105 protein-coding genes, 1 tRNA gene and 3 pseudogenes (1 of these 109 cut by a window edge) are annotated in these 114,483 nt (G+C 59.9%); 72 read left to right on the forward strand and 37 right to left on the reverse strand.

The window, feature by feature from the left end; genetic code table 11:
• Both proB and N4R57_09045 read left to right on the forward strand, forming a co-directional pair.
• Positions 1–1,028, forward strand: the 3' portion of a protein-coding gene (gene proB, locus N4R57_09040) for a glutamate 5-kinase (protein ID UYV39126.1). The gene continues 79 nt to the left of window position 1, outside the view; only the last 1,028 of its 1,107 coding nucleotides appear in the window; the start codon falls outside the window, past its left edge; its stop codon occupies positions 1,026–1,028.
• Between the two features lie 19 nt (positions 1,029–1,047).
• A pseudogene (locus tag N4R57_09045) lies at positions 1,048–2,312 on the forward strand (glutamate-5-semialdehyde dehydrogenase).
• Between the two features lie 6 nt (positions 2,313–2,318).
• Here N4R57_09045 and N4R57_09050 read toward each other — a convergent pair.
• The gene (locus tag N4R57_09050; GenBank protein ID UYV39127.1) at positions 2,319–2,918 is read right to left on the reverse strand and encodes a histidine phosphotransferase family protein; all 600 of its coding nucleotides are present in this window, start codon (positions 2,916–2,918) and stop codon (positions 2,319–2,321) included.
• Between the two features lie 24 nt (positions 2,919–2,942).
• Between N4R57_09050 and N4R57_09055 the strand changes: the two genes are divergently transcribed.
• From N4R57_09055 to N4R57_09065, 3 genes are all read left to right on the forward strand, one after another.
• Entirely contained in the window at positions 2,943–3,128 is a 186-nt protein-coding gene (locus N4R57_09055) for a DUF3553 domain-containing protein (protein ID UYV39128.1), read from the forward strand.
• 165 nt (positions 3,129–3,293) lie between these two features.
• On the forward strand, positions 3,294–4,061 hold the full coding sequence (locus tag N4R57_09060; GenBank protein ID UYV39129.1) for a GNAT family N-acetyltransferase: 768 nt from the start codon (positions 3,294–3,296) through the stop codon (positions 4,059–4,061).
• Between the two features lie 29 nt (positions 4,062–4,090).
• Positions 4,091–4,888, forward strand: coding sequence for a 1-acyl-sn-glycerol-3-phosphate acyltransferase (locus N4R57_09065; GenBank protein ID UYV39543.1), 798 nt, complete (start codon positions 4,091–4,093; stop codon positions 4,886–4,888).
• A 55-nt stretch (positions 4,889–4,943) separates the two neighbouring features.
• On the opposite strand, the gene N4R57_09070 is transcribed toward N4R57_09065, so the two are convergent.
• Both N4R57_09070 and N4R57_09075 read right to left on the reverse strand, forming a co-directional pair.
• Positions 4,944–5,558, reverse strand: a complete 615-nt coding sequence (locus N4R57_09070) for a thiamine phosphate synthase (protein UYV39130.1) — start codon at positions 5,556–5,558, stop codon at positions 4,944–4,946.
• Positions 5,559–5,640: 82 nt separating this feature from the next.
• Positions 5,641–5,967, reverse strand: coding sequence for a TfoX/Sxy family protein (locus N4R57_09075; protein ID UYV39131.1), 327 nt, complete (start codon positions 5,965–5,967; stop codon positions 5,641–5,643).
• A gap of 144 nt (positions 5,968–6,111) precedes the next feature.
• On the opposite strand from N4R57_09075, the gene N4R57_09080 reads away from it, so the two are divergent.
• Genes N4R57_09080 through N4R57_09090 form a run of 3 tightly spaced genes read left to right on the forward strand, consistent with a single transcriptional unit; the run spans position 6,112 to position 9,523 of the window.
• Complete coding sequence (locus N4R57_09080; GenBank protein ID UYV39132.1) at positions 6,112–6,852, forward strand: RNA methyltransferase; 741 nt, start codon at positions 6,112–6,114, stop codon at positions 6,850–6,852.
• A 49-nt stretch (positions 6,853–6,901) separates the two neighbouring features.
• Positions 6,902–8,041 (forward strand): COX15/CtaA family protein, encoded by a 1,140-nt coding sequence (locus N4R57_09085; protein UYV39133.1) that lies wholly within the window; start codon positions 6,902–6,904, stop codon positions 8,039–8,041.
• A gap of 6 nt (positions 8,042–8,047) precedes the next feature.
• Positions 8,048–9,523: a carboxypeptidase M32 gene (locus N4R57_09090; protein ID UYV39134.1), complete on the forward strand. Its 1,476-nt coding sequence runs from the start codon at positions 8,048–8,050 to the stop codon at positions 9,521–9,523.
• 6 nt (positions 9,524–9,529) lie between these two features.
• On the opposite strand, the gene N4R57_09095 is transcribed toward N4R57_09090, so the two are convergent.
• The 3 genes from N4R57_09095 to gyrA all read right to left on the reverse strand — a co-directional run bounded on the left by N4R57_09095 (position 9,530) and on the right by gyrA (position 13,720).
• Positions 9,530–10,372 carry a LysR family transcriptional regulator gene (locus N4R57_09095; protein UYV39135.1) on the reverse strand — a complete coding sequence of 281 codons (843 nt, stop codon included), beginning with the start codon at positions 10,370–10,372 and terminating at the stop codon, positions 9,530–9,532.
• 367 nt (positions 10,373–10,739) lie between these two features.
• Positions 10,740–10,952 carry a hypothetical protein gene (locus N4R57_09100; GenBank protein ID UYV39136.1) on the reverse strand — a complete coding sequence of 71 codons (213 nt, stop codon included), beginning with the start codon at positions 10,950–10,952 and terminating at the stop codon, positions 10,740–10,742.
• A complete protein-coding gene (gene gyrA / locus N4R57_09105; GenBank protein ID UYV39137.1) occupies positions 10,949–13,720 on the reverse strand; it encodes a DNA gyrase subunit A in 2,772 nt (923 codons plus the stop codon). Before gyrA ends, N4R57_09100 begins: the two co-directional genes overlap by 4 nt.
• A gap of 199 nt (positions 13,721–13,919) precedes the next feature.
• Between gyrA and N4R57_09110 the strand changes: the two genes are divergently transcribed.
• The gene (locus tag N4R57_09110) at positions 13,920–14,189 is read left to right on the forward strand and encodes an usg protein (protein UYV39138.1); all 270 of its coding nucleotides are present in this window, start codon (positions 13,920–13,922) and stop codon (positions 14,187–14,189) included.
• Between the two features lie 306 nt (positions 14,190–14,495).
• On the opposite strand, the gene N4R57_09115 is transcribed toward N4R57_09110, so the two are convergent.
• Both N4R57_09115 and hemB read right to left on the reverse strand, forming a co-directional pair.
• The gene (locus N4R57_09115; protein UYV39139.1) at positions 14,496–15,053 is read right to left on the reverse strand and encodes a YSC84-related protein; all 558 of its coding nucleotides are present in this window, start codon (positions 15,051–15,053) and stop codon (positions 14,496–14,498) included.
• Positions 15,054–15,237: 184 nt separating this feature from the next.
• Positions 15,238–16,233: a porphobilinogen synthase gene (gene hemB / locus N4R57_09120; protein ID UYV39140.1), complete on the reverse strand. Its 996-nt coding sequence runs from the start codon at positions 16,231–16,233 to the stop codon at positions 15,238–15,240.
• 120 nt (positions 16,234–16,353) lie between these two features.
• Here hemB and N4R57_09125 point away from each other — a divergent pair, with 120 nt between their 5' ends.
• The 3 genes from N4R57_09125 to N4R57_09135 are packed head-to-tail and all read left to right on the forward strand — an operon-like array spanning position 16,354 to position 21,008.
• The gene (locus tag N4R57_09125) at positions 16,354–16,878 is read left to right on the forward strand and encodes a component of SufBCD complex (GenBank protein ID UYV39141.1); all 525 of its coding nucleotides are present in this window, start codon (positions 16,354–16,356) and stop codon (positions 16,876–16,878) included.
• 4 nt (positions 16,879–16,882) lie between these two features.
• Positions 16,883–20,362: a transcription-repair coupling factor gene (gene mfd / locus N4R57_09130; protein ID UYV39142.1), complete on the forward strand. Its 3,480-nt coding sequence runs from the start codon at positions 16,883–16,885 to the stop codon at positions 20,360–20,362.
• A 52-nt stretch (positions 20,363–20,414) separates the two neighbouring features.
• On the forward strand, positions 20,415–21,008 hold the full coding sequence (locus N4R57_09135; GenBank protein ID UYV39143.1) for a GNAT family N-acetyltransferase: 594 nt from the start codon (positions 20,415–20,417) through the stop codon (positions 21,006–21,008).
• A gap of 79 nt (positions 21,009–21,087) precedes the next feature.
• Here the strand turns inward: N4R57_09135 and N4R57_09140 are convergent, their stop codons facing one another.
• The 3 genes from N4R57_09140 to N4R57_09150 are packed head-to-tail and all read right to left on the reverse strand — an operon-like array spanning position 21,088 to position 22,639.
• Positions 21,088–21,678, reverse strand: coding sequence for an HD domain-containing protein (locus N4R57_09140; protein ID UYV39144.1), 591 nt, complete (start codon positions 21,676–21,678; stop codon positions 21,088–21,090).
• Between the two features lie 54 nt (positions 21,679–21,732).
• Positions 21,733–21,978 carry a hypothetical protein gene (locus N4R57_09145; GenBank protein UYV39145.1) on the reverse strand — a complete coding sequence of 82 codons (246 nt, stop codon included), beginning with the start codon at positions 21,976–21,978 and terminating at the stop codon, positions 21,733–21,735.
• A gap of 4 nt (positions 21,979–21,982) precedes the next feature.
• The gene (locus N4R57_09150) at positions 21,983–22,639 is read right to left on the reverse strand and encodes an alpha/beta hydrolase (protein UYV39544.1); all 657 of its coding nucleotides are present in this window, start codon (positions 22,637–22,639) and stop codon (positions 21,983–21,985) included.
• A gap of 201 nt (positions 22,640–22,840) precedes the next feature.
• Here N4R57_09150 and N4R57_09155 point away from each other — a divergent pair, with 201 nt between their 5' ends.
• The 17 genes from N4R57_09155 to N4R57_09235 all read left to right on the forward strand — a co-directional run bounded on the left by N4R57_09155 (position 22,841) and on the right by N4R57_09235 (position 37,313).
• Positions 22,841–23,314 (forward strand): Rrf2 family transcriptional regulator, encoded by a 474-nt coding sequence (locus N4R57_09155; GenBank protein ID UYV39146.1) that lies wholly within the window; start codon positions 22,841–22,843, stop codon positions 23,312–23,314.
• A gap of 48 nt (positions 23,315–23,362) precedes the next feature.
• Positions 23,363–24,490 (forward strand): cysteine desulfurase, encoded by a 1,128-nt coding sequence (locus N4R57_09160; protein ID UYV39147.1) that lies wholly within the window; start codon positions 23,363–23,365, stop codon positions 24,488–24,490.
• A 30-nt stretch (positions 24,491–24,520) separates the two neighbouring features.
• Positions 24,521–26,044 (forward strand): Fe-S cluster assembly protein SufB, encoded by a 1,524-nt coding sequence (gene sufB, locus N4R57_09165; protein ID UYV39148.1) that lies wholly within the window; start codon positions 24,521–24,523, stop codon positions 26,042–26,044.
• 141 nt (positions 26,045–26,185) lie between these two features.
• On the forward strand, positions 26,186–26,962 hold the full coding sequence (locus tag N4R57_09170) for an FkbM family methyltransferase (protein UYV39149.1): 777 nt from the start codon (positions 26,186–26,188) through the stop codon (positions 26,960–26,962).
• Between the two features lie 5 nt (positions 26,963–26,967).
• Entirely contained in the window at positions 26,968–27,282 is a 315-nt protein-coding gene (locus N4R57_09175) for a heavy metal-binding domain-containing protein (protein UYV39150.1), read from the forward strand.
• Position 27,283: 1 nt separating this feature from the next.
• On the forward strand, positions 27,284–27,883 hold the full coding sequence (locus N4R57_09180; GenBank protein UYV39151.1) for a hypothetical protein: 600 nt from the start codon (positions 27,284–27,286) through the stop codon (positions 27,881–27,883).
• 135 nt (positions 27,884–28,018) lie between these two features.
• Positions 28,019–28,552 carry a hypothetical protein gene (locus N4R57_09185; protein UYV39152.1) on the forward strand — a complete coding sequence of 178 codons (534 nt, stop codon included), beginning with the start codon at positions 28,019–28,021 and terminating at the stop codon, positions 28,550–28,552.
• A gap of 144 nt (positions 28,553–28,696) precedes the next feature.
• A complete protein-coding gene (gene sufC, locus N4R57_09190; GenBank protein ID UYV39153.1) occupies positions 28,697–29,452 on the forward strand; it encodes a Fe-S cluster assembly ATPase SufC in 756 nt (251 codons plus the stop codon).
• Positions 29,452–30,744: a SufD family Fe-S cluster assembly protein gene (locus N4R57_09195; protein UYV39154.1), complete on the forward strand. Its 1,293-nt coding sequence runs from the start codon at positions 29,452–29,454 to the stop codon at positions 30,742–30,744. Before sufC ends, N4R57_09195 begins: the two co-directional genes overlap by 1 nt.
• A gap of 2 nt (positions 30,745–30,746) precedes the next feature.
• Positions 30,747–31,232, forward strand: coding sequence for a YIP1 family protein (locus tag N4R57_09200; protein ID UYV39155.1), 486 nt, complete (start codon positions 30,747–30,749; stop codon positions 31,230–31,232).
• Entirely contained in the window at positions 31,229–31,855 is a 627-nt protein-coding gene (locus N4R57_09205) for a YIP1 family protein (protein ID UYV39156.1), read from the forward strand. The genes N4R57_09200 and N4R57_09205 overlap by 4 nt, the downstream gene beginning before the upstream one ends.
• Positions 31,848–33,068 carry a cysteine desulfurase gene (locus N4R57_09210; protein ID UYV39157.1) on the forward strand — a complete coding sequence of 407 codons (1,221 nt, stop codon included), beginning with the start codon at positions 31,848–31,850 and terminating at the stop codon, positions 33,066–33,068. Before N4R57_09205 ends, N4R57_09210 begins: the two co-directional genes overlap by 8 nt.
• A 108-nt stretch (positions 33,069–33,176) precedes the next feature.
• Positions 33,177–33,305, forward strand: coding sequence for a hypothetical protein (locus N4R57_09215; protein ID UYV39158.1), 129 nt, complete (start codon positions 33,177–33,179; stop codon positions 33,303–33,305).
• 154 nt (positions 33,306–33,459) lie between these two features.
• Positions 33,460–33,536: transfer RNA gene (locus N4R57_09220), tRNA-Arg, on the forward strand.
• A 506-nt stretch (positions 33,537–34,042) separates the two neighbouring features.
• Positions 34,043–34,786, forward strand: a complete 744-nt coding sequence (locus N4R57_09225; protein UYV39159.1) for a hypothetical protein — start codon at positions 34,043–34,045, stop codon at positions 34,784–34,786.
• A complete protein-coding gene (locus N4R57_09230; GenBank protein ID UYV39545.1) occupies positions 34,764–35,924 on the forward strand; it encodes a hypothetical protein in 1,161 nt (386 codons plus the stop codon). Before N4R57_09225 ends, N4R57_09230 begins: the two co-directional genes overlap by 23 nt.
• A 156-nt stretch (positions 35,925–36,080) precedes the next feature.
• Positions 36,081–37,313 (forward strand): FAD-binding oxidoreductase, encoded by a 1,233-nt coding sequence (locus N4R57_09235; GenBank protein UYV39160.1) that lies wholly within the window; start codon positions 36,081–36,083, stop codon positions 37,311–37,313.
• Positions 37,314–37,403: 90 nt separating this feature from the next.
• On the opposite strand, the gene N4R57_09240 is transcribed toward N4R57_09235, so the two are convergent.
• The gene (locus N4R57_09240) at positions 37,404–38,399 is read right to left on the reverse strand and encodes an LLM class flavin-dependent oxidoreductase (GenBank protein ID UYV39161.1); all 996 of its coding nucleotides are present in this window, start codon (positions 38,397–38,399) and stop codon (positions 37,404–37,406) included.
• Positions 38,400–38,510: 111 nt separating this feature from the next.
• On the opposite strand from N4R57_09240, the gene N4R57_09245 reads away from it, so the two are divergent.
• The 4 genes from N4R57_09245 to N4R57_09260 all read left to right on the forward strand — a co-directional run bounded on the left by N4R57_09245 (position 38,511) and on the right by N4R57_09260 (position 42,648).
• Positions 38,511–39,392: a hypothetical protein gene (locus tag N4R57_09245; protein ID UYV39162.1), complete on the forward strand. Its 882-nt coding sequence runs from the start codon at positions 38,511–38,513 to the stop codon at positions 39,390–39,392.
• A gap of 223 nt (positions 39,393–39,615) precedes the next feature.
• A complete protein-coding gene (gene lepA, locus N4R57_09250) occupies positions 39,616–41,415 on the forward strand; it encodes a translation elongation factor 4 (GenBank protein UYV39163.1) in 1,800 nt (599 codons plus the stop codon).
• A 112-nt stretch (positions 41,416–41,527) separates the two neighbouring features.
• Positions 41,528–42,190: a hypothetical protein gene (locus N4R57_09255; protein UYV39164.1), complete on the forward strand. Its 663-nt coding sequence runs from the start codon at positions 41,528–41,530 to the stop codon at positions 42,188–42,190.
• 230 nt (positions 42,191–42,420) lie between these two features.
• Positions 42,421–42,648, forward strand: coding sequence for a hypothetical protein (locus tag N4R57_09260; GenBank protein UYV39165.1), 228 nt, complete (start codon positions 42,421–42,423; stop codon positions 42,646–42,648).
• 16 nt (positions 42,649–42,664) lie between these two features.
• Here N4R57_09260 and N4R57_09265 read toward each other — a convergent pair whose 3' ends face one another.
• The 3 genes from N4R57_09265 to N4R57_09275 all read right to left on the reverse strand — a co-directional run bounded on the left by N4R57_09265 (position 42,665) and on the right by N4R57_09275 (position 45,560).
• Positions 42,665–44,095, reverse strand: coding sequence for an amidase (locus tag N4R57_09265; GenBank protein UYV39166.1), 1,431 nt, complete (start codon positions 44,093–44,095; stop codon positions 42,665–42,667).
• 78 nt (positions 44,096–44,173) lie between these two features.
• Complete coding sequence (locus N4R57_09270; protein ID UYV39167.1) at positions 44,174–44,863, reverse strand: GNAT family N-acetyltransferase; 690 nt, start codon at positions 44,861–44,863, stop codon at positions 44,174–44,176.
• 127 nt (positions 44,864–44,990) lie between these two features.
• The gene (locus N4R57_09275) at positions 44,991–45,560 is read right to left on the reverse strand and encodes a DUF882 domain-containing protein (GenBank protein ID UYV39168.1); all 570 of its coding nucleotides are present in this window, start codon (positions 45,558–45,560) and stop codon (positions 44,991–44,993) included.
• A 398-nt stretch (positions 45,561–45,958) separates the two neighbouring features.
• On the opposite strand from N4R57_09275, the gene N4R57_09280 reads away from it, so the two are divergent.
• The 4 genes from N4R57_09280 to N4R57_09295 all read left to right on the forward strand — a co-directional run bounded on the left by N4R57_09280 (position 45,959) and on the right by N4R57_09295 (position 50,247).
• Complete coding sequence (locus N4R57_09280) at positions 45,959–47,518, forward strand: L,D-transpeptidase family protein (protein UYV39546.1); 1,560 nt, start codon at positions 45,959–45,961, stop codon at positions 47,516–47,518.
• A gap of 51 nt (positions 47,519–47,569) precedes the next feature.
• Complete coding sequence (locus tag N4R57_09285) at positions 47,570–48,670, forward strand: UDP-3-O-(3-hydroxymyristoyl)glucosamine N-acyltransferase (GenBank protein UYV39169.1); 1,101 nt, start codon at positions 47,570–47,572, stop codon at positions 48,668–48,670.
• Between the two features lie 100 nt (positions 48,671–48,770).
• Positions 48,771–49,031: a phosphopantetheine-binding protein gene (locus N4R57_09290; protein UYV39170.1), complete on the forward strand. Its 261-nt coding sequence runs from the start codon at positions 48,771–48,773 to the stop codon at positions 49,029–49,031.
• Between the two features lie 4 nt (positions 49,032–49,035).
• Entirely contained in the window at positions 49,036–50,247 is a 1,212-nt protein-coding gene (locus tag N4R57_09295; GenBank protein UYV39171.1) for a beta-ketoacyl-[acyl-carrier-protein] synthase family protein, read from the forward strand.
• Positions 50,248–50,314: 67 nt separating this feature from the next.
• Here the strand turns inward: N4R57_09295 and N4R57_09300 are convergent, their stop codons facing one another.
• Both N4R57_09300 and N4R57_09305 read right to left on the reverse strand, forming a co-directional pair.
• Complete coding sequence (locus tag N4R57_09300; GenBank protein UYV39172.1) at positions 50,315–50,881, reverse strand: NAD(P)H-dependent oxidoreductase; 567 nt, start codon at positions 50,879–50,881, stop codon at positions 50,315–50,317.
• A 243-nt stretch (positions 50,882–51,124) separates the two neighbouring features.
• A complete protein-coding gene (locus N4R57_09305; protein UYV39173.1) occupies positions 51,125–51,757 on the reverse strand; it encodes an invasion associated locus B family protein in 633 nt (210 codons plus the stop codon).
• A gap of 553 nt (positions 51,758–52,310) precedes the next feature.
• Here N4R57_09305 and N4R57_09310 point away from each other — a divergent pair.
• Genes N4R57_09310 through N4R57_09320 form a run of 3 tightly spaced genes read left to right on the forward strand, consistent with a single transcriptional unit; the run spans position 52,311 to position 54,980 of the window.
• A complete protein-coding gene (locus tag N4R57_09310) occupies positions 52,311–53,867 on the forward strand; it encodes a DUF853 domain-containing protein (protein ID UYV39174.1) in 1,557 nt (518 codons plus the stop codon).
• Between the two features lie 34 nt (positions 53,868–53,901).
• Entirely contained in the window at positions 53,902–54,762 is an 861-nt protein-coding gene (locus N4R57_09315) for an endonuclease/exonuclease/phosphatase family protein (GenBank protein UYV39175.1), read from the forward strand.
• Entirely contained in the window at positions 54,759–54,980 is a 222-nt protein-coding gene (locus N4R57_09320; GenBank protein UYV39176.1) for a hypothetical protein, read from the forward strand. Before N4R57_09315 ends, N4R57_09320 begins: the two co-directional genes overlap by 4 nt.
• A 57-nt stretch (positions 54,981–55,037) precedes the next feature.
• On the opposite strand, the gene N4R57_09325 is transcribed toward N4R57_09320, so the two are convergent.
• The 6 genes from N4R57_09325 to N4R57_09350 all read right to left on the reverse strand — a co-directional run bounded on the left by N4R57_09325 (position 55,038) and on the right by N4R57_09350 (position 60,698).
• Positions 55,038–56,342 (reverse strand): branched-chain amino acid ABC transporter permease, encoded by a 1,305-nt coding sequence (locus N4R57_09325; GenBank protein UYV39177.1) that lies wholly within the window; start codon positions 56,340–56,342, stop codon positions 55,038–55,040.
• Positions 56,339–57,349, reverse strand: coding sequence for a branched-chain amino acid ABC transporter permease (locus N4R57_09330; GenBank protein UYV39178.1), 1,011 nt, complete (start codon positions 57,347–57,349; stop codon positions 56,339–56,341). Before N4R57_09330 ends, N4R57_09325 begins: the two co-directional genes overlap by 4 nt.
• 64 nt (positions 57,350–57,413) lie before the next feature.
• On the reverse strand, positions 57,414–57,767 hold the full coding sequence (locus N4R57_09335) for a hypothetical protein (GenBank protein UYV39179.1): 354 nt from the start codon (positions 57,765–57,767) through the stop codon (positions 57,414–57,416).
• Entirely contained in the window at positions 57,764–58,591 is an 828-nt protein-coding gene (locus N4R57_09340; GenBank protein UYV39180.1) for an ABC transporter ATP-binding protein, read from the reverse strand. Before N4R57_09340 ends, N4R57_09335 begins: the two co-directional genes overlap by 4 nt.
• A 37-nt stretch (positions 58,592–58,628) precedes the next feature.
• Positions 58,629–59,411, reverse strand: coding sequence for an ABC transporter ATP-binding protein (locus N4R57_09345; GenBank protein ID UYV39181.1), 783 nt, complete (start codon positions 59,409–59,411; stop codon positions 58,629–58,631).
• A 105-nt stretch (positions 59,412–59,516) separates the two neighbouring features.
• Complete coding sequence (locus N4R57_09350) at positions 59,517–60,698, reverse strand: ABC transporter substrate-binding protein (GenBank protein ID UYV39182.1); 1,182 nt, start codon at positions 60,696–60,698, stop codon at positions 59,517–59,519.
• Positions 60,699–60,893: 195 nt separating this feature from the next.
• Here N4R57_09350 and N4R57_09355 point away from each other — a divergent pair.
• Positions 60,894–61,986 (forward strand): annotated as a pseudogene (locus N4R57_09355) (PQQ-dependent sugar dehydrogenase).
• A 36-nt stretch (positions 61,987–62,022) separates the two neighbouring features.
• On the opposite strand, the gene N4R57_09360 reads toward N4R57_09355, so the two are convergent.
• Positions 62,023–63,042, reverse strand: a complete 1,020-nt coding sequence (locus tag N4R57_09360) for a GlxA family transcriptional regulator (protein UYV39183.1) — start codon at positions 63,040–63,042, stop codon at positions 62,023–62,025.
• A gap of 172 nt (positions 63,043–63,214) precedes the next feature.
• Between N4R57_09360 and N4R57_09365 the strand changes: the two genes are divergently transcribed.
• On the forward strand, positions 63,215–64,582 hold the full coding sequence (locus tag N4R57_09365) for a 3-deoxy-7-phosphoheptulonate synthase class II (GenBank protein UYV39184.1): 1,368 nt from the start codon (positions 63,215–63,217) through the stop codon (positions 64,580–64,582).
• A 99-nt stretch (positions 64,583–64,681) separates the two neighbouring features.
• Here N4R57_09365 and N4R57_09370 read toward each other — a convergent pair whose 3' ends face one another.
• Positions 64,682–65,422 (reverse strand): PAS domain-containing protein, encoded by a 741-nt coding sequence (locus N4R57_09370; protein ID UYV39185.1) that lies wholly within the window; start codon positions 65,420–65,422, stop codon positions 64,682–64,684.
• Positions 65,423–65,676: 254 nt separating this feature from the next.
• Between N4R57_09370 and N4R57_09375 the strand changes: the two genes are divergently transcribed.
• Genes N4R57_09375 through N4R57_09385 form a run of 3 tightly spaced genes read left to right on the forward strand, consistent with a single transcriptional unit; the run spans position 65,677 to position 67,745 of the window.
• Positions 65,677–66,567: a YicC family protein gene (locus N4R57_09375; GenBank protein UYV39186.1), complete on the forward strand. Its 891-nt coding sequence runs from the start codon at positions 65,677–65,679 to the stop codon at positions 66,565–66,567.
• A gap of 9 nt (positions 66,568–66,576) precedes the next feature.
• Positions 66,577–67,227, forward strand: coding sequence for a guanylate kinase (gene gmk, locus N4R57_09380; protein UYV39187.1), 651 nt, complete (start codon positions 66,577–66,579; stop codon positions 67,225–67,227).
• The gene (locus N4R57_09385) at positions 67,224–67,745 is read left to right on the forward strand and encodes a gamma carbonic anhydrase family protein (GenBank protein UYV39188.1); all 522 of its coding nucleotides are present in this window, start codon (positions 67,224–67,226) and stop codon (positions 67,743–67,745) included. The genes gmk and N4R57_09385 overlap by 4 nt, the downstream gene beginning before the upstream one ends.
• Positions 67,746–67,872: 127 nt before the next feature.
• Here N4R57_09385 and N4R57_09390 read toward each other — a convergent pair whose 3' ends face one another.
• The gene (locus N4R57_09390) at positions 67,873–68,295 is read right to left on the reverse strand and encodes a hypothetical protein (protein UYV39189.1); all 423 of its coding nucleotides are present in this window, start codon (positions 68,293–68,295) and stop codon (positions 67,873–67,875) included.
• A 301-nt stretch (positions 68,296–68,596) separates the two neighbouring features.
• On the opposite strand from N4R57_09390, the gene N4R57_09395 reads away from it, so the two are divergent.
• The gene (locus N4R57_09395) at positions 68,597–69,637 is read left to right on the forward strand and encodes an ATP-binding protein (protein UYV39190.1); all 1,041 of its coding nucleotides are present in this window, start codon (positions 68,597–68,599) and stop codon (positions 69,635–69,637) included.
• Between the two features lie 3 nt (positions 69,638–69,640).
• Here the strand turns inward: N4R57_09395 and N4R57_09400 are convergent, their stop codons facing one another.
• Complete coding sequence (locus N4R57_09400; GenBank protein ID UYV39191.1) at positions 69,641–71,065, reverse strand: MFS transporter; 1,425 nt, start codon at positions 71,063–71,065, stop codon at positions 69,641–69,643.
• 320 nt (positions 71,066–71,385) lie between these two features.
• Between N4R57_09400 and N4R57_09405 the strand changes: the two genes are divergently transcribed.
• From N4R57_09405 to phoB, 6 genes are all read left to right on the forward strand, one after another.
• Positions 71,386–72,438, forward strand: a complete 1,053-nt coding sequence (locus tag N4R57_09405; GenBank protein UYV39192.1) for a substrate-binding domain-containing protein — start codon at positions 71,386–71,388, stop codon at positions 72,436–72,438.
• Between the two features lie 69 nt (positions 72,439–72,507).
• Positions 72,508–73,881 (forward strand): phosphate ABC transporter permease subunit PstC, encoded by a 1,374-nt coding sequence (pstC, locus tag N4R57_09410; GenBank protein ID UYV39193.1) that lies wholly within the window; start codon positions 72,508–72,510, stop codon positions 73,879–73,881.
• A gap of 11 nt (positions 73,882–73,892) precedes the next feature.
• Positions 73,893–75,173: a phosphate ABC transporter permease PstA gene (gene pstA / locus N4R57_09415; GenBank protein UYV39194.1), complete on the forward strand. Its 1,281-nt coding sequence runs from the start codon at positions 73,893–73,895 to the stop codon at positions 75,171–75,173.
• Between the two features lie 15 nt (positions 75,174–75,188).
• A complete protein-coding gene (gene pstB, locus N4R57_09420; GenBank protein ID UYV39195.1) occupies positions 75,189–75,986 on the forward strand; it encodes a phosphate ABC transporter ATP-binding protein PstB in 798 nt (265 codons plus the stop codon).
• 16 nt (positions 75,987–76,002) lie between these two features.
• Complete coding sequence (phoU, locus tag N4R57_09425) at positions 76,003–76,725, forward strand: phosphate signaling complex protein PhoU (GenBank protein ID UYV39196.1); 723 nt, start codon at positions 76,003–76,005, stop codon at positions 76,723–76,725.
• A 5-nt stretch (positions 76,726–76,730) separates the two neighbouring features.
• The gene (gene phoB / locus N4R57_09430; protein ID UYV39197.1) at positions 76,731–77,420 is read left to right on the forward strand and encodes a phosphate regulon transcriptional regulator PhoB; all 690 of its coding nucleotides are present in this window, start codon (positions 76,731–76,733) and stop codon (positions 77,418–77,420) included.
• 231 nt (positions 77,421–77,651) lie between these two features.
• Here the strand turns inward: phoB and N4R57_09435 are convergent, their stop codons facing one another.
• Positions 77,652–78,572 (reverse strand): LysR substrate-binding domain-containing protein, encoded by a 921-nt coding sequence (locus N4R57_09435; GenBank protein UYV39198.1) that lies wholly within the window; start codon positions 78,570–78,572, stop codon positions 77,652–77,654.
• 119 nt (positions 78,573–78,691) lie between these two features.
• On the opposite strand from N4R57_09435, the gene N4R57_09440 reads away from it, so the two are divergent.
• Entirely contained in the window at positions 78,692–79,912 is a 1,221-nt protein-coding gene (locus tag N4R57_09440; protein UYV39199.1) for an acyl-CoA dehydrogenase, read from the forward strand.
• A gap of 318 nt (positions 79,913–80,230) precedes the next feature.
• Positions 80,231–80,986, forward strand: a complete 756-nt coding sequence (locus N4R57_09445) for a LuxR family transcriptional regulator (GenBank protein UYV39200.1) — start codon at positions 80,231–80,233, stop codon at positions 80,984–80,986.
• Between the two features lie 427 nt (positions 80,987–81,413).
• Here the strand turns inward: N4R57_09445 and tsf are convergent, their stop codons facing one another.
• The 3 genes from tsf to N4R57_09460 all read right to left on the reverse strand — a co-directional run bounded on the left by tsf (position 81,414) and on the right by N4R57_09460 (position 84,631).
• The gene (tsf, locus tag N4R57_09450) at positions 81,414–82,295 is read right to left on the reverse strand and encodes a translation elongation factor Ts (protein ID UYV39201.1); all 882 of its coding nucleotides are present in this window, start codon (positions 82,293–82,295) and stop codon (positions 81,414–81,416) included.
• An 83-nt stretch (positions 82,296–82,378) separates the two neighbouring features.
• A complete protein-coding gene (gene rpsB / locus N4R57_09455; GenBank protein UYV39202.1) occupies positions 82,379–83,191 on the reverse strand; it encodes a 30S ribosomal protein S2 in 813 nt (270 codons plus the stop codon).
• A gap of 294 nt (positions 83,192–83,485) precedes the next feature.
• Positions 83,486–84,631 carry a HupE/UreJ family protein gene (locus tag N4R57_09460; GenBank protein UYV39203.1) on the reverse strand — a complete coding sequence of 382 codons (1,146 nt, stop codon included), beginning with the start codon at positions 84,629–84,631 and terminating at the stop codon, positions 83,486–83,488.
• Between N4R57_09460 and N4R57_09465 the strand changes: the two genes are divergently transcribed.
• From N4R57_09465 to N4R57_09520, 12 genes and pseudogenes are all read left to right on the forward strand, one after another.
• The gene (locus N4R57_09465; protein ID UYV39204.1) at positions 84,630–85,412 is read left to right on the forward strand and encodes a DUF4198 domain-containing protein; all 783 of its coding nucleotides are present in this window, start codon (positions 84,630–84,632) and stop codon (positions 85,410–85,412) included. The genes N4R57_09460 and N4R57_09465 overlap by 2 nt on opposite strands.
• Positions 85,413–85,453: 41 nt before the next feature.
• Positions 85,454–86,368, forward strand: coding sequence for a PfkB family carbohydrate kinase (locus tag N4R57_09470; protein UYV39205.1), 915 nt, complete (start codon positions 85,454–85,456; stop codon positions 86,366–86,368).
• Positions 86,365–87,285 carry a pseudouridine-5'-phosphate glycosidase gene (locus N4R57_09475; protein ID UYV39206.1) on the forward strand — a complete coding sequence of 307 codons (921 nt, stop codon included), beginning with the start codon at positions 86,365–86,367 and terminating at the stop codon, positions 87,283–87,285. The genes N4R57_09470 and N4R57_09475 overlap by 4 nt, the downstream gene beginning before the upstream one ends.
• Positions 87,286–87,383: 98 nt before the next feature.
• Complete coding sequence (locus N4R57_09480; protein ID UYV39207.1) at positions 87,384–88,172, forward strand: DUF502 domain-containing protein; 789 nt, start codon at positions 87,384–87,386, stop codon at positions 88,170–88,172.
• A 378-nt stretch (positions 88,173–88,550) separates the two neighbouring features.
• Entirely contained in the window at positions 88,551–89,456 is a 906-nt protein-coding gene (locus N4R57_09485; protein ID UYV39208.1) for a LysR family transcriptional regulator, read from the forward strand.
• A 135-nt stretch (positions 89,457–89,591) separates the two neighbouring features.
• Complete coding sequence (locus N4R57_09490; GenBank protein UYV39209.1) at positions 89,592–91,103, forward strand: amidase; 1,512 nt, start codon at positions 89,592–89,594, stop codon at positions 91,101–91,103.
• A 4-nt stretch (positions 91,104–91,107) separates the two neighbouring features.
• Positions 91,108–92,391, forward strand: coding sequence for a TRAP transporter large permease (locus N4R57_09495; protein UYV39210.1), 1,284 nt, complete (start codon positions 91,108–91,110; stop codon positions 92,389–92,391).
• A gap of 22 nt (positions 92,392–92,413) precedes the next feature.
• Entirely contained in the window at positions 92,414–93,388 is a 975-nt protein-coding gene (locus tag N4R57_09500) for a TRAP transporter substrate-binding protein (GenBank protein ID UYV39211.1), read from the forward strand.
• A 54-nt stretch (positions 93,389–93,442) separates the two neighbouring features.
• The gene (locus tag N4R57_09505; protein ID UYV39212.1) at positions 93,443–93,970 is read left to right on the forward strand and encodes a TRAP transporter small permease subunit; all 528 of its coding nucleotides are present in this window, start codon (positions 93,443–93,445) and stop codon (positions 93,968–93,970) included.
• Positions 93,971–94,034: 64 nt separating this feature from the next.
• Positions 94,035–95,426 (forward strand): FAD-binding protein, encoded by a 1,392-nt coding sequence (locus tag N4R57_09510; protein ID UYV39213.1) that lies wholly within the window; start codon positions 94,035–94,037, stop codon positions 95,424–95,426.
• Between the two features lie 158 nt (positions 95,427–95,584).
• Positions 95,585–96,843 (forward strand): annotated as a pseudogene (locus tag N4R57_09515) (malonyl-CoA decarboxylase).
• Positions 96,844–96,847: 4 nt separating this feature from the next.
• Positions 96,848–98,362, forward strand: a complete 1,515-nt coding sequence (locus tag N4R57_09520; protein ID UYV39214.1) for a malonyl-CoA synthase — start codon at positions 96,848–96,850, stop codon at positions 98,360–98,362.
• Positions 98,363–98,528: 166 nt separating this feature from the next.
• On the opposite strand, the gene N4R57_09525 is transcribed toward N4R57_09520, so the two are convergent.
• Positions 98,529–98,987: a hypothetical protein gene (locus tag N4R57_09525; GenBank protein UYV39215.1), complete on the reverse strand. Its 459-nt coding sequence runs from the start codon at positions 98,985–98,987 to the stop codon at positions 98,529–98,531.
• Positions 98,988–99,357: 370 nt separating this feature from the next.
• Positions 99,358–100,089, reverse strand: a complete 732-nt coding sequence (locus N4R57_09530; GenBank protein ID UYV39216.1) for a class I SAM-dependent methyltransferase — start codon at positions 100,087–100,089, stop codon at positions 99,358–99,360.
• A 798-nt stretch (positions 100,090–100,887) separates the two neighbouring features.
• Between N4R57_09530 and N4R57_09535 the strand changes: the two genes are divergently transcribed.
• From N4R57_09535 to N4R57_09550, 4 genes are all read left to right on the forward strand, one after another.
• Positions 100,888–101,364, forward strand: coding sequence for a MarR family transcriptional regulator (locus N4R57_09535; protein ID UYV39217.1), 477 nt, complete (start codon positions 100,888–100,890; stop codon positions 101,362–101,364).
• On the forward strand, positions 101,357–103,237 hold the full coding sequence (locus tag N4R57_09540) for a TRAP transporter fused permease subunit (GenBank protein ID UYV39218.1): 1,881 nt from the start codon (positions 101,357–101,359) through the stop codon (positions 103,235–103,237). Before N4R57_09535 ends, N4R57_09540 begins: the two co-directional genes overlap by 8 nt.
• A gap of 18 nt (positions 103,238–103,255) precedes the next feature.
• Entirely contained in the window at positions 103,256–104,269 is a 1,014-nt protein-coding gene (locus tag N4R57_09545; GenBank protein UYV39219.1) for a TAXI family TRAP transporter solute-binding subunit, read from the forward strand.
• 185 nt (positions 104,270–104,454) lie between these two features.
• Positions 104,455–106,002: an amidohydrolase gene (locus N4R57_09550; protein UYV39220.1), complete on the forward strand. Its 1,548-nt coding sequence runs from the start codon at positions 104,455–104,457 to the stop codon at positions 106,000–106,002.
• A gap of 450 nt (positions 106,003–106,452) precedes the next feature.
• Here N4R57_09550 and N4R57_09555 read toward each other — a convergent pair whose 3' ends face one another.
• The 4 genes from N4R57_09555 to N4R57_09570 form a co-directional block, all read right to left on the reverse strand.
• The gene (locus N4R57_09555) at positions 106,453–107,976 is read right to left on the reverse strand and encodes an aldehyde dehydrogenase (protein ID UYV39221.1); all 1,524 of its coding nucleotides are present in this window, start codon (positions 107,974–107,976) and stop codon (positions 106,453–106,455) included.
• 129 nt (positions 107,977–108,105) lie between these two features.
• Complete coding sequence (locus N4R57_09560) at positions 108,106–109,065, reverse strand: GAF domain-containing protein (GenBank protein UYV39222.1); 960 nt, start codon at positions 109,063–109,065, stop codon at positions 108,106–108,108.
• A 74-nt stretch (positions 109,066–109,139) separates the two neighbouring features.
• A complete protein-coding gene (locus N4R57_09565) occupies positions 109,140–110,144 on the reverse strand; it encodes a patatin-like phospholipase family protein (protein ID UYV39223.1) in 1,005 nt (334 codons plus the stop codon).
• A gap of 36 nt (positions 110,145–110,180) precedes the next feature.
• On the reverse strand, positions 110,181–110,954 hold the full coding sequence (locus N4R57_09570) for a 3-hydroxybutyrate dehydrogenase (GenBank protein UYV39224.1): 774 nt from the start codon (positions 110,952–110,954) through the stop codon (positions 110,181–110,183).
• A gap of 347 nt (positions 110,955–111,301) precedes the next feature.
• Between N4R57_09570 and N4R57_09575 the strand changes: the two genes are divergently transcribed.
• Positions 111,302–113,125, forward strand: coding sequence for an extracellular solute-binding protein (locus N4R57_09575; protein UYV39225.1), 1,824 nt, complete (start codon positions 111,302–111,304; stop codon positions 113,123–113,125).
• Positions 113,126–113,334: 209 nt separating this feature from the next.
• Positions 113,335–114,363, forward strand: coding sequence for an ACR3 family arsenite efflux transporter (arsB, locus tag N4R57_09580; protein UYV39226.1), 1,029 nt, complete (start codon positions 113,335–113,337; stop codon positions 114,361–114,363).
• The last annotated feature ends 120 nt before the right edge of the window (positions 114,364–114,483 follow it).

Below are 114,483 nucleotides of genomic sequence, written 5' to 3' on the forward strand. Positions count from 1 at the left end.
TGAAGTCAGCTTGGCTAAGCGGTTTGGCCGAAGATGTGGCGTGGCTGAAATCACAAGGCAAGGATGTTGTGCTGGTGTCCTCCGGCTCGATCGCGCTTGGGCGTGGGGTGTTGGGCTTAACCGCGAACGAGCTGGCGCTGGAGCAAAGCCAGGCGGCGGCGGCCGTGGGTCAGATCCGGCTGGCGCGGGCCTATGAAGAGGCGTTGCAGCCGCATGGGATCACCACGGCGCAGGTTCTGGTCACGTTAGAGGACAGCACGGACCGGCGGCGTTACCTCAATTCCCGCGCAACGCTGGACCAGTTGATCGGGCTGGGCGTCGTTCCGATTGTGAACGAGAATGACACCGTGGCCACCGACGAGATCCGCTATGGCGACAACGACCGGCTGGCGGCGCAGGTGGCGGTGACGGTGGGGGCGGATGTGCTGGTTTTGCTGTCGGATGTGGACGGGTTTTATTCGGCCAATCCGAGCACGGACCCGGACGCCAAACGCTATGACACGATTGACGAGATCACCTCCGAGATCGAGGCGATGGCCGGTGATGCGGGTTCGGGCCTGTCCAAGGGCGGGATGAAGACCAAGCTTATGGCTGCGCAAACGGCGATTTCTGCGGGCTGTGCCATGGCGATCACCGAAGGGTCGGTTCTGCGCCCGTTGCGCGCCTTGGACGGCGGGGCGAATGCGACGTGGTTTACCGCCAAGCTTGACCCGCATACGGCGCGCAAACGCTGGATCGCGTCGATGAAGCCCAAGGGCGCGATCACGGTCGATGGCGGAGCGGCGGCGGCGCTGGTGCGGGGCAATTCACTGCTGCCTGCCGGGGTGAAAGCGGTGACGGGCGCGTTTGATCGCGGTGCGCCGGTGGCGATTTTGACAGCCGATGGGCATAAGATCGGTCAGGGGCTGAGTTGTTATTCCTCGATCGAGACAGAGGCGATCAAGGGCCAGAAATCGGATCGGATTGAGCCGCTTTTGGGCTATCCGGGGCGCGCGGCGTTGATCCATCGCGATGATATGGCGCTGTGAGCGCAAGGGAGGGTGAGAGATGAAAGACGGCGGTGATATTCACGCTTTGATGGCGGATTTGGGCAAGCGGGCCAAGCGGGCGGCGGCGGATTTGGCATTTGCCCCGGCCGAGGCCAAGGCCGCGGCGTTGAACGCAGCGGCGGATGCGGTTTGGGCGCGGCGCGACGAGATCATCGCGGCCAATGCCAAGACCTTGAGTTCGGGCGCGACAAGGGGCTGTCACCGGCGATGATGGATCGGCTGATGCTGGACGCTGAGCGTATCAAGGGCATCGTCGAGAGCCTTCGTGCGGTGGCGGCGCAGCCTGATCCGGTGGGCGAGACCCTGACCGAATGGGACATGGAGTCTGGCCTGCATATCCGCCGGGTGCGCACGCCGTTGGGCGTGATCGGTGTGATTTATGAAAGCCGCCCGAATGTGACGGCGGATGCCGGGGCGCTGTGTCTCAAAGCCGGAAACGCGGTGATTTTGCGCGGCGGGTCAGAGAGTTTTCATTCCTCAGGGGTGATTCATGCCTGTTTGCAGGACGGATTGAAGGCCGCGGGCCTGCCCGAAGATGCGGTGATGCGCGTGCCGACGCGCGACCGTGCGGCGGTGAGCGAAATGCTGACCATGACCGACACGATTGATGTGATTGTGCCGCGTGGCGGCAAGGGGTTGGTCGGGCTGGTGCAACGCGAAGCGCGGGTGCCGGTTTTTGCCCATCTCGAAGGGATCGTGCATATCTATATCGACGCCGCCGCCGATCCGGTGAAAGCGTTGAACGTGGTGATGAACGCGAAAACCCGGCGCACGGGAATTTGCGGCGCGGCGGAGTGTTTGCTGATCCACGAAAGCCTTGTCGACACAATTGGCCAAGGGGTGATCCGCGCGTTGATCGACGCCGGTGTGACGGTGCATGCAGATGAGCATTTGCAAGCGATTGAGGGCACTGTGCCCGCCACCGAGGATGACTGGGGGCGCGAGTATCTGGACATGGATATCGCGGCGAAAGTGGTGCCGGACGTGGACGGCGCGATTGCGCATATCCGCGCCTTCGGCTCAAACCACACCGATTGCATCCTGACCGAGGATGACGCCACTGCGGCGCGGTTCTTTGAACGGCTCGATTCGGCGATCCTTATGCGCAATACCTCGACCCAGTTTGCTGATGGCGGAGAGTTTGGCATGGGCGCGGAGATTGGCATTGCCACGGGCAAGATGCACGCGCGTGGTCCGGTAGGGGCAGCGCAGCTCACCAGCTTCAAATACCTTGTTGAGGGCGACGGAACGGTGCGCGGCTGATCCCTTCTAAAAGGTGACGTTGATCGTGGTGTCGCTGCTGTCAAAGGCGAGGGCGCGGCCAAGGCCACTTATGACCTCGGGCAAGAGCGCATATTGGACATGCGCGGGTTTGAGATCGGCCGGGGTGGCGGCGCCGGTGAGCGCGCCCCAGAGGTCGGGATCACAGTTCACCCTGTCGCCAGTGCCTTGGAAGCTGAAGCTGTTTCCCTCGCGCTGAACCGTCATCATCCCGCCGCGTGGCAGGGCGGTTTCGATGCACAGAAGTGTCAGGAACGCGGCCTGCACCTCGGCGCGGATGATGTCACCCTCGGCTTGCCATTCGGCCTTGTGGCGGCCTTCGCTATAGGCATCGGCGACGATGGCGGCGACGGTGGGCGCCCCCAGCGTTTGTTCAGGTGAGGCGACGCCAAAGGCGATACGGAAGAACTTGATCCGCGAGGAGGCGTTGTTAACGCTTTCGGAAATAAGGTTAAGTTCTGGCGTTTCAATCGGCCCGCCCATGGCGATCAGTTCGACGCCATTGCCAATAGCGCCGACCGGGCTGATCAAATCGTGACAGATGCGAGATCCGACCAACGTGGCGAGGGAAAGTGTGCTATTGGTCATGAAACGCTCCGAAGTGAGGTAAAGATGAGTGAATTGAATGCGATACTGGCACCGGGCATGCGCGTGCGCCACCCTGCACGCGCCGAATGGGGCGTTGGCGAAGTGCAATCGAATATCGGTGGCAAGGTCACGGTGAATTTCCCCGAGGCAGGCAAGGTTGTCATTAACGGCGCGCGGATCGCGTTGGATATCGTCTTTGATGACGAATGAAAGTTATCAAAAGGTTAACGCAGATTAACCTAACTTGCACCACAGCGGATGGCCGCTTACAACCCAAGGCAGATTAACCCACGCCGGATCGGGTCAAGCCGGATCTGGTGAGGCCGGATCAGGTGAGCCGGATCGAAAAGGGCGGGACCAGCAGGACCGGAGCAGATGGGCGAGCCGCAATTTGAAGTGAAACTGGCCGAGACCGAGGCGGAGCTTTTGGCGGCGCAGCGGCTGCGCTATGCCGTGTTTGTTGACGAATTGGGCGGGGGCGGTGCGATGGTGGACCATGACCGCCGCCTAGAGACGGACAGGTTCGATCCGTTTTACGACCATATGATCCTGATTGATCACAGCCGCGATGCGCAAGCCTTGGAGCATGTGGTCGGGGTGTACCGGCTGATGCGCGCGGGGCAGGCCGCCGAAGCGGGTGGATTTTATTGCGAAAGCGAATACGGGTTGGAGCCGCTGAAATCCAGCGGGCGGCGGTTGCTTGAGCTGGGCCGGTCCTGTGTTTTGCCGCAGTATCGCGGCGGGGCGGCGATGTATCACCTGTGGAGCGGGTTGGCGGGATATGTCGAGGCGCATGAGATCGACATCCTGTTCGGGGTGGCGAGCTTTCATGGCACCGACGTTGAGGCGCTGGCGCAGCCGTTGTCCCTGTTGCATCACCGCCACCTTGCCCCCGAGGCGCTCAGGGTGCGTTCGCATGTGTTTCAACCGATGGATCTGATTGCCGAGGAGGCATTGGACCGGCGCGAGGCGATGTTGCAGGTGCCTGCGCTGATCAAGGCTTACTTGCGGCTTGGCGGGGTTGTGGGCGAGGGGGCGTTTGTCGATCATGCGTTCAACACCACAGATATTTGTCTGATCATGGAGACCGGCAAGATGAACGCACAGCGGCGCAGAATTTACGCCAGCGAGGCGCGCGCGTGAGCACCTGGAACCCGGATTTCGAGCCTCCAATGGTGCGGATCGGGGCCTTGGGGTGGGGGTTGGTCGTGCTGCGCGGTCTTGTCCTTGGGAGTGTGGTGTTCGGCGGGTTGGTGATCCTGTTGCTCATCCGGCTGATCGAGCGGCCCTTGTTTGGTCTGCGCCGACCGTGGACGCCGTGGTTGGTTCAGGCGGTGTGCCGGGTGGCGTTTGTCATCCTCGGGATGCGGCATCGGGTGCAGGGCAGACCGATGAAGGAGCGCGGGGCGGTGGTCTCTAACCATGCATCATGGCTGGATATTTTCGCTCTGAACGCCTGTAAGCGGGTGTATTTTGTTTCAAAATCCGAAGTGGCGGGATGGCCGGGAATTGGTTGGCTGGCGCGGGCGACGGGGACGGTGTTTATCAATCGCGACCGTCGCGAGGCCAAGGCGCAGCAGGTGATTTTCGAGGACCGCTTGCTGGCCGGGCATAAGCTGTTGTTTTTTCCCGAGGGCACGTCGAGCGATGGGCGGCGCATTTTGCCTTTTAAATCAACGCTGTTTCAGGCGTTCTTTGCGCCGGACCTGCATCATGAATTGCATATCCAGCCGGTGACGCTTGTCTATCGCGCGCCCGATGGGGCGGATAAGCGGATTTATGGCTGGTGGGGCGACATGGAGTTCGGGCCGCATTTGCTGCAAACGCTGGCGGCGGTGCGGCAAGGGTCGGTCACGGTTATTTATCACGCGCCGATGAAGGTGGATGCGTTTGACGGGCGCAAGGCATTGGCCGCGGCTTGCGAGCAAGCGGTGCGCAGCGGTTTACCGGCGGATGTTCAGGACGCGTAGGCAGCAGCGGTGCAGACGGGCCGTAAAGACGGACATTGCGTTGGCACGACACACCCTAGGGCGCGGTGAGGGCTTTTAGCGCCGCAAGCGGATCGTCGGAGAGCCAGATTTCGTCGCCGATGCCGAAGAAATCGGTGACCGGGGCGAGGGCCGCAACCAGCGTTGGATCAAGCGCACCTTCGGCGACGACGGGCACTTCGATCATTTCGCTCCACCATGTGAAGAGGTCATGCTCGGCGATTGTGCCATCGCCAAGCGGCGTGTCGCCAACCGGGCCGAAGCAGACGTAATCCGCACCGGCTTCGCCCGCGGTCATGCCGTCATGGCGCGAGGCACCACAAAAGGCGCCGACAATGGCGTCTTTGCCCAGTTCTTTGCGGGCTTTGCGCACCGAACGTGCGCCATCCGTAAGGTGAACCCCATCGAGGCCGAGCCGCTCGACAAGAAGGATGTGGCGTTCGATCACCAGCGCCACATCGCGTTCGATGGTGACTTCGCGCACCGCATCGGCGGCGCGGCAGAGGGTGTCTTCGTCATGGGTGGACAGGGCGAGGCGCACGCAGGCCACGTCAACCGCATCAAGCACACGGGCGAGATCGGTGGGAAAGCGGCTCAGCTCAATCTCGGACGGAGAAATAAGGTAGATCTGGGGCTGCTCTGGCGCGTCCATCGGGGGTCCTCGATCCTTTGGTTTTGCGCTGCTATAGCGTAAAAAATTGCGCCGGGGCAAGCGTTTGCATTCGCGGATCGTGTTATTTGGCCGGCAACGTCGCGTTGAAATCGAGAGCCAGTTGCAGGAGGGTGGCGCGGGTGGTGTCATCTTCAAAGGCGTCGATGTCGGCGCCGACGTAACCGCTCATGCTGCGCGCACCCATGATGATGTGACCGACGCCGTCGAGATCCAGAGCCGCGCCCATCGCCGCTTTGCCGACGCGAAACATCGCACCGGAGGCGCGCACGCCGCAGACCATATTGCCGCGCACCATAAAACACAGCGCCCCAAACATGCGCTGTTCGCGCGGCGCGTGGGCATCAAGCTCTCTGCGCATGAGCGCGGCATGGTCGTTGTCATAGGCCATTGGGGCATCCGGGGTTCTGTTTCGGTGAGCATAGCGCAGACTTTGCCAGAGTGCCTTGGGTATTTTTACCAAGAAAGAGGGGGCGGGGCTTCAAATTCTGCTGGCTGTAGCGTATGCGCGCGAAGGACCTTCGGGAGTGATGACATGGCAAGTGACAGCCCTCAGCCGGCGTTTGTGCTGGTGCGGCCACAGATGGGTGAAAACATCGGCGCGGCGGCGCGAGCGATGTGGAACTTTGGTCTGGATCGGATGCGGGTTGTGGCGCCGCGCGATGGCTGGCCGAGCGAGCGGGCTGTGGCGATGGCGAGCGGGGCCGGGCGGTTGCTGGACGAGGCGGGGCTTTATGGCGATCTGGCCGGGGCGGTTGCGGATTGCACCTATGTTTACGCCACCACGGCGCGGCCGCGCGAGTTGACCAAGCCGGTTCTAAGCCCGGAGCGCGCCATGGCGGATGCGGCCGCGCGGATCAGGGCCGGAGAGAAGGTTGCGGTGTTGTTCGGACCGGAGCGCGCGGGGCTTGAGAACGACGATATCGCCAAAGCCAACGCAATTATTTCGGTGCCGGTGAACCCGCGGTTTGCCTCGTTAAACCTTGGGCAATGTGTGCTGTTGACCGCTTATGAGTGGATGCGGGCCGAGGGCGAGGTTGCGCATGAGGTTTACGAGCCGAGCAAGGGCGATTGGGCGACGGGCGGCGATATGGAAAAGCTAGCCGAGCATTATGAGGCGCAGCTGGACGAAGCCGGGTTTTTCTTTCCGCCGGAAAAGGCAGACGGGATGAAGGTAAACCTGCGCAACCTGTGGAGCCGGATGCGATTGACCCGCACGGATGTGCAGATGTTACATGGGGTCATGCGGCAAATGGTGCGGTGGAAGACCCGTTGAAGGCGGGCGCGCGGCGGCCTAGGTTGAGCGCAGCAACGAGAGGCGAGTGATGGCTGAGAAACGATCCATTTTCGAGGAAGTCGGCGAGGGCGCGAAAACGCCGGAACCATCGGGCGGCGGCATGATCGACCGGGGGCGCAAGGGCGCACGCGGGGCGATCCGGGTTTGGCTGTTCATGCTGTTCGCGCTGGTTGTGCTGATGATCGCCGTGGGCGGTTTGACCCGGCTGACCGACAGCGGGTTGAGCATCACCGAGTGGAAGCCAGTGACCGGCGCGTTGCCACCGATGAGCGAGGCCGATTGGCAGGCCGAATTTGCCAAGTATCAGAAAATCCCGGAATTTCAGATTGAAAACAAATGGATGGAGCTTGGGGATTTCAAGGCCATCTATTGGTGGGAATGGGGACATCGCCAGTTGGGCCGGGTTATCGGGCTTGTCTGGGCCATCGGGTTTTTCATCTTTTGGGTGGGCGGAAAGATCCCGCCGGGGTGGACCGGACGGTTGCTCTTGCTCGGCGGGCTTGGCGGCTTGCAGGGGGCTGTGGGCTGGTGGATGGTTGCCAGCGGGTTGACCGGAAGCATGACGGATGTGGCGAGCTATCGGTTGGCGACGCATCTTGGTTTGGCGTTTGTGATCCTTGGGTTCATCACTTGGTATGCCTTGATGTTGGCGCGCGACGAGCGCGATTTGATGCAGGCGCGGCGGCTGCGTGAGGGCAAGCTCTTTTCTCTGGGCACGGGCTGGATGCATTTTGCGTTTCTGCAAATCCTGTTGGGAGCCTTGGTCGCGGGGATCGACGCGGGGCGCTCTTATACCGATTGGCCGTTGATGGGCGGGCAGCTGGTTCCGCCGGGCGCGCTTGCGATTGAGCCGATGTGGCGCAACTTCTTTGAGAATCCGGGGCTGGTGCAGTTTATTCACCGCTGTGTGGGCTATCTTTTGGCGGCGTTTACCATCATGGTTTGGCTGCGCGGACGGCGCAGTGCCAACCGCAAGACGCAAGTGGCGTTTAGCGCGGCAGCGATTGCTTTGGCGGCGCAAGTTGCCCTCGGGATCTACACCGTCATCATGGGCGCACCTTGGCAGGTTGCGATCCTGCACCAATTGGGGGCCGTTGCGGTTTGGGTGTTGATCATCCGGGCGCGTTTCGCGGCACAATACCCGCACGCAACGTCGATCAGAGGATAGCGAGCAATGACAGCATATGACGAGTTGATGGCGTTTGAGCGTCGCACCGGGGCGCTTGGGCAAATCGCCGGGCGGCTGGGCTGGGATCAGGAAACGGTGATGCCGCGCGGCGCAGCGGAGCAGCGGGCCGAGGAGAGCGCGGCATTGCAGGCGGTGCTGCATGCACGGCGTTGCGATCCCAAAATCGGTGAGTGGCTGGCGGCGATCGACGTGAGCACGCTGGATCAGGTCGGTCAGGCCAATGTCCGCCATATCACGCGGTCCTTTGAACGGGTGAACCGGGTGCCGGAAGAGTTGGCCACGGCTTTGGCGCGGCTAACCAGCCGGGCGCAGGGGCAATGGGCCGAGGCCCGCGCAGAGGAAGACGTGGCGGCGTTTCTGCCGGTGCTTGACGAGATCGTAACGCTCAAGCGGGAAGAGGCGGCGGCGCTGGCGGTTGGTGGCGATCTTTATGACGCGCTGCATGATGATTACGAACCCGAAGGCAAGGCGGCCGATCTTGTCGCGATGTTTGGCGCGCTGCGCCCACGTTTGGTTGCGCTGCGCGAGGCGGCTCTGGCGGCCAAGGGGCCAGAACCGGTGACCGGCAGCTTTGACGAGCAGGCGCAAATGAAGCTGACCCGGAAATTGGCCAAGACCTTTGGCTATGACATGAGCCGCGGGCGGATCGACAAGGCGGTGCATCCGTTTTCGTCCGGCTCGTTCAATGATGTGCGCATTACCACGCGCACATCCGAGGATGATCCGTTCAACTGTTTCTATTCAACCATCCATGAGGTTGGTCACGGGTGCTACGAGCAAAATATCGCGCAGGAACATGGGTTTACGCCGCTGGGCCAAGGCGTTTCCATGGGGGTGCATGAAAGCCAGAGCCGGATTTACGAGAATCAACTGGGCCGCAGCCGTGCCTTTGCCGGGTGGTTGTTCGGCGAGATGAAAGACAGTTTCGGCGACTTTGGCGTGGCGGATGAAGAGGCGTTTTATGGCGCGGTGAACCGGCTTCATAACGGGTTTATCCGAACCGAAGCGGATGAGGTGCAATACAACCTGCATGTGCTTTTGCGGTTCGATCTGGAACGGGCGCTGATCGCCGGTGATCTTCTGGTTGGTGATCTCGAAAGCGCGTGGAACGACCGGTTTTTGGCGGATTTCGGCTTTGCTGTCGACAAGCCGTCGAACGGATGTTTGCAGGATGTGCATTGGTCCGTAGGGCTGTTTGGCTACTTCCCGACCTATACGCTGGGCAACGTCTATGCCGGCTGTCTGCACAGCGCGTTGCGCGACGCGGTGCCGGGGTTGGATGACCAGCTGGCCAAGGGCGATCTGGAAGCTGCGACCACATGGTTGCGCGATAATGTGCAGCAATATGGCGGGCTTTACCGGCCGCGCGAGGTGATTGAAAAAGCCTGTGGCGCGGCGCCAAGCGAGGGGCCGTTGCTGGAATATGTCGAGGCGAAATTCGGTGAAATTTACGGTCTTTAACGCGGTTTAGTCGAGGCTGGCGAAGCATTCTTCGATCCAGTCGACGACGCGACAAATGGCGATGTCCTGGCTGTGTGTTTCGTGAAAAAACACCCAGCAATCCAGCGTGAGCGGGAAGGTTTCGGTGTCGATCGCGACGAGGTCGGCGTCGGCTTTTGCCATGGCGTCGGGCAAGGGCGCGGGCATGCGCAGGGATTTGGCAAGGCCGTAGAGCGACCCGAAGGTGCTGGCGCGGTGGCGCGGGCGCGTTTTGAAATGGGCGTCTGCGCGGCGCATCAATTCGTGCGTGTCATACATATCGCTGAGGCCGAGCCAGCCTTTGTTGGCTGTGCCGCCGCGCGGCATGTAGAGGTTGAAGGTCATTTCACCGAGTTTGCGCGCAGTAAGACGGGTGCTCTCGGGCTTGGTAAAGCTGACCACGAGGTCGTTTTCACCCAAGGCACCGGGGGTGATCCGGTCGTTAAACGTAACGGCGAGCCCGGCGAGGACTTCGGGCGTTTTTTGCAATGATGGCAACAGCATAGCCGAGTTGATGAACGGCATGCAGCCGAGTTTGACGGGGATCTTTTCGTCGAGCCCTTCGGTGGCGGCGTTGAGTTCGGATTGAATGCGCCCGTCAAAGCCGAGGGCGACGTCGATCAGACGGCGTGCGAAATCTGTGGTCTGCCAGCCATCGCGCGTGCGGTTGAGGAGCGGGCCGCCGAGGGTTGCAGAGAGGCGGTCGAGCCGCCGCGAGACGGTGGCCGTATTGGTGCCAAGATAACGCGCCGCGCCGGCCATGGTGCCGGTGCGGTGAAGCGCGACCAGAAAGCGCAAATCATCCCAGTTTTTAAAAGTTCGGATGTTCATTTCCGTGCCCGCCAAAGCCGGGTCTGTCTTGGATTACGCCAAAACCAAACGCCGAAAGCGCAAGGCGGATGTGCCTGTTCCAAGTAACGACCCGTTTGCTGAATTTCCCAGTTCAAACTATTTCAGGATGAAAGAGTATTTGCAAGATACAGCTTAAGCGGGAATTGTCACAAGAGGGTGTTGTCCCGAACACCGCATCGTTTGTGGCCATACAGATCGGTGACCGACCGGCATTGGACGAGCGTTAACGCGCAAGATCGAGGGTGTTCTTACCACACACTGGTTTGCATTGCCTTGCCCCAGAAGGCTAACGCAGCAGCATTGCCAAAGTGTTAAACCACCGTGTCGTGAGACCTCGGACGCTTGCTCAGCGTTTTTCCAGCGCGGCGGCGATGCGTTCCATGGCGGCGCTGCTGCGTTCCTGAAGAGCGATCAAGCGCGTCTGATTCTCAATCACCTTTTCGTTCGAGCGCACGATCCGCTCGCTTGCCTGCGGGGCGTTGCGGCTGCGAAAGATCATATAGGCAAACAACGCGATAAGGACGATAAAAAGCGTTGTGAGAATCGCGTCGTAGCTCACTCTTCTGCCGCGCCCTCTGTGCCGCCGTCTGCGCCATCAATGGTGTCGTCTTCCTCGCCCTGATCGGCGATCCATGCGACCGAGACAACCTCTTCGCCCTTGCCGGTGTTGAACACCTTGACGCCACCGGCGCTGCGCGAACGGAAGGAGATGCCCTCAACCGGCACGCGGATCGACTGGCCCTTGGAGGTGGCGAGCATGATCTGATCGTCGAGATCAACCGGGAAGGAGGCAACGATTTCACCGCCGCGCATCGCCTTGTCCATCGCCTGAACCCCCATGCCGCCACGGCCACGCACCGGGTAGTCATGCGACGAGCTTAGCTTGCCCGCGCCGCCGGATGTGATTGTAAGCAATAGGTTTTCTGCGGCCGACATTTCGGCGTAGCGCTCTTGGGAAAGTTCGCCTGCGGGGGCTTCTTCGTCCTCGACCTCGGCATCATCGGCAAGGCCGGCCATGGCGCGACGCATCTTGAGATAGGCGGCGCGTTCGTCGGCTTCGGCCTTGAAGTGGCGGATGACGGACATCGAGACGACCTCGTCATCGCCTTGCAATCTGATGCCGCGCACGCCGACCGAATTGCGACTGTTAAAGACGCGCACTTCGGTGGTCGGGAAACGAATGGCGCGGCCCGAATTGGTGACCAGCATCACATCGTCATCTTCGGAACAGATGCGGGCGTTGATCAGACGGGTGCCGGCGTTGTCATCCTCAAATTTCATCGCGATCTTGCCGTTGCGCATGACCTTGGTGAAATCCGACAGGCGGTTGCGGCGCACCGATCCTGCGGAGGTGGCAAAGACGATTTGCAGATCGTCCCACTCCTCCTCATCCCGGTCAACGGGCATGATTGCGGCGATGCTAACCCCTTGGGGGATCGGCAGAATATTGACGATTGCCTTGCCTTTGGACGTGCGGCCACCAAGCGGCAGGCGCCAAGTCTTGAGCTTGTAAACCATGCCATCGGTGGTGAAGAACAAAAGCTGCGTATGGGTGTTGGCCACAAAGAGCGTGGTGACCACGTCTTCTTCCTTGGTGGCCATGCCAGCGAGGCCCTTGCCGCCGCGTTTCTGGGCGCGGAAATCGGCCAGAGCGGTGCGTTTGATATAGCCGCCGGAGGTGACGGTGACGACCATATCCTCGCGTTCGATCAGGTCTTCGTCGTCCATGTCCCCGGACCAGTCGACGATCTCGGTGCGGCGGGGCACGGCGAAGAGGTCTTTGACCTCCTGAAGCTCGTTCGAAATGATCGACATGATCCGTTCGCGTGAACCAAGAATTTCGAGGTATTCCTTGATCTTACCTGCAAGTTCTTCAAGTTCGTCGGTAACCTCTTTGACACCGATCTGGGTCAGGCGTTGCAGGCGCAATTCAAGGATCGCGCGGGCCTGTGTTTCGCTGAGGTTATAGGTGCCGTCGTCGTTCATCTTGTGGGTCGGATCGTCGATCAGGCGGATGTAGGGCGCGATGTCAGCGGCAGGCCAGCGTCGCTCCATCAGTTTGACGCGCGCCTCGGCGGCATCGGCAGAGGCGCGGATCGTCGCGACCACCTCATCCACATTCGACACCGCGACGGCGAGACCGCAGAGAATATGTGAACGCTCGCGGGCCTTGCGCAGTTCAAACGCGGTACGGCGGGCGACCACGTCTTCGCGGAAATCAATGAACGATGTCAGGAACCTACGGAGCGTAAGTTGTTCCGGCCGACCACCGTTCAGCGCCAGCATGTTACAGCCGAAATAGGTCTGCATCGGGGTGAAGCGGAACAGCTGGTTCAACACCACTTCGGCGGTGGCGTCGCGTTTGAGTTCGACAACGACGCGGACACCGTTGCGGTCGGATTCGTCCTGAACGTGGCTGACGCCTTCGATTTTCTTGTCACGCACCATTTCGGCGATCTTTTCGATCATCGAGGCCTTGTTCACCTGATAGGGGATCTCATCCAGGATAATGGCATAGCGATCCTTACGAATTTCTTCGACCCGCGTGCGGGCGCGGATGATGACGCTGCCGCGACCTTCGAGATAGGCTTTATGCGCGCCGCTGCGGCCCAGCATGATGCCGCCGGTGGGAAAATCGGGGCCGGGCACATACTCAATCAGCTGTTCCGAGGTCAGGTCCGGCTCTTCAATGAGGGCAAGGCAGGCGTCGATCACTTCGCCCAGATTGTGCGGCGGAATGTTGGTTGCCATGCCGACCGCGATGCCGCCCGCGCCGTTGACCAGCATGTTGGGGAAACGTGCCGGAAGGACGGTAGGTTCGCGGTCTTTGCCGTCGTAGTTGTCTTGGAAATCAACGGTTTCTTTGTCGATGTCGGCAAGGATAAAGGCGGCGGGTTTATCCATGCGCACTTCGGTATAGCGCATGGCGGCGGCGTTATCGCCATCCATCGAGCCGAAATTGCCCTGACCATCGAGCAGCGGCAGGGACATCGAGAAATCCTGCGCCATACGGACCAGCGCGTCGTAGATCGCGCTGTCGCCGTGGGGGTGGTATTTCCCCATGACATCGCCCACCGGACGGGCCGATTTACGGTAGGGTTTGTCGTGGCTGTTGTTGGTCTCATGCATGGCATAGAGAATGCGGCGGTGGACGGGTTTGAGGCCGTCACGCAGGTCGGGAATGGCACGCGAAACGATGACCGACATGGCGTAGTCAAGATAGCTCGACTTCATCTCGTCCGTGATCGAGATGACAGGGCCATCATGCACCGCGCGTTCGGGTGTGTTTTCGTCTTTGTTTTCAGGGGTTTCTGGCGTGTCGCTCAAGAGTATGGCCTGTCCGCTTGGGGGGCTCGAAAAGGCCCCATATTTTGTTGCACGAACTATAACAGAGCCAGCATATGGGGTGCAATCAGAGTCTGCTTTTTGGGCAACTCAGCAACAGGAGAATTTCAACACGTTGATTTTATTTGATTATTAATCGGGGTTGGGCATCATTATCATACGAGCAGAAAGGATAACGCAGATGGAGATGTCGGAAACCGAGTTAATGCTGAAGGGATACGGGCTGACCACGGCAGAGTTTTATTATCATATGCCCGATTACACCCATGTGCTGAACAGCTTTGTCTGGCAGCATTATGATTTGGCGCCGGACCACCCGAAACTGTTTGATTTTATTGAGTTTTGGCAGCGCGAGATCGAGGGGCCGCTGCATTCGGTGCGCTTTACCCACCGCAAGATGATCGGGCCGGGGGAATGGCGCAACGTGGTGGGTGAGTTTACGCTTCACTAAGCGGGCGAACGGTTAGGTTAACGCCGCAGTGCGTGGCGGTTCACCGGGGGGTGACCTTCGGCTGACATCCGGCTGTTATGCGTATGACATCAGAAAACGGCATATGTTCATGAAGCATTAGGTTAATGCAGCGGTCGGTGGTGAAGCTCGGCGGCGAAGGTCGGTGGTGAATTTCGGTGGCGAATTTTGTCGCAAAATTCGGTTAAAATTCCTTGGAGGAATTTTGGGCGCGGGACGCCAGCGGAGGGACGTAAAAATCCTCGGAGGATTTTTGGCGGTTTCTTTGAAAGAAACCGCCCGTAGGCATCAAGGGATGATGCGGCTGTATTTCACGCCCTCAAGGGTCGCGCCCAGCAACAGGCCTGCTTGACCAAAGATCACGGCGATGACCGGCGCGGTTGAGGTTGTGGTTTCAGCGCGGATATTGCCCGCCGTATCCTTGACAACATATTCAAGGTCAGCGCCCGCGGCCCAACCTTGGGAGCGGCGGAATTTCATCAGCGCGTCATTGGTCATGAAGAACAGCACATGCGCGTATTGCTGTGCACCGATCTGCAAGCCAAAGCTGCCTTTGGCCGCCGAATAGTAATCAACCGTAACGTCATTCACCCGCAGCGCGCCGCGCCCGTAGCCGCCGCCGAAGCCAAAACCCGCTTCGGTGATCAGCGGCATGACCAGCATGCCGTGCGCCTTTTGCGCCAGTTCCTGAGTCGCGGGGTATTTGCTGTAGAGATATTCGAGCGTTTTGTTGACACGGGCGTCAACCTTGGCCGCGCCATTGGAGCCGACGCCATTGCCACATGCCGCCAAAGTGCCGGTGGCGAGGGTGGAGAGCGCAAAATTGCGCCGTGTGATCGTTTTCATGTGAGTGTTCCGCCTGTAGTTTTTGGTGTGCTCTGATGTGCCGGTTCTCCGGTCATTGGGCGCAGTATAGGCGGGGTTTTGCCGCCTGTCACTAGCCCAGCGTGGATTGGGCGAAAAGGTGCGAAAGGCGGTGAACTATGGCGCTGGCGCGTCGGCTCAAAATGCCTGCGATCGAGCGGCGGGATCAGCTTAGCGCATGGGCTACATCGGGCGCGAAATAGGTCAGCACACCATCGCAGCCTGCGCGTTTGAAGCACATCAGGCTTTCCATCATCGCGCGTTCGCCGTCGATCCAGCCGTTTTGTGCGGCGGCCATGATCATCGCGTATTCGCCCGACACCTGATAGGCAAAGGTCGGCGCGCCAAAGGAGTCTTTGACCCGGCGCGCGATGTCGAGATAGGGCATGCCCGGCTTGACCATCACCATATCCGCGCCTTCGCGCAGGTCACGTTCGACACAGCGCAGCGCCTCATCCGTGTTGGCGGGGTTCATCTGATAAGTGGTTTTGTCGCCTTTGAGCGCACCAGAGGCGCCAACCGCATCGCGGAACGGGCCATAAAAAGCCGAGGCATATTTCGCGGCATAGCTGAGGATCAGCGTGTTGGTATGGCCCTTGTCCTCGAGCGCGTCGCGGATCGCGCCGATGCGGCCATCCATCATATCCGACGGGCCGATGATATCGACCCCGGCACCGGCCTGTGCCAGCGCCTGTTTTACCAAGCATTCAACGGTTTCATCGTTGACGATCATCCCGTCGCGCACGATGCCGTCGTGGCCGTCGGAATTATAGGGGTCAAGCGCCACATCGGACATGATCGCGATAGAGGGCGCGGCGCGTTTGATGGCGTGGGTCGCCCGGTTGGAGAGGTTCATGGGGTTCCATGCTTCTTCGCAGCCCGGCGTTTTGAGCGAGGGATCAGTATAGGGAAAGAGGCAGATCGCCGGAATGCCAAGGGCTTCGGCTTCGACCGCGGCCTGCGCCACAAGATCGACCGAGCGGCGTTTGACGCCGGGCATTGAGGCCACGTCCTGTTCCACGCCTTCGCCTTCGCAGACAAACACCGGCCAGATCAGATCACCGACCGAGAGCGTTGTTTCCGCCACCATGGCGCGCAAATTGGCGTTTTTGCGGGTGCGCCGCAGGCGGGTGAGCGGAAAGGGGGCTTGGACGGGACGCATGGCGACGCTCCTTCTTGAATTGTTCTAAAGGGGATGGCATGAGGCGGGCGCATCTTCAAGGGTAGGAATTGCCGCAAAGCGGCGCTAGAAGGTGTTTCGCGGGAAAAAAGGCGGTAGGCTTTGGACTGGTATTCATCCGTTTTCGAACTCATCGACATGCGCAGCTTCTCGAACCTGTGGTTCTGGATCGCGCTGGCTGTGGTGTGGTCGACCGCCTCGCATTGGGTGCTGGGCGTGCCGTGGGATGTGGTGATCCGAGCGCGCCGCAATGGCGGGCAATATGAGGCCGATCTTGAGGACCTGATCCGCATCTATACCAACCGGCTGCTTTATATCGCGCGGATCTCGGGCTTGTGGCTGTTGGCCTTTGCCTGTTTCTTCCTGACGCTTCTGGGCTTGCTTGGCTTTGTCTATGATTTCGAGTTCGGGCAGGCGGTGTTTTTGCTGTTGTTCCCGATGACTTTGGTTGGCGCGCTGAGCCTGAATACGGCGCGGTTGATACAAGACCATGACGAGCATGGCGACGCGCTTTACCGGCGTCTGTCAAGGCACCGTATCATCACGCAAGCCATTGGTATGGTGGCGATTTTCGTGACCGCCCTATGGGGGATGTTCCAGAACCTGTCGCTTGGCCCCTGGGGGTGAATTGATGAGCGGCGCACAGCATATCAAGGTGGGCGGCGCGCCCGAGGGGTTTGATGCTCGCCTTGTGCTTGAGGAAGTCGCCAAGGCCGGGCGCGTCATTCATGTGGCGCGCGATGACAAACGCATGGCGGCGATGGCCGAGGGGTTGCGGTTTTTCGCGCCCGACATGCCGGTGTTGCGCTTTCCGGGGTGGGATTGCCTGCCCTATGACCGGGTGTCGCCGCATGCCGATATTTCCGCCGCCCGCATGGCGACGCTGGCCGGCTTGGCCACGGGCGCGGTGCCGGAGCGGTTTGTTTTGCTCACGACGCTCAACGCCGCGACACAATTTGTGCCGGCGCGCGCGGTGTTGCAGGAGGCCGCATTCGTGGCCCATGTCGGCGCGCGGGTGGACGAGGCGGGGTTGCGCGCGTTTCTGGTGCGGATGGGGTTTGTTCAAGCGCCAACGGTGATGGAGCCGGGCGATTACGCGGTGCGCGGCGGGATCATCGACATTTATCCGCCGGGTGACGCGGGGCCGGTGCGGCTGGATCTCTTTGGCGATATGCTGGACGGGGCGCGGCGGTTTGATCCGGTGACACAGCGCACGACCGAGAAGCTCGAGGTGGTCGAGCTTGCGCCGGTGAGCGAGGTCATTCTTGACGTGGCGGCGACGTTGCGGTTTCGCCAGAACTACCGGATCGAATTTGGCGCGGCGGGCACGGATGATCCGCTTTATGAGGCGGTGAGCGCGGGGCGCAAACACGCGGGTGCCGAGCATTGGCTGCCGTTTTTCCATGAGCGGTTGGAGACGGTGTTTGACTATGTTCCCGATGCTACGCTGACGCAGGATGACCAGCTCGATGCGCAACGGTTGGCGCGGTGGGAGTCGGTTGAGGACCAATACGAGACGCGCCGGATCGCCATGCGCGAGAAAAGCCGCATTGACACGGTGTATAAGCCGGTGCCTGCGGGGCAGCTTTACCTTGATGATGCGGCTTGGGATGCGGGGGTAAAGGGACGCAGAAGTCTGCGGTTTAGCGCATTGCAACAGGCCAGCGGGCCTGGGGTGATCGACGCGGGCGGGCGGATCGGGCGCAGTTTTGCGCCGGAGCGCAAGCTGGAAAACGTGAGCCTTTTCAGCGTTCTGAAAGACCATGTTGAAGCGCGCATGGCCGAAGGGCCGGTGATTGTCGCGTCGTATTCCGAGGGTGCGCGCGAGCGGATCGAGGGCCTGCTGGAAGATGAGGGGCTGATCGGCGCCGTCACTTTGAACGATGCGCGGGGCTTGGGCAAACGGGGGCTGCATCTGACGGTTTGGCCGCTGGATGCGGGGTTTGAAGCGCCCGGGCTGACGGTGATTTCCGAGCAGGATGTGCTGGGTGATCGGCTGATCCGCACAACCCGCAAGAAACGGCGGGCCGAGAATTTCCTGACCGAGACGCAGAGCCTCGCGCCGCGTGATCTTGTGGTGCATGTGGATCATGGGATCGGGCGCTATCTGGGGCTTGAGGTGATCACGGCGGCGGGCGCGGCGCATGAATGTATCGTGCTGGAATATGCCGAGAGTTCAAAGCTTTACCTGCCGGTTGAAAACATCGAACTGCTGAGCAAATACGGCCATGACGAGGGCTTGCTTGACCGGTTGGGCGGGGGCGCGTGGCAGGCCAAGAAGGCCAAGCTGAAAGAGCGCATCCGCGAGATGGCGGAGCGGTTGATCCGGGTGGCGGCCGAGCGCGAATTGCGCCGTGCGCCGGTGCTTGAGGCCGAGCATCACGCTTGGGAGGAGTTCGCGGCGCGTTTTCCTTACGAGGAGACCGACGACCAGTTGAGCGCGATTGGCGATGTGCTGGATGATTTGACCTCTGGGCGGCCGATGGACCGACTGGTGTGCGGCGATGTCGGCTTTGGCAAGACCGAGGTGGCGATGCGCGCCGCCTTTGTTGCCGCGATGTCGGGCCAGCAGGTTGCGGTGGTTGCGCCGACCACGCTTTTGGCGCGCCAACACTATAAGGGATTTGCCGAGCGGTTCCGGGGTTTTCCCATTCAAGTCAGCCCCTTGTCGCGCTTTGTTAAAGCGGCGGATGCGACGCGCACGCGCAGCGGTCTTGCCGATGGCAAGGTCGATATTGCGGTCGGCACCCATGCTTTGCTGGCCAAGAACATCAAGTTCAAAGACCTCGGATTGCTGATCATCGACGAGGAACAGCATTTTGGGGTCGGCCATAAAGAGCGGCTGAAACAGCTGAAGTCGGACGTGCATGTGCTGACCCTGACCGCGACGCCGATTCCGCGCACGCTTCAGCTGAGCCTGTCGGGGGTGCGCGACCTGTCGATCATCGGCACGCCGCCCGTAGACCGGCTGGCCATCCGCACCTATGTCAGCGAATTCGATGCGGTAACGATCCGCGAGGCGCTGCTGCGTGAGCATTACCGTGGCGGGCAGAGTTTTTACGTGGTGCCGCGGATTTCAGACCTGCCCGAGATCGAGGCGTTCTTGAAAGAACAGGTGCCGGAGATCAGCGTGGTGATCGCCCACGGGCAGATGGCGGCGGGCGAGCTCGACGACCGGATGAACGCGTTTTATGACGGCAAATACGATGTTTTGCTGGCCACGACGATTGTCGAAAGCGGTTTGGACATCCCGACAGCGAACACGATGGTGGTGCATCGCGCGGATATGTTCGGGCTGAGCCAGCTTTACCAGATCCGGGGGCGCGTGGGGCGTTCGAAGACGCGGGCCTATGCCTATTTGACCACGAAACCGCGCGCGCGGCTGACGCCGACCGCAGAGAAGCGCCTGCGGGTTCTGGGGTCGCTCGATTCGCTGGGGGCGGGCTTTACGCTGGCCTCGCAGGATCTGGATATTCGCGGGGCGGGCAACCTTTTGGGCGAGGAACAGTCGGGGCAGATGCGCGACGTGGGCTATGAGCTTTACCAACAGATGTTGGAGGAAGCGATTGCCAAGATCCGCGCCGGAGAGATGGAAGGGTTGAGCGAGGCGGACGACCAATGGGCGCCGCAGATCAACCTTGGGGTGCCGGTTCTGATCCCCGATACCTATGTGCCCGATCTGGACGTGCGTTTGGGATTGTATCGCAGGCTCAGTGGGTTGACAGGCAAAGTTGAACTGGAAGGTTTCGCCGCCGAGTTGATCGACCGCTTTGGTAAACTGCCGCGTGAGGTGAACACATTGCTGTTGATCGTGCGCATCAAGGAGATGTGCAAACGCGCCGGGATTGCCAAGCTGGACGGCGGGCCCAAGGGGGCGACGATCCAGTTCCACAACGACAAATTCGCCTCGCCTCAAGGGCTGGTTGAGTTCATCCAAGAGCAGAACGGGCTGGCCAAGGTGCGCGACAACAAGATCGTTGTGCGCCGCGATTGGAAGAGCGAGGCGGACAAGATCAAAGGCGCCTTTGCGATTGCGCGCGATATGGCGGCGAAGGTGGTGGCCGAGAAGAAACGGGCGAAAGCCGCCAAGGAGGCGGCGCGTCAGGGATGATGGGCTAACTGGGATTGGCTGACTGGGCGGGACCGCCTGCGGAGGGAATGCGATGTTGGAAACGGGATTTCACGCGGTGCCGCCGGGGCATCTGGCGACCGTTGTGACCTATCTTGAGATGCGCCAAGCGCTGACGCGCCCCGAGCGGGCGGGCGGTTTCACCTTGCGCCGGGTCGAGCGGCCGGGCGTGGCGTGGTATCGCGATCTGTTTCGCCGTGTGGGGGCCGAAGATTGGCTGTGGTTCTCGCGGTTGGTGATTCCCGAAGCCGAGTTGGAAGCGGTGTTGCATGATCCGCTGGTCGAGGTTTGGGTGCTGGAGGCCGAGGGCGAAGAGGCCGGTTTGCTGGAGCTGGATTTCCGCGAAAACGGTGCTTGTGAGCTGGCGTTTTTCGGGCTGCTGCGCGGGATGATCGGCAATGGTGCCGGGCGGTGGTTGATGAACCGCGCCATCGAAAAGGCGTTTCGCACGGGGGTTGAGCGGTTTCACCTGCACACCTGCACGATGGACAGCCCGCAGGCCTTGGGGTTTTATCGCCGGAGCGGGTTTACGCCGCTGCGCCAAGAGGTTGAGGTTTTACCCGATCCACGTGTGGATGGGATATTGCCCGAAGAGGCGGCGGCGCAAATCCCGATTTACCGAGGCTGATCTATCGGGGGCGCGCGGGGTGAACTTGCGGCTCTGACATCAGATCTCTGCGGTGAGTATTTGCTGCAAGATGAACGGCTTAGCGGTTGACCTTAAACCAATCGATAGCGCGGGGTTTGATCCAGTTCCACAGCGCAGGGGCGCCGTTTTCGATCTTGGAGCCGACGCGGGCGCGGAAGGTGTCGTAATCGGTGTTGTAGTCGACCCAAGAGCCGCCGCCGGAGGCGAGGTTTTGATTGGGGGGCTGGAACCGGTCAAGGGATTTGGCGAACTGCGCGTCGGGTGTTTCGTTGGCCTCAAACTCGTCCCAGAGGGCGCGGAACTGTGCCGCCTGATCGGCGGGCAGGAGGCCGAAAATACGGGTGGCAGCGGCGTCTTCTTTGGCGGCCATATCGGCGGCATCATGGGTGCCGAAGATCGGCGCATCGCCGGCGTCGATTTCGACGATATCATGCAGCAGAAGCATGGCGATCACGCGGGAGGCGTTCACATCCTGAGGCGCGTGTTCGGCGAGGGTGAGCGCGTAGAGGGCGATGTGCCAGCTGTGTTCGCCGGAGTTTTCGCGGCGCGAGCCATCGCAGAGCGTGGTGCCGCGGACGATGGATTTAAGCTTGTCGGCCTCGTTCAGGAAGGCCATTTGGGCGGTGAGACGGTCGGTTGTATCTGTCATCGCGGGCCTTTTCGGGGCGGATGCGGGGCTGCTCAGGGGCTACTCAGGGGCCGCTCACTTGTCGTTTTGAGCGGCCTTGAGGCTTGCGGTCAGCTCGGTGATTTTATCCTTGAGGAACTGTTTGGCGGCCTTGCCCGCGAGGCGCACACGGACCTCGGTGAGGTAGGCCTCTTCAAGGGTTTGCGACGAGGCGCCAAGCACTTTGGCGACCTCGTAATGCAAACGGTCCTCGCCGGATTTATCCATGATGGTGATCGTGGTGTCGGCCAGTTCGGAGGCGATTTTTTCGAGCGTAGACATGGGGTTAGCGTGTCGTTTCAGTTAGGCGGCGTTTGACATAGTCGCTGACCGAACCGGTGAGCGTGTCCATATGCTCGTTCTCGAAGAAGTGGCCTGCGCCTTCAACTTCCTCATGGGTGATGGTGATGCCCTTCTGCTCGTGCAGCTTGCCCACAAGCGACACGGTGTCGGCGGGGGGCGCGACCCGATCGGCGAGACCATTGATGATCAGGCCAGAGGACGGGCAGGGCGCGAGGAAGGAGAAGTCATACATGTTCGCCGGGGGCGAGACCGAGATGAAGCCGGTAATCTCAGGGCGGCGCATCAGCAGTTGCATGCCGATCCAGGCCCCAAAGGAGAAGCCCGCGACCCAGCAATGTTTGGAGTTCTGGTTCATCGACTGAAGATAATCGAGGGCCGAGGCCGCATCGGACAGCTCTCCGACGCCTTGATCATATTCACCCTGGCTTCGACCGACGCCACGGAAATTGAACCGCAACACGGTGAAGCCCATGTTGAAGAAGGTGTAATGCAGGTTATAGACGACCTTGTTGTTCATCGTGCCGCCGAATTGCGGGTGCGGGTGCAGGATGATGGCGATCGGGGCGTCGCGCTCGGCTTGTGGATGATAGCGGCCTTCGAGGCGGCCTTCGGGTCCAGGAAAATCACCTCGGGCATGGATTGATATTGTCTCCTCAAGCGGTGCAGAGATAATCTTGACGAATTCTCTCGGCTACCTTAGAACATTTCTAAACTGCGATCCGAACCGGTTCGGCACGGGGCAGACCTGACCGAGATAGTGCGAAGGCCGGGTAAGGTCAATGAATTCCCTAAGCAATTAGGGCGCGGCGCGCGAGGGCGTCGGGGATTTAGGAGCTATGACATGAAGCTGAGCACGAAGGGGCGCTATGCGATGGCGGCGCTTACGGATATTGCGCTGCAACCGAATGATGCGCTGGTGACGCTTGGGGATGTGTCAAAACGTCAGGATATTTCGCTGCCGTATCTGGAGCAGTTGTTTGTGAAGCTGCGGCGGGCCAATCTGGTGGCGTCTGTGCGCGGGCCGGGCGGCGGCTATCGCCTTGCGCGGCCGGCGAGCGAAATTCGTGTTGTTGAAGTGCTTGCTGCGGTGGATGAGACAGTGGATGCGATGCACAAGGGCGCGGGCGCAAGCGGTGGCCTGTCGGGGAGCCGCGCACAATCGTTGACCAACCGTTTGTGGGAAGGGTTGAGCGCGCATGTCTATGTGTTCCTGCATCAAACGCGGCTGTCGGATGTGATCGAGAACCAGATGGCGCCCTGTCCGGCGGTGCCGGGAATTTTCGATGTGGTGGACGAGGCAGACGTCGCGAATTGAGTATTTTCGGCAAGATGAAAAGGCCAAAAGGGAGCTTGGGGTAAACAGATGAGCCGCGTCTATATGGATTATAATGCGACCACACCGCTGCGCCCCGAGGCGCGGGCGGCGATGGTTGCGGCCATGGATGTGGTGGGCAACCCGTCGAGTGTGCATGCCGAGGGGCGGGCCGCGAAGATGTTGGTTGAGAAGGCGCGCGCGCAGGTTGCGGCTTTGGTCGGCTGTGCGCCCAAAGAGGTGATTTTCACCAGCAGCGCGACCGAGGCGGCGGCGCTTGCCATGCCGGAATTTGCCAGTGTCTGTGCCAGCCCGGTGGAGCATGATTGCGTGTTAAGCTGGAGCAGCGCCGCAGAGAATGGCGCGGGGCGGCTGGATGTGGATGCCACGGGTGCGATTCTGCCAAGCATTGGCGGGGCGGCGTTTGAAGAGAGCCTTTGGGATGATCTTGTTGCTGTTCAGGCCGCCAATAGCGAGACCGGGGTGCTTCAGGATACCTTCAAGCTGGCGCAATCGGTTTGGGCGTGTAAGCGCGATGCGAAGATCCTTGTGGATGCGGTTCAGGCGGTTGGCAAGCTGCCCTTTGACCTTGGGAACTCGGGGGCGGATTATGTCATGGTGTCGGCGCATAAGCTGGGCGGTCCCAAGGGGGTTGGCGCGCTGTGTCTGAAGCTGGGCAATGATGTTGCGGCCAAGCTGCGCGGGGGCGGTCAGGAGATGGGCCGGCGAGCGGGCACCGAAAATGTGATCGGCATTGCCGGGTTTGGCGCGGCGGCGGAAGCGGCGGCGCGGGATGTGGCCGATGGCCGCTGGGAAGAAGTGGAAAACCACCGCGATTTCATGGAGGCCGCCATTGAAGACGCTGCGAACATGACTATTTTTATCGGAAATACGGCTGAGCGGCTTCCCAACACGTCGTGTATTGCAGTTCCGGGGTGGAAAGGCGAAACGCAGGTGATGCAAATGGACCTTGCGGGGTTTGGCGTTTCTGCCGGGTCGGCCTGTTCCAGTGGCAAGGTCAGGGCATCAACCGTGTTGACGGCCATGGGGTATGACGAGGTGACGGCGCAGAGTGCGATCCGCGTGTCGCTGGGACTTGAGACGACGAGAGATGAGGTCGAGCGCTTTGCGATGGCATGGCGCGCGGCATATGGAAAATTCCGCGCCAGAGCGGCGTGAGACGCGAACAGGACGAGAAGGGATTTCAGCATGGCTGATGGCAACGACATTCAGGTCAAGGACGGTGTCGAGGAAGAAACGGTCGAGGCCGTTCGTTCGCTTGGCGAGAAATACAAATACGGCTGGGAAACCGAGATCGAGATGGAATACGCCCCCAAGGGCGTGTCCCCCGATATTGTGCGCCTGATCAGCGAGAAAAACGAAGAGCCCGCGTGGATGACCGAATGGCGTTTGCAGGCGTTTGAGCGTTGGACCGGCATGCAGGAACCCAAGTGGGCGATGGTTAACTACCCTGAGATCGACTTTCAGGATCAGTATTACTATGCCCGTCCCAAGAGCATGGAAACAAAGCCGAAATCTTTGGATGAGGTCGATCCGAAGCTGTTGGCGACCTATGAGAAGCTGGGTATTCCGCTCAAGGAGCAAATGATCCTTGCCGGGGTGGAAGGGGCCGAAAACGCCCCCGCCGAGGGCCGCAAGGTGGCGGTGGACGCGGTGTTTGATAGTGTTTCGGTCGGCACCACCTTCCAGAAGGAATTGCAGGAAGCGGGGGTGATCTTCTGCTCGATCAGCGAAGCCATTCGCGAGCATCCTGAATTGGTCAAGAAATACCTCGGCTCGGTCGTGCCGGTGAGTGATAACTTCTATGCGACGCTGAACAGCGCCGTCTTCTCGGACGGTTCGTTTGTTTACGTGCCGCCGGGGGTGCGTTGCCCGATGGAGCTGTCGACGTATTTCCGCATCAATGCCGAGAACACCGGCCAGTTCGAGCGCACGTTGATCATTGCCGACAAGGGGTCTTATGTCTCCTATCTTGAAGGCTGCACCGCGCCGCAACGCGACGTGGCCCAGCTTCATGCGGCGGTGGTGGAGATCATCATCGAGGAAGACGCCGAGGTGAAATATTCCACCGTTCAGAACTGGTATCCCGGGGATGAGAACGGCGTTGGCGGGATCTATAACTTTGTCACCAAGCGGGCCGATTGCCGCGGTGACCGGGCCAAGGTGATGTGGACCCAAGTTGAAACCGGCAGCGCGGTGACGTGGAAATACCCGTCCTGCATCCTGCGCGGCAACGAAAGCCAAGGCGAGTTTTATTCGATCGCCATCGCCAACAACCACCAGCAGGCCGATACCGGCACCAAGATGGTGCATCTGGGGCGCGACACCAAGAGCCGGATCGTCAGCAAAGGGATTTCGGCGGGCGTGGCGCAGAACACCTATCGCGGGTTGGTGTCGATGCACCCCAAGGCGAAGAATTCGCGCAACTATACCCAGTGTGACAGCCTGTTGATCGGCGATAAATGCGGCGCGCATACGGTGCCGTATATCGAGGTGAAGAATAACTCATCCCGGGTTGAGCACGAGGCGACCACATCCAAGGTGGATGACGAGCAGATGTTTTATTGCCGTCAGCGGGGCATGGACGAGGAAGAGGCCGTGGCGTTGATCGTCAACGGGTTTGCCAAGGAAGTGCTGCAAGCCTTGCCGATGGAGTTCGCCATGGAAGCGCAACAGCTTGTGGCGATCTCTCTGGAAGGGTCTGTGGGCTGATCCGAGGGATCACACGGTCAGGGCGAGAGGCGGCAAAAGCATGGATGACATCCCGGTCAAACGGCGCATGGGTTTGCGCAGTGTTGCGCGCAACGCGGTGCGCCGTGGGGGGTGTTTGGGCATGACGAAAGGGCGTGGCGTATGAAGGATGGCAAGCCGGCAAAGGGCGGGTTCAGGCTGGACCGGGCGCTGCGCAAGCTGCGCGCGGGCGATCCGGTTGTCTTGGAGGGGATGGACCTTGTGTTCACCCGCATCCATGGGCGCGATTTCCGCTTTGCCACCACCCATGCGCGCGACCCGATTCAGCGCAAGTGGCGCAAGGGCGTGTTTTACGAGCCCAAGGAGTTGGCCGCGATCAAGGCGCATTTCCCGCATGGCGGGACGTTTGTCGATATCGGGGCGAATGTGGGCAATCATTCGCTTTATGTCGCCGGGTTCATGGCGCCGGCGCGGGTGATCCCGTTTGAACCGAACCCGACCGCTTACAAGCTGTTGATCGCCAACATCATGCTGAACGGATTTGCCGATGTGTTTGATCTGTCGCATCTGGGCATGGGGCTTGCCGATGAGGCGGCTGAGGGGTTTGCGATGCTGGAGCAGCCGCGCAACCTCGGCGGGTCGCGGATGGCGGATGTGGGCGAGGGCGGCTTGAAGGTTGTGACCGGCGACATGGCGTTGAACGGGGTGACGCCTGACATGATCAAGGTCGATGTCGAGGGCATGGAGATGAAGGTGCTGCGCGGGTTGAAAGAGACCATCGCGCGGGCGCGGCCGATCCTTTTGCTTGAGATCGACGACGAGAACGACGCCGATTTTCAAGCGTGGATTGCGCCGCTCAACTATGAGGTGGTTGAGAAGGTGCGCCGCTATCAGAACAACACGAATTACGTGCTGATCCCGGCCACAGATGAGGAGTGATTGATATGATTGTGACAACAACCAACACCATCGAAGGCAAAGCCATCCGCGATTATCGCGGCATCGTCGTCGGCGAGGCGATCATGGGCGCGAATGTGGTGCGCGATCTGTTCGCGTCGATCACCGACATCGTTGGTGGCCGGTCGGGGGCGTATGAATCCAAACTTCAGGACGCGCGCACAACGGCATTGCGCGAGTTGGAAGACCGCGCCCGCGAGGCGGGTGGCAATGCGGTGGTTGGCGTTGATCTTGACTACGAAGTGGTCGGGCAATCCATGCTCATGGTCTCGGCCAGCGGCACGGCTGTGGTGATCGACTGAGATGAATGCGGCTGCGCCCATATCACGCCCTGAGCTGACTCTGCCTGCGGCAGAGGCAGAGGCGGTGCGCGCGGCCTATGCGGCGGCGGACACGATCCTTGAGTATGGCTCGGGCGGGTCGACCGTTTTGGCCGGGGAGATGCCGGGCAAGCGGGTGTTTTCGGTTGAGAGCGACAAGGGCTGGGCCGAGATGATGACCGGCTGGTTCGCCGACAACAAACCCGCCGCCAAGGTGCGGGTGATCCACGCCGATATTGGCCCGACGGTCGAATGGGGCCACCCCGAGGACGATCGCGCATGGAAGCGCTATGCCAAATATCCGCTGGCGGTCTGGGAGGGCGACCGGATGGGCCAGCCCGATGTGGTGCTGGTGGATGGGCGGTTCCGGCTTGGCTGTGTTTTGGCCACGGCCTTTCACACCCAAAAGCCCGTGCCGCTGTTGTTTGACGACTATGCGCAGCGCAAACATTACCATGTTATCGAAGAGGTGGTCGGCGCCCCGCAAGAGATCATTGGCCGCATGGCGCGGTTTGAAATCCACCCGATGGCGGTGCCGGTCGAGCGGCTGGCGTGGGTTATCAAGGTGATGACGCACCCATGAGACACGCACAGAGATATATAGGCAATGGCGGTTTACACCCTGAAATTGTGCCGATCCTGCCCCATTTCCGTCCTATTGATGAGGAATACGTTAACGCGTGCATGACTCTGCATGTGGTGAGGAAAGAGACGCTTGATGGCCGCAATGGGACAACAGGACGCGTTCCAGGCCCGATTGGCCCGGATCGGCAAGACTGGCGGAGGACCGGCAGTGCTTCTTGCCGGGATCGACGACGTTCCCACACAGCAACGCGCCACCCGCAACGTCAAACGCAAGCCTCTGTTTTCTTTGAAAAACCTCATGAGCTATCCCATCGCCTTTGCGGTCGGCGCGATCGCGATGCTGGCCGGGCATGTTCTGACCTATCGGTTTATCGACGAGGTGGGACGCGCCGAGGATGCGCTTGGGGTTACCAAGCTGATGGCGATCGACATAGGGCTGGCGGCGACGATCACGCTGGTGGTCTTGTTGTTCTTTGGCTTTGTCAAAAAACCGCACTTCTTGCTGGCGGCCTTGGGCTTTGGCGTGATCATCACCCAAGAAATCGAGCTGGCGCGGCAGTTTCCCGACGTGTGGGCTCAGATATACTCCCCCGGCTTTGTGCAGCAGAGCCTGCGCGCGGGCGAGCTGTTGCTGCCCGATGTGGCGGTGACCTATACGCTCGGCTAACAGCCGGGGCATCCGACATTCCGACAAATGCAGGCGGCGGGGCATGGCCCGGCGGCGCGCTGTGCTTGTCTGATCCTTCCGAGAAAATTGAAATGAAACGCGGGCGCGAACAGGCGCTAACAGGCAATATGAAAGGACGTTTTCATGCTTGAGATCAAAGGCTTGAAAGTCAAACTTGAAGAAGAAGAGAAGCAGATCCTCAAAGGGGTCGACCTGAGTGTTGAACCGGGCAAGGTGCATGCGATTATGGGCCCTAACGGGTCGGGTAAATCGACGCTGTCCTATGTGCTGTCCGGGCGCGATGGCTATGAGGTGACAGACGGCAGCGCGACGCTTGATGGCGAAGACCTGTTGGATATGGAACCCGAAGAGCGCGCCGCATTGGGCCTCTTTCTGGCGTTTCAATACCCGGTTGAGATTCCGGGCGTGGGCAACATGACGTTCCTGCGCACTGCGGTGAACGCACAGCGCAAGGCGCGTGGCGAAGACGAGATGAGCGCGACAGAGTTTCTCAAGGTGATCCGCGCCAAAGCCAAGGATTTGAAAATCGACGCAGAGATGTTGAAACGCCCGGTCAATGTGGGCTTTTCCGGCGGTGAGAAAAAGCGCAACGAGATCCTGCAAATGGCGATGCTCGAGCCCAAGATGTGTATCCTTGACGAGACGGACTCAGGGCTTGACGTGGACGCGATGAAGCTGGTCGCGGACGGCGTTAACGCGCTGCGCAGCGAAGGGCGCGGGTTCCTTGTTATCACGCATTATCAACGGCTTCTGGACCATATCAAACCCGATGTGGTGCATATCATGGCCGATGGCCGGATTGTTAAAACCGGCGGGCCTGAGCTCGCTCTTGAGGTGGAAAACAACGGTTATGCCGATATTCTGGCCGAGGTGGCGTAATGTCAGCACTTAAACAAGCAAAGCAGGAGGCGGCGGCCTTGCGCCTTGAGGGTGTGAGCCTGCCCAAGGGCGCGGGTTGGATCACGGCCGCGCGTGAGGATGCGTTGACGCGGGTCAAGGATATGGGGCTGCCGGGGCGACGGGATGAGTATTGGAAATACACCCGGCCCGACACGCTGACCCACGCAGAGGCGCCCACGGCGGCGGTTCTGGAGCGCGATGAAGAGCCGGTTTTCACGCCGATTGATCGGGTGAAGCTGGTGTTTGTCGATGGGGTGTTTGACGCTTCGGCGTCGGACCCGCTTGCGCTCGCCGGGGTCGAGATTGAACGCCTGTCAGAGGCCGCAGGCAAGGACATTCATTGGGCCAAGGACCTTTACGGCGCTTTGGAAACCAACGGGCAGACCCCAGTGGACCGCCCGCTTGCGGCGCTGAACACTGCGTTGGCCGAGGAGGGTGTTCTGATCCGGGTGACGGGCAAGGCGAGCAAGCCTGTGAGCCTGATTTATCGTCATGAATCAGGTAGTTCCGATGCGATCCTCCACCATGTTGTGAAGATCGAAGCGGGCGGCGAATTGACCCTGTTGGAGAATGGTCCGGCGGCGGCGCGGCTTAACAAAGTGTTGGAAGTCGACATCGCCGATGGTGCAAGCTTTCATCATGTGCGGGCGCAAGGGCGCGATCATGAGCGGCGTGCGGCGACCCATATTTTCGCCCGTCTTGGGCGCGAAAGCGTGTTCAAGAGCTTTACGCTGACGGTGAATGGCGTGTTGACGCGCAACGAATGCGTGATCGAGCTGACCGGGGATGATGCAGTGGCGCATGTCGCCGGGGCGTGCCTTGGCGACGGTGATTTCCTGCATGACGACACCGTTTTCGTGACCCATGACGCGGTGAATTGCGAAAGCCGGCAGGTCTATAAGAAAGTGCTGCGCAACGGGGCGACCGGCGTTTTTCAGGGCAAGATTCTGGTGAAACCGGGCGCCCAGAAAACCGACGGCTATCAAAAGTCGCAATCGCTTTTGCTGGACGAGGACAGCCAGTTTCTGGCCAAGCCGGAGCTGGAAATCTATGCCGATGACGTGGCCTGTTCGCACGGCAGCACCAGTGGCGCGATCGACGATGAAGCGCTGTTTTACCTGCGATCCCGTGGGGTTGGCGTGGAAGACGCGACCGACCTTCTGACGCTTGCCTTCCTTGCTGAAGCGGTGGACGAGATAGAAGATCCAGCCCTTGGCGAAGAGATCGTCGGGCGGCTGGAAGGCTGGCTTGGACGGCGGCGGCACGGCTAAGCGTGTCGGCAGTGCACGATATTGTGGCCACCTATCGCGGGCCGAGGCGGGTGGTTCGCCGCATCCTCGACGCCGGGATCAATGAGCCGCGCGCCTTGGTGATCCTGTTGGCGGGCTGTGCGGTGATGTTCATCGCACAGTGGCCGCGCCTGTCGCGCCTGTCGGTCGAGAGCGGTGATGCGTTGAACCCGCTGTTGGGCGGGGCGCTTATCGGCTTGATGTTTTACCTGCCGCTGGCGCTCTATGCGCTGGCGTTGGTGACATTTGCCATTTTGCGGCTGGCGGGGGGCAAGGGGACCACGGCCTATGCGGTGCGGATCGCGCTGTTCTGGGCCTTGCTGGCGAGCGCGCCGATCATGCTTCTTTGGGGGCTGACGGCGGGGTTTGTCGGGCAGGGTCCGGCGATGACGGCGGTTGGTGTGCTGTGGTGTGCGATGTTCCTTTGGGTATGGATTTCGGGGCTGGTAGAGGCGTGGAAAACGACATGAGTTTCAATTGGCAAGCCCTTGTAAAGAAAACCATTCTCAAACCCAAAGACGCGGCAAGAGAGATCATCCAGCTGCGCCAATTGCTGTCGCGCGAAATGCTGTGGAGCATGGTGATTGTCGTCGCGGCCTTGATGGCGATGTCCTATTGGGTGCAATGGGAGCTGTTTCCGCCCGCCGCGCCGGCATCGCCGCAAGAGGCGGCCGCGCAACAGATCATGGAGCGGATCGCCGCGCGTCCGTTCCTTGCCGCGACGCTGTTTGCCTGCGGGATAGTGGTGCTGATCAACGTGCTGCATTGGACCGGGCGGCTGTTTGGTGGCACCGGGGGCTTGCATGACATGGCGGCGGTGTTCCTGTGGCTGCAGTTCTTTTTGGTTGCCGCAGGGGCGCTGACCCTTGTGCTGGCGCTTGTGTTGATGCCTTTGGCGGCGCTGATTGCGATGATCGCCAATGTGCTGGGCCTGTGGATCTTGATTGCCTTTGTTGACGAAGTGCACGGCTTTAACAGCCCATTTAAATCATTGGGTGTTCTGATCGCCGGGGTGGTGTTGATGGTGCTTGGATTCATGCTGTTGGCCTTTTTGATCTTAACGACGGGCGCAGGAGTTGCCGCACATGTATGACATCGAAAAAATCCGCGCCGACTTTCCGATCTTGACGCGAGAGATCAACGGCAAGCCCTTGGTTTACCTTGATAATGGCGCATCGGCGCAGAAGCCTAAGGTGGTGATTGATGCAATCACGCAGGCCTATAGCCATGAGTATGCCAATGTGCACCGCGGGCTGCACACATTGAGCAATATCGCGACCGAAAAATACGAGGGCGTGCGTGCGATTGTGGCCAAATTCCTAGGGGTGCCGGATGAGGATGAGATCGTCTTTACCAGCGGCACGACCGAGGGGATCAACCTTGTCGCCTATGGCTGGGCGATGCCGCGCATGGAGGCGGGGGACGAGATTGTCCTGTCGGTGATGGAGCATCATGCCAATATCGTGCCGTGGCATTTTCTGCGCGAACGTCAGGGTGTCGCGTTGAAATGGGTCGACGTGGATTCGACCGGCGCGCTGGATGCGCAAAAGGTGATTGACGCGATTGGACCCAAGACGAAATTGGTCGCAATTACTCATCTTTCCAATGTGTTGGGAACGGTTGTTGATGTAAAATCGATCTGTGATGCGGCGCGGGAAAAAGGTGTTCCGGTGCTGGTTGATGGCTCGCAAGGGGCGGTTCATGCGCCGGTGAATGTCAAAGAGTTGGGCTGTGATTTCTATGCCATCACCGGTCACAAGCTTTATGGCCCGTCCGGGTCGGGCGCGAATTACATCGCCAAGGACCGCATGGCCGAGATGCGCCCCTTTATGGGGGGCGGCGACATGATCCGTGAGGTCAGCAAGGACGCGGTGAGCTATGCCGATCCGCCGATGAAATTCGAGGCCGGAACGCCGGGGATCGTTCAGACGATCGGCATGGGCGTCGCGTTGGAGTATCTCATGGCGTTGGGCATGGAGAATGTGGCCGCGCATGAAGCCAAGCTGGCGACTTACGCCGCTGAGCGGTTGGGCGGGATCAACTGGTTAACCCAGCAAGGCACGACCAAAGGCAAGGCCGCGATCTTTTCATTCACCATGCAGGGCGCGGCGCATCCCCATGATATTTCGACGATTCTTGACAAGAAGGGTGTCGCGGTGCGCGCCGGACACCATTGCGCCGGGCCGCTGATGGAGCATTTCGGGGTGAGCGCAACCTGCCGCGCGAGCTTTGGGCTGTATAACACCGAGGCCGAGGTTGACGCGCTGATCGAGGCGCTTGAGCTGGCGCACCAGTTGTTTGGTTAATTTTGCGGCGTGACTTGGCGATATCTCGCGCGGAGTGGCAGAGTTAATGGACGTGATCAAATTCTGCCGCTAGAGTGGATTCGTGTTTGCATTTAATGGAGTTCAACCATGAAGTTGATGAAAGCTGCCGCTGTTCTTTCCACTCTCGCCTTTCTGGCCGCATGTGCTCAGCCCGAGCCAATTGTGCCGGTCGCGCCTGAGCCGACATATGACAAATACGGCAATGTCGTAAGCTAATCTTGTCCTGACCAAGGACTGGTTGCAGACCCCGGAGTGCCATTGGCCCTCCGGGGTTTTTTCGTTCTGGCGGGGGTGGGGTGGCAAAAACCGTGCAGAGGCGGGCGATTGACGATTGCACAAGAGGGGCGGGTTGGGTAAAGACGCGGACGTTGGACCCTTAGCTCAGCTGGATAGAGCGCTGCCCTCCGAAGGCAGAGGCCAGAGGTTCGAATCCTCTAGGGTCCGCCACCACTTTTCGCAAAACGCTGAAATTGTTTAACGGGTCTTACTTCCGTTAGCTTTATCCCCCGGAAACTCCGCCACTGAGACCGAGATCAACGCGGAACGCCTCGGACGCAGAAATCTAAAGATGCGTTGAGCGTGTTTCGCTTTGGCAAATATCTATTCTCGGCTGCTCTTGTTTTGGTCTGTGAGCGCAGGCCAGACGATTAACAGGCCGTGCCGATCCACCATTTCGCGCCGCGCGCCGCGTTAGATCAGGCGGGCGTAGAATTTGGTCGCGCGATCCATGAGCGTAGCCAAAGCTTGACTCGCGGCAAGGGTCGGCTAGCCTTTGTGCGACTTTACTGGTGCCGATGGCACCGATGAAATGATCGCCGTGGGGGGGCCGCTTAGACGGCGACAAATTAAACAGTGACAAATTAGACAGTGACAATGCCGCGATCCGGCGCTGTTGCGGGCCAATCTATTCAGTATTTCCATATCAATTCATTAATTAATCAGGGTTACGAAAAATGGACGATTTTCCAAACAACACTATGACCACCGGGACCGTTTCACTGGAGTCTCAGGCAACAGGAAATTTCGATTCTCAGGAAGATCTAGATTGGTTTGCAGCCTATCTGCATTCTGATGTGACCTATCACATCGTGGCCGGAGGATACGAGCCTTTGCTCAATCTTTACGACACGAATGGTGCGTTCATCAGAAGTGCCAATGAGTCTGACGTGGCCAATGCGCGGTTCATTTTTCAACCTGTCAATTCGGGGCGATACTTCTTCGAAGTCGGCACAAATGACTACGATCTCTCGTATTCGATGACCTATACGCTAGCGCTTTATGATGTGTCGGATGATTTTTCAGATGATGCGACCTCTCCCGGTCTGATGAGTGTCAATGACAGCACTCTGGGTGCGCTCGAACAGGAATACGATGAAGATTGGATCGGCTTTTTCCTCGCCGAGGGCGAGCGCGCGCGTATTGTTTACGCCGGAGCCAACGATAACGGCGCGTATGCATTGGATTACCCCAATTTGCTTGGGGTGTATGATGAGGATGGCACGTTTTTGGGGGCAGCGGATGATGGTGTTTCAGGGCCCGGCTGGCCGTCTTCCGAATTCACGGCACCCAACTCAGGACCTTTTTGCCGCGCTGAGCGCCATTTCTGCCGCTGTTGGCCCGACAGGTCAGTACCGCCTGTCGGTCGAGTTGCTTTCGGAGCAATCCGACGACGTTGTGCAGGGGAGCGAGGCCGGTGAAGCAATCACCGGGACCAGCGATTCTGAGATCATTCGAGCGTTTGGCGGGAATGACTGGATTGAGACGGGTGGCGGATCGGATTCTGTCGATGGCGGTGACGGTTTCGACATGATTTCCTTTGTGGCGTTGCCTGATGCGCCAAGCGGGGGTGCGGGCGATTTCCGCCTGCACATTGATCTGGAGGCACACAAGGCGACGGGGCCCGACGAAAGCGAAAGCATAAGCCTGCTGAACGTGGAGCGCGTCACCGGGACCATTTATGCTGACCACATCCGGGGAGACGCCTCTGACAATCAACTGCGGGGCATGGGGGGCTATGACTGGTTTATCGCCACCGAAGGCCACGACACGATTGATGGCGGCACGGGCCAAGATATGATCTCGTTTGTTGGCCACGACTCTGGCTCGATCAACGTGATCGGGGATGTGTTCAGCTCAGACGGTTTGCCACCCAGCGGGGCGCAAGCCAGCGGCGTGGTTGTCGATCTGTCCAATCCCGATAACAACACCGGACTGGCAATGGGGCTGGAGTTGATCTCGGTCGAGCGGGTCACCGGTTCGAGCCGTCAGGATGTGTTTTACGGCGATGAGGGGGAGAACACTTTTCGCGGCCTTGGTGATTACGACTGGTTCGTGTCGTCCGAGGGCGGGCGCGAGCGGTATTTTGGCGGCAGCGGCAGTGATACGGTGACCTATTTCAACGCCGCGTCCGGCATCACCGCCAACCTGTCCAACGGCGCGACGGTCAATGGTCAGGAGAGTGGCTATGGCTCGCACGGGGTGGCGGCGGGTGATCTCTATTTCGAGATGGAGAACCTCGTGGGGTCGCGGCTTGATGACAGCCTGACGGGGTCATCCGGGCGCAACCAGCTAAACGGGCTGGAGGGCGACGATATGATCTTTGGCAAGGGCGGCGCCGACTATATGATGGGTGGCGCTGGCAATGATACGATCGACGGCGGCGCGGGTTCGGATTATGCTTTGTTCACAGGCAATTCCGGGGATTACACCCTGATACGGGGCACCGGAGCGGACAGCAATCGGGTCACGGTCACAGGTGCTGACGGCACCGATAGCTTGATCGACGTGGAGTATTTCCGCTTTGATGATGTGGATCTGAATATCTGGGCGTTGTGAGGCCACGAAAGGGCGTGCGACGTGATGTCGAAGTCTTAAACAGGTCAGCGTTTTGACAAGGATAGCGTTAAGGACATCGCGCGCGTGACCCCCTCGCCATTTGGCCCGCGATGCGCCATCTTGCGGTGCAGCAGTGCACAAGGCCGGGGACAAGACATGAGCGAGATTGCAGTTTTCGGGGCCGGGTTTGTCGGTGTGTCCACGGCGATTGCTTTGGCTAGGGGCGGGCGCGACGTTGTGCTTGTGGACAAGGCGGGCGTTGGCGCGGGGGCGAGCTTTGGCAACGCTGGGGTGATCCAGTCGGAAGCGGTTGAGCCCTATGAAATGCCGCGCGATGCGCGCGTGTTGTTGCGGGTAATGATGGGGCGCGACAATGGTGTGGCGGTTCGGCTAGCCGGTGCCGCGCGTCAGGCCGGGCCGCTGGCGGCGTATTTCTGGCATTCGTCGCGGCGCGGCGTGGCACGGGCAAGCGCGCATTATGCGCCGCTGATCCATGGCGCGACGCAGGCGCATCTTGATCTGGCCGATCTGGCTGGGGCGCGGGGGCAGTTTCACCAGAGCGGCTTTCGCTTACGCTTTAGCGATCGCGCGGTGTTCGATGCCGTGGTGCGTGACGCACAGCGCATGGCGCGCGCGCATGATTTGCCGATGAAAGTGCTGAGCGCCGAGGAGTTGGGCGCAGCAGAGCCGGGGTTGGCGGATTGCGGGATTGGCGGGATCGAATGGAGCGCGCCTTATACGGTTCAAAAGCCCAGCCTCTTGTTGCAGCAATATTTCGATTATTTCCAATCCATTGGCGGCAAATTGCTCTGCGGTGATGCGCTAAGCCTTGCGCCGCAAGGTCAGGGCTGGCGGTTTGAGAGCGATCAGGGCGCGATGACGGTGGGCGAGGTGGTGATCGCCACCGGAGCCAACAGTGCCGAGGTCGCACGCCGGCTGGGCGGGCGGGCGCCGATCATTGCGAAACGCGGCTATCACGCGGTGTTGACGGGCGGGCGCGGGCTGAATGCGCCGCTGGTGGATGAGGCGATGGGGCTTGTCTATGCGCCGCAGGGCAACCAGATCCGCGTGACCACAGGTGCCGAGATTGGCGGGCGTGCGGCGCAAGACATGCCACGACAGTTGCGGGTCGGGATCGCACAGGCGGCGCGTTTGTTTGACGCCGGGCGCGAGCCGTTAAGCGTTTGGAGCGGGGTGCGCCCGTGCATGCCCGATATGCTGCCGGTGATGGGCGCATCGGGGCGGCATCGCGGGCTGTGGTATAACTTTGGCCACGGGCATCAGGGGCTGACCTTGGGTCCGCTGGCGGGGCAAATGCTGGCGGGCGCGATCATGGGCGAGGGGGAAGCCCTTGATCACGCGCTCAGCCCGGAGCGGTTCAAGCTCTGACCGGGGCTCTGACCGGGGCAAGGCGGCGCTTCGCTGCGGCGCTCTCCCCCGCGCGGCAGGGATGCACGGCTTGGCATCCTGCGGGGTGCCTTAGAGGCTTTGCATCACCTCGGCGGCAATCTCGACCGAGCGCAGGCGTGCGGTGTGGTCGTGAATGGCGCTGGAGAGGATCACCTCGTCCGGTTGCAACCTGTCGATCAGCGCTTTCAGCTCGCTGCGCACGGTGTCGGGCGTGCCAACGGCGGCGATGCGCAGGGCGGAATTGGTGTTGGCCAGCACCTGTGGCGCGCCCAGCGTGGCAATCTCGGAGGTTGAGGCAAGCGCGGCGGGCAGGGGGCCGGGACGCCCGGAGCGCAGGTTGATAAACGCCTGAAGCTGCGAGGTGCGCAGGCGCTCGGCTTCGTTCTGATCATCGGCGGCAAAGACATTCGCGGCCAACATGAAGCGCGGCGCGTCGGTGATGCCGGGCCTGAAGCTGCGCCGGTAGGTCTCAAGCGCCTCTTCAAGGGCGTCAGGCGCGAAATGCGAGGCAAACGCGTATGGCAGGCCAAGATGCGCAGCCAGTTGCGCGCCAAACAGCGAGGAGCCGAGGATCCAGACCGGCACCTGTGTGCCGGCGCCGGGAATGGCGCTGACTTGCTGGCCGGGTTGCGCGGGGTTGAGATAGCCAATCACCTCAACCACATCGTTGGGAAAATCATTGTCAGACATCCGTCCGCGCCGGAGCGCATGGGCGGTGACCCCATCCGTGCCCGGCGCGCGGCCAAGCCCAAGGTCGATCCGGTCGCCATGCAGCGTTGCCAGCGTGCCGAATTGCTCGGCCACCACCAAAGGCGCGTGATTGGGCAGCATGATCCCGCCCGAGCCAACACGAATACGGCTGGTTGCCGCCGCGATATGGCCGATCAGAACCGCCGTGGCCGAGCTGGCGATGCCGGGCATGTTATGATGCTCGGCCAGCCAATACCGCGAATAGCCCCAGCTTTCGGCCTTCTGAGCAAGGTCGACCGACCGGCGCAGCGCCTCGGCTGCGTCATGGCCAGCGGGGATGGGGGCGAGATCGAGGATAGAATAGGGGGTGGTCATTGGCGTGTCTCCTTGCTCCCTTTAGCTAGGGTGCGGGCGCGTGAATGTCAGCCCCTGTTCCGCCGCGTAACAAGCTGTTCTTGAATTATTTTCTTTGGCATTGTAGGGAGCATGGGTTCGGGTTGGGGGCTTGGACAGGAGTGGCTAGGCACGATGCTCGACGATGGTGGCATAAGCTGGCTGGAATTTGACGGGCGTTGCGACGCTGCGGTTCTGGCGCAATTCATAGAAAACGGTGGAATTGGCGACAATCGCCTGCTCGCAATCCGTGGCGCGGTGCCAGAGGCCGATTGTGCTGCGCTTGAGGCGCAATTCAACGCGTTGATCGACGCGCGGGGCAGCAAGCGGGGCGAAGATGGTTTCGTGCGCACCCAACAGATCGGCGCGACGCAGTTTTCACACAATGGTGCGTCCTATATGCGCGAAGTGGCGGCGCAGATGGGCGATGTGCTTGACCTGTTTTCGATGCTGCCGTCGGAGCGCGTGGCCGGGCTTTTCCTTGATGATATGCTGGAGGCCGAGTTCGCCCGGCGCGGCAAGATATATCGCCGAGCCCAGCATGGCGGCGGCGTGGCGAATTTTGCCTCGACCCGCAAGTGGCTGAGAAACGGGGCCATGGCGCTGCATCCGCATGAGGATACGGCGCAATTGGCCAGCGCCGCCGAGGACGGTTTCGAGGTGGCGACGGGGCCGCATACGATTGCGGTGAACCTCTGCCTCGCCGACGATGAGGAGGGCAGCGAGACGATGCTGTGGAATTGCCGCCCCACGCCTGAGCAACGCCGCGACATGGGGTTGGAGGCGACGGGCTATCCATATCCGCGCGACTTTGCCGACCGTCATGCCAATATCCGGGTAAAGATCCGCCGTGGCGACCTTTACTTTATGAACGCGTCGTATTTGCACGGGGTGGCGAATTCGCCAACCAATGACCGGATCACCAGCGGTCGGTTCATAACCTGCGTCGGGGATAAGGTTTTGAGCTGGACGTGATTGGGGCGATATCCGGTGGGCAGCGCCCCGGACCGCAGTAATGCCGGAGGGGCAGTGCCCCGGACCGCAGTGAAGCCGGAGGGACAGCGCCCCGGACCGCAGTAAAGCCGGGGGGGCAGCCCCCCGGACCCCCCGGGATATTTTCAGTCAGATGAAGCAGTCGGGCGGTGCAGGGTGTGAAGCTCTATTGACCAAGGGCGAAAAGCGCATCATATCCGCAGGCATGACAGACCTTACTCATATCCGCAATTTCTCGATCGTGGCGCATATCGACCACGGGAAATCGACGCTGGCTGATCGCCTTATTCAGGAGACCGGAACCGTTCAGGACCGGGACATGAAAGAGCAGCTGCTTGACAGTATGGATATCGAGCGCGAGCGCGGTATTACCATCAAGGCGAACACCGTTCGCATTGATTATACCGCCGATGATGGCGAGGCTTATGTGCTGAACCTGATCGACACGCCGGGGCATGTTGATTTCGCCTATGAGGTGAGCCGGTCGATGCGCGCGGTTGAGGGGTCTTTGCTGGTTGTGGATCTGACCCAAGGGGTTGAGGCGCAAACGCTGGCCAATGTTTACCAAGCGATTGATGCGGATCATGAGATCGTGCCGGTTCTGAACAAGATCGACCTGCCGGCGAGCGATTGTGACCGCGTGGCCGAGCAGATCGAGGATGTGATCGGGATTGATGCGTCGGGCGCTATTCAGGTGAGCGCCAAGACCGGGCAGGGCATTCACGAAACGCTGGAAGCGATTGTGACGCATTTGCCCGCGCCCAAGGGCGATCGGGATGCGCCGCTCAAGGCGATGTTGGTGGATTCATGGTATGATGCCTATCTCGGCGTGATCGTGTTGGTGCGGATCATGGACGGGGTGATGAAGAAGGGCGAGCGGGTCAAGATGATGTCGAATGGCTCGATGCATTTGATCGACCGGATCGGTGTGTTTCGCCCGGAAATGCAGCTTGTGGATGAGCTTGGTCCCGGTGAGATCGGCTTTATCACCGCGCAGATCAAACAGGTGCGTGACACCCGCGTGGGCGACACGATCACCCATGAGAAGAAGGGGGCCGAGACGCCCTTGCCCGGTTTTAAACCGAGCCAGCCGGTGGTGTTTTGTGGCTTGTTCCCGGTGGATAGCGCCGAGTTTGAGGACCTGCGCGTGGCGATCGAGAAGCTCGCGCTGAATGATGCGTCGTTCTCTTCGGAGATGGAGACCTCGGCGGCGCTTGGCTTTGGGTTCCGCTGTGGCTTCCTCGGGCTTTTGCATCTTGAGGTGATCCGCGACCGGATCGAGCGGGAATATGACATTGACCTGATCACCACCGCGCCGTCGGTGATTTATCACATCTATCAAAAAGACGGCACCCATTTCGAGCTACACAACCCGGCGGATATGCCCGATCCGTCAACCATCGACCACCTTGAGGAACCGCGTATCAAGGCGACCATTCTGGTGCCGGATGACTACCTTGGCGATGTGCTCAAGCTCTGTCAGGACCGGCGGGGGATCCAGCTTGACCTGACCTATGCCGGGTCGCGGGCGATGGTGGTCTATGATCTGCCGCTCAACGAAGTGGTGTTCGACTTTTACGACCGGCTGAAATCGGTGACCAAAGGCTATGCGTCGTTCGACTATCAGATGATCGGCTATCGCGAGGATCATTTGGTCAAGATGTCGATTCTGGTGAATGACGAGCCTGTGGATGCGTTGAGCACGATGGTCCACCGCGACCGCGCCGAAATGCGCGGGCGGGCGATGGTTGAAAAGCTCAAAGACCTGATCCCGCGCCACATGTTCAAGATCCCGATTCAGGCGGCAATTGGCGGCAAGGTTATTGCGCGCGAGACACTGTCGGCGATGCGCAAGGACGTTACGGCCAAGTGTTATGGCGGGGACGCGACCCGGAAGAAGAAACTGCTGGAGAAGCAGAAGGCCGGTAAGAAGAAGATGCGCCAGTTCGGGAAGGTGGATATCCCGCAGGAGGCGTTTATTTCAGCCCTTAAAATGGACTCGTAGAGACCATTTGGGGGACGGTGGGAGAAAGAGATTGCCGCAGGCAATCGCGTGCCCACACCGGTGAGGGTTGGGGAAGATGATGGGGTTTACCACAGATAGCTGAGGTGTTCACTTGACTACAGTTTTACGAGTGGCGGCAACTATTTCGCTTTTTGCGAGTTTGTGCTGGTTGCTTTGGCCTGAGTCATTGGACCAGATTTTTAAAGAGCCAGAACCGATTTACGTTTTCTTCGGTGCTCTCTTCGCTTGGTTGATAATGGAAATCAAATCTGCTCATTTTGAATATTCATCAAAAAGAAAGCTGCCGGAAGCAGATTTAGAGATCCTCAAGCGTTTTGTCGTTTATCACCGTGGGGTGTTGCGGGAGCTCTTAATGGAACACGATCTAGGAGCGTATATCCAATATCGATATTATCAGGAAATTCATGGGATAAACCACGAGGTTGAAACAAAGGAAATCAGTTTCCACAACCCGGAGCTTGCTCGGAATTTCGCTGCGTTTGCTGTAAAGCTAAAGAAGTTTGGTCAGTTCCTCGCTCAAAACTCGACTCCTGATTTGACCGCCGGTGACCTCCATGTTCGATTGGACTACAAGCCCCGCGGCAAACTTCCATCTGTTGCCCAAGTTGGCAATGATCTTGCAAATGAAGCTTGGTCAGCCTTAGAGGTTTTCGTTTCTTCTGCGCTTGAAAAGTATGCGGACGCAAGAGCCGCATTACCCAATAGGCAGTTTTATCATGGCAAGGCCTACGAAGACCTCGAAGACCAAGGGTAGAGTGGTGAAAATCCACCTTTTCGTTCTGATTTCCTTAGGCGTCGGCTCCACACTCACCCAACACAGAGGGTAGCACCATCCAAAGCTGGATGCGCTAGGTCTGTCGGGGTTCATGCATCTCCTTAGGCCGTTGCCCCGAGAGCAAATTCTCAGCCAGCCAACCGCCACAGGCCACGGAACCTTCGCGCCGCGTCGCGCGTTTTACCAAAGTAAGCGAAAGGAGTTACGCCATGAAATATGGATGGAAACTGATTATCGCGCCGCTTTGGGTGCTTTGCGTGGCTGGGGCGGCGCTGGTCGCGTTTTTCGCGTTTGGCTGGTATAGCTGGATCGCCTTCGCGCTGGCCGGGGGGATTGGCCTTGCTGTCGGCATACCGGCGGGCGTCTGGACCACGCGCAAGCTGCGCCGGGACGACCCGCATTGGCGGGCGGGGCATCCTGTGACAGACAACCGCTGAGGCATCAGGTGAGGCATCAGGGCGCGACGCGCTCCTCCCATCCGCCGGCACGCTCGATCTGACCGCAGAGCGACATTAGCAGCGCATCCTCGCCAAAGGCGCACGCGAAATGGACGCCAACAGGCAGACCGTCAGCGCTCCAATGCAGGGGCAGAGAGGCGGCGGGCTGACCGGAGGCGTTATAGATCGCGGTGATCGGCGAATATTCGAACACACCGCCGGGACCGGAGCGGTAGGCGGCGAAATCGGTGTTGTCGGGGGGCAGGGCGCCAACCTTCAATGGCGGGCTGGCCAGCGTCGGCGAGAGGATCACGTCGCAGGCATCAAAGCACCCGGCCATGCGCCGCCCGAAGGCGTGGATTTCACCCAGAGCAGCGAGATAGTCGGGGCCGGTCAGGCCATGGGCATACTCACACGCGCCGAAGGTGACGCCATCGACCATATCGGGCGTCAGCTTGCGGTCTCCGATCTGTTTGGCGACGCGCCCGGCGGTGCCGCAGGCGACGATGCGGGTCCAGGCCTGCATCATGGCGGGCACGTCGATTTCGGGCTCGGGCGTCCAAGGCTCGACATGATGGCCGAGGCTTTCCAAGAGCTTGGCAGTTTTCTCGACCGCGGCAACGCATTCGGGGTGCAGCGGCGTGCCGGTAAAGGTGGTGGTGTGATAGCGCACGCGCAGGGGGGCGGGATCATGCGCCATCGCCTGGGCAAAGCTTTCGGCCATGGCGGGGGCGACATAGGGCGCGCCCTTGTCGGGGCCGGCGCAGGCATCGAGTAGGGTGGCGCTATCGCGCAGGGAGCGCGTCAGGAAACCGTCGATGGCCATGCTGCCCCAGCCTTCGCCGACAGCCGGACCAGAGGGCAGGCGCGCACGGGTCGGTTTGATGCCGACAAGGCCGCAGGACGCCGCGGGGATACGCACCGAGCCGCCCCCGTCCGAGCCATGCGCCGCCGGCACGATCCCCGCCGCCACCGCCGCGCCAGATCCGCCCGATGAACCGCCCGAGGTGTGATCGGTGTTCCACGGGTTGCGCGTGGGGCCGCCGTAGACGCCCGCTTCGGTCACCGGGCCGATGCCGAACTCGGGGCTGGTGGTGCGGGCAAATGTGTTCACCCCGGTGGCGCGGATGCGATCAAACATTGCGCTGTCATAGGTCCAGCGCATCCCCTCGCAGAGGCGCGAGCCGTTGTTGGTGGGAAAATCAATTGCTTCGCAGCCGAGGCCCTTGATCAGGAAAGGCACGCCGTGGAACGGCCCGGACGGCAGGCCATGCTTGGCCTTGCTTTCGGCAAGCTCTTGTTGAATATGCACAATCGCGTTGAGCCGAGGGTTCAAGGCGGCGGTCTTTTCCAATGCGATATCAAGGAGTTCGCGGGGCGTGACCTCTTTCTTGGCAACTAGTTCGGCAAGGCCTGTGGCATCGGTTTTGGTGTAAAAATCGCTCATTCTGCTGCATCCCCCGCATTGCTATTTTGGCGGCAGGTTAGGGGAATGCACGCAAAGGTAAAAGCCCGCTTTCGCCGCTTATCGGCGCGCAAGGGGGCGGAGTTGCTGGCCGGTCGCATCAAAATTCGCAGGGTCGAGCCAACGGGTAAACCGCTCCTTCTGAGCGGGCCAATCCCCATCAAGCAGCGCAAACCAAGCGGTGTCGCGGTTGCGCCCCTTATAGGACATATGCTGGCGGAAGGTGCCTTCGTATTCAAAGCCGAACCGCTCTGCCGCGCGGCGGGACGGGGCGTTGAGCGCGTCACATTTCCACTCGAACCGGCGATAGCCGAGATCGTCGAAAATATGCGACATCAGAAGGAAAATAGCCTCGGTGCTGGCGGGGCTGCGCTGAAGCTTGCGCGAAAAGTGGATGTTGCCAACCTCGATCACGCCAAACGCCGGGTCGATGCGCATCAGGCTGGCAAGGCCGAGCGCCGTGCCGTCGGGGTCGAACACCGTGTAAAACTGTGGGTCCGTGCCAAGACAGGCATTGCTCAGCCAATCGGCAAAGGCGTCTTGGCGTGTGAAGGGGCCATAGGGCAGATAGGTCCAGTCTTCGTTGTCGCTGGCGGCGACAAATGCCGCGAAAAGCGCCGGAGCATGGTCGATGCCTGTGGGCATCAACCGACAGGTGCGCCCGGAAAACGATCTGTGCGGCGGCAGCGGACGGGGCAGGGTGGTGGTGAGCGGCGCGCCGATGGGTTGGCTGAAGGTATTTTCGCTCATGAGGCCGTCTCCTTTACCTCGCGACAGCTTAGCGGTGCAGCGTCGCAGAGGCAAAAAAGAAAACGCCCGCGGGACACGGGCGTTTTGGCAAAGGTCGGATAAAGGCGGTTTGGTCTTATCGGGGCGCTTAGCGGCCCCAACTGCGGACCGGGCCGCAATCCATATGTGTGAAGTTGGAGCCGGAATAGCGCCCAACACCACCGGCACGACAGGAGCTCGCTGCGCGCGACACCTGACCCACCGAGCGTGAGGCGAGGCGCAGATCAGCGGCCTGACCCTTCATATGGAGGGAATTCTTGGCCACCCCACGCGAGCGTGACCGCAGCATCGCGTTGGTTTTCGGACTGCGATAACCCGAAAGCAGCATATAGGGTTCTTTTACATCGAGAAGGTTATGCGCGGCGGCCATGATATCAATCGTGCGCATGTCGATGTTTTTGGCGTCATTGGTGCGCCAGTCGCGCATGAACCAATTGATCTCTTTCACGGCATCCTTGATGTAGTTGCCTTCAAGCCAGTAGATCATGTCGATCTTCTCACCTGTGCGGGCCGAATACATCTTGAGGCGGCGGATATCGCCGCTTCCGCGCAGGAAACCTGCCGCATTTGCAAATGTTGGGGCTGCTGTGATCGTGGTCGCCGCGAATGCACCGAGAAGTGCACGCCGCGAAATGCTCGCCGAGCTGTGGTCTGTCATCTTAAAAAGCGCCGTCCCGTCGCTAGTCAATTACCTGTTTAACGCGATGTTACGCGTGTCCTGCCATCTCTTCCCCAGATGCAACACTTCTATGGCATGTTTCGATTCGCCAACCAAGCGTGAATCCGGTGAGGTTCTGTCTAGGGGGAAGTTTAGGCGGAAATTTGCTGAAAAAATGTGAATTTTCGGGTGTTGCATTTGGGCAAGTTGTTAAAAATGCATCAAATGGGTCTGGCATTCCCGACTTTCCAACTTGTGATTAGACAAGATATGGGGAGGTGCGCCAATACCGGTCCATATCCGGTAGCAATTACTGCGACTAAATTTTTCGGGGGTAACAAATGACCATGCTCAATATCAGGAGCGGACTGCCAATTTGGCTGATTGCGGGGATCGCGATGATCCTGTCGCTGGCGATTGCGCCAAGCGATGCACGTGCGCAAGTGACCGCATTCAAACAGGCCGTGGCCGAGGCTGCAGCCAAGGACAAAGACATCGCCGCCTTTTACAAGGCCAATGATTACAAAGGGATCTGGACCGGCGCGTTTGGCCGTGATGCCAGCCGTCGCAAAGCGCTGTTCAAGGCGATCGACCAAGCCCCCAACCACGGTCTGCCAACCGCGCGTTACAATCCCGAAGGTTTGATGGCGACATTGAAAGCGGCGAAATCGCCGCGTGCACGTGGCTTTGCCGAGGTCGAAATGACCAAGACGTTCCTGCGTCTGTCGCGCGATATGCAGACCGGCATGCTGACCCCGCGCAAGATCGACAGCGGCATCGTGCGCAAGGTGCCGTATCGCGACCGGGTCACCTATCTGACCAACTTTGTCAAAAGCAGCCCGAACGGGTTTTTCCGCGCCTTGGCGCCGAAAACCCCGGAATATGTCCGGCTGATGAAGGAAAAGATGCAGCTTGAGCGGCTGTTGGCCAAGGGCGGATGGGGCGCGGCTGTGCCGGCCAAATCGCTGAAACCCGGTCAATCCGGGGCTGCGGTTGTGGCGCTGCGCAATCGTTTGGCGCGGATGGGCTATCTTGGGCGCTCGTCGACGCAAAGCTATGACGCCAAAATCCAGGGCGCGGTGCTTGCCTTTCAACAGGATCACGGGCTGGCGGCCGATGGCGTTGCCGGTGCCGGCACGATCAAAGAGATCAACAAAGGCGCGGAAGAGCGGCTCAAGTCGGTGATCGTTGCGCTTGAGCGGGAACGCTGGGTCAACATGCCCCGCGGCAAGCGCCACGTGTTGGTGAACCTCACGGATTTCACCGCGCGGATCATCGACAATGGCAAGGTCACTTTTGAGACACGCTCGGTTATCGGGGCCACCAAAAGCGACCGTCGCAGCCCGGAGTTTTCGGATGTGATGGAATATATGGTGATCAACCCGACATGGAACGTGCCGCGTTCGATCGCCGTAAAAGAATACCTGCCGATGATGAAGCGCAACCGCAACGCCGCTGGGCATTTGCGTCTGGTTGACAGTCGCGGGCGCACGGTCAGCCGCAGTTCGATCAACTTTGCGGCCTACACCGCGCGCAACTTTCCTTTCAACATCAAACAGCCGCCAAGCCGCCGCAACGCGCTTGGGCTGGTGAAGTTCATGTTCCCGAACAAATACAACATCTATCTGCACGACACGCCGTCCAAGAGCCTGTTTGGCCGCGAATCCCGTGCCTTTAGCCATGGGTGTATCAGGCTGCACAAACCGTTTGATTTTGCCTATGCGTTGCTTGCCAAACAGAGCAAGAACCCCGAGGCAGAGTTCAAACGTCACCTGAACACAGGGCGCGAGTCGGTTGTGAAGCTGGAGCAGCATGTGCCGGTTCACCTGATCTATCGCACGGCGTTTACACAAGCCAAGGGGCGCACCCAGTTTCGCCGCGATGTCTATGGCCGCGATGCCAAGATCTGGAACGCGCTGAACAAGGCAGGGGTGGCGCTGCGCGCGGTTCGCGGTTAATCCTTTTCCCGAAACGGAGCGGGCGCGACCCGCGACCAACGGGGTAAAAGCATGAGCCATACGATTGAAGAAATTGCCAAGGCGCTCGGGGCGAAAGCTCTGGGCGCCTTGGACGTTGAGATCACCGGAGCGGCGGAACCTGCGGATGCCGGGCCGGGTGATCTTGCCCTTGCGATGAACGAGAAATACGCCGATGGGCTGGCCCAAGGGCAGGCACGCGCCGCGCTCTTGTGGGAGGGGGCGGATTACGCCGCTCTTGGCCTTGAGGCGGCGATCATCCCGACGCGGCCCCGCTATGCCATGGCCGGGCTGACTGTGGCGCTCGACAAGGGGCATGGCTATACCGCTGGCATTCACCCCTCGGCAATTATTGGCGAAGGGGCCACGCTGGGCAAGGATGTCTCTGTGGGCGCCAATGCGGTGATCGCTGCGGGCGTGACAATCGGCGAGGGGTCGGTGATCGGGCCGCAAACCTATGTCGGGATCGACAGCGAGATCGGCGCAGGCGCAACGCTGCATGTCGGCGCCCGGATCGGGCCACGCGTCAGGATTGGCGCGCGTTTTATCGGGCACCCCGGCTGTACCATCGGCATGGACGGGTTTTCCTTTGTCACGCCCGAGGTCAATGCCGTCGAGAAGGGCCGTGCCTCGCTGGGCGAAGACACAAGCGCTGCGGCGCAATCTTGGACCCGGATCAGCAGCCTTGGCGCTGTGGTGATCGGCGATGATGTCGAGATCGGCTGCAACACCTGTGTCGATGCCGGAACGATCCGACCGACGCGCATCGGCAATGGTGTGAAACTCGATAACCTTTGCCATATCGCGCATAACGTGGTGATCGGTAACGATTGCCTGTTTGCCGGAATGGTCGGCATTGCGGGCTCGTCCACCATTGGCAATAACGTGGTGATGGGGGGGCAGGTCGGCGTGACCGACAACACCACCGTGGGCGATGGCGTGGTCTGTGGAGGCGCGGCTGTGGTCCTGAGCAAAGTCCCCGCCGGACGCATGGTGCTGGGCTATCCTGCGGTCAAGCTGGACTTGCATGTCGATATGTATAAGGCGCAACGCCGCTTGCCCCGGATGATGGACGAGTTTGCCGAAATGAAAACCCGCCTTGCCGCGTTGGAAGCGCAGATCAAGGGCGACTAGCCCGCGCATTGCGTCACGTAATTGTCGCAAATCCCTTGTTCCGATTTGCGTCATAAGTGCTTACATCACCGGCAGGATTAACTCTGAAAGGGTCTTTAACATGACGATCAGGGACAAGGTCATCGCAATTATAGCCGAACAGGCGGTGCTTGAGCCGTCTGATGTGTCTGATGACAGCACGCTCGAAAGCCTTGGGATCGACAGCCTCGGCTTGGTTGAATCGATCTTTGCCATCGAAGAGGCGTTCGATGTGACAGTGCCGTTCAATGCCAATGAACCAGAGGCGAGCGATTTTGACATCTCCTCGGTGTCGAGCATCGTCAAGGGGATCGAGACGCTGATCGCCGAGCAGAAGGGCTGAGCCGATGGTACGCCGTGTCGTCATCACCGGGGCGGGTACGATCAACGCGCTTGGCCACAATGTGCCCGACACGCTTGAGGCCATGCGCGAAGGGCGCTGTGGGATCGGGCCGATTGATATTCCCGATGTCGAGCGGTTGAGCGTTCAGATCGGCGGACAGGTCAAAGGCTTTGAAACCGAAGGCCTGTTCAACCGCCAGCAAATGGCGCTTTATGATCGCTTCACGCAGTTCACGCTGGTCGCCGCGCGCGAGGCGATTGCGCAATCGGGCCTCGATTTCCACGGGCTTCTGGCGGCGAAATCCGGCGTGGTGCTGGGCAATTCCGGCGGCGGGATGACGACGCTGGATGAGAATTACCGCTCGGTCTATGAAGAGGGCAAGAACCGGGTGCACCCCTTTGTTGTGCCCAAGCTGATGAACAACGCCGCCGCCAGCCACGTCAGCATGGAGTTCAACCTCAAAGGCCCAAGCTTTACCGTTGCCTCGGCCTGTGCCAGCTCGAACCACGCGATGGCGCAGGCGTTCCAGATGGTCAAAAGCGGCATGGCCCCGGTGATGATCACCGGCGGCTCGGAATCGATGCTGTGCTTTGGCGGGGTCAAGGCGTGGGAAGGCTTGCGCGTTATGTCAAAAGACGCCTGCCGCCCGTTCAGCGCCAACCGCAACGGCATGGTGCAGGGCGAAGGCGCGGGGATTTTCGTGTTCGAGGATTACAAACACGCCAAGAAACGCGGCGCCGATATTCTGGCCGAGGTGGCGGGCTTTGCCATGTCATCGGATGCGGCGGATATTGTCATGCCCTCAAAACAGGGCGCATCCCGCGCGATCTCTGGGGCGTTGAAAAACGCCAAGATGAAGCGCGATGATATCTGCTATATCAACGCCCATGGGACCGGCACCGCCGCCAATGACAAGACCGAATGCGCCGCCGTGGCGGATGTGTTCGGGCCTCATGCTGACCACCTGATGATCTCGTCGACCAAGTCGATGCACGGCCATCTGATCGGCGGCACGGGGGCGGTAGAGTTGCTGGCTTGTATCATGGCGCTGCGTGACGGGGTGATCGCGCCGACCATTGGCTATCAGGAACCTGACCCGGAATGCGCGCTGGACGTGGTGCCCAATGTCGCGCGCGAGGCCAAGGTCGAGGCGGCGCTTTCCAACGCCTTTGCCTTTGGCGGGCTGAACGCGGTTCTGGCGCTCAGGAAGGTCTGAGGCGGGGCGCTTCAAACGGACAGGTCCGGCCCCCTGCGATGGGGGGACCGGACGCGCGTTTTCTCTCTTAGGCGGCTTTTGCCTGCGCGAGACGCTCGGAAAGCGCGCCCAGCAGTTTGCCCAGTTCGTCGCGCGCGGTCTCGTCGCTCAGCGCGCCCTGCTCGGCGTCAAACGCCTCGAAGAAATTCGGCACACTCAGCGCCCCCAGAACATCGGCGCCAAAGAAACCGGCAGAGGCCTTGGCCGCAGCGAGCACACTGCCTGCACCGCCCGGACCGGGCGAGGTGGCGAGATAGAGCGCCGGTTTGTTCTGGTAGACTTCCTTGCCCAGACGCGAGGCCCAGTCGAACAGGTTTTTATACGCGGCGGGGTAATGGCCGTTGTGTTCGGCGTAAGAGATCACCAGCGCATCGGCGGTGGCCAGACGGTCGCGGAAATCCTGTGCCAGCTGCGGCACACCATCGGCGGCCTCGCGGTCGGAGGAATAGAGCGGCATCTCGTAATCGTTGATATCAAGGATGTCGATTTCGGCGTCGGGGGCGAACTCGGCTTGGAAACGCTCGGCGGCGTGACGGGCCAGTTTGGCGTTGACCGAAGTGCTTGAATTGCTGGCGGCAAAGGCGATGAGTTTCATGGTGTCTTATCCTAGTTGCTGTGGTGCTGTGTCGGAAAACAGCGCGGAACGTGTGTCTATCCCCCGTCATATGGGGGGTGCGCCGTCGTAGAAAAGACCCCAAAACCCAGCATGCCCTGTGCAATTTTGCACATTTGGCATTGCAGGCAGAAAACACCGCCCCGAAAGAGGCGAGAGCCAAAAGAAAAGACCGCCCCGGATGGAGCGGTCTTGATCTTTTTCACAGGCCCGAACAGGCGTTTATCAGTTCTTGATCACGCTTGTGGCGTTATAACCCGCGGTGAAGCCTTTGAGCGACATCTTGAGCTGAACCTTTTGGTCCGGTGCCGGGGCGGGAACCAAAGTTACCGTCGCAGCCGCGCCTTTTTTGAAGCCGGCGATGTCCTGTGCGGTAAAGCCGATACGGGCATAGCAGCCCACGGGCGAGCAGAACGAGAACGGGTAACGCTTGCCCTTGCCACCATCAATCGCAACGGTCAGCTGTGCGGTGAGCAGGGTTTCAAGCGGCACAGTGACCGTTGCACCGGCGACGGCCTGACCACCCGAAGGCAGGCGGAAAATTGCGACTTCGGCCACATCGGTGCCCTGTTCGTCTTTCAACAGTTGATAAAGCTGGCAAGGCTCATCGCCTTCTTCAACCGGGAAGCATTGCAGCTTCCAGTCGCCGTGCTCTTCCTTGACATAAGGCTGTGCAATTTTCGGGCCTTCGGTGGTCCCGAGGTTCAGATCCGAGCCGGGGGCCGGTTCTTTTTTGTCGCCTGCTCCAGCAGCGGCAGCGCCACCTTCGGCTGGCTTGGGTGTGGTGTCCTGAGCGATGGCAGTTTGCGACAAAGCAAGCAGCGCGATCACTGGCAAAGTGGTAAGAAGTCTGGGCATAAGCTGTTCCCGTCCTTGAAATATTGAAAGCTCTCGGGCGGATTTAGCACGGGTTGTTGGGCATGTCAGCGCAAAACCGTGAGAAACCTGACCAGATAGAGCGGATTTTTGCTGGCACAGGGGCTGGCGGGTGAGGCCGGGAGCAGACAAAGAAAAAGAGACCCGAAGGTCTCTTTTCCCTGTTTATAGCTCCCCGTCGGACTGGCCGACTTATTCATTGATTGAACGCTATGATTTTTGAACTGATGCGTCAACACGGTAATTTGAACAATCTGTTCGCGCAAACATTCGCGTTCGCCACGCCGGTTCTGCCGCTTGCACGCAATTGGGCCGAATTGAACGGGACAGGCGGGGCGCGCATAAAGGCAAGCAGAGAGCCAATCAAACCGACCAGAAAAAAGCGCCGCGCCCGAAGGCGCGGCCAGTCTGACAGGGAGGAAGTGACCCGTATCGCCAAGAGGACACGAGGCGCCGGGTCAAGAATAAGACTGGCAGTAATAGGTTAAGGATGTATTTTCATCGCAAGGAATAATGCAAATCAGGAGGCAACCCTTTGGAAGATGCGGTTTTTATCGGTGGCGGCGGGCAGGATTACGGCACCAAACAGGGGCTGAGCCTGAAATATGCCAACCGCCACGGGCTTGTGGCCGGGGCAACGGGCACGGGCAAGACCGTCACGCTGCAAATTCTGGCCGAGGGGTTTTCCGCCGCCGGGGTGCCGGTGTTCCTCTCGGATGTGAAGGGCGACCTTTCGGGGCTGTGCAAACCCGGCTCGGAGAGCTTCAAGCTGCACGAGGCATTCAGCAGCCGCGCCGAAAAGATCGGGTTTGACGACTATAGTTATACCGGGTTTCCGGTCACCTTCTGGGATCTGCTGGGAGAGCAGGGCCACCCGGTGCGCACCACAGTGGCCGAGATGGGACCGCTCCTTTTGAGCCGCTTGATGGAGCTGTCCGAGGCGCAGGAGGGGATTTTGAACATCGCCTTCCGCCTGTCGGATGAAGAAGGCCTGCCGCTGCTTGATCTCAAGGATTTGCAGGCGTTGCTTGTCTGGGTCGGGGAAAACCGGGCCGAGCTGTCTCTGCGGTATGGCAATGTGTCGGTGCAATCCATCGGCGCTATTCAACGCCGCTTGCTGGTGTTGGAAAATCAGGGCGGTGCCAAGCTGTTCGGGGAACCGGCGCTCGACCTCAAGGACATCATGATGACCGATGCAGAGGGGCGCGGGCGCATCAATATTCTGGCAGCGGACAAGCTGATGGGCAGCCCACGGCTTTATGCGACCTTCCTGCTGTGGCTGTTGTCCGAATTGTTCGAGGAACTGCCCGAGGTGGGTGACCCCGACAAACCCAAGCTGGTGTTTTTCTTTGACGAGGCACATTTGCTGTTTGACGACGCGCCCAAGCCGCTTGTCGACAAGGTGGAGCAGGTGGCGCGCCTGATCCGCTCCAAGGGGGTTGGCGTCTATTTCATCACCCAGAACCCTGCGGATGTCCCCGAAGACATTCTGGGCCAGCTTGGCAACCGGGTTCAACACGCGCTGCGTGCCTTCACGGCGCGGGATCGCAAAGAATTACGCCTCGCCGCTGAAACTTATCGCGAGAACCCGGCGTTTGATATTGAGGAAGCCATTCGTGAGGTCGGCGTGGGCGAGGCCGTGACATCAATGTTGGAGAAGAAAGGCGTGCCCGGCGTGGCCGAACGCACGCTGATCCGACCGCCATCGTCGCAACTGGGTCCGATCGAACCGGGCGAGCGGGCGGCAATGATCAACGCCTCACCGATTGCCGGCAAATACGAGGAGTTGCTCGATCGCAAGTCGGCCTATGAGATCCTTGCCAAACGGGCGGCGGATGCGGCCAAGGCCGCGGAACAGGCCGAAGCCAAGGAAGAAGAGATGGAGATGGCCGAGCGCGAATATAACGCCGGGCGGCGGTATTCCGGAAGCAGGGTGGGGCGCTCGACCAGTAAGAGCAAGACCACGCGGCGCGCCCGCAAAGACGAGAGCTTCGGCGAGGCGCTGACCCGCAATGTGATGAAGGAACTGACCGGCACCACGGGTCGACGCATCGTGCGCGGTCTGTTTGGCGGCTTGTTCAAGGGACGATAGCCGAAAGCGGCGCGAAAGGGGCGGCACAGACCACATGTCATGGATTGACCTTCTCTATGCGGCGATTGTCGCCGTGTTGGTGCTTGCCTCGGTTCTGCCAGAGCTGCGCAACACCTCTTGGGTGATCCGCATGGCCGACATCCCGCGGCTTCAGATCATGGCGCTGATCGTGGGTGTCGCTCTGTTGGGGCTGGTGCTGCCAAACCCGCCTTACCTGCTTTGGCTCATCATGGCGGGGACCTTGGTGCTGCATGGCGCGAAAATCCTGCCCTTTACGCCGCTCGGGCGGACCGAAATCACGCTGGCGCCGGAGGCGCCGGACCAGATCAAGGTGCTGGTGTCCAATGTGCTGCTTGAGAACGAGGATCACGGCGCGCTGGCCGATCTGATCACCCGCGAAGACCCGGACATCGTTTTCCTGATGGAGATTGATGCGACATGGGCCGGGGCGATGGAGCCGGTGTTAAAGAAATACCCGACGCGCGTGTCTCTTCCCAAGGACAATTACTATGGGCTGAGCTTTGCCACGCGGCTTGATACGGTCAAGGCCGAGGCGGTGTATCTTGCCGATGACGATACGCCGTCGCTTCTGGCGCGGATGACGTCCCCCTGCGGGCGGGAGTTTTGTTTTGTCGGCCTGCACCCGCGTCCGCCGTTGCCCGGAACCGACACCGATGAGCGCGACGCGCAGATCATCTATTCCGCGCGTTTCGCACGCGAAGAAAACGGGCCGGTCGTGTCGGCGGGGATTTCAACGCTGCCGCTTGGGGGCGCACCTCGCAGCGGTTCAAATACATCGGTGAATACCTTGATCCGCGGCGCGGGCGCGGTCTGTTTGCCAGCTTCGATGCGCGCAGCCGCTTGCTGCGCTGTCCGATTGATCAGCTTTACGTGACAGAGGAAATTGCCGTTGCGGATTTCCGGCGCGGGCCGTTCATTGGCTCGGATCACTTTCCCTTGTTGGCGCGGCTCTCGCTTGATCCACAAAGCGCCAAACGCGGCAACCGTTTGGTCAACCCGCTGGCCGAAGAAATGCGCGAGCAGCTCTCTGACACTGTGGCGGAATATGCCAAAGGGTTGGAGAAACGGGTCAAGCCCGGCGATAGCGAGTAGTAAGCGATAGAGAGAAAGGGCAGGGGCCGCACAGAAGGTCCGTGCAGCCCAGAATGCCTATTTTTCGGGGATCAACCCGCGCGGGCTGAACCGTAGCACCAGCAACAGCACAAGCCCCATGGTCAGCAGCCGCATATGCGCCACACTGTCCAGAAGGTGCAGCTTGAGCGGGCTGTCATCGGCCATACCGGCGGTGATCACATCCATCATTACGGCGCCCATCGGCTCGACCTGAATCCACAGGAACCAGATCAGGAACCCGCCCAGAACCGCGCCAAGGTTGTTGCCCGATCCGCCAACAATCACCATCACCCAGACCAGAAAGGTAAAGCGCAGCGGCTGATAGCTGGTCGGGGTCAATTGCCCGTCCAGCGTGGTCATCATCGCCCCGGCAATGCCGCAAACGGCGCTGCCAAGGATGAAGACCTGCAAGTGGCGTGCGGTCACGTCCTTGCCCATGGCTTCGGCGGCGACTTCGTTGTCGCGAATGGCGCGCATCATCCGGCCCCACGGGCTTTTCAGCGCCTTTTGCGCCATCCAGAACAGGATCAGCAGCACCACGAGGAACAGAATTCCATAGAGCAGTTTGACATAGAGGGTCGAGGCGGTGACCGGATCAATGCCAAAGCCTTCGGCGCGGGAAATGAAGCCGGGGCCCTGTTGCAGGTCGATCTCGTAAGGGACCGGACGCGGGATGCCTGAGACATTCTTGACGCCGCGCGCCAGCCAGTCCTCGTTCTTCATCACGGCAATGATGATCTCGGCAATCCCCAGCGTCGCAATGGCGAGGTAATCCGAGCGTAGCCCCAGCGCTGTCTTGCCGATGATCCACGCAGCCCCCGCCGCCAGAAGCCCGCCCACAGGCCAAGCCACCAAGACCGGCAGGCCCAGCCCGCCGAGATAGCCTGTGCTGGCCGGGTTAACGGATTCGACCGCATCGACACCGCCGTCAAACACATAGCGGAACAGGAAGAACCCGCCGATCAGCAGAGCCAGCATGACAAGGGTGCGCATCTTGCCCGCAGGCAGTTTGACATAGGCAATGGCCGCCGCGATCACCGTGCCCGCCCCAAGCGCAAGCCCGGCCAGAACCCGCCCGCCGCCAGCGCTCCACGCTTCGGGGACCGGGTCCATCGACACAAGCACCGCCGCCAGACCGCCCAGCGCAACAAAGCCCATGACGCCGACATTGAATAGCCCGGCAAAGCCCCATTGCAGGTTCACGCCCAGCGCAAGAATGGCCGAAACCAGCCCCATGTTGAGCAGCAAAAGCGCCGTGTTCCACGATTGGGTGAAACCCGAAAACAGGATCATCGCGCCGACCAGCGCAAAGAGAAGCGTATTCTTGAGGGTGTCCGTCATACCGACTGTCCTTTGAAAAGGCCCGTGGGCTTGAAGAGCAGCACGACCAGCAGGATCACAAAGCTGACCGCGAATTTATAATCGGTGGAAAGAAGCTGAACCAAGCCATCCGGCTCTAGGTTTTCAGGAAGCGCATAGCCGAGCACTTTTTTCCACGCGTAGGTGATGGTGACTTCGGAAAAGGCGATGACAAAGCCCCCCGCAATCGCCCCCAGAGGGTTGCCAAGGCCGCCCACGATGGCGCTGGCAAAGATCGGCAACAACAGCTGGAAGTAGATGAAGGGTTTGAACGTCTTGTCGAGCCCATAAAGCACGCCCGCAATGGTCGCCAGCCCGGCCACGATCATCCACGTATACATCACCACCCGCTCGGGGTTGATGCCCGACAGCAGCGCCAGATCCTCGTTATCGGAATAGGCGCGCATGGATTTGCCGGTGCGGGTTTTGTTCAGGAACCAGAATAGCACCGCCACCACGATGATCGCGGTGATCACGGTGATCCCTTGGGTGGTTCTAATCGCCAGCCCCTCGCTCATCCCGGTCATTCGCTTGAATTCGCGCACCGAAATGATGAACCGTTCGCCATCCGCGAATTTCTGGTCATTCGGGCCGATGATAAAGCGCACCAGCCCGTTCATGATGAACATAACGCCCATCGACACGATGACCAAAATCACCGGCTTGGCCTTTTGCACGCGATAGAAGTGATACACCACCCGGTCGGTCGTCAGCAAAAGCGCGATACAGCCAAGGATGCCAAAAGGCAGCGCCAACAAAGCGGTGGGCAGCGGGCCAAAGCTTATCCCCATCGACTGGAACCACCAGGTGATCAGCACTGTCACCATCGCGCCGAACGCCATCGTGTCGCCATGGGCAAAGTTGGAAAACCGCAGGATGCCGTAAATCAGCGTCACACCCAAAGCGCCCAGCGCAAGCTGGCTGCCATAGGTGATCGCCGGGATCAGCACGAAATTGGAAAGCGCCACGAAGGCGTTCAGAAGCTCCATCAGCAACCTCTCATTGGTGGGGTGGGGCGTGTGTTAACGGGGCAGGGCGCATAAGGGCGAAACATCAGAACGCCCCCTTGCAACGGCCAAGATAGGTGCTGGCCTCTGGCCCGGCATTGGCGTGGCTGGTAAAGCGCGCCGTCTCGGGGGTGAGTGACAAAAGATACTCTGCACCAAGGCCGGTGGCGAACATAGTGATCAGCGCGTCGGTCTGTTTCACCGCAACAATGGTGACAAGGCCGGAATGGGTGTCGATCACCTTGGCCTCGATATCAACGTCGATCTCAAGCGCGGATTGGGTGCAGTCATTGGCTTCGGAACACAGGCGCGAGAACGTGCAAGGAAAACCCGCAGCTTGCGTGGCCATCCCAAGCGCAAGGGCGACGACCCCGGCGATATTTGCGCCTCTTACCCTCATCCGCCGAGGAAGCTCGCCCGGACTTCCGGGTCAGCCAAGAGTTCCTTGCCGGTGCCGGTGTGGCCATTGGCCCCCTGCACAAGCACATAGCCGCGATCGGCAATCTCAAGCGCCTGACGGGCGTTTTGTTCAACCATCAGAACGGGCAGGCCGGTGCGGGCCACCTCGATGATGCGATCAAACAGCTCGTCCATCACAATCGGGCTAACCCCGGCGGTTGGCTCATCCAGCATCAACACCTTGGGCTGGGTCATCAAGGCGCGGCCCACGGCAACTTGCTGACGCTGACCGCCTGACAATTCGCCCGCAGGCTGGTTGCGCTTGTCCTTGAGGATTGGGAACAGGTCATAGACCTGCGCCATCGTGGCCGAGAAATCATCGGTGCGGATGAACGCGCCCATCTCTAGGTTTTCCTCGACCGTGAGCGAGGTGAAGATGTTCGAGGTTTGCGGAACAAACCCCATGCCCTTGCCAACCCGGTCTTGCGGTGAAAGCGCGGAGATATCTTCGCCATCCAGCAACACGCGCCCCTGACGCAGGTCGAGCATTCCAAACACCGCTTTCATCGCCGTTGATTTGCCCGCGCCATTGGGGCCGACAATCACAGCGATCTCGCCGGGGTTCACTGCGATGGTGCAATCATGCAGGATGTCCGGCCCGGCCTTGCCATAGCCGCCGGTCATGCTTTCACCGATCAGGAAAGGGTTTTCGCCAGTTGCTTTGCTCACCTTGCCGCTTTTCTTGTGCGGAATTTGCCCAACGCCTTTGGGATTGGCGATGCTGGCGTCCTTGTTGCCGCGCGTGTCTTGATAGGGGTTGCTCATTGGGTCTCCTCTTCGTTGGAGAAGCGCAGGGCGCGGATCATGCCCCGACCTGTTCCTTGTTCTTCAATCCAGTGCCGAGATACGCCTCGATCACATGTTCGTTGGCCTTGATCTCGGCCAATGTCCCCTCGGCCAGAACTTTGCCCTCGGCCATGCAGATCACCGGATCACAGAGCTTTTCGATGAAATCCATGTCATGCTCGATCACAACAAACGTATAGTTGCGCTCTTTGTTGAGCCGGATGATCGCGTCGCCGATGGTATAGAGCAGGGTGCGGTTCACCCCGGCGCCAACCTCGTCAAGAAAGACGATCTTGGCATCCACCATCATGGTGCGCCCCAGTTCGAGCAGCTTTTTCTGACCACCGGAAATCTGCCCGGCTTTCTGCTCGGCCAGATGCTCGACAGTCAGGAACTCCAGCACCTCGTCGGCCTTGGCTCTGAGGGCGCGTTCTTCATCGGCGATCCGCTTACGTCCGAACCATGTGTTCCACAGGGTCTCGCCGGTTTGCCCGCCCGGAACCATCATCAGGTTCTCGCGGCAGGTCATCGAGCTGAATTCATGCGCGATCTGAAACGTGCGCAACAGCCCCTTGTGAAAGAGCGTATGCGGCGGCAGGCCGGTGATGTCCTCACCATTCATCGTGACACGGCCAGAGGTTGGTTGAAGAACCCCGGCGATCACATTGAAAAGAGTGGTTTTTCCGGCGCCATTCGGGCCGATCAGCCCGGTGATAGAGCCTTCGGCGATCTCAAGCGTAGCGCCATCAACGGCGTGAAAACCGCCGAAATGTTTGTGCACGTCTTCGACGCGGATCATGCACTTTCCCCCTGTTAGCTGCGCTTTTTGATGCGCTTATATATGGCTGCTAAGCGGCCCGGTTCGTGCCGGGCCGCTCGCGTTGTCGTAGGGCGTGTTACCGGCTTAGCGGTATTTGGCCGTGGTGATTTTGCCGTCCTTAAAGACGATCTCGCGGTAGTTGCCCGCCGATTCACCGGGGCCAATCAGCTCAACCGCCGAGGCACCGACATAATCAATGTCTTTGCCTGCCGCGATCAGCTCAAGCGCCTTGGCCAGCTCACCGGGATAAATCTTCTCGCCGGGCGCGTTGGCCACGTCCATCACCTTGTCTTTATAGACCTGCGGATCGGTCGACCCGGCGGCCTGCATCGCCAGCATGATCAAAGCAGCAGCGTCATAGCTTTCTGGCGAAAACGCACCTGTCGGGTCAAATTTGTCACCCGCCAGCTCGGCGTATTTGGCAACGCCCGGGCTGTCTGTGCCGGGGTGCTGGCCGGTGGAACCGTCGATTTCGCCACCAAAGTTCTCTTCCAGCTTGGAACCGATCATCCCGTCAGGGAAGTGGAACGTGTCAAACGCACCCGAATCAAGTGCGGCGCGCACGATGCCCGAACCGCCCTGATCGACGTAACCGGCAACCACCAGACGCTGACCACCAGCGGCGGCCAATGCGCCGACTTCTGCGGAATAGTCGGCTTTGCCGTCTTCATGCGCAGCCACGATGGTGATTTTGCCACCCGCCGCCTCGTAGGACGCTTGGAACGCATCGGCAAGACCCTTGCCATAGTCGTTGTTGGTATAGGTGACCGCGACTTCCTTGATGCCTTGGTCCATCAGAATGTCGGACATGACCTGACCCTGACGCGCATCCGACGGGGCGGTGCGGAAGAACAGACCCTTGTCTTCGGTTGTCGACAGACCGGGCGACGTGGCGGAGGGCGAGATCATCACAACGCCGTTTGCCACGGCCACGTTGGTCAGGATCGCGCCGGTCACGCCCGAGCAATCCGCGCCCATGATGCCTTTGATGCCGTCCGAGGTGATCAGACGTTCGGCTGCGGCTGTTGCTGCTGCGCTGTCGATACAGGTCAGATCCGCGCGCACTGGCACAACGGTCGACCCATCCAGAAGCTTGCCGCTGTCCGACACTTCTTTCATCGCCAGTTCGGCACCGTCGCCCATCGCCGGGGTGATCGATTCAATCGGCCCGGTAAACCCGAGGATAATGCCAAGTTTGATCTCCTCGGCATATGCCGAGCCAGCCATCAACGCGGTCATTGCCGTCGCCATAAGTAGTTTTTTCATGTTTTTCTCCCTAATTGGAACAGTAGGTCCGCTACGGACCCTAAGCAGCTTATTTAAAAAAGGGAAGTGGTCAGACACAAGGAACTGGCGAATTCGTGATTGGGCAAAGGTTTCCTTTCGCTCTCAATGGCATAGGCTGATGCGGATCGGGCGTTGCGCGTGGTGATTTCGCGCGCCAATCAAGGGAGAGAGATCATGAAACGACAAATCCTGACGGCTCTTGTGGTCTGGCTGGGCCTTGGCGGCGCGGCGCTGGCGGACCTCGCGGGCCTGAACGCTGGGCGTGCAGAACAGGTCGCAGACGGATTTCGCGTTCCGTGGTCGCTCGGCTTCCTGCCGGAGGGTGATCTCTTGGTTACAGAACGCGGCGGGCGGCTCTGGCGGGTTGAGACGAACGGGAAGCGTAGCCGAATCAAAGGCGTGCCAAAAGTGGCCGCACGCGGGCAGGGCGGGCTGTTTGATGTGGTGGTGGCGCGTGATTTCGCCCGCACCGGCGAAGTCTTTCTCTCCTATGCCAAACCGCAAGGCGCGGGCGAAGGCACCGCTCTGGCTGTGGCGCGGCTCGTGGGCACCCGGCTTGAAAACCTGCGGGTGATCTTTGAGATGGCCAAGGGCAGCTCGGGTGGGCGGCACTTCGGCGGTCGCATTGTCGAGGCGCGCGATGGTACGCTGTTTCTCACCATTGGTGAGCGTGGCGATAGATCCGCAGCACAGGGACCTGAGCCGTCACAACGGCTCGGTCATCCATGTTGCGCGGGATGGCTCGATCCCGGCGGCCAACCCGTTTCGCACCACCCAAGGGGCGCTGCGCGAAATCTGGTCTTATGGTCATCGCAACCCGCAAGGCGCGGCTTTGGACGGGGCGGGGCGGCTTTGGGTCAATGAACATGGCGCCAAGGGCGGCGACGAGGTGAACCGCGTCAAACGCGGCGCCAACTACGGCTGGCCGGTGATTTCCTATGGCCGGCATTATTCCGGCGGCAAGATCGGCGAAGGCACGGCCAAACCCGGCATGGAGCAACCGGCATTCTATTGGGACCCGTCGATTGCGCCCTCTGGATTCGCGATCCACTCGGGCAAAGGTTGGCCCGCGCTCAAAGGGCACTTTTTGATCGGATCGCTCAAATACGACCATATCGCCGTGCTGTCACCCGGCGCCAAAGCCCAAGTCGCGACAGTGCAATCAAGCGCCACAAAACGGGTGCGCGACATCCGCGAAGGGCCGGATGGCGCGGTCTGGTTCCTGTCCGAAGGGCAGGGCGCGGTCTATCGCATCCCGCCGCCCTAAGCCGCAGGAGCGCGTCACACGGATCGGGCGATCAGCCTAGATCGACAGCCGCGTGGCGTGGCTGCCGCGTTCGCGATAGGGGGTGGTGTCATAATGCGCCCGGTAGCATTTGGAAAAATGCGACGGCGAGGCGAAACCACAGGCCAGCGCCACGTTGATCACGCTCATATCCGTTTGCATCAACAGGTTGCGCGCCTTTTGCAGGCGCAACTCCATGTAATACCGCTTGGGCGAGCGGTTGAGATAGCGGCGGAACAGCCGCTCAAGCTGGCGCGTGGACATGCCCACCTCTTTGGCGAGGATCGACGGGCTGATCGGCTCTTCGATGTTGGCTTCCATCATCTGAATGACCTGGCTCAGCTTGGGGTGGCGCACCCCGATCCGCGTCGGCACCGACAGGCGCTGTGTGTCCTGATCCGTGCGAATCGACGAATAAATCAACTGATCCGCGACCGCATTGGCCAATTGCTCGCCATGGTCATTGGCAATGATCTTGAGCATCAGATCCACCGAAGAGGTGCCCCCCGCCGTTGTCATCCGGTTGCCGTCAATCACGAACACCGATTTGGTCAACTCGATCTCGTCGAACTCCTCGACAAAGCTGTCCTGATTTTCCCAATGGATCGTCGCCTTCTTGCCATCAAGAATTCCGGCCTTGGCCAGCGAATAGGCCGCCGTGCAGAGCCCGCCCACGACCAACCCTTTGCGGGATTCACGGCGCACCCAGCCCAACAGCTTCTTGGTCGTCGCTTTTTGCACGTCGATCCCGCCGCAGATCATCATCGTGTCGTCGCGGTGCAGATCTTCAAGGTCCATATCCACCTTGAACCACGTCCCGGCAGAACATTGCACGAATTCGCCACCCTCACCGGCCAGCACCCAGGAATAAAGCTCCTGACCTGCCATCCGGTTGGCAATCCGCAGACTTTCCACCGCCGCCGAGAAACACAGCATGGTGAAATTATCGAGCAGCACAAAGACAAACCGACGCGGCGCGCCCTTGACGTCGTCAAGCTCGACAATCGGGGTGTGGTCGGCGGGGGTTTTATCGGCCATGGCGTTCGCTCCCCTTGGCATCTGGCGGGGGCTTCGTTTGCGACGAAGCGCGTCGTGAATGACTCACTTGGTCACGGGATACCCGCCACGTCAAGAGGCGTGATTATCTGTGGCCTCTCTGGCCGGGCTTTTGTATAGAGGGCTCCTCAGATCATGTGACCGGAGAAAGACAATGACTGACTGGCAAAAATCCGGCTGGCGCGCAAAACCGCGTATTCAGATGCCGGAGTATACGGATGAGGCCGCGCTGACCGCCGTTGAGGCACAGCTGGCAAAGTATCCGCCACTTGTCTTTGCCGGCGAGGCGCGGCGCCTCAAGGAACACCTCGGTGCCGCCTCGCGCGGTGAGGCATTTCTATTGCAAGGCGGCGATTGTGCCGAAAGCTTTGACCAATTCAGCGCCGATGGCATTCGCGACACCTTTAAGGTGATGCTGCAAATGGCGATGGTTTTGACCTATGGCGCCAAGGTGCCGGTGGTCAAAGTGGGCCGCATGGCCGGGCAATTTGCCAAGCCGCGCAGCGCCCCGACAGAAGTGGTCGATGGGGTCGAATTGCCCAGCTATCGTGGCGATATCGTCAATGAGCTCGACTTTACGCCGGGCGCGCGCATTCCCGATCCGGCCAAGATGTTGCAGGCCTATACACAGGCCGCGGCGACGCTGAACCTGTTGCGTGCCTTTTCCACCGGCGGTTACGCCGATGTGAATCAGGTCCACAGCTGGGTTCTGGGCTTCACCGAAGGGCAAAACGCCGAACGCTACCGCGAAATGGCCGGGCGCATCACCGATACGCTCGACTTCATGACGGCTGCGGGCGTGAACAGCGCGCAATCGGCTGCGCTGCATCAGGTGAACTTCTACACCAGCCATGAATCGCTTCTGCTGGAGTATGAAGAGGCGCTGACGCGGATTGATTCGACCTCTGGCAAATGGCTTGCCGGTTCGGGGCATTTCCTGTGGATCGGGGATCGCACCCGTCAGCCCGACGGCGCGCATGTTGAATTCCTGTCGGGTGTGCAAAACCCGATTGGCATGAAATGTGGACCGACGATGGAGGTCGATGACCTCAAGCGTTTGCTGGCCAAGCTCAACCCCGAGAATGAAGCCGGACGTCTGACGTTGATCGCACGTTTCGGCGCGGGCAAGGTGGGCGAACACCTGCCACGTCTCATTCGCGCGGTCGAAGAAGAGGGCGCGAATGTCTGCTGGGTCTGTGACCCGATGCATGGCAACACGATCAAATCGGCCACGGGTTACAAGACCCGGCCATTCGAATCGGTGCTGCGCGAAGTGCGCGAGTTCTTTGGCGTGCACAAAGCCGAGGGCACCGTCCCCGGTGGTGTGCATTTCGAGATGACCGGCTCTGATGTGACCGAATGCACCGGCGGCGTTCGTGCAGTCAGCGAAGAGGATTTGTCGGACCGATACCACACCGCTTGCGACCCGCGCCTGAACGCCTCGCAATCGCTTGAGCTTGCCTTCCTCGTGGCCGAGGAACTGACCGCAATGCGCGGTGAAAAACAGGCGAAAGCCGGTTAAAGATTGCGCTACAAGCGCCTGTTGTTAAATGAATAATGCCCCGGAGCGTCCTTGCGATGCTCTGGGGCTTTTTTATAGCTGTGCGTCGCGCAGACGGGCTCAATCCTCGGATTTGACAAGCTTGAGATAGCTTGGAAATCCGCGTGATCCCGTCGCGTGGGTTTTTCCTTCAAAGGTGGATTTGCCTTCCCCAAAGCCTTCGGGCAACTCCCTGCGCTCACCGATATTGGGCAGCTCATGCAACAGCGATCCGGGCTTGGCCGTTTGCCGCCGGGTCGTGGCATCCATCGGTTGCTCGGTGATCTTGCTCAGCTCGGTCCGCAGGATGTTGAACCGACGCGGCGCGCGCCCGATATTACCCCGCGTTTCAAAACACCCCAGCACGCGATTGATGTCTCCAAAGTCGCTTTTCAGCGGCAAGAGCAGCATTCTGGCCTCAAGCTCCGGCTTGCCAATGCTGTTTTCCGCGCTCATTTCGATCCGCGCGATGGCGGGGCCGTTGGTGACCACATCCAGCGTCTCGGCGAAATCCGCACGGGCGAGGGGGGACACAAAGCTGCTCACCGGCATACCACGCACCTCCATGCCAATCACATCCGACAGATGCGCCCCGGCAATGCGCAACCGGGCCAGACCGGGCGCGATTTTCTCAAGGATAAAGGCGTTCTCAAGCGCGTTTTCGATCCCGCGCGGGTCAATATCGGATCGCATCGGCACGCCTTTCCCATGCCGGAGCGCCTCCCAATAGGCTTCGACTTGGGCCTGTGCGCGGAACCGCGTCTCATCAAAATGTCCGGTCATGTCGATTACTTTCCCGAAAAGATCATTGGTCGTTAGCATGGTCAAACCGCCGTTGCGTTCAAAAATTGTCTGCTCTGAACGCGCCGGCCGTGGTCGCCAAATCCTCTTGGCTTAAACAGTGGTTCAGAAAGGTTTCCTAAAACTTAATGTGACACGATTTGTTCTAACTGGCACCAATTTCCGAAAGGTTTGGTTAACTGGCGGACAGCACCATCGCGCCAAAACCCGCAAGATCGGCTTGCCCCAAGGGCGCAAAACCCATTAGGAGAAGGGACGCCAGCGGGAGACGCGTTTTGACCATTTCGATGACCGGTTTTGCTTCGGCCAAGGGGCAATGGAACAGTTTCTCGTGGAGTTGGGAGCTGCGAAGCGTCAATTCCAAAGGGTTGGACCTGCGGCTGCGCGTGCCTGACTGGATCACCGGGCTGGAAGCGGCGTTGCGGACCCGCATGGGCGAGGCGACAACCCGTGGCGCGATCACCCTGTCGCTGCGCCTCGGCCGTGACGAGGACAGCTCCGAACTCGCCGTTAACGAAGCCCAGCTTGACCGGGTGCTTGCCGCCCTGATGCAGGTTGAAGCGCGCGCGATGGAAAAGGGCGCAACCCTTGCCCCGTCGCGGGCCGCGGACGTGCTGTCGCAACGCGGCGTTCTCGAAGTGGTCAGCGCGGCGGATGATCCGGCCCCGCTAAAGGCCGCGTTGATGCAGGATTTTGACCCCCTGCTGGCTGATTTCCTGTCGATGCGGCGCACCGAGGGCGCGGCGCTGAGCGAGGTGCTGAATGCGCAGCTCGACACCGTTGCCAGCCTGACCCGGCAGGCCGCCGATGCCGCCGAGGCCCGCAAGGACGAAATGCAAGCCAGCCTGCGCGCCGCCCTCGCACGGGTGAGCGACAACACAACCGGCGTTGATGAGGCCCGCATCGCACAAGAACTCGCGCTGATCGGGGTCAAGGCCGATGTCACCGAAGAGCTGGACCGCCTTGACGCCCATATCGACGCCGCCCGCGCGCTTTTAAGCAGCGACACGGCCGTGGGGCGCAAGTTTGATTTCCTCGCGCAGGAATTCAACCGCGAGGTCAATACGCTCTGCTCGAAAAGCCAGTCCAAGGCGTTGACGGCCATCGGGCTCGAGCTGAAAGCGGTGATTGACCAGATGCGCGAACAGGTTCAGAACGTCGAGTAAGGGATTGATATGTCAGCCATAAATCGCCGAGGACTTCTCATCATTCTCAGCTCGCCCTCGGGCGCGGGCAAATCGACCCTGTCCAAACGGCTACAGGTCTGGGACCCAAGCCTGCGCTTTTCGGTCTCGGCCACGACCCGCACCGCGCGCCCCGGAGAGATCGACGGGCAGGATTACCACTTCATGAGCGAAGCGGATTTCAAACAGGATGTCGCCAATGGTGACATGCTCGAACACGCCCATGTGTTTGGCCATTTCTATGGCTCGCCCAAAGCGCCGGTCGAAGGCGCGATCAACAAGGGTCAGGACGTGCTGTTTGATATCGACTGGCAGGGCGCGGCACAGATCCGCAACTCGTCCCTCGGTCTGCACACCCTGTCGATTTTCATTCTGCCGCCCTCGATAAAAGAGCTGCACCGCCGCCTTGTCACCCGCGCCCAAGACAGCGACGAGGTGATCGAAAAGCGGATGAACAAAAGCTGGGACGAAATCAGCCGCTGGGACAGCTATGATTACGTGCTGATCAACGATGATCTCGACCGCACGGAAGACGATCTCAAGGGGATCATCTCTGCCACCCGCCTGCGCCGCATTCAACAGCCCACGCTGACGGATCACGTGCGCAAACTGCAAACCGAATTCGAGGAGATGAAAGCATGACCCTTTACGCATTGGATGGCCATTCGCCGGTCTGTCACGACGACACATGGGTTGCGCCGGATGCCAACCTGATTGGACAGGTCACGCTCGAAGCCGGGGCGTCGGTCTGGTTCGGGGCGACGCTGCGCGGCGATAACGAGCCGCTGTTTGTCGGGGCCGGATCAAACGTACAGGAAAACTGTGTGTTTCACACCGATATGGGCTTTCCGCTGACCATTGGTCAGAATTGCACCATCGGCCATAAGGTCATGCTGCATGGCTGCACCATTGGCGACGGGTCGTTGATCGGGATGGGCGCGACCGTTCTGAACGGTGCCAAGATTGGCAAAGGCTGTATTATCGGGGCAGGGGCCTTGATCACCGAAGGCAAGGAGATCCCGGATTTCAGCCTTGTTATGGGGGCACCGGGCAAAGTCGTGCGTCAGGTCGACGAGGCCGCACAGCAGAAAATCCTCGCAGGGTCGCAGAATTATCAAGCCAACATGCGCCGTTTTCGCGCCGGGCTACAGGCGGTCTGAAGGTGGTCTGAAGGTGACTTTATCTTTAAAGCTCCGCCTCTAAACCTGTGCCTTTAAACCTGTGCCGGACGTAAATGCGACGGGCGCTCACACAACGCCCGTGCCGTCCAAAACGGCGCAGGCCCACTTACGCCAGCGCAAGGCCGGGGCGTTCATCAACATAAGGCGCCGGGTTTGCCACCGCGTTGTGGTAACTGGCCACCGCGCCCGTTACGTCGCCGGGGCATTTGATGTCAAAACAAAGCCGCGGAAAACAGGTCTGAACCTCACGTTTTACCAGCGCTTTTTTCGGCAGATACGCGGCCAGCGCGGTATAGGTGCCGCCAAACTCCGCCGCGCTCAGGATACGGGCCACATCATAAACGTCATAAGCTTCGCAAAACAGCCAGCTGGTGACGTGACTGGGGGCCAGTTGACGCACTAGTGCGGTGTTAAGCTCACCAAAAGTCACCCCATGCGGCGTCATGGTCGAGGCCATGAAGGGGCCGTTTTGCCCGTCAAACCCAATACCCAGTTCGAGCATCCTCAGAGGGTGTCTGGTTGTGATCATCTCGGTTTCTTGCAACTCCTGTCTTGGCGCAGGTACGCTTTTGCGCAAAGGCCATATTGGCCTGCGCCTGCAATCTGTCTCGTCCCCAACGCCGCGATAGTAGCTTGTTTAATTTTGGCCGCAATTCGCCATTTGTGGGGGTGTGACCAAAAAATCACCAATCCTGACGGGGGGCGCATAACAGCGCGTCGGCGCGTTTCACTCTCGCGTTGCTGTCTGCGGCGAAAAGCAGATTTACATCCTGCGGCAGGTCGGGGATGGTCCGCGCAACGACGGGAATGCAAGGCGCGGGCAGGGTGCGATGAACAACACAAACGGCCAGACACTGCTTGATGCGCTGGTATTGCCCAGCATTCTTGTTGCGCGAGACGAGCGTATCGTGGCGGTAAACGAACCGGGACGTGCGCTCTTGGGCGAGGCGATCATCGGGCGCCACCATATGACGGCCCTGCGCCAGCCCGAGCTGCTCGAGGCGATCCAATCCTGCGCCGACACTGCCAAGACATGCAACGCACGCTATCTCGTGCGCGCCGAAGGGGGCCGCGATGCGATCTATCTGGCGAATTGCGCGTGGCTTGATCTTTCCGATCTTCAAGGGGTGCTGGTCAGCTTTGAGGACCGCTCGCATCTGGAACATGCCGATCAAATGCGCCGCGATTTTGTCGCCAACGTCAGCCACGAACTGCGCACGCCGCTGACCTCGCTGCTTGGGTTTATCGAAACCCTGCGCGGCCCCGCGCGCGATGACGCCTCCGTGCGGATGCGCTTTCTCGATATCATGCAATCCGAAGCGGCGCGGATGGAGCGGCTGGTCAGCGATCTCTTGTCGCTCAGCCGGGTTGAATCGGAACAGCGCGTGCGCCCGACCGAGGATGTCGATCTGGCGGCCCTGTCGCGGTCGGTCCTGCACTCGCTGGCTCCGGTGGCCAAAGAGGGCGGCGTGCAATTTGTCGCCGATGTGCCCGACGGCGAAGTGATCCTGCCCGGTGACGAAGACCAGCTGCGACAGGTGTTGAGCAACCTGCTTGAAAATGCGGTGAAATATGGTGGCGCCGGTGGCAACGTCACGCTGAGCCTGCGCACGGTTGATTATGACCCAAGCCTGCGCGCCCCTGCGGTGCTGCTTGAGGTTGCGGACGAAGGCGCGGGGATGGACCCGATCCATATTCCGCGCCTGACCGAGCGGTTCTACCGCGTCGATTCGCACCGCTCACGCGAGGTGGGCGGCACCGGGCTTGGTCTTGCGATCGTCAAACATATCGTCACCCGCCATCGCGGACGGCTCAGAATAGACAGCGCATTGGGGGAAGGCAGCCGGTTTTCGGTGCTGCTGCCGCTCTAGACCTCAGACCGGCTGCATGCGCGTCCGCGGGCGCACAAAACTGAACGCCGCCACAAGCCCGAGCGCTGCAAAACCAATGTTGGCGGTAAAAATCATACGCGCCACATGCTGGGCCTCGATGACGCTGTTGTCGGCCGCAAACCCCGCCGCATTGGCCACGATCCCGGTAAAGGACGCCCCGACCGCATAGCCAAAGCGCCCAAGCGTGGACATCGCCCCGGTGAGGCGCTCGATCTCGTCGGCGCTGACCATCCGGCGCGCCCGGCGCACGGTAAAGGTCATGGCAAGGCCAAAGCCGACCCCCTCAAGCACCGCACAAGCTGCAATCGCGGCCACCGGCCCATGTGGCACCGCAAAATAGAGCGCGACAACGCTGACAAAAGCCATGCTCATCCCCAGCGCGATATTGCGCGCATCCAACCGTTCGGGCGCGCCCGACGACAACAGCGCCGCCGTCGTCCAGCCCACCGCCACGCCAGCCAACACATAGCCCGCCATCAACAGAGTGGTTCCGTGGATCGACACCAGCAATAACGCGCCATAAGTGGCCAGCCCCATGGTCGCGGCATTCATCGAAAACATCATGACAAGCGCGGCACCTACCGGCTTGCGAAGGTCAAACGGGTGCGGCGGCATCAAGCGCTGATCGCCGCTCTGATGCGAATCCATCCGCGCGAACCAAAGCAGGCACGCCAGCCCGGCCAGCATCAGCATCCCCGTGCGCAAAACATCCGGGCGTATCCCCGCATAGGCCACGCAAAGCACCGCAAGCGCGAGCACAAACAACCGCGCCAGCGGTGGGCGGGCCGCGCTTTCACTGGCCTCTTTACGCTCGGCAAAACCGGCAGTGGCAAATATCCACACAGCCAACAGCACCGCTTGGCCCGCGAAAAAGCCGAACCCCCAGCGCCAACTGGCATATTCCACGAACAGCCCGCCAATCAACGGCCCCATGAACGCCGACGCCCCCCAAAGCAGCGAGACAATCGCCATCACCCGCGCCGTCAGGCGGGTCGGGAACAGCCGTACCACCGATACGAACGACAGCGACACCAAGGCGCCACCGCCCAGCCCCTGAAGCAACCGGCCAAACAGCAGGATCTCCATGGACGCCGCCAGTGCCGAGATCAGACAGCCGCCCGCAAACACCATTGCCGCCGCCGACATTGGCCGGCGCAAGCCGAAATGGCGCGCTAGCAATGCCGCGCTCGCCGCCGCAAGGATCGAGCCAAGCTCATAAAGCGCAACCGCCCAGGCGACATAAACCTCGCCACCGATACGCGCGACGATCTCGGGCATCATGGTGGCAACCACCAACCCATCCGCCGCATGCAGCCACACCCCAAGCGAGACGAGAATCAGCCGCCCAGCGAGATCGAATCGCAACACCTCTGACCAGGGAACAAACTCGGTTTCACTGCTTTGCATGATCGCGCCTTTCACTTGCCACGAGAGAGTATCGAACTCGTGTCTAATTGCTCAAGTTAGATTGAGATCAAGTGATATTTTTTCCGCCGATCCCGCAAATGCCCGCCCGCATCATGCGTTTCTCACAAAGGGGCAGGGGGGCAAGGCTAACCTTCCGCTTGGTCAATTTAACAAAAATCCGTCGAATTCGGGCGCTGTCATCAAACTGTTACATGGCTGTCACAAAAGCATAGCACCCGAAGCGTAGCAGGAACCGCGAGGCTCACGGGGATGTGAGCCGTAAAGAATTCACGTGTCTAAATCCAAGTCAGGAGACAAATATGACATTCCTTAAACTCGCCACCTCGGCTGCTGCCATCGCTGCGATTTCCGCCACGGCGGCCGCCGCGCGCGACGAGATCCGCATCGTTGGGTCGTCGACTGTGTTCCCCTATACCCAAGCGGTTGCGGAACAATTCGCCAACAACACCGGCGCCGCATCGCCGATCGTTGAATCGACCGGCACCGGCGGCGGCATGAAAATCTTCTGCGCAGGTATCGGCGAAGGCCACCCCGACATCACAGGTGCCTCGCGCGCCATGAAGGCATCGGAATACAAGCTCTGCAACGACAACGGCGTGACCGACGTTACCGAAGCAATGATCGGCTATGACGGCCTGTCGCTCGCCATCTCGCGCGATGCCGCACAAGACTGGGACCTGTCGCTGCAGGAAATCTTCCTCGCGCTCGCCGCAGAAGTTCCCGGTGAAGGCGGTTGGGTTGCCAACCCATACAAGAAATGGTCGGACATCAGCGCCGATCTGCCCGAAGTTGACATCCTCGCCTATGGCCCGCCGCCGACATCCGGCACACGCGACGCCTTTGTCGAGCTGGCCATGCACGCCGGTTGCGAAAGCACCGACTTCATGAAAGCGCTGAAAGAAGCCGACAAAGCCGCGCACAAGAAAACCGTCAAAGAAAACTGCTCGCGTATGCGTCAGGACGGCCCGTTTGTTGAAGCCGGCGAAAACGACAACCTGATCGTTCAGCGCCTGAATGCTGATGCGAACGCTATTGGCATCTTCGGCTACTCGTTCCTTTACGAAAACCTCGACACGCTCAAGCCGGTGACCATCGGCGGTGTCGCACCTTCGGCCGAAACCATCGGTGATTTCTCCTATCCGGTGTCGCGTCCGCTGTTCTTCTACGTCAAGAACGCACACCGCGGCGTTATCCCGAACCTTCAGGAGTTCATCGCCGAATATATGTCCGATGACGCGATGGAGCCGGGTGGGTATCTGTCCGAGCGTGGCATGGTTGCTCTGCCCGACGATCTGCGCAAAGCAACGCAAGACGCCGTTGTTGGTGGCAAGAACATGGAACCGAAGTCCTAAGTCGGACCGGCTTTCAGCGTTGCCCGGTCGATTGCGGCCGGGCAACGGTTTTGTCCAAGGAGAAATTCGATGACCACAGCGGCGTTTCTTTGTCTGTTCGCCCTCGCGGTGGCTGGCTATGTCCTCAACCGCAGGGCCGCGACTGAACTCAGCGGTGGCGGCGCAAAGCTGCACTCCCTAGAAGGCTTTCACGGAAGCTACGCCTTGCTTGTGGTGTTCATTCCGGTGCTGGTGCTGATCCTTCTGTGGTTGGTGTTTCAGGGCGCGGTGATTGACCTGATGCTCAAATCCGGCCTGTCCGACCGTTTCGCAGGGCTGAGCAACGGTGAAACACAGCTTCTCGTGGCCGAAATCAAGTCGATCGCCAAGGGCACCGTGTTCGGCACGCCCGAAGAATGGAAATTCGCGGCCGCCGACACCTATAATATGCTGAAAGAGCGCAGCAGCCTGTTGTTGCTGATCCTCGTTGTTTCCCTGTCGGTCGCCCTTGTGGTGTTTAGCCGCCGCAAGGTCAGCGCCGATTTCCGCGCCCGCCACGGGGTTGAACGTATCGTGTCCGGCTTGATGATCTTCTGCTCGGTCGTGGCCATTTTCGTCACCATCGGCATCGTTGCCTCGCTGATGTTCGAGACGATGAAATTCTTCTCAAAAGTGTCGGTGACAGAGTTCCTGTTCGGCACCAATTGGGAACCCCAGATCCCGCTGCGCGAAGATCAGGTCGCTGCCGAAGGCGCCTTTGGCTGGTTGCCGGTCATGCTGGGCACTTTGGTGATCACTGTGATAGCTTTGATTATCGCGGTGCCTGTCGGCTTGATGTCGGCCATCTATCTTAACGAATTCGCGCCGCGCCGTCTGCGCGCGGTTGCCAAGCCGTTGCTTGAAATTCTGGCCGGTGTGCCGACCGTGGTTTACGGCTTCTTTGCCATCCTCGTGGTGGCGCCCGCGATCCGCAGCTTTGGCCAGTCGATCGGGCTGGATGTCTCGCCCAACACCGCGCTGGCGGCCGGGGGAGTGATGGGGATCATGTTGATCCCGTTCATCTCGTCCTTTTCGGATGACGCCTTGTCGGCGGTGCCGCAATCGCTGCGCGACGGGGCGCTTGGTCTTGGCGCGACCCGCGCCGAGATGATGACCACCGTTCTGTTTCCGGCGGCCATTCCGGGCATTGTCGGGGGTGTTCTTCTGGCGGTCAGCCGCGCGATTGGTGAAACCATGATCGTGGTGATGGCCGCGGGGCTGATTGCCAAGATGACCGCCAATCCGCTCGACAGTGTGACAACCGTAACGGTGCAGATTGTGACGCTGCTGATTGGTGACACATCGTTTGACAACCCAAAAACACTCGCCGCATTCGCGCTTGGGATGATGCTGTTCTTGGCCACCCTCATCATTAACGTTTTCGCCCTGCGCATTGTGCGCAAGTATCGCGAAGCCTACGACTAGGGATTAACAGGATGACCGATGTTTCCGCCTCCAAATCTTCGCTCATGGGCGAGGGCAACGCCAAGGTCAAACGTCGCAACCGTAATCAGGTTGTGTTGCAGGGCCTCGGACTTGGCGCGATTAGCTTCGCAGCACTGATGCTTATTATCCTCGTGGCGTCGCTTGTCTCGACTGGATACAAAGCCTTCACCCAGACGCATATCGCCCTCGAGGTCTTTGTCGATCCCGAAGAGATACCGCTTGAGAAACTGCCGCGCGGCGGCTTCCGCGATGTGCTTCTGGCCAGCCTACAGGCCAAAATTCCCGGCGTGGACGACCGCAAAGAGCTGCGCAAAATGCAAAAGCTGGTGTCCAACGGCGCACAGTTCGAACTGCGTGACCGGATCGTGGCCGACCCGACGTTGATCGGCAAAACGATCTCGCTCAACGTGCCGATGTCCGACCCCTATGACCAACTCGCCAAAGGGCTGGTAAAGCGTGACACCCCCGAGGCCCAACGCCGCGTGTCGGACATGGAAATCGCATGGTTTGATACGCTGGATAAAGCCGGGATGATCTCGCAGCCGCTGAACTTCGGGCTGCTGACCAACGCCGACTCGCGCTTTCCCGAACTCGCGGGCCTGCGCGGTGCCTTGGTCGGAAGCTTCTGGGCGCTGCTCGTCTGCTTCATGATCTCCTTCCCGTTGGGCATAGGCGCTGCGATCTATCTCGAGGAATTCGCCCCGCGCAACCGTTTCAGCGATATGATCGAGGTCAACATCAACAACCTCGCCGCGGTGCCGTCGGTCGTGTTCGGTCTTCTTGCGCTGGCCGTCTTTATCGGCTGGTTCGGCCTGCCGCGCTCGGCACCGCTGGTGGGCGGGATGACCCTTGCGCTTATGACAATGCCAACGATTATCATCGCCACCCGTGCGGCTCTCAAAGCCGTGCCCCCCTCGATCCGCGAAGCGGCCCTCGGGGTAGGGGCCTCGAAACACCAGGTCGTGTTTGGTCACGTCCTGCCGCTCGCCATGCCCGGCGTCATGACCGGCACCATCATCGGTCTGGCTCAGGCGCTTGGCGAAACGGCCCCGCTTCTGCTCATCGGCATGAACGCCTTCATCACCTCGGCCCCCGGAACACCTCTGGACAGCGCCACAGCCCTGCCCACCCAGATCTTTATCTGGGCCGACAGCCCGGAACGCGGATTTGTCAGCCGGACCTCTGCGGCCATTCTGGTGTTGTTGGGTTTCTTGGTCATGATGAACGCAATCGCCATTCACATGCGCTCCAAATTCGAGCGGAAATGGTAACCTTGGAGATCCCGAATGTTCGACACACCTAAGAAAGAAGGCATCATGACCGATACTGACATCAAAATCAGTGCGAAGAACTGCCAAGTCTACTATGCCGACACCCACGCCATCAAAGACGTGAACGTCGAAATCGAAGACAAGACCGTCACCGCCTTCATCGGCCCCTCGGGCTGTGGTAAATCCACCTTCCTGCGCTGTCTGAACCGGATGAACGACACGATTGATATCTGCCGGGTTCAGGGCGACATCCTGCTTGATGGCGAAGACATCTATGACAAAAACGTCGATCCGGTGCAGCTTCGCGCCAAAGTGGGCATGGTCTTTCAGAAACCCAACCCGTTCCCCAAGTCGATCTATGACAATATCGCCTATGGGCCGCGCATCCACGGGCTTGCCAAATCCAAGGCCGACCTTGATGTGATAGTCGAAAAATCGCTCCGTCGCGGCGCCATCTGGGATGAGGTCAAAGACCGGCTCGACGCGCCCGGCACCGGCCTCTCGGGCGGTCAGCAGCAACGGCTCTGTATCGCCCGCGCGGTAGCCACCGAACCCGAAGTCCTGCTGATGGATGAACCGTGCTCGGCGCTTGACCCGATTGCCACGGCACAGGTCGAGGAACTGATCGACGAACTGCGTCAAAGCTATTCCGTCGTGATCGTCACCCACTCGATGCAGCAAGCCGCTCGGGTCAGCCAGAAAACCGCCTTCTTCCACCTTGGCAACCTCGTGGAATACGGCGAAACTGGACAGATCTTTACCAACCCGCAAGACAGCCGCACTGAATCCTATATCACCGGCCGGATCGGCTGAGGGGAGCATGAACACCATGAACGATGATACACAACATATCGCCTCGGCCTTTGATCGCGATCTTGAAACCGTGCAGGCCCAGATCATGAAAATGGGCGGGCTGGTCGAACGCGCAATCCTGAGCGCCGCCGACAGCCTCAATGCCCGCGACGAGGAAACCGCCGAACAGGTGCGCAAGAACGACCGCGCCATCGACGACCTCGAAATGCTTGTGAACGAGGAATGCGCGCGCATCATCGCGCTGCGGGCGCCGGTGTCGGTTGACCTTCGCGTGATCCTGACGGTGATGAAAATCTCCGGCAACCTCGAACGCATCGGTGACTATGCCAAGAACATGGCGAAACGCACCGGCGTTCTGGTGCAGATGGCTCCGATCGAAGGGGCGACCGTCTCGCTCAAACGGATGGCGCGCGACGTGCAGCTGATGCTCAAGGACGCGCTTGATGCCTATATCCAACGCGACGCCGCGCTGGCGATGGATGTGATCCAGCGTGACCGCGATGTTGACCAGCTCTACAATGCGGTGTTCCGCGAATTCCTGACCTTCATGATGGAAGATCCGCGCAACATCACGCCCTGTATGCACCTGCATTTCATTGCCAAAAACACCGAACGTATGGGCGACCATGTCACCTCGATTGCCGAACAGGTGGTCTATCTCGTCACCGGTGAAACGCCCGATGACGACCGCAAAAAAGGTGATAAAACCTCGGTCGACGCAACCTTGGGCGAGGTCTGAGCGCCATGTCTGCCGAACAACCCTCCGTTCTTCTGGTCGAGGATGAGCCCGCACAACGCGAAGTGCTGGCCTATAACCTCGAGGCCGAAGGTTTCAATGTCCTGCGTGCAGGCGATGGCGAAGAAGCCCTCGTTATCATCGACGAGGGCGCGCCCGACATCGTGCTGCTCGATTGGATGCTGCCCAATGTGTCCGGCATCGAAGTTTGCCGCCGGCTTAAAAGCCGCTCGGGCACCCGTGGCATTCCCGTCATCATGATTTCGGCCCGCTCGGAAGAGGTCGACCGCGTGCGTGGCCTTGAAACCGGGGCCGATGACTACATGGTCAAACCCTATTCCGTGGCCGAGCTTATGGCGCGGGTGCGCACCCAATTGCGTCGAGTGCGCCCGTCGTCGGTGGGCGAGCGGCTGGAATACGAGGACATCGTGCTTGATGCGGAAACCCATCGCGTCACCCGTGATGAGAAACCGCTCAAACTTGGCCCGACCGAGTTTCGCTTGCTCTCGACCTTCATGGAAAAGCCGGGCCGCGTGTTCACCCGCGAACAACTGCTCGACCGGGTTTGGGGGCGCGACATCTATGTCGATACCCGCACCGTCGATGTTCACATCGGTCGGCTTCGCAAAGCATTGATGAGCCAGGGCGGCCTTGATCCGCTGCGCACCGTGCGCGGTGCCGGGTATGCTTTGGGCTAAATGCTATAACCGGCTCTGGGGCCAAGGCGGGCAGGGGGCCCGTGTGTTGCGTGTGCTCCCTCCCTGTGCTCCGTTCGGTCCGTTAACCCGGACGGTGCATTAACTTAATGCCGGGTAAACATATTCAGGAATCGGATGTCATACGCTTTTCAGCCGGATGTCAGCCGGGAGTCACCCCCTGATGTTGCCCGCTTTGGTGCCATTAACCATTCCAGAGCGGCATAGATCGCCTTAACGTGGCAAAAGCTCGTCATCCTCGGTTTTGCCGTCGACTTCGCTGCTCAGCCAGTCTCGAAAGGCGCTGAGCGCGGGATCGGCGTCGCGTTCCTCGGGCCAGACCAGCCAATAATCGCCAAGGCTCTGCTCGCCGCCATCAAGCGCGGGCTTGAGCCGCCCATCCAACAGCTCTTGTTGGATCAGGAAGTCGGGCAGCAGCGCCACTCCCATCCCGTGCAGCGCCGCCTGAACGATGGTCGGGAATTGGTCGTAAACCATGCCGGGCAGGCGGCCCGTCTCGACCCCTTTGGCGGCAAACCACTTCTGCCATGACCGTGGCCGGTGCTGAATATGCAAAAGCGGCAAGCGCAACAGGTCATGCCCGGTTTTGATGGTCTCCGTCGCCAACAAGTCGGGGTCAGCCACCGGTAAAACCGTTTCGCGCTTGAGCCACATCTTGTTGGTATTGGGCCAATCCCCGTTTCCAAAAGTTATCGCTGCATCAAAGGGTTGCTCGGTAAAGTTAAACGGATCCAGCCGGGTCGTCATATTGATGGTGATCTCTGGATTGGCCTCGGCAAAGCGGGGCAGGCGCGGCACCAGCCAGCGCATCGCAAACGTGGGCAGAATGGTCAGGTTGACCGCGCCGCCACCGGGATTGCTTTGCAACTTAAGCGAGGCTTGCGCGATCATCTGCAACGCGACGCGAATGTCGCCCAGATAGGCGCTTCCTGCCTGTGTCAGGGTCAGCCGTTTCGCCGCCCGGTTCAACAGGGTGACCCCCAGTTGATCCTCAAGTGATTTAAGCTGGCGCGACACAGCACTTTGGGTGAGATTCATCTCCTCTGCGGCGGCTGTGGCGCTGCCCAAACGGTCAACCGCTTCAAGCGCCTGCAAAGCGGGGATCGGGGGCAAAAACCGGCGTGGGGCGATCATCTTCTATTCCATATATGCATGAAACCATGCGGATTTAGCGTTTTATCATGCGTTCTTATCAAGGTAAACTCTTGCCAAAGCCTGAACACACCGTTCGCAACTCTCGAGAGGAGACCCCCATGTCCGACAAACCCCATCTCCGCGCCAAAGACGCGCCCGACCTTGGCAGTTTCACATGGGAAGACCCGCTGCGCATGGACGAACAGCTCAGCGAAGAAGAGCGTATGATCCGCGATTCCGCACGCGCCTATGCCGAAGAAAAGCTCCAGCCGCGGATCACAAAAGCCTTTGAAAATCAAGAGACTGACCCCAGCATCTTCCGCGAGATGGGCGACATGGGCCTGCTCGGCGTGACCACGCCCGAGGAATACGGCGGGCTGGGCTCCGGTTATGTCTCCTATGGTCTCGTCGCACGCGAGATCGAGCGCATCGACAGCGGTTATCGCTCGATGATGTCGGTGCAGTCCAGTCTGGTGATGTATCCGATCTATGCTTACGGCTCCGAAGAGCAGCGTAAGAAATACCTGCCGAAACTTTCCTCAGGCGAATGGATCGGCTGCTTCGGCCTCACCGAACCCGACGCCGGCTCAGACCCCGCCGGAATGAAAACCCGCGCCATAAAAACCGATACAGGCTATAGACTTACGGGATCCAAGATGTGGATTTCCAACGCGCCGATCGCCGATGTGTTCGTCGTCTGGGCCAAGTCCGAAGCCCACGGCGGCAAAATTCGCGGCTTTGTGCTTGAGAAAGGCATGGAGGGTCTTTCCGCGCCGAAAATCGAGAACAAGCTAAGCCTGCGTGCGTCGATCACCGGCGAGATTGTTATGAAAGACGTCGAAGTGGGCGAGGGCGCTTTGCTGCCCCATGTCGAAGGTCTCAAAGGGCCGTTCGGCTGTCTCAACCGTGCCCGCTATGGCATCAGCTGGGGGGCGATGGGCGCGGCAGAATTCTGCTGGCACGCGGCGCGTCAATACGGGCTTGACCGTCACCAGTTCAAACGCCCCTTGGCCCAAACCCAGCTGTTCCAGAAGAAGCTGGCTGATATGCAGACCGAAATCACGCTCGGGCTTCAGGCGAGCCTTCAGGTCGGTCGGTTGATGGATCAGGCAAAAGCCGCGCCAGAGATGATCTCAATCGTCAAACGCAACAACTGCGGCAAGGCGCTCGACGTGGCACGCATGTCGCGCGACATGCACGGCGGCAACGGCATCAGTCTCGAGTTCCAGGTGATCCGCCACATGGTAAACCTTGAAACGGTGAACACCTATGAAGGCACGCATGATGTGCATGCGCTGATCCTTGGTCGTGCACAGACCGGGTTGCAGGCATTTTTCTAAAAGCTAGCGAATGAAAATGAACGGGGAAGTGCGATGTGCTTCCCCGGTTTTCTTCATCCATTTAGCGCATAATCAGTATTATGATAAATAAATCCTTTCCCAAACCTCAGTAAATCTGAGGATTTGCTCATATTGCCCTCACATCGGCGCCCGCGTTGGCTTTGCCTTGCTGCGCCAAGATCATTGTTCTCGACTCAAACCGCCTCCAACCGCTAAGCTGCCTCTACCATTCACGTTACTAGATCGCACAAAGATTTATTTTGTCTTACGGATCCGCTCCCTCACGCGGACCCTGTGCGAGATTTGGGAGGGACCTACATGAGCCTTGTCGATTACCTCGACGAGATTACCAACGCACCTTCAATGGAGGCGCTTTGGGACCTGCATTGCCGCAAGATGGCTGAATACGGATTCAACCGGCTGTTTTATGGCTATACCAATTACCGGCTGGGAAAATCTCTGGGTGACCCCGAGGATTTCATCATCCTCACCAATCATAGCACCGACTATACTGACTGGTTCCTTGGCCAGTCGATGTATTTCCATGCGCCGATGGTGAAATGGTCGTTAGAGAATGAAGGCTGTACCAGCTGGGGCATGATCACAGATATGCTCAACAGCAATGTGATGACCGAGAGTGAGCGCAAAGTCTTTGAATTCAATCAGAAAATGAAAGTTACCACGGGCTACACGATCAGCTTTAAATCTGTTTCACCGCGCTCCAAGGGGGCAATTGCACTGACCGGTGAAGAAGACATGACACAAGCCGATGTCGATGCAGTTTGGGCCAAGCATGGCCGTGAATTGCTGGTCATGAATAATGTCGCGCATCTCAAGATACTGTCCCTGCCCTATGTTGGCCCTACGCGGGGTTTGACGAAACGACAGCTTGAGGCGTTGCATTGGGTCGGCGATGGGAAAACCACCGCCGATATCGCGCTTTTGATGGGGTTAACACCTGCCACGGTTGAAAAGCACCTGCGGCTGGCCCGGGATGTGCTCAACGTTGAAACTACGGCTCAAGCGGTGCTCAAAGCGGCGTTGCATAAGCAGATGTTTGTCGTGGAATACTGAAAACCTGTAAGAAACCTGATCCGGAAAGAGGTTTAACACCACGGGCCGCATGAGGTTTGCGGTGCAATCTTCTGTTTTTTAATGATTTTCCGTCTTCCGGAGAGTGGCGGAGATAAAAGGTATGGATTCCCTTACTTTCGAGAAATCCGAAAATAGGCCAAATTGTAGTTGTTCCGTGAGTGGTGGCTTAAAGCCTGGGAACATACAGAGTGGTACCCATGACATTTCATGGCCCTACCCTTTGTCCGGTTAATCCGGGGTCGGCCAGAGGATCTATTTTTCGTTCCAACGGCCGGCGACCATTTGAACCGCCCGTCTCATCCCCATTTGCTTGGGCGGAGTCAAAAAAACGGTGCCGGAGTGATCCGGCACCGTTTACTTTAGTGTCTGAAAGGCGTTTGGGGTGTCGTTAAACACCCCAGAACACTTAGCCTTGAACAGCTTTCGCGACTTCTGCGGCGAAGTCTTCTTCTTTCTTCTCAACGCCCTCGCCCACGGCAAGACGCACAAAGCCAGTGATTTCCATGCCTGCTTCCTTGGCAGCATCGGCCACGGACAGATCGGGGTTCACCACGAAAGATTGGTTCAGAAGCGTGATTTCCGACAGGAACTTTTTCATCCGGCCGATAATCATCTTTTCGATAACGGCTTCGGGCTTGCCGCTCTCACGAGCGATATCCATTTGAACCTGCTTCTCTTTTTCAACGATCGCCGGGTCAAGTTCGCTTTCGTTCAGAGCCTGCGGACGCGGGTCAGCAGCAGCAACGTGCATGGCAACCTGACGGGCAAACGCTTCGTCGCCGCCTTTGTAAGCTACGAGAACGCCGATCTTGCCCATGCCGGGTGCGGCAGCGTTGTGCACGTAAGATGCAACAGCGTCGCCTTCGAGCGTTGCCATCCGGCGCAGGGTCATGTTCTCGCCAATAGTGGCGATTGCGTCGGTAACGGCCGTTTCAACCGATTTTCCGCCCATGTCTGCGGCTTTCAACGCCTCGACATCGTTGGAGCCAAGCGCGGTTTTAGCGATATCGCCAACAAGCGCCTGAAACTGATCGTTTTTGGCGACGAAGTCGGTTTCCGAGTTCAACTCGATCGCGACGGCTTTGCCACCTTCGACAGCCACACCAACGAGGCCCTCTGCCGCGGTCCGACCGGATTTCTTGGCCGCTTTCGCAAGGCCTTTGGTGCGGAGCCAGTCAACGGCGGCTTCCATGTCGCCGTCGTTTTCGGTCAACGCTTTCTTTGCGTCCATCATGCCTGCGCCCGTGCTGTCGCGCAGTTCTTTCACCATTGCAGCTGTGATCGCCATATCAGGCTCTCCTAGAAAAATTAAGAATTGGTTGCGGTTGCGGGCATGGGTCAACCACGCCCGCATGACAATTGCATAAAGCCTTAGGCTTCAGTGCTTTGCGCCGGTGCTTCGGCCGCCGGTGCTTCGGCTGCGGGCGCTTCTTCGGCCACAACTTCTTCAACCGGAGCTTCTTCCATTGCGCCAAGGTCAACGCCTGCGGCGCCGAGCTGTGCGCTCATGCCGTCAAGTGCGGCGCGGCTGGCCAGATCGGTGTAAAGCGCGATGGCACGTGCGGCGTCGTCGTTGCCGGGGATGATGTAATCCACGCCTTCGGGCGGGCAATTGGTGTCAACCACGGCGACCACGGGGATGCCGAGTTTGTTGGCTTCTGCCACGGCCAGCGCCTCTTTCTTGACGTCGATGACAAAGAGAAGATCAGGCACGCCGCCCATTTCGCGAATCCCGCCGAGCGAGGCTTGCAATTTGGCCTGCTCACGTTCCATCCCGAGGCGCTCTTTCTTGGTGAGACCTTCGGCGCCACCTTCCATTGCTTCGTCAATGGCTTTGAGGCGGTTGATCGACTGCGAAACGGTCTGCCAGTTGGTCAGAGTGCCGCCGAGCCAACGGTGGTTCATGTAGTATTGAGCGCATTTTTCTGCAGCGTCTGCAACGGGTTGCGCCGCTTGACGCTTGGTGCCGACGAACAGAACGCGGCCGCCTTTGGCGACGGTCTCGCGGATCACGTTCAGGGCTGCGTCGAGCATCGGAACGGTCTGTGTCAGGTCGAGAATATGGATGCCGTTGCGCGCGCCATAGATGAATTCGCCCATACGGGGATTCCAACGCTGCGTCTGGTGGCCGAAGTGAACGCCGGCTTCAAGCAGCTGACGCATGGAGAACTCTGGAAGAGCCATGTCTTTGTTTCCTTTCCGGTTTTCGCCTCGACAAGGGGTGTAAAGCGGGTGCTTCAACCGGTGGACAGATGGGGATGTCTCCCCCACAAGCCCGCCCTTGTCTGCGGATTAAGTGCCGCGCGTATAGAAGGGATCGCGGGGGTTGGCAACCCCCCTGCCCTGTAAAGGTTAAGGCGCGCAGCCCCGTAAAATCAGGGGGGTGACTCCCGGCTGACATCCGGCTGACTCCCGGCTGCCGGTGGGCGTCGGGGCTGTTAACGAGTTATTAAGTTAACGCAGCGTACGATGGTCGCCTCAGAGCAGCGTGCGTTCGACCACCCAATAGGCCCCGATCGCCGCGATAACCAGTGATGCGGGAATGGTGATGACACGGCGATACCACGGTTTGTCCCGGAACCACGCCCCAACCAGAAGGAAGGCAATAGCGATAACAGTGAGCTGTCCCAGTTCGACCCCGATGTTGAAGCCAAGCAGCGCCGGAATGAAATGCGCATCGGGCAAGCCGAACTCTTCCAGCACCGAGGCAAAGCCAAGCCCGTGCAGCAGCCCGAAGCCGAAGACGATCAGCGGACGCCATTTGTTGAGGTGATCGGTAAAGATATTTTCGATCGCGACATAACAGATCGAAGCGGCGATCAGCGGCTCGACAATGCTGCCCGGAACGGACACCCAGCCCAACGCGCCCAGAGCCAGCGTAACGGTATGGGCGGCGGTGAAGGCTGTGACCTGCCAGAGCAGCGGGCGCAGCCGTGCGGCCAAAAGGAACAGGCCAAGCGCAAAGAGGATATGGTCAAGCCCTTTGGGCAGAATGTGGTCAAACCCAATGGGAATATAGCTGCCAAATACCGACCAGCCGCTTTGAGACGTGCCGCCTGTAAGCGCGAATGGCGCGCTGATGCCGCCGCCCGAAAGCGTTGTGGTGAAAGGGGTTTCGACATCGCCAACCTGACGCAGGATCAGCGTGCCATAGGTTTTGGGCCAGCCGAAGGCCACGGATTGCGCCCCCACCGGCAGCGGAGCCGTGAGGAAAACAAGGCTTTGACGTTGCAGCGCGTCATTGCCGGGGTCTTTGATCTCGGCGCGGAAGAACGTGGGCGTCACGGGGGCTCCATCAACGGTGAGCGTTATGCTGGAGAGAAAACCGGGCAGAAAGGCAGGCAGCTTTTCCTTGAGCACCGCCGGAGACAGCGCGCGCAAGGCATCGTAATCGGCGGCATTTGGCGCGGCGTTTGTGTCTTCGATTGTGCTCAGGTCGATCTTGGCCATCAGCGCCTCAAGAGAGAGTTCGATGGCGATGTTGAGGGTGTCACCCTTGCGGGAAACCTCGGCAATAGAGGGGAACACCTCATGCGCGTGGCTGCGCGGCGCGATCACGAGAAATAGACTTGCAACCAGTGACAGGATCAGGCCCTTTGAGAGGATGATTGTCAGATTTCGCATGAGTGTTGTCCTGTTTCTTGTGCTGGTTGCCCAAGCGGCAACAGCGCATGAGTTTTGGATAGAAGCCGAGAAATATCAAGTGACCCCGGTTGTGCCCGTGAAGGCAGGTTTGTTCAATGGGCAGAGTTTTGAAGGCGTTGAATTGGCGTGGTTCGAGCGACGGATCGCGGCTGCGCGTTGGGGCATTGGCGACGCGGGTGCAGCGTTTGAGGGGCGCGCAGGAGAGCGCCCTGCCCTACAGCTTGAAAGCGGCGCGGAGGGGCTTTTACGGCTGATTTATCAGTCGCAGCCGAGCGAGGTCAGCTATACCGAGTGGGAGAAATTCGCGCGGTTTGTGACCGGCGTGGATGCGGGCTGGGTGCTTGAGCAGCACCGCGCGCGCGGCCTGTCAGAAAAGCGCATTCGCGAAAGCTATACAAGGTATTGCAAGGCGTTGATTGCTGTCGGTCATGGCGCGGGGGCGGATGCGTTTTCGGGCATGGAGTTCGAGCTTGTTGTGCTGGACAACCCTTATGAGAGCCGGCCGACAGGCGGCATTGCGGTGCAGGTTTATTATCAGGGCAAGCCGCGCGGTGAGACGCAGCTGGAGGTGTTCGAGCGCGCACCGGACGGCGGCGTGGTGCAGACCAAATTGCACACCGATGCGCAAGGAATTGTGCAGGTGCCGGTTGCTGCCGGGCATCGGTATTTGCTGAATGCGGTGGTGGTGCGCGCGCAAGACGTGAAGGACGTGCCGTGGGAGAGCCTCTGGGCGTCGATGACGTTTGAAGTGCCGCGTTAAAGCGGCTTGCGATGGCGCGACACAGCAGGCAGAACGGGCCTATGACGGCACAACACAACATTCTTTGTATCGGCAGCGTTCTGTGGGACGTGATCGGGCGGGCGCAGTTTCATATGCGGGTCGGCTCGGACGTGCCGGGGCGGATAACCCGCCTGCCCGGCGGTGTGGCGATGAATATCGCGATGACGCTGGCGCGTTTCGGGATGCGCCCGGCGCTGTTGAGCGCGGTGGGGCGCGATAGCGAAGGCGACGAGCTTGTCCGCGCCTGTGAGGCGTTCGGGATGGAGGTTGGGTTTCTCTATCGCTCAGACGACCTTCCCACCGACAAATACATGGCCGTTGAAGGCGCCAACGGGTTGATCGCGGCGATTGCGGATGCCCATTCGTTGGAACAGGCGGGCGACAAGATTTTGCGCCCGATGGCGGACGGGCGGTTGGGCTCGGAGGAAGCGCCGTTCGGGGGGATGGTCGCTTTGGACGGGAACCTGACGCTTGGGTTGCTTGAAGAGATCGCGGTAAGCCCCTTGTTTGCAAAGGCAGATTTACGTGTTGCGCCCGCGTCGCCCGGCAAGGCGGAGCGGTTGTTGCCGTTCCTGAACCATTCGCGCGCGGTGCTTTATGTGAACTGCGAGGAAGCCGGGTTGCTGTGTCAATGCGCGTTTGAGGATGCGGCGGCGGCGGCCAAAGGGTTGCTTGAGCGCGGCGCGGTGCGGGTGTTGGTGACCAATGGCGGCGAGATGGCGGCTGAGGGGAATTCGGAGGGGAATTCGGGGCAAGCGGGCGGCATCATCACCGCCCTGCCCCCCAAGGTATTGGTGACACGCGTCACCGGCGCGGGCGATACTTTCATGGCGGCGCATATCGCCGCCGAAGCGCGCGGCAACACAGGTGAAGCGGCATTGCAGGCGGCGCTCAGCGCGGCGGCGGCCTATGTTTCGGGAGAAGCAGCAGTATGAAGATGGTATTCAGCAGCGAAGTTCGCGATGCGCGCGCACGGGGTGCGGCGCTGGTGGCGTTGGAAAGCACGATCATAACCCACGGGATGCCTTGGCCGCAGAATGCCGAAACGGCGCGGTTGGTTGAGCAGGACATTCGCGACGCGGGCGCAGTTCCGGCGACGATTGCGGTGATTGAGGGCGCGTTGCACATCGGGCTTGAGGCGGCGGAGCTTGACACTTTGGCGCAGGCGCGTGGGGTTGCCAAGCTGAGCCGCGCCGATATGGCGGCCTGCATGGCGACGGGCGGCACCGGCGCCACAACGGTGGCGGCGACGATGATCGCGGCGCGGCTGGCGGGGATCGGCGTGTTCGCCACGGGCGGCATCGGCGGCGTGCATCGCGGCGCCGAGCAGAGTTTCGATGTTTCGGCGGATTTGCAGGAGTTGGCGCAAACTGCGGTGACGGTGGTTGCGGCAGGCGCAAAGGCCATATTGGACCTGCCCAAGACGATGGAAGTGCTTGAAACGCTGGGCGTTCCGGTGATCGCCTATGGTCAGGACGTGTTGCCGGCGTTTTGGTCATCGACATCGGATTTGCCCGCGCCGCTCAGGATGGACAGCGCGCAGGAGATCGCGGCGGGCCATGTGATGCGGGCGAAAATCGCCGTGCCGGGAGGGCAATTGGTGGCCAATCCGGTGCCAAAAGAGAGCGAAATCCCCGAGGCCGAGATCGCGCCGGTGATCGACACCGCCCTGCGCGAGGCCGCGGCTCAGGGGATCGCCGCCAAAGAGGTCACGCCGTTCCTGTTGGGGCGGATTTTTGAGCTGACCGAGGGGCGCTCTCTGGCGACGAATATTGCGCTGGTGCGCAACAATGCACGGCTCGGGGCGGCGATTGCGCTTGAAATTTCGTCGCTGAGCGACAGTTCTGTATAGGGAGGCGCAGGTTTTGCGCGCTTTTAGCGGTGCAAAGATTGCCGTGCTGCTTGAAACTCCCTATGTGACAGAGAACCAGCCGAGGATTTCCGCCAGAAATGAGCAAGCGACAGGACGACGACGACACAAATAAAAAGCGGTTTCGCCCCTTTGCCGGGGTGAGGAATAATTTCCTTGCCGGTTTGGTTGTGGTCGTGCCGATTGCGATCACAATCTGGCTGATCTGGGCGTTTGTCGGCTGGATCGACAGTTGGGTGCTGCCGTTTGTGCCGGGGAAATACCACCCTGACGCGCTGATCAATCGCTGGTTTGGCGATGCGAGCTGGTTCATATGGCTGTTTGGCGCGGAAGAGGTGCATATCAACATCCGCGGTGTCGGTGTTGTGCTGTTCCTGATGTTCACGGTCTTTGTCGGCTGGATCACCAAAGGTCTGATCGGGCGCAGTTTTCTGGCCTGGGGTGAAGGGCTGGTTGAGCGGATGCCGGTTGTGCGCTCGCTCTATAACGGGATCAAACAGATCGCCGAAACGGTGTTTGCCACCTCGAACGAGGCAAAGTTCGACAAGGCCTGTCTGGTGGAATATCCGCGCAAGGGGATTTGGGCGATTGCGTTCGTGTCGACCAAGGCCAAGGGCGAAATCGACAAGCGTATTCCGGTCGATGAGGATATTATATCCGTCTTCCTGCCGACCACGCCGAACCCGACGTCGGGGTTTTTGCTGTTCGTTCCGCGCCATTCGGTGATCGAGCTGGATATGGGGGTTGAGGATTCTGCCAAGCTGGTGATTTCGGCGGGGCTGGTTTACCCGAACCCGAAAGACCCGAGCGTTCCGGTGGGAGAGCCTGCGAATGCGCCCAAGGATGCCACGCAGGATGCGGCGGAGTAACCGGGGCTGAGCTTTGCTTCCGCATGGGTAGAACGCCGAAACCTTGGCCTTGCATTTCAGGCCCCTCTCTAGAGCAGACCTTTAAATAAGGCGCGGCGAAGGTCTCAGATGAGCCCAACTTTGTTGATCTTCTGTGCCGCAGCTAAAGTCCGCTATCGCAGATGAAAGGCCCCGCGCAGGGCAACATGGCCCAGATTTGACATGCCTGAGTGGTGCCGCCTTTCCACGAGTTCACGCCTCACAGCCCTAAACAACGGCCCTTCCTGATATCGATCTGTGCGCGGGTTCTGTGGTAAGGGGTGTCATCCAGTCACCCATATCTAGCGAGTAGCGGCTATTTCAAACAATGATTTCCAGAAAGCAATAACGCTCCGCCACTTGCGCGTCATTGCTGCCCTGTCCGACCTGAAACTGGTGGCGCGGGTGTCCGAAGCGCTCAACGTTACCCAGCCCGCTGTGTCCAAACAGATTGCGGATTTGGAGAGGATCGTCGGGGCGCCTATTGTGACGCGCGACCGGAACCGGTTGTTTTTAACCTCGATCGGGCAGCGGCTGGCGGATCACGCCAAGCAGGCACTCAATCAGCTTGATCGGGCCGCCTTCGATATCGAGGCCATGGCGAGCGGGGTTGCGGGGTCGGTCTCGGTCGGGGTTGTCAGCTCGGTTGCGCCAACCCTTTTGCCCGCGACCATTGCGCTGTTCAAAAGCAGCACGCCGCAGGCCAATATTTCGATCAAAGAAGGACATTTTGTCGAACTGCTTCCCGAGCTGGAGACGGGCGCGCTTGATGTGCTGATTGCGCGGATTTGGCAGCCTCAGGAATTGCCCGGCATAGACCAGCTAAGCCTTTTTGCCGAACCGGTGGTTGTTGTGGCTGGCCGCACGCATAGTCTTGCAAATCGGTCCGAGCTGGACTGGAGCGATCTGGTCGAGTTCCCGTGGATACTGCCTCAGGCCAATTCGGTGGCGCGGCGCGCGATTGATGCGCTTTTTGCCGAATACGGGCTGAGCCCGCCGGGCAATACGATTGCCTCCCTTTCGCTGACGTTGAACCTCGCTCTGCTCAAGGCGATCCCCGCGCTAACGCTCATGCCGCAACGGCTGGCTCAGGCCCATGCGGCACGCGGCGATATTGTTTCGCTTCCATTGGACACCCGCGGCCTTCTGTCCGAAGCGCGTTGCTTCTGGCGCAGCGAACAGATCAGCACCAATCCCACGCTGACGTTCTTCTTGAAATGTCTGGAAAAGGCGACCGAAGACCTGAATACCATTCCATTTGGTTAAGGTTGCAGGCTAATCTTTCAATATTTTTTGCAACAAACCCGCTTTATCTTAACTTAAATCGTTTCTGGGAGGAAAAGCGATGGTAAGTTCGATCGTGTTCGCGCCGGCTCAGGTCGGCGCATGAGAGGGGACACAATGATGGCCCTGTCTGCCCGGCAGGTGCTGCAACGCTTTGCGGACCACAGTCTGACCCCCAGCGACTATCTGGCGGGGTGTCTCGAGCGGATTTCGCAGGTCAATCCAAAGATAAACGCCCTCACCGCGATTGATGCCGAACGCGCTGTTAGCGAAGCGGTTCAGGCAACAGCCAGATGGCGGGCCGGAGCGCCCAAGGGGCCGCTCGACGGTTTGCCGGTGGGTGTGAAAGACCTGCAAGACACCGAAGGGTTGCTTACCACCCATGGCAGCCCTCGGATGCGGGCGAACTGTCCGCAGGCAGATCTGCCCATGGTGGCGCGGCTGCGCGACGCGGGTGCGATCATTCTGGCCAAAACCAATGTTCCCGAATGCGGTGCTGGCGGCAACAGCCGCAACCCGGTCTGGGGTGCGACGGGAAATCCGTTTGATGCCAACCTGATCGCTGGCGGTTCTTCGGGCGGCTCGGCGGCGGCCTTGGCGGCAGACCTTCTGCCGCTTTGCACGGGGTCGGACACGGGCGGGTCTCTCAGATTGCCGGCGGCGCTCTGCGGGATCGTAGGATATCGACCCTCGGTTGACGTCATCGCGCATCCGACGCGGCCATTGGGATGGTCGGGCATTTCGGTGCTTGGCCCGATGGCGCGCACAATGGACGACATGATTTTGATGCTGCAGGTCTGCCAAGCGTTTCATAAGGACGATCCCCTGTCATCCCGCGGGGCACCGGACCGCTTTGTAACCCTGCCTGAAACGCGCCTTGAAACCCTGCGCATAGGCTTTAGCGAGGACTTTGGCGGTGCGCCGGTGGATCCTGCTATTCGGGCGACCTTGCGGGCGCGTGTCGAGAAAATCGCGCCGCATGTTAGGGATTGCCGCGCGGTCGATTTGGCGCTTGGTGACATGGACCGTTGCTTTGACATCCTGCGCGCCGAAAGCTTTGTGTCGGCCTTCGGCGAGGTGCTTAAATCCGATCCCGATGCCTTCGGCGCTGATATCGCCACCAATGTCGAATTGGGCCTGTCCATGTCGCTGGCTGACCGGGCCTGGGCGCATGCCGAACAGACGCGCATCCTGCGCCGGTTCAATGCGGTGATGCAGGACGTCGATGTCATCCTTCTCCCCACTGCGCCGGTCTCTCCGTTCCCCTGGACCCAAGGCCACGCCACCGACATTGATGGCCAGAGCTCGGACATCTATTATCGCTGGCTGGCGCTTACCTATCGCGGCTCGCTCTCCGGTGGTCCGGCGATCACGCTGCCCTGTGGGCGTGATCCTCAGGGCATGCCTTTCGGGTTGCAGATGTTGGGCCCGGTGCGCGGTGATGAAACGCTGCTTGCCGCCTCCAAAGCGATCGAGACCTTCTTTGCGGCGGACCCGGAAACGGCGCGGCCCCGTCCCGATATGGCGGGCCTTGCACCCTCCGACATCGACCTGCGCTCGATCGTCACCCATCCGCCCATCCTCGGTGCTGGCGGGTCCGGGACGGCTTCTATGCGAACGGCGGTGTAGCACGATGTATCTGATCCCCATCCTCTTCATCATTCTGCTGATCAGCGGCACGGCCTTCGCCTATTTGATGGGTGCCGTTTCGGTCGTGACGTTTGTGGTGCTCGACAAGAGCCAGTTCCTGTCGATCCTGCCGCAACGCATCTTTGCGCAGCTCGACGTCTTCGCCTTCATGGCGATGCCGCTGTTTATCCTGACAGCCGAGATCATGGGCCGCGCCGGTGTCACCCGAAGCCTGATCGACTTTGCCATGTCCATCGTCGGCCGCTTCAAGGGCGGGCTGGGCCACGTCAACATCCTGACCAGCGTGTTCTTTGCCGGTATCTCGGGCTCGGCCATCGCGGATAGCGCCGCCTTGTCCCGCACCTTTGTGCCAGAGATGAAGGCGCGCGGTTATGACCCCTATTACGCAGGAGCCATCACTGCGGCCTCGTCAATGATCGGGCCAATTATTCCGCCCTCGATCATTATGATCATCTATGGCGGGTTGACCGGTGCATCGGTGGCCGCCTTGTTTATCGCGGGTGTGATACCGGGCCTGCTGCTGGCCGCGTCCTTGATGGCGCTGAATGCCATTATCGCCACGGTCAAAGGGCACCCGGGCGGCAAGTCCGACGACCTGCCGCCGTTCCTGCCCAGCCTGCTCAACGCCGCTCCGGCGCTGTGCCTGCCGGTGGTGATCCTCGGGGCATTGGTCTTTGGCTTGGCAACTCCGACCGAAGGGTCAGCCGTGGCTGTCGTGGTCGCCCTTGTGGCGGGGCAGTATTACAAAGGGCTGAGCCTGCGCATGATCTTTGACGCGGTCGAAGCAACCGCCAAGATGACCGGCACGATCTTTATCATCCTCGCTGCGATCTCGGTGCTTGGCTACTTGGCGGGGCAGCTCGGATGGTCCAGCGCTCTGGCGGATTGGGTCGGGTCTTTCGGGCTGACCGGCACGAAATACCTGTTCTTCCTCGTCGCGATCTTCCTGATTGCCGGGATGTTCATGGACACGCCCGTGGCCCTGACATTGCTCATTCCGCTGTTCGCGCCGCAAGCGCTGGAACAGGGCATCAGCCCAATCCAGCTTGGCATCGTGCTGTGCTTTAACCTGTGTGTCGGGCTGATTACGCCGCCGCTGGGCAAATGCCTCGTGGTCGTCTCGGCGCTGACAAACCTCAACTACTGGCGGCTGGCCTATGCCGCGCTGCCCTTTATCGTCGTGCAGGCCCTGCTGCTGATGGCGCTGGTCTACTGGCCCGCGATTACCCTTACTTTACCACGCCTGCTCGGCTTTTCAGTCAACTAGATTTCTAACGGAGGAGACAATCATGAAACTCAAGGCACTCTCACTGGCGGCATTGCTGGCGATGTCCAGCGCGGTCAGCGCGGAAGTCAAGATCGCCCTAGACAGCGCGCCGAACCTCGACACCAGCGGCTCTTACAACTGGGCGCATGCTTTTGGGGCGGCCCTGACCAAAGCTGGGATGGACGTTCGCGAACTGCCGCGCGGCGCCGTCGGCAACGAAGCCGAGAAGTTCGACCAAGTGTCGACCGGGCTGCTCGAAGTGTCGCTGTCGGATGTGCGCGCAATCGCTCAGGTTGACCCGTTCATCTATGGCGTCCGCCTCCCCTATATCTTCGATGATGTCGAGCACATGGACCGCGTGCTGCAAGCGGGCAAGGTCTTTGACCGCGTCAATGAAAAACTGGCCAATCAGGATGTCGTCGTGCTGGCGCTGGCGCCGCTCGGGCCGCTTTCGGGCATCATCACCACCAAGGCGGCGGTTCGTTCGCCTGCTGACATGGCAGACCTGCGGATGCGCGCGCTCGATGATGCGCAGATCGCCATGTACAAGGCTTGGGGATCAAGCGGCACCATCGTGCCTTGGGGCGAAGTGCCGTCCGGCCTGCAAACCGGCGTGATCGACGGGTATCTGAACTCGCCCTTCGTGCCGGTGATGTTCGGCCAGACCGACTTCGTCAAGAACTTCTCGGATGCCGGCGTTATCATCCCGATGCGCGCGGTCCTCGTCTCCAAGAGCTGGTACGAAGGCCTGTCCGAGACCGACCGCGCCACCGTGGACAGCGCCGTCAAAACCGCTGATGCAGCGGCCCGCGCATGGCTGGCAGAAGCCTCCGAGCGCGGCCTCGCCGCCTTGGAGGAAAAGGGCGTGACCGTTCAACGCCTAAGCGCGGAAGAGCGCGCGGTGTTCCGCGAGGCGTCCAAGCCGGTCTATGACTCCGGCCTGATGCCGTCGGAAGACGTGAAAGTCTGGACCGACCTGTCCGACGCCAACCGCTGATCCACAACCGCCGGGCCTTTGACAAGGCCCGGCACTTTTAGCAGGAGACGACACATGCGCAATGCCATCATCACAGCCAGCAACAGCGTTCACCGCGTCGCACGTGGGGCTGCCGTTTTCGCCGTCTGCCTGATGTTTCTGACTGTCGTGTTGCAGATCATTGCCCGCTATGTCTTCTCCGCGCCCCCGGTCTGGACCGAAGACGTGGCCCGCTATGCCATGGTCTGGACCGGACTTCTGGGCGCGACGCTATCGTTCAAGACACGCTCGGATGCGGTGCTGATGCAGAGCGTCGCACCGCAGCGCCCTCATCTGCTGGGGTTCCTTGCCGATGCGGTTCACAGCGCAGCGGTTTTGACCTTCGTTCTGCCGGTCGTCTATTTCTGCTTCATCGGCCTGCGGGGCAGCTTTGCCAAAGGCTATCTGGCGCGCCAATCGGGGCTGACCGCCGACACCCTCGGAATCCCGATGGTGTGGATTTCCATGTCGGTGCCGATTGCCATGATCATCATCCTGCTGCATCTGGCCGCCCGATGGGCAGGCGACGACGCGACAGACAGCGCCAACACGCAACTGGACTGAGAGCGCCCTGCCCCGCGCCAGCCAGCCCCAAACCATTCTCCACCAACCTCCCGAGGCCCTTTCCATGACCACGGACACGACCGCTCAAGCCATCTCTGACCTGAAAGACCTGTTGGGCGAGCGCCTGTCGACCGGCGAGTCAATTCTGGAAATGCATGGCCGGGACGAGGCCTACTCCCAGCCTGCCTTGCCGGATGCGGTCGCCTTTCCCGAAACCACCCAAGACGTCTCGGCGATCATGAAGATATGTTCGCGCCATAGGGTTCCGGTCGTCCCCTTCGGCATCGGCACATCGCTTGAGGGTCACGTCATCCCGATCCACGGCGGGATCAGCGTGGACACCAGCCGCATGAACAGGATCCTTGAAATCCATGAAAGCGATCTGGACGCCGTTGTGCAGCCCGGCGTCTCGCGGACGCAACTCAATGATGAGCTGCGCGCGACAGGGCTGATGTTCACGGTCGATCCCGGTGCGGATGCAACGCTGGGCGGAATGGCCGCCACCCGCGCGTCGGGCACCAACACCGTGCGCTATGGTACCATGCGCGAAAACGTGCTGGCGCTCGAGGTTGTGCTCCCTGATGGCACCATCATCGAGACCGGATCGCGGGCGCGCAAATCCTCGGCTGGCTATGACCTGACACATCTGTTCGTCGGTTCCGAAGGCACGCTTGGGATCATCACCAAGCTGACGGTGCGCCTGTTCGGCCAGCCCGATACGATCCTGGCCGCGACCTGTTCGTTTGAAACCGTAGATGATGCCGTGAACGCGGTGATCATGGCGATTCAGATGGGCATCCCGATGGCAAGGATCGAACTTCTGGACGAGGTCCAGATGCAGGGGATGAACATCTTCAACCCCGATCTGAACCTGCCCGAAAAACCGCATCTGTTCCTCGAATTTCACGGCTCAGACGCCAGCGTGAAGGAGCAGGTCGAGATGTTCCAAAGCGTCGGAGACGAATTCGGTGCAGCGGACTTTCGGCGGGCAACCAGAGCAGAAGATCGCAACCGCCTGTGGACGGCACGACACAACGCCTACTACGCCGGGAAATCGCTGCGCAAAGGCTGCGAAGGTCTGATCACCGATTGCTGCGTGCCGATCTCGGCTCTCGCCGACTGCATCTCGCGCTCTAAAGAAATGATCGCCAAGTCCGGCATGATCGCCCCGATCGTAGGTCATGTGGGCGACGGGAATTTTCACCTCATGATCCTGATCGACCCGAGCGATCCCGCTGAACTCGAACGGGCCAAGGCGCTTGCTTCAGAGGTCAACTACCTCGCACTGTCGTTCGGCGGGACGGTCACGGGCGAGCATGGTGTGGGCACAGGCAAGAAGCGTTATATGGAGGAAGAACACGGCGCAGCCTATGCGCTCATGGCGACATTGAAGCGCGCGGTTGATCCGAATAACATCATGAATTCGGGCAAGATGGTCGACATTCCCGATGTCTAACCGGGCCAGTGTTTAGGGCAACCGGGTGATGCGCTTGGGCCTTGGGCGCGGGGTGAAATACGGCCCGGACGCGGCGTGTGGGCCAGAGGGTTACGGACCGATTACAACTGCGTAATGACATGAAAAAGCAGCGCAATTCCATTTAGGGAGGTCTTTGAATGACACTGTTAGCCGATCTTTTATCGACTGTGTTTGAGCGGCGCTACAAGACTGCGGCGTCAGGTCAAATTGGCAACCGTTCGCTGGTGGAATTGGCCGAAGAACTGGTGGGCACTGCCGGCGAAATGTCTGGCCTCGCGCTCGCTGGCGAGATCCTGTCGCGTTTCGAAACTCTGACCGATCAACAGAAACTTGAGTTTTTCCGCCACATCGCAACCGCTCTGGATATTGACCCCGAAAGCGTGCGCAGCACGCTCGATGCCTATGAACGCGACCCATCGAAACAGACCTATCGCGCGTTCGTGACAGCAGCCGAGCCGCGTAGGCAGGAATTGATACGCCGACTGAACCGGGTGCCCGGAGCGACCGGCCAACTGGTGCGCCTTCGGGCCGAACTCTTGCGTTTGGGCGCGCAGGAGCCTCAGCTTGCAGCGCTCGACCTCGACTTCCGCCATCTCTTCGCGTCTTGGTTCAACCGAGGTTTCCTTGTGCTTCGCCCGATCAGTTGGGAAAGCCCGGCGCATATCCTCGAAAAGATCATTGCCTACGAGGCCGTTCATGAAATCGCCTCTTGGGATGATCTTCGTCGCAGGCTCAAGCCCGACGACAGGCGTTGCTTTGCCTTTTTCCACCCTTCCATGCCTGATGAGCCGCTGATTTTTGTTGAAGTGGCCATGACCAAGGGCGTTCCAAGCACAATTCAGACCCTTCTGACCGAGGACCGCACGCCGATATCGGCGGATGACGCCGACACGGCGGTGTTCTACTCGATCTCGAACTGCCAAAAGGGGCTGGGCAGCATTTCCTTCGGGAATTCGTTGATCAAGCAGGTGGCGTCTGATCTGTCCTCGGAGCTGCCCGGAATCAAGACTTTCGTGACCCTCTCACCCATTCCCGGCCTTGCCGCATGGGCCACGCAGGAAGGCCTTGAAATGCCCACTCAGGATACCCCGAGAAAATGCGCGCGATGGCGGCGCATTATCTTCTGAATGCCAAAGGTCGCGGCGGTGCGCCCTTCGATCCGGTTGCGCGCTTTCACCTTGGCAATGGAGCGGTCGTTCACGCCGTTCATGCAGCGGCCGACACCTCGCAACAGGGGGTGGCCCAATCCGGCGGTGCCATGGTCAATTATCTCTACGACCTGTCTCGCGTTGCCGAAAACCACGAGGCCTTTGAAACCTCTCGCGCCGTGATCGCCAAGCCGGAGGTCAATGCGCTGGCCAAATCCGCAGACCTCGATCCGATACGCGAAAGGTAACGCCATGGCGAACCCGTTATACGACGCCCTGTTCGGTGCCCACGCTGGCAAGACCACGCCGTTTTTGTATCTTACGGACGGTCAGGTCATCACCCATGATCGCTTTGTGAAAATGAGCGCGCAGATCGCCCATAGGATGGTCGCGATTGGCCTTAAGCCCGGCGACCGCGTGGCGGTTCAGGTCGAGAAATCGGCGCAAGCCTTGGCGCTTTATGCGGCCTGCGCTCAGGCAGGCTTGGTCTTCTTGCCGCTCAACACGGCCTATACGGTCGAAGAGCTGAGCTATTTCATCGAGAACAGTGGCGCATCTCTGATTGTTTGCGACACGAAAAGCGAACAATCTCTGGGGAGACTGGCAGACACCCTTGGCGCCAAGATCGAGACCCTGAATGCCGATGGCAGCGGCACCCTCATGGACAAGGCCGGAGCCCTGCCAGAGAGCTTTGCCACCGTGGAGCGCGACGGCGAGGATCTGGCGGCTTTTCTCTACACATCAGGCACCACCGGGCGCTCCAAAGGCGCCATGCTGACGCACAACAACCTGCTGTCGAATGCGTGCACTCTGGCGCGGGAATGGCGCTTCACAGCGAACGACGTTCTGCTTCACGCGCTACCGATCTTCCACACCCATGGGCTGTTCGTCGCCACAAACGTCACATTGGCCGCCGGTGGCAGCATGATCTTCATGCCAAAATTCGACCTTGATCAGATCATCACCCGGATGCCGGACGCGACAACCATGATGGGCGTGCCAACCTTCTATACCCGCCTTCTAAACGACCCCCGTTTCAACCGCGAGCTGGCGTCGCATATGCGCCTGTTTGTGTCCGGCTCCGCGCCGCTTCTGGCCGAGACCCATAGTCAGTTCGAAGAGCGCAGCGGCCACCGCATTCTTGAACGCTATGGCATGACGGAAACCAATATGAACACCTCCAATCCCTATGACGGCGAACGCCGCGCGGGAACGGTTGGCTTTCCATTGCCGGGCGTCGAGCTCAAGATCACCGCCCCCGACACAGGCGAGAGCCTGCCGCATGGTCAAGTCGGTCAGATCGAGGTGCGCGGGCCGAATGTCTTTAAAGGGTACTGGCAGATGCCGGAGAAAACAGCGGCCGAGTTGCGGGACGATGGGTTCTTCATCACAGGCGACTTGGGCGAGATCGACGAAGATGGCTATGTGCACATCGTTGGCCGCAACAAGGACCTGATTATCTCCGGCGGCTACAACATATACCCAAAGGAAGTTGAACTGTTGCTGGACGATCAACCCGGCGTGCTGGAGAGCGCCGTGATCGGTGTTCCCCATCCGGATTTCGGCGAGACGGTGCTGGGCGTGATCGTGCCGAAGGATGACGCGTCGCCAGATATTGATAAGATATTGGCAGCCGCACGCCACTCATTGGCCAGTTTCAAACTCCCCCGCAAACTGGTCGTGCGCACGCAACTTCCACGAAACACGATGGGCAAGGTTCAAAAGAACATCCTGCGAGACCAATTCAAAGGAATGTTCGAGACCTGACCGCCCCCGCCCGGTGAATGCCCGTTAGCATCCATGAACGGGATTGAGAGCGCGATCCCGGAAATGCAGTCTTCATGGACTTCATCGACCCGGAAGTGATGCTCCGGCACATCATCAAGGGTGTTTGGCTTGCCGCGTCTGCTAGGCGGGATAAAGCGGCCCGCGCTCAGGCCTCTGTATGGACCTGCCTTTTTTGCAGCTTGACCATGAGATAGCCCATAAGCGTGGTCATCCCGACATGACCAATAAAGGAAGACTGCGTGTAAGTGCCGAAACCCATCATGAATGTGCGCCCGACGACCGGGGCCAGGAGGCCCTGCGCTATGAACCAGAGAGTTAGCCCGGCAATTGCACCTGAAAGGATAAGATTGGTCCGGGAAACCAGATGTGTCACCCATACGACCCCCGCAAACCCGAGGGCCCCGATCGCGAAGTGCAGGAGAAAGCCGGCCCAATGGGGCACGGTAACCCCGAAGGCAATATTTATGAGGGCGACAACCAAGTTGGCGGGAGCAAGAGCGACGCCAAACAGTATCGGCGAGATCAGCCATGCGTAGATCTCGAATGAAACTTCGCCCGCCAACCCGGCGAGTGCCAGATTTCTGAGTGTGCTTTTGGTGCGCATTGCGTTGTGTTCTTTCTGTTTGGAGCGAATATCGCGAGGGATGTCAGACGTAAGGTGCGGCAAGTTTGATAGGCGATCAGTCCAAACCTATGCGCCCGCCCCCTTCTAAACGGTGACGGCCTGCATAGGCTTGGAAGGTTTATGCACGGACACTTTGCCTTCGACCGTCATCTATCCATTCTGGAGTGATCACTCAAATAACTTGATCTGACGGACACTCAACATTTTGTGTAACGATATGGCGGGCTGCAGATCGGGTCGAACATTCGCTCGCCCGAGCGGATCTCTGCGCCGCCGCGTGGCCGCAGCGAGCCTTTCATACCATGCGTTGGTATGCCGCCCGGCGAGCCGAGGCACGGGCGGCACCAAGTCAGCTCTTGTATGCCGAAACCATCAGCATCATTGGCCGTTCTTTCTCTTCGGCCAGCTCCGGCATCGACGCGATCTGATCCGGCGTCGGTGCAAATTCCTCGATCCGGCGGAGCGCAAAACCCGCGTCGAGCAGGGTGTTGACCGTGGTCGCCAGCGTCCGGTGATGCTTTAGCACGCCCTCTGCAAACCAATCGGTGCGGCGTTCGCCCTCCATCGAATAGCCATTGACCGGCCAGGTCTTGCGACCGTCCTCGTCCTTGATCCATTGCGGATGGGTCGCGGCCATGAAGATCGGGTGCTCTATGATGAAGACCAGATCGCCGCCGGGCGTCAGGGCGCTGTGGATCGACCGCATCAACCGCCCGAAATCCTGCACGTAGTGGAAGGTCAGCGCACTATAGACCAGATCGAACGCGGCTTGCGGAAGGTCGAGTGTGTCGAGATCGGCAATGCGATAGTCGATGGCGGCATCGTCAGTGTCGCCGCGGGCACGGTCAATCATGTTCTGAGACAGATCAAGCCCCAGAACCGAAGCCGCGCCGTTCTCGCGGAACCAGCGGGATGCCCAACCGAAACCGCAGCCCAGATCGGCCACGCTCTTGCCAGTGACGTCTGGCAGCAACGCGCGGATTGCGGGCCATTCCGGCGCACCATCGAGCCCATGCACCTGCCGGGGAAGCTGGCTGTAGCCAGCGAAGAAATCGGGATCGTCGTAGATATTCTGTGCCATGTATGTCTCCAGAGAAAGAGGAGGACGAGGCGCGATTTGCACGCCAAAACGCCTCGTCCAAAAGGGCGAGGCCGAGGTTGTCAATCGGCGTGGTCAGGTCGCGTGATTGTCATCCCGGCATCCCGCCAAAGGGATACCGGCCGATCGGGCGACTATGTGGATGTCCTTCTCAACCATGCGGGCAGGATTGTCCGCGGCACGAAAAATGTCAATTTGACCGCCCTCGTGACAGGCAGGAACGTCCGCTCTGCCGACCTTCGCCCACCGAAAATGCCGTGCGATGGAGGAATGACCGGTCTGGTGAAGGCCAATGCATCTTCAAGTTCGACATCATGGTATCGAACGGTGCTGTCCATTTGCGTGAGGCCAAGATGAAAAGCGCCAGATCGCGATGATTCTCTGCGCGTTCGGGAGGCAGGCGGATGGCCCAAATATTCTTTGGCATCTCAGCTTTGCATGTTCATGAGCGCGTGCGGAGAAGGTCGAGTGAGAGCCCAAGGGGACCGATTCTGCCCAGATTTTGAGCGGTCGAGAGGGCTAGCGCGCGATTGTTTTCGGCCCATTTGGTAAGGCTGGAAGCGGGAAAAGGGCTGTTGTTTTCCGAGCATTCCGAGCGCCGGTTTCTGGTGCGGAATCATGCCTTTAACGAAACTGTCTGTCCCGCTGGACTGCTCTTTTCCAACACCGTCGGCAAGCACGCGGACTGTCTTGATCTGTAGCGGACGCCAAACCGGCGGCGGAGAAATTCGTTGACTTTATCAACGGTTATTCTCAAGCTTGCTGTCAGGAGGCGGACCATTGACTGATGAATTACAAATTCGACACCTGACCGACGCGATGAGCTTTCGTGTTTCGCGTTTTGCTTCAATCAATGAATATCTGGGATCAAAGCACTTTCGCCGCGAATTTGGTGTGAGCCTGTCGGAATGGCGGGTTCTGGGGCTGGTCGCAGAAGGCAACCCGGCGACGACGCGGGCGTTGCGCGACACGCTGCTGATGGATCGTGGTTTGCTGAGCAGAGTGGTGAAAGCGCTGCGCTCGCGCGGGCTTGTTCGAAGTCAGGTATGTGCCTCGGACAAACGTCAGGCCGAGCTGTTTTTGACTGACGAAGGGCGGGCATTACACCGCGCTTGCATCGCTTTTACTGACAATCGCAACAAGGCAATGGCCTCGGCTCTCACGGCCGAGGAACAGGCGGAGTTCAACCGCTTGCTCGATGTCCTGATCGCCTCAAATGCGGCTCTCATCAAAACCAAGGAATATGCCGATGATTGATGGAAATCAGACAAGACAGAATCCTTTCCAATTTGCGGGGCGCGCGCTTGCCGTCGTTTTCTCGCTGACCATCGTCATGGTCATCGCCTTCTTCGTTCTGAACGAAGCGAACGCCCGCTTTGGGGTTATGGCGGTCAGCATCGCGATTGTTGCTTTGACCTCTAACAAGGGGAAAACGGGCAAGTTCGGCTGGGCCATCGATCTTGGTTTGATGGCTGCGTTTCTTTATTCGGCGATCTGGTTTTTCCGCGTCAAGGAAGAGCTATACACCGGGTTTTACACCGCGACGCCGGACAATATTGTTGCGGGCCTCGCCGGCATGTTGGCGATTGTTGTGCTGTCGATCCGAGCATGGGGTCCGTCGCTTGCGATCATGGCGGCGGTCTTCATTGCTTTCGGTTTTGCGGGCCCCTATCTGCCGGGAATTCTAGAGCATTTCGGCATGGAACTCTCGGGGTTTCTTCAAATCGGCTGGTACTCGTTTGACGGTGTGTTTGGCCGTGTGACGGGGCTGGTGGCTGACAATGTTCTGATCTTTCTGATCTTTGGTGCCATTCTCGAGCGCACCGGTGCGGGTGACAGTCTCATCCATTTGAGCACCGCGCTTACGGCGCGTATTCGCGGCGGGGCGGCGCATGCGGCGATTGTTGCCTCGGCGATCTTTGGCATGATGAGCGGCAGCGTCGCCGCCAATATTGCGGGCACGGGCGTGTTCACCATTCCGATGATCAAGAGGCAGGGCTTTTCCGCCAACTTTGCGGGGGCCGTTGAAACGGCGGCTTCGTCCGGCGGACAGCTGACACCGCCGATCATGGCGGCGGCTGTTTTTGTCATGGCCGATCTTGTGGGCATGCCGTTTGTCATGGTCATGGCGGCGGCGGCATTGCCGGCGTTGTTCAAATACTTTGGCCTGTTCGCCCAAGTCTATACCGAGGCTGTGCGTCTCGATATCAAGAACCTGCCAGAAGACCAGATCCCCACAATCACTGCGCGCGACTGGTTGAATTCAGCGTTGGTTTTTGTGCCCATCGGCGCTCTGATGGTTGCGTTTATTGCTGGCAAAAGTCCTGCAATGGCGGGTCTTTACGGGCTGATCACCGCGATCATTATGGGGCTGATCCTTAACCCTGATTTCCGCCGCGAACCCAAACGCATCGTCTCGGCGCTTGCTGATGGTGGCGTGAGCGCGGCGCAGATTATGTTGGCGGTCGGCGTCATCGGGATCGTGCTGGCCGTGGTCAATGAAACCGGCGTTGCCATCCGCTTTGCAACCTCGATTGCGTCGGCGGGCGAAAGCAGCCTGATCCTTGCGTTGGTGCTGGCGATGTTTGGCGCGCTGATCCTTGGCATGGGTCTGCCGACGCTGCCGGCTTATCTGATCATCGCGATCATGATCGCACCGGCGATCATCAAAGCCGGTGTCGAGCCCATCGCGGCGCATATGTTCGTGCTCTACTTTGCGGTCTATTCCTCGATCGTGCCACCGATAGCCTATGGCTGTTATGTCGCCGCGCCGATTGCGGGGGGCAACCCGCTTAAGACATCGTTTGTTGCGCTGCGAATTTCGGTGATCGGCCTGCTGGTGCCTTATATGTTTGTCTTCTCGCCCTCGCTGCTTTTGGTCGCTGACGGCTTCAGCTGGGTTGAGCTGGGCTGCACGCTGCTGCGTCTGGTGGCTGCGGTCTGGATGCTGGCGACGGCCTTTGGCGGCGCCGATCCGCGACTGGGCAAGCTCGGCGGAGGGCAACGCCTGTTGCGGCTTGTCGTCGGGGCGGCTGCGATGATGCCGATGATGATGTTCTGGGGATATGCAGTGGTGGCGACGCTGGCTGTCGGGCTCCTTTCACCAAAACCGAAAACACTCACAGTTTAACTCAGGGAGAACTATAAAATGAGTAAATTACTTACCAAAACCAAAGGTCTGACCCTTGCTGCAATGCTGGCGCTCACGCTGCCAGCGGGTGCGGCGATGGCCGAGCTTTATAAAGTCACGTCAACCGCGCCGGGCATGTCGCCCTTTGTGGTTAACACAGCCATTGCGAAAGTCGTGAATGGTCATGTCGATGGCGTGGAATTCCAAATTCAGGCCACGGGTGCGGCGACCAAACACATGGTTGATGCCGGCAAGGGAAAGGTAGATTTCCTGTTTGGTTCATCCACCATCAACTGGTTGATGGCCGATAATCTGGGCCCGTTCAAGAAAATGAAGAATGCGCCTGAGCTGGAAAAGAATGTCGGGATGATTTTCTCCTACCAGATCGGCCCGTATCATTATGTGACGCGCGCGGATTCGGGCATTGAAAAGCTGGAAGACTTCAAAGGTCGCACCATCTTTGCAGGCCCTCCCGGTGGCGCTGCGAAACGTGTTGTGCTGCGCGCAATCAAAGAGATGGGCGGTGTGACCGCTGATGAAATGGATGTTCAAACCTATGGGTTTGATGCCGCAATTCAGGCGTTTCAGGATGACAAAATCGACGTCATCGTTTTGCCGACAAACGTCCCTAGCCCGGCGATCCAGCAGTTTGCGCTTACCAAGAAGATTCGCATCATTGACGCGAACACTGACAAGCTGACTGTGAACATCCCCTCGGGTGGCACGCTCAACGTCATTCCCGGCGACACATACGGCAGCAATCAGGTGGGTGGCGATGCGCGCACGCATGGGGCCGTGGTCAACTTTTCCGCTGGCATGCATGTCGACGAGGAAGTCGTTTATCAGGTCACCAAAGCGATCTGGGAAAACCTCGGCGAAATCCACGAAACAGCGATCTGGATGCCATCGACCATTCGCAAGGACTCTGCGCTTCAACTTATCGCTGGGCGTCTGCACCCCGGTGCCGAACGCTACTATCGCGAAATGGGTTGGACAATTCCCGAAGCAACGACCTTCGGCTCGCAAGACTGAGCCCAAAGCACGCAGACGTTTTTCGGGGGCATCACACGGGTGGCCCCCGAAAGCACTTTATGAACAGACCGGAAGGGCCGCGACATGCGAGCGAAAGCAGACACGATATTTGAAGGCGGCACCATCATGACGCTGGACCCGCGCAACCCGCAAGCGCAAGCGATGGCGGTTGCGGGGGGCATGTGTTGGCCTGCGGTGCGGCCCATGACATCGAGGCTTTTGCGGGGCCAGACACCAAGCGCGTGTCGCTTGCTGGTCGCTTTGTGATGCCCGGATTGATCGAGTCACACACCCATGCGCTTATGGGGGCTTGCCGTGATCTGTTTCAGATCTATGTCGGCTATACGGCCACAACCGGGCAGCTTGCTGATGCGGTGCGCCAGAAAGCCGCTGACACAGACAAGGGCGCATGGATCAGCGGCGGCCCGTGGCGCTATCAGATGCGTGACGATCTGGGGATGACACCGCGGGAATGGCTTGATGCGCTGGCGCCGGAGCACCCTGTCGCGCTGGTTGATACCAGCCTGCATGCGATTTGGTGCAACAGCCGTGCCTTGGAGATCGTAGGCTATGACGAGACCACGCCTGCTATTGCCGGCGGCGTTATCGAAAAGGGCCCTGACGGTAAGCTGACGGGTTTTCTGGCCGAAGCTGCCTGTGCCGCGATGCGCGAGAGCTATAAGGAAACGCCGCAACAGCTGCGCGAAGCCTGCGACTATGCGGTCACCTACCTCAACAGTCTCGGCTATACTGGTTTCAAGGAGCCAAGTGCGGATGAAGAGACGCTCGAAGCCTATGCGCGGGCCTGTGATGAGGGCCGCTGGAGCCTTCATGGCGCCGCCCATATCACGGCCTATTCCCCGCTGACGGTGGGGATGGTCGGGATTGACAAGATCAACACCCTGCGCGCGCGCTATGAGCGGTCTGACCTGAAGCTTTCTTACGCGAAACTGTTTCTGGATGGGGTTGCGCCGGCACATACGGCGTCTTTCAGTGATCCCTATCAACCGGCCGAGGGGTATGACCCGACACAACACGACCCTGACGAAACGCTGTTGATGTCTCCAGACGAGTTGAACGCCAAGGTGACAGAGCTTGATCGCCACGGCTATGTCGTCAAGATGCACGCGGTCGGTGACAACGCGATCCGCAAAGGGCTGGATGCAATCGAAGCCGCACGCCGCGCAAACGGCGCTTCGGGTTTGCGACATGAGATCGCCCATTCAGCGTTTGTAAGCGACGAAGACCTGCCACGGTTTGCATCGCTTGGCGCAGTTGCCGAAGTCTCGCCGAAACTATGGATGCCAAATGCTGCGACCCCGGCACAGCTGGCGGTTTTGAGCGCGGAGCAAATGCGCAAACTGCATCGCATTCGTGACCTGCTGGATGCCGGAGCTGAAGTTGTCTTTGCAACGGATTGGCCCGCGAGCGCGCCGGATGCAGACCCGTGGAGCGGGCTGGCTGGCATGCTGAACAGGCAAGACCCGACAGGTGCTTTCAGCGGGAGTATGAACGCCTCACAGGCTATCGGACTTGAGCAAGCGCTTGGGCTTTTCACTACAAATTCCGCACGCGCATTGGGGCTTGAAGGCGAAACCTCAGTTCTCGCACCCGGCGCTTGGGCAGACTTTATTGTGCTGTCTGATGACATCAGAGAGCTTTCGCCGGAGCAAATCGGCGCTATCCAAGTGCAGGAAACCATTTGGAAAGGGAATACCGTTTTCGCGGCCTAGCTTGCGGTTTGCATTACGGGCTGGTTGCGCCGGTTAGGCCGCTCCACATTCTGTATCGACGGAACAGAGATTACAGGCGGAAGCGTTGGAAACGGTCTTCTTGTGCATTTGGAGGCTGACCACTTCTGCCGTGGTCTCAGGCGCTCTGTCGCGACCGGTGGCGAGGGTTGCACGTCCGCCATTGCGCGCCGTTGTTACGTACGCCCGCTCTGGGGCGACCAGTCAGGGCCATTCAAGGGATTCACCCGCACGCGCAAAATGCCCCCGCTGCCTCATGCAGCGGGGGCGTCGGGCGGGGCATAGGTGAACACCGCCCGACGGGGAGAGACGGTATCCTGAAGCGTTTCGGGGTGAACTTGAGACATCAAGTTGGGTTCGAAACACCCACAACATCGCGGGGGGCCGCGTGTTTCGCCTCATCGTTGCAAGGGAACAATGAGGCGAAACGCTTTAGAAAAAGCCCAGCTTGTTGGGGTTGTAGCTCATCAGGATATTCTTGGTCTGCTGGTAGTGATCCAGCATCATCTTGTGGTTCTCGCGCCCGATGCCCGATTGCTTGTAGCCGCCAAAGGCCGCATGCGCCGGGTATGCGTGGTAGTTGTTGACCCAGACGCGTCCGGCTTCGATGGCGCGGCCAAAGCGGTAGCAGGTGTTGGCATCGCGCGACCAGACACCGGCGCCGAGGCCGTACATCGTGTCATTGGCGATGGCGAGCGCTTCGGCCTCGTCCTTGAAGGTGGTGACGGAGACAACCGGGCCGAAGATTTCCTCCTGAAAGACGCGCATCTTGTTGTGGCCTTTGAGGATGGTCGGCTGGATATAGTTCCCGCCGGCCAATTCGCCGTTGAAATGTGCAGCGTCACCGCCGACGAGCACTTCGGCCCCCTCTTCGCGCCCGATGGTGAGATAGCTGAGGATTTTCTCTTGCTGCTCTTGGCTGGCCTGTGCGCCGACCATGGTTTCGGGGTCGCGCGGATCGCCGTGCTTGATGGCTTTTACGCGTTCGATGCAGCGGGCGATGAATTCGTCATAGATGTCTTCCTGTACCAATGCGCGACTGGGACAGGTGCAGACTTCGCCTTGGTTAAAGGCAAAGAGCACGAAGCCTTCGACCGCCTTGTCGAGAAAGGCGTCATCCTTGGCCATCACATCGGAGAAGAAGATGTTGGGCGATTTGCCGCCCAGTTCGAGCGTCACCGGGATCAGGTTTTCAGTTGCCGCCTGCATGATCTTGCGGCCCGTTTCGGTGGAGCCGGTGAAGGCGATTTTGGCGATCCGGTTGGACGTGGCCAGCGCTGCGCCGACCTCTCCGCCATAGCCGTTGACGATGTTGAGCACGCCCGCGGGGAGCAAATCGTTAATCAGTTCGGCCAGAACCATGATCGCAGCGGGGGTTTGCTCGGCCGGTTTCATGACGATGCAATTGCCCGCCGCAAGCGCCGGAGCCAGCTTCCACGCCGCCATGAGGATCGAGAAGTTCCACGGGATGATCTGTCCGACGACGCCAAGCGGTTCTTGGAAGTGATAGGCCACGGTGTCGGCGTCGATTTCCGACATGTTGCCTTCTTGCGCGCGCAGAACACCGGCGAAATAGCGGAAGTGATCGGCGGCGAGCGGGATGTCGGCGGCCATGGTTTCGCGGATCGGCTTGCCGTTGTCCCATGTTTCGGCCTGTGCCAGCAGTTCGAGGTTTTCCTCGATCCGGTCGGCGATTTTCAGCACGATGTTGGAGCGTTCGGCGGCGGGTGTTTTGCCCCACGCCTCTTCGGCGGCGTGCGCGGCGTCGAGCGCGAGTTCAACATCGGCGGCGTCCGAGCGGGGCACTTCGTTGATCATCGCGCCGGTGATGGGGGTGACGTTTTCAAAATAGCGCCCGTTCACGGGGGGCACGAATGCGCCACCGATATAGTTGTCATAGCGCAGCTTGAACGGCGACGTATAGGTGCCGGCCTCGGTTTGAGTCATGTCGTTCATAGGGGTTCCTCCAATAAGCACCGGCCCCTCCACCCGGATTGAGCAGAGGGTGACGCAGGGGCATGCGCCTGTCACCGGGGGCGCAATCGGTGGTTGGGGGAATGTGTCTCAGGAGTGAGACAGGTTGGCTCAGCTTTCGTCGAGCCCGAGGCGTTTCATGCGCCGGTAGAGCGTGGCGCGGCCAATGCCGAGACCACGGGCGGCGGCGGAGACATTGCCGTTGGCGCGGGCAAGCGCGCGCACAACGGCGGCGCGTTCGGCCTTTTCAAAGCCGGTCGGCCCCTCGCCCCGGCCAAGGATGTCGGCGGCGGGGCGGGCCTTGAGCGTGCCGGTGCGGTCCATGCCAAAAACGCGGCGCGCCTCGCGGGTGGCGCCGATCACCAGATCGTCGCTGTCGATAGCCAGAAGGGTTGCGGCCTCGGCGTCGTCGCTTTCGGCGACAACGATGCGGGCCGAGGTGAAGGCGGCGCGAAAGTTCGCCTCCTCAATCGCGCGGGCGGTCTGGGCGACCTGGGCCGAGATCAGGCGGTTGAAGCCTTCGGTCTGATCGGCGCGGGCCGAGGAAACATCGAGCGCGGCCATGATGCGCCCGTCGGGGCCATAGATTGGCGCGTCGATACAGCTCATCGCGGTGTTGCGGGCGTAGAAATGTTCGTCCTGATGGATGATGAGGCTGCGCTCTTCAGCGAGGCTGGTGCCGATGCCATTGGTGCCTTCGCGCTCTTCGCTCCAATCGGCGCCGATGGTCAGGCCCCAATCGGCAAAGACCGGCGCATCGGCGTCCGAGATACGCTGATCCAGCACGACGCCTTCCTTGTCGGTGAGGAACACGGCGCAGCCCGATTGCCCGACCAGCGAAAACAGCGTGTCGAGGCGGGGCGCGGCGACGGTCATGAACTTCTCGATCGCGGCGCGGCGGTGATGCAGCGCACTTTGCTCGATAAGCTCAGGGGCGCGGTGTTCATCCGGGTCAAGCCCGTGTTTCATGGCCGAGCGATGCCAGCTTGCCGCGATGCGAGACCGCGCCGCCGCCGAAGGGCTTTGCGCGGTTTCAAGCACCTTGTCGGCATGGGTCGGCTTGCGGGGCATGGGGGCGTTGTCCGGTGGTTGGCTTGTGCTTTCCTACAAAACACCCACCTCAAACGCAAGATTATTGCGCGAAATCAGCCGAGCGCCTCTTGCAGATCTATGGTGCCGCGCTTGCCCAGATCGGATTTATGGGCGTCGAGAAACCGTTCCGCAGCCGCCTGCCCGGCCTTTTTCAAGCGGGCGAGCACCAAAGGATTGGGCATCAGCTTGGTGCTGACCGAGAGGTCATTCATCAAGTCATCGTCGGCGATCATATGGACTTTGACGTCTTTCAACACGCCTTTGGGCACCGCGCCTTTGGACAGCAACCGTTGGGCAAAGCGGATCGCGCGCAATTCGCGCAGGAGCGAGGAATTGAAGCTGATCTCGTTGATGCGGTTCTGGATCTGTTGCGGCGTTTTCGGGATGTCGTCGCGGTAGAGCGGATTGATGTTGATCACCACGATGTCATCCGGCAAATCCGCCTCGAACAGTGGAAACAGCGCTGGATTGCCGGAGTAACCGCCATCCCAGTAATGCTCGCCCGCGATTTCGACCGCCTGAAACAGGGTCGGCAGGCAGGCGGAGGCGAGCAGCGCGTCGGTGCTGATTTCGGCTTGTTCAAAGATGCGGATTTTGCCGCTTTTGACGTTTGTTGAGCCAACAAACAACGCCGGGCCGGAGGCGGCACAGACCTTGTCATAGTGAAACGCCTCGACCACTGGGCGCAGCGGGTTTTGGTAAAATGGACCAAAGGCATAGGGCGTGGTGAGCCGCGCGGCGGCGTCAAAAATCGCCATCGGCCAAGGCGCCTCCATCACCGCATCGAAATGCGCGGTCATGCCTTGGAACCAGTCCGCGAGCTCGGGATTGGAGAGCGCGCCCATCTGGCTCCAGAGCCAGTCGAGATTGTCGCGCGCGCCCTGAGCGCCCCCCGACAGCCAGCCGGATTTCAGCGCCGCACCGTTAAGCGCCCCGGCAGAGGTGCCGGATATGCCAGAGATTTCGATGTCCGGCTCTTGCAGCAGACGGTCAAGCACCCCCCAAGTGAACGCGCCATGGGCACCGCCGCCTTGCAGCGCGAGGTTGATACGAATCATGCAGTGCTCCTTTGGTCGGTTTGGGAGGCGGAACGCCTAGAGCGCGGTCCAGCCGCCATCGACGCTTATGGTGGTGCCGGTGATCTGATCCGCTGCTGGCGAGCAGAGGAACACAGTTGTCCCGCCGATTTGTTCGGTGGTGGCGAATTCGCGGCTTGGCTGGCGCTCAAGCATGACGTTTTTAACCACGTCTTCGCGGCTCATGTTGTATTCCTTCATGGTGTCGGGGATCTGGGCCTCGACCAGAGGGGTGAGCACATAGCCGGGGCAAATGGCGTTGCAGGTGATCGGCTCTTGCGCGGTTTCCAGCGCGGTGGTTTTGGACAGGCCCACCACCCCGTGTTTGGCCGCGATATAGGCCGATTTGAACGGCGAAGCGGTAAGGCCGTGGGCCGAAGCGATGTTGACCACCCTGCCCCATCCGGCGCGGCGCATCATCGGCAGCGCGGCGGCGGTGGTGTGAAAGGCCGATGACATGTTGATCGCGATGATCGCGTCCCATTTTTCGGTCGGGAATTCATCAATCGGCGCAACGTATTGGATGCCCGCATTGTTGACGAGGATATCGCAAGTGCCGGCCTGTTCGATCAGGGCGCGGCAGTCTTCGGCCTTTGACATGTCGGCCTTGATATAGCGGGCGGTGACATTGAAGTCTTTGGCGATCTCTTCGGCGAGCGCATGGTCTTCGTCGCGATCGGTGAAGGAGTTCAGCACCACATTGGCCCCGGCGCGGGCCAGCTCGCGTGCGACCCCAAGGCCGATGCCGGAGTTCGAGCCAGTGATGACGGCGGTCTTGTCCTTGAGAATCATGATGGCATCCTTTTGCTGCGTTTGCAGCATAGTAGGAGGCGTGGCGCGGAAGGTCACGGGGGAAGTCACATGGCCGTATTAGAGGCCGCAGGCCGCCGCACCATAGATAGCCTTGGGGGTTTGCCGCTGGCCCGGTTATCACCACCGTGCTACAGCCCAAAAAAACGCCGGCACGAAGCCGGCGTTAAGTTATTGAGGCAGGTTTCATACAGGCAAGAAACCTATCGAGCAGTGACCCCTTTATAAGCATTCCTTACGCGTCTTCCAAGCTAAAAGTTTGATAACACGTGAATCCCTCGTTAGCTTTGGAGGTAACAAAACATGGGCAGAGCAGGATTGTTGCCGAAATGAAACCAGAGTTTTTCCGCGTGAGACGGGCCCGATTGGCGTTTTTTGGCCTCTGTGCGGCGTTGAATTTCGCCGCCTCTTCGGGGGTGGCCGAGCCGCGTCACGGGCTATCTATGTATGGCGCACCGGCCCTGCCACCTGATTTTGTGTCCCTACCCTATGCCAATCCTGAGGCGCCCAAGGGCGGGAAGGTTGTGACCGGCAACACCGGCGGGTTTGATTCGCTCAATCCCTTCATCCTGAAAGGCACCGCGCCGTGGCAGTTTCGCTTCCTCGGATATGAGAGCCTGATGGACCGAAATTATGACGAGCCTTTCGCGCTTTACGGGCTTTTGGCCGAATCGGTTGAGGTTGCTGCAGATCGGAAATGGGTGGAATTCACCCTGCGCGAGGAGGCGCGATTCTCGGATGGGTCGCCCGTCACATTAGAGGATGTAATGTGGTCTTATGAGATTTTGGGCACGCAGGGTCATCCGCGATACCTCGGATTTTGGCAAAAAGTCGAAAAGATGGAAGCGACCGGGCCGCGCAGTTTTCGACTGACGTTCAACACCGACGACCGGGAATTGGCGCTGATTGCGGGCATGCGCCCGATTTTGAAAAAGGCCCAGTGGGAGGGCAAGGATTTCACCGCGTCGGGCTTGGAAGCGCCGATTGGCACCGGGCCTTATGTGGTGGCTGGTTATGAGCCGGGCCGCTATCTGGCGCTAAAGCGGAACCCTGAGTATTGGGGGCGCGATATGCCGCTGATGCGGGGGCGGGCCAATGTTGATGAGATCAGGATCGAGTTTTACGGCGATGGCGCGGTTCTGTTTGAGGCGTTCAAGAGCGGCGAGTTGAATGTGTTCCGCGAAAGCAACGCCGAGAAATGGGCACGCGATTACGGGTTTCCCGCGGTCGAGGCCGGGGATGTGGTGAAATCGGAAATTCCCGATGGCAAGCCGTCGGGCATGACCGGTTTCGTGATGAACACCCGGCGCGCGCCGTTTGATGATTGGCGCGTGCGCGAGGCGATGCTGCTGGCGTTCAACTTTGAATATATGAACGACACAATCACCGGCGGGCGGCAAAAGCGGATCACCTCGTATTTCTCGGGGACTGAACTGGGGATGCGTGCGGGGCCGGCCGAGGGGCGGGTAAAGGCATTGCTGGCGCCGTTTGCCGACGGGTTGCTGCCCGGAACGCTCGACGGGTATGCCCTGCCCGTTTCGGACGGCACGCAGCGCAATCGCAAGAACCTGCGCCGGGCGTTACGGTTGTTAAAGGAGGCGGGCTACACCACCGACGACGGCATGATGGTGGCGCCGGACGGCACGCCGTTGGCGTTCTCGGTGTTGTTGCGCCAAGGGGCCAAGGAGAGCCGCGCCTTTATCAGTATCTTTACCAAGGCGCTGGCGCGGATCGGGGTCAAGGCGCAGGTCGATGTGGTCGATAACGCGCAGTATTTCAAACGGCTCGAGAGCTATGACTTTGACATGACCGATTTCCGGCGCGGGTTTTCGCTGTCGCCGGGCAATGAGCAGCGGCTTTACTGGGGCTCTTACGGGGTGGACACGCCGGGGACGCGGAATTTGATGGGCATGGCCTCGCCCGCGGCTGAGGCGATGATTGATCATATGCTGGCAACCGATGATCCGTCAGAGTTTCAAGCGGCGGTGCGTGCGCTTGACCGGATTTTGACGGCGGGGCGCTATGTTATTCCGACCTATGCGTTCGGGGTTGGGCGGATTGCCCATGCCAAGGCGTTGAAATATCCCGCGCATGTGCCGGTTTATGGCGATGGGCCGTGGTTCTTTCCCGATGTTTGGTGGTGGCAAGAGTGAAGGTTTTGTTCGGTGGCAGGGATGGTGATGCGCCGGCCCGCTTGGTGGTAAGAGTGACGTGACCCCTGGCAAGGTTGCCGCGCCTTCGTGCGACAAAAAACGTGGTTTAATCCGACGCAAAACCAAGCCACAAAGCCGTCAGGCGGCTCCAGCGAAAGCAGCCGTTAATCGCCAGTAATGCGCCCGGCGCGTGAAGACAGGAAAAGACGATGGGAACTTTTGAACGCTTTTTGACCCTCTGGGTTGGGGGTTGCATTCTTGCCGGGGTTGCCCTTGGCAATCTGGTGCCGGGGCTTTTTGCGCAGATCGCGACGCTTGAGGTGGCGCATGTCAACCTTGTGGTGGCGGTTCTCATCTGGGTGATGATTTTCCCGATGATGGTTCAGGTTGATTTTGCGGCGATCAAGGATGTGGGCAAATCGCCAAAGGGCCTTGTCCTGACGCTGGTGGTGAACTGGTTGATCAAACCTTTCACCATGGCGGCACTTGGGTGGTTGTTCTTCCGGGTGATTTTTGCCGGGTTTGTCGACCCGGAAACAGCCGGAGAATACATTGCCGGGATGATCCTGCTCGGCGTGGCGCCCTGCACGGCGATGGTGTTTGTCTGGAGCCAGCTGACCAAGGGCGACCCCAATTACACGCTGGTTCAGGTGTCGGTGAATGACATCGTGATGATCTTTGCCTTTGCCCCGATTGCCGCGTTCTTGTTGGGCATTTCGGATGTGACGGTACCGTGGGAGACGCTGTTCCTGTCGGTCGTTCTCTATGTGGTGTTGCCCTTGGTCGCCGGGGTTTTGACGCGCCGGGCGCTTGAACGAAAGGGCGAGGCTCAAGTGAGCCGCTTTCTAGCGCAGACCAAGCCGTGGTCGGTGATCGGGCTTTTGGCAACGGTGGTGATCCTGTTCGGGTTTCAGGCCGAAACCATTCTGGCCAAACCGCTGGCGATTGTGATGATTGCCATACCGCTGATCCTGCAAAGCTATGGGATTTTTGCGCTGGCCTATGGTTTTGCGCTCAAGCTGAAGCTGCCACATAACATCGCCGCACCGGCCTGTATGATTGGAACGTCCAATTTCTTCGAACTGGCGGTGGCGGTGGCGATTTCGCTGTTTGGACTGCATTCGGGGGCGGCATTGGCCACGGTTGTTGGCGTGCTGGTCGAAGTGCCGGTGATGCTGTCGCTGGTCGCTTTTGCCAACCGAACCCAGCATTGGTTTAAACCAGCGAACGCGCGCTAAGACAGGTTAAGGCCGTGGCCACAACGCTCAAACGGTGGGCCATCGTTCACCCCCGCCCCTTCATCTGACTGAAAATATCCCGGGGGGTTGGGGGGCTGGCCCCCCATTTGCAACAGTGGT

The organism is Rhodobacteraceae bacterium D3-12, from assembly GCA_025916135.1.
Lineage (GTDB): Bacteria > Pseudomonadota > Alphaproteobacteria > Rhodobacterales > Rhodobacteraceae > JAKGBX01.

Bases quoted from the DNA above. Each gene is read 5' to 3' on its own strand.
- N4R57_09050 (UYV39127.1), bottom strand. From the start codon at position 2,918: ATGACCAATAGCACACTTTCCCTCGCCACGTTGGTCGGATCTCGCATC.
- N4R57_09055 (UYV39128.1), top strand. From the start codon at position 2,943: ATGAGTGAATTGAATGCGATACTGGCACCGGGCATGCGCGTGCGCCAC.
- N4R57_09060 (UYV39129.1), top strand. From the start codon at position 3,294: ATGGGCGAGCCGCAATTTGAAGTGAAACTGGCCGAGACCGAGGCGGAG.
- N4R57_09065 (UYV39543.1), top strand. From the start codon at position 4,091: ATGGTGCGGATCGGGGCCTTGGGGTGGGGGTTGGTCGTGCTGCGCGGT.
- N4R57_09070 (UYV39130.1), bottom strand. From the start codon at position 5,558: ATGGACGCGCCAGAGCAGCCCCAGATCTACCTTATTTCTCCGTCCGAG.
- N4R57_09075 (UYV39131.1), bottom strand. From the start codon at position 5,967: ATGGCCTATGACAACGACCATGCCGCGCTCATGCGCAGAGAGCTTGAT.
- N4R57_09080 (UYV39132.1), top strand. From the start codon at position 6,112: ATGGCAAGTGACAGCCCTCAGCCGGCGTTTGTGCTGGTGCGGCCACAG.
- N4R57_09085 (UYV39133.1), top strand. From the start codon at position 6,902: ATGGCTGAGAAACGATCCATTTTCGAGGAAGTCGGCGAGGGCGCGAAA.
- N4R57_09090 (UYV39134.1), top strand. From the start codon at position 8,048: ATGACAGCATATGACGAGTTGATGGCGTTTGAGCGTCGCACCGGGGCG.
- N4R57_09095 (UYV39135.1), bottom strand. From the start codon at position 10,372: ATGAACATCCGAACTTTTAAAAACTGGGATGATTTGCGCTTTCTGGTC.
- N4R57_09110 (UYV39138.1), top strand. From the start codon at position 13,920: ATGGAGATGTCGGAAACCGAGTTAATGCTGAAGGGATACGGGCTGACC.
- N4R57_09115 (UYV39139.1), bottom strand. From the start codon at position 15,053: ATGAAAACGATCACACGGCGCAATTTTGCGCTCTCCACCCTCGCCACC.
- hemB (UYV39140.1), bottom strand. From the start codon at position 16,233: ATGCGTCCCGTCCAAGCCCCCTTTCCGCTCACCCGCCTGCGGCGCACC.
- mfd (UYV39142.1), top strand. From the start codon at position 16,883: ATGAGCGGCGCACAGCATATCAAGGTGGGCGGCGCGCCCGAGGGGTTT.
- N4R57_09135 (UYV39143.1), top strand. From the start codon at position 20,415: ATGTTGGAAACGGGATTTCACGCGGTGCCGCCGGGGCATCTGGCGACC.
- N4R57_09140 (UYV39144.1), bottom strand. From the start codon at position 21,678: ATGACAGATACAACCGACCGTCTCACCGCCCAAATGGCCTTCCTGAAC.
- N4R57_09145 (UYV39145.1), bottom strand. From the start codon at position 21,978: ATGTCTACGCTCGAAAAAATCGCCTCCGAACTGGCCGACACCACGATC.
- N4R57_09155 (UYV39146.1), top strand. From the start codon at position 22,841: ATGAAGCTGAGCACGAAGGGGCGCTATGCGATGGCGGCGCTTACGGAT.
- N4R57_09160 (UYV39147.1), top strand. From the start codon at position 23,363: ATGAGCCGCGTCTATATGGATTATAATGCGACCACACCGCTGCGCCCC.
- sufB (UYV39148.1), top strand. From the start codon at position 24,521: ATGGCTGATGGCAACGACATTCAGGTCAAGGACGGTGTCGAGGAAGAA.
- N4R57_09170 (UYV39149.1), top strand. From the start codon at position 26,186: ATGAAGGATGGCAAGCCGGCAAAGGGCGGGTTCAGGCTGGACCGGGCG.
- N4R57_09175 (UYV39150.1), top strand. From the start codon at position 26,968: ATGATTGTGACAACAACCAACACCATCGAAGGCAAAGCCATCCGCGAT.
- N4R57_09180 (UYV39151.1), top strand. From the start codon at position 27,284: ATGAATGCGGCTGCGCCCATATCACGCCCTGAGCTGACTCTGCCTGCG.
- N4R57_09185 (UYV39152.1), top strand. From the start codon at position 28,019: ATGGCCGCAATGGGACAACAGGACGCGTTCCAGGCCCGATTGGCCCGG.
- sufC (UYV39153.1), top strand. From the start codon at position 28,697: ATGCTTGAGATCAAAGGCTTGAAAGTCAAACTTGAAGAAGAAGAGAAG.
- N4R57_09195 (UYV39154.1), top strand. From the start codon at position 29,452: ATGTCAGCACTTAAACAAGCAAAGCAGGAGGCGGCGGCCTTGCGCCTT.
- N4R57_09205 (UYV39156.1), top strand. From the start codon at position 31,229: ATGAGTTTCAATTGGCAAGCCCTTGTAAAGAAAACCATTCTCAAACCC.
- N4R57_09210 (UYV39157.1), top strand. From the start codon at position 31,848: ATGTATGACATCGAAAAAATCCGCGCCGACTTTCCGATCTTGACGCGA.
- N4R57_09215 (UYV39158.1), top strand. From the start codon at position 33,177: ATGAAGTTGATGAAAGCTGCCGCTGTTCTTTCCACTCTCGCCTTTCTG.
- N4R57_09225 (UYV39159.1), top strand. From the start codon at position 34,043: ATGGACGATTTTCCAAACAACACTATGACCACCGGGACCGTTTCACTG.
- N4R57_09235 (UYV39160.1), top strand. From the start codon at position 36,081: ATGAGCGAGATTGCAGTTTTCGGGGCCGGGTTTGTCGGTGTGTCCACG.
- N4R57_09240 (UYV39161.1), bottom strand. From the start codon at position 38,399: ATGACCACCCCCTATTCTATCCTCGATCTCGCCCCCATCCCCGCTGGC.
- N4R57_09245 (UYV39162.1), top strand. From the start codon at position 38,511: ATGGGTTCGGGTTGGGGGCTTGGACAGGAGTGGCTAGGCACGATGCTC.
- lepA (UYV39163.1), top strand. From the start codon at position 39,616: ATGACAGACCTTACTCATATCCGCAATTTCTCGATCGTGGCGCATATC.
- N4R57_09260 (UYV39165.1), top strand. From the start codon at position 42,421: ATGAAATATGGATGGAAACTGATTATCGCGCCGCTTTGGGTGCTTTGC.
- N4R57_09265 (UYV39166.1), bottom strand. From the start codon at position 44,095: ATGAGCGATTTTTACACCAAAACCGATGCCACAGGCCTTGCCGAACTA.
- N4R57_09270 (UYV39167.1), bottom strand. From the start codon at position 44,863: ATGAGCGAAAATACCTTCAGCCAACCCATCGGCGCGCCGCTCACCACC.
- N4R57_09275 (UYV39168.1), bottom strand. From the start codon at position 45,560: ATGACAGACCACAGCTCGGCGAGCATTTCGCGGCGTGCACTTCTCGGT.
- N4R57_09280 (UYV39546.1), top strand. From the start codon at position 45,959: ATGATCCTGTCGCTGGCGATTGCGCCAAGCGATGCACGTGCGCAAGTG.
- N4R57_09285 (UYV39169.1), top strand. From the start codon at position 47,570: ATGAGCCATACGATTGAAGAAATTGCCAAGGCGCTCGGGGCGAAAGCT.
- N4R57_09290 (UYV39170.1), top strand. From the start codon at position 48,771: ATGACGATCAGGGACAAGGTCATCGCAATTATAGCCGAACAGGCGGTG.
- N4R57_09295 (UYV39171.1), top strand. From the start codon at position 49,036: ATGGTACGCCGTGTCGTCATCACCGGGGCGGGTACGATCAACGCGCTT.
- N4R57_09300 (UYV39172.1), bottom strand. From the start codon at position 50,881: ATGAAACTCATCGCCTTTGCCGCCAGCAATTCAAGCACTTCGGTCAAC.
- N4R57_09305 (UYV39173.1), bottom strand. From the start codon at position 51,757: ATGCCCAGACTTCTTACCACTTTGCCAGTGATCGCGCTGCTTGCTTTG.
- N4R57_09315 (UYV39175.1), top strand. From the start codon at position 53,902: ATGTCATGGATTGACCTTCTCTATGCGGCGATTGTCGCCGTGTTGGTG.
- N4R57_09325 (UYV39177.1), bottom strand. From the start codon at position 56,342: ATGACGGACACCCTCAAGAATACGCTTCTCTTTGCGCTGGTCGGCGCG.
- N4R57_09330 (UYV39178.1), bottom strand. From the start codon at position 57,349: ATGGAGCTTCTGAACGCCTTCGTGGCGCTTTCCAATTTCGTGCTGATC.
- N4R57_09335 (UYV39179.1), bottom strand. From the start codon at position 57,767: ATGAGGGTAAGAGGCGCAAATATCGCCGGGGTCGTCGCCCTTGCGCTT.
- N4R57_09340 (UYV39180.1), bottom strand. From the start codon at position 58,591: ATGAGCAACCCCTATCAAGACACGCGCGGCAACAAGGACGCCAGCATC.
- N4R57_09345 (UYV39181.1), bottom strand. From the start codon at position 59,411: ATGATCCGCGTCGAAGACGTGCACAAACATTTCGGCGGTTTTCACGCC.
- N4R57_09350 (UYV39182.1), bottom strand. From the start codon at position 60,698: ATGAAAAAACTACTTATGGCGACGGCAATGACCGCGTTGATGGCTGGC.
- N4R57_09360 (UYV39183.1), bottom strand. From the start codon at position 63,042: ATGGCCGATAAAACCCCCGCCGACCACACCCCGATTGTCGAGCTTGAC.
- N4R57_09365 (UYV39184.1), top strand. From the start codon at position 63,215: ATGACTGACTGGCAAAAATCCGGCTGGCGCGCAAAACCGCGTATTCAG.
- N4R57_09370 (UYV39185.1), bottom strand. From the start codon at position 65,422: ATGCTAACGACCAATGATCTTTTCGGGAAAGTAATCGACATGACCGGA.
- gmk (UYV39187.1), top strand. From the start codon at position 66,577: ATGTCAGCCATAAATCGCCGAGGACTTCTCATCATTCTCAGCTCGCCC.
- N4R57_09385 (UYV39188.1), top strand. From the start codon at position 67,224: ATGACCCTTTACGCATTGGATGGCCATTCGCCGGTCTGTCACGACGAC.
- N4R57_09390 (UYV39189.1), bottom strand. From the start codon at position 68,295: ATGATCACAACCAGACACCCTCTGAGGATGCTCGAACTGGGTATTGGG.
- N4R57_09395 (UYV39190.1), top strand. From the start codon at position 68,597: ATGAACAACACAAACGGCCAGACACTGCTTGATGCGCTGGTATTGCCC.
- N4R57_09400 (UYV39191.1), bottom strand. From the start codon at position 71,065: ATGCAAAGCAGTGAAACCGAGTTTGTTCCCTGGTCAGAGGTGTTGCGA.
- N4R57_09405 (UYV39192.1), top strand. From the start codon at position 71,386: ATGACATTCCTTAAACTCGCCACCTCGGCTGCTGCCATCGCTGCGATT.
- pstC (UYV39193.1), top strand. From the start codon at position 72,508: ATGACCACAGCGGCGTTTCTTTGTCTGTTCGCCCTCGCGGTGGCTGGC.
- pstA (UYV39194.1), top strand. From the start codon at position 73,893: ATGACCGATGTTTCCGCCTCCAAATCTTCGCTCATGGGCGAGGGCAAC.
- pstB (UYV39195.1), top strand. From the start codon at position 75,189: ATGTTCGACACACCTAAGAAAGAAGGCATCATGACCGATACTGACATC.
- phoU (UYV39196.1), top strand. From the start codon at position 76,003: ATGAACGATGATACACAACATATCGCCTCGGCCTTTGATCGCGATCTT.
- phoB (UYV39197.1), top strand. From the start codon at position 76,731: ATGTCTGCCGAACAACCCTCCGTTCTTCTGGTCGAGGATGAGCCCGCA.
- N4R57_09435 (UYV39198.1), bottom strand. From the start codon at position 78,572: ATGATCGCCCCACGCCGGTTTTTGCCCCCGATCCCCGCTTTGCAGGCG.
- N4R57_09440 (UYV39199.1), top strand. From the start codon at position 78,692: ATGTCCGACAAACCCCATCTCCGCGCCAAAGACGCGCCCGACCTTGGC.
- N4R57_09445 (UYV39200.1), top strand. From the start codon at position 80,231: ATGAGCCTTGTCGATTACCTCGACGAGATTACCAACGCACCTTCAATG.
- tsf (UYV39201.1), bottom strand. From the start codon at position 82,295: ATGGCGATCACAGCTGCAATGGTGAAAGAACTGCGCGACAGCACGGGC.
- rpsB (UYV39202.1), bottom strand. From the start codon at position 83,191: ATGGCTCTTCCAGAGTTCTCCATGCGTCAGCTGCTTGAAGCCGGCGTT.
- N4R57_09465 (UYV39204.1), top strand. From the start codon at position 84,630: ATGAGTGTTGTCCTGTTTCTTGTGCTGGTTGCCCAAGCGGCAACAGCG.
- N4R57_09460 (UYV39203.1), bottom strand. From the start codon at position 84,631: ATGCGAAATCTGACAATCATCCTCTCAAAGGGCCTGATCCTGTCACTG.
- N4R57_09470 (UYV39205.1), top strand. From the start codon at position 85,454: ATGACGGCACAACACAACATTCTTTGTATCGGCAGCGTTCTGTGGGAC.
- N4R57_09475 (UYV39206.1), top strand. From the start codon at position 86,365: ATGAAGATGGTATTCAGCAGCGAAGTTCGCGATGCGCGCGCACGGGGT.
- N4R57_09480 (UYV39207.1), top strand. From the start codon at position 87,384: ATGAGCAAGCGACAGGACGACGACGACACAAATAAAAAGCGGTTTCGC.
- N4R57_09490 (UYV39209.1), top strand. From the start codon at position 89,592: ATGATGGCCCTGTCTGCCCGGCAGGTGCTGCAACGCTTTGCGGACCAC.
- N4R57_09495 (UYV39210.1), top strand. From the start codon at position 91,108: ATGTATCTGATCCCCATCCTCTTCATCATTCTGCTGATCAGCGGCACG.
- N4R57_09500 (UYV39211.1), top strand. From the start codon at position 92,414: ATGAAACTCAAGGCACTCTCACTGGCGGCATTGCTGGCGATGTCCAGC.
- N4R57_09505 (UYV39212.1), top strand. From the start codon at position 93,443: ATGCGCAATGCCATCATCACAGCCAGCAACAGCGTTCACCGCGTCGCA.
- N4R57_09510 (UYV39213.1), top strand. From the start codon at position 94,035: ATGACCACGGACACGACCGCTCAAGCCATCTCTGACCTGAAAGACCTG.
- N4R57_09520 (UYV39214.1), top strand. From the start codon at position 96,848: ATGGCGAACCCGTTATACGACGCCCTGTTCGGTGCCCACGCTGGCAAG.
- N4R57_09525 (UYV39215.1), bottom strand. From the start codon at position 98,987: ATGCGCACCAAAAGCACACTCAGAAATCTGGCACTCGCCGGGTTGGCG.
- N4R57_09530 (UYV39216.1), bottom strand. From the start codon at position 100,089: ATGGCACAGAATATCTACGACGATCCCGATTTCTTCGCTGGCTACAGC.
- N4R57_09540 (UYV39218.1), top strand. From the start codon at position 101,357: ATGATTGATGGAAATCAGACAAGACAGAATCCTTTCCAATTTGCGGGG.
- N4R57_09545 (UYV39219.1), top strand. From the start codon at position 103,256: ATGAGTAAATTACTTACCAAAACCAAAGGTCTGACCCTTGCTGCAATG.
- N4R57_09555 (UYV39221.1), bottom strand. From the start codon at position 107,976: ATGAACGACATGACTCAAACCGAGGCCGGCACCTATACGTCGCCGTTC.
- N4R57_09560 (UYV39222.1), bottom strand. From the start codon at position 109,065: ATGCCCCGCAAGCCGACCCATGCCGACAAGGTGCTTGAAACCGCGCAA.
- N4R57_09565 (UYV39223.1), bottom strand. From the start codon at position 110,144: ATGATTCGTATCAACCTCGCGCTGCAAGGCGGCGGTGCCCATGGCGCG.
- N4R57_09570 (UYV39224.1), bottom strand. From the start codon at position 110,954: ATGATTCTCAAGGACAAGACCGCCGTCATCACTGGCTCGAACTCCGGC.
- N4R57_09575 (UYV39225.1), top strand. From the start codon at position 111,302: ATGAAACCAGAGTTTTTCCGCGTGAGACGGGCCCGATTGGCGTTTTTT.
- arsB (UYV39226.1), top strand. From the start codon at position 113,335: ATGGGAACTTTTGAACGCTTTTTGACCCTCTGGGTTGGGGGTTGCATT.